The 115,343-nt window shown below is 56.9% G+C and carries 106 protein-coding genes, 1 tRNA gene and 1 riboswitch (2 of these 108 running past the window's edge); of the genes, 60 read left to right on the plus strand and 47 right to left on the minus strand.

Translation table 11 applies throughout. The features are described 5' to 3' along the window. A protein-coding gene (locus tag ACIX8_RS00990) for an NCS2 family permease (RefSeq protein WP_014263440.1) crosses the window boundary here: on the plus strand, positions 1–848 show its 3' portion. Its footprint begins 460 nt before the window's first position; 848 of the gene's 1,308 nt are visible here — the last part of the coding sequence; the start codon falls outside the window, past its left edge; its stop codon occupies positions 846–848. 106 nt (positions 849–954) lie between these two features. Beyond that, positions 955–1,383: an OsmC family protein gene (locus ACIX8_RS00995; protein ID WP_014263441.1), complete on the plus strand. Its 429-nt coding sequence runs from the start codon at positions 955–957 to the stop codon at positions 1,381–1,383. Positions 1,384–1,475: 92 nt separating this feature from the next. On the opposite strand, the gene ACIX8_RS01000 is transcribed toward ACIX8_RS00995, so the two are convergent. The 5 genes from ACIX8_RS01000 to ACIX8_RS01020 all read right to left on the minus strand — a co-directional run bounded on the left by ACIX8_RS01000 (position 1,476) and on the right by ACIX8_RS01020 (position 6,769). After that, the gene (locus ACIX8_RS01000; RefSeq protein WP_014263442.1) at positions 1,476–2,219 is read right to left on the minus strand and encodes a YIP1 family protein; all 744 of its coding nucleotides are present in this window, start codon (positions 2,217–2,219) and stop codon (positions 1,476–1,478) included. A 461-nt stretch (positions 2,220–2,680) separates the two neighbouring features. Beyond that, the gene (locus tag ACIX8_RS01005; RefSeq protein ID WP_014263443.1) at positions 2,681–4,000 is read right to left on the minus strand and encodes a flavin monoamine oxidase family protein; all 1,320 of its coding nucleotides are present in this window, start codon (positions 3,998–4,000) and stop codon (positions 2,681–2,683) included. 16 nt (positions 4,001–4,016) lie between these two features. Continuing rightward, on the minus strand, positions 4,017–5,387 hold the full coding sequence (pelA, locus tag ACIX8_RS01010; protein ID WP_014263444.1) for a pectate lyase: 1,371 nt from the start codon (positions 5,385–5,387) through the stop codon (positions 4,017–4,019). Positions 5,388–5,705: 318 nt separating this feature from the next. Then, positions 5,706–6,491 carry a septal ring lytic transglycosylase RlpA family protein gene (locus ACIX8_RS01015; protein WP_014263446.1) on the minus strand — a complete coding sequence of 262 codons (786 nt, stop codon included), beginning with the start codon at positions 6,489–6,491 and terminating at the stop codon, positions 5,706–5,708. Beyond that, a complete protein-coding gene (locus ACIX8_RS01020) occupies positions 6,488–6,769 on the minus strand; it encodes a hypothetical protein (protein ID WP_014263447.1) in 282 nt (93 codons plus the stop codon). The genes ACIX8_RS01015 and ACIX8_RS01020 overlap by 4 nt, the downstream gene beginning before the upstream one ends. Before the next feature lie 241 nt (positions 6,770–7,010). On the opposite strand from ACIX8_RS01020, the gene ACIX8_RS01025 reads away from it, so the two are divergent. Then, positions 7,011–7,886, plus strand: coding sequence for a hypothetical protein (locus ACIX8_RS01025; protein WP_014263448.1), 876 nt, complete (start codon positions 7,011–7,013; stop codon positions 7,884–7,886). A 635-nt stretch (positions 7,887–8,521) separates the two neighbouring features. Here the strand turns inward: ACIX8_RS01025 and bamA are convergent. From bamA to ACIX8_RS01045, 3 genes are all read right to left on the minus strand, one after another. Then, entirely contained in the window at positions 8,522–11,491 is a 2,970-nt protein-coding gene (gene bamA, locus ACIX8_RS01030; RefSeq protein ID WP_014263449.1) for an outer membrane protein assembly factor BamA, read from the minus strand. Between the two features lie 739 nt (positions 11,492–12,230). Further along, positions 12,231–13,859 carry an exosortase J gene (xrtJ, locus tag ACIX8_RS01040; protein WP_014263450.1) on the minus strand — a complete coding sequence of 543 codons (1,629 nt, stop codon included), beginning with the start codon at positions 13,857–13,859 and terminating at the stop codon, positions 12,231–12,233. A gap of 31 nt (positions 13,860–13,890) precedes the next feature. After that, entirely contained in the window at positions 13,891–14,091 is a 201-nt protein-coding gene (locus tag ACIX8_RS01045) for a PExPT-CTERM protein (RefSeq protein ID WP_014263451.1), read from the minus strand. Positions 14,092–14,466: 375 nt separating this feature from the next. On the opposite strand from ACIX8_RS01045, the gene frr reads away from it, so the two are divergent. Then, positions 14,467–15,051, plus strand: coding sequence for a ribosome recycling factor (gene frr, locus ACIX8_RS01050; RefSeq protein ID WP_014263452.1), 585 nt, complete (start codon positions 14,467–14,469; stop codon positions 15,049–15,051). Positions 15,052–15,104: 53 nt separating this feature from the next. Here the strand turns inward: frr and folP are convergent, their stop codons facing one another. After that, positions 15,105–16,052, minus strand: a complete 948-nt coding sequence (gene folP, locus ACIX8_RS01055; protein ID WP_014263453.1) for a dihydropteroate synthase — start codon at positions 16,050–16,052, stop codon at positions 15,105–15,107. Here folP and dacB point away from each other — a divergent pair. Then, positions 16,051–17,715 carry a D-alanyl-D-alanine carboxypeptidase/D-alanyl-D-alanine endopeptidase gene (gene dacB / locus ACIX8_RS01060; RefSeq protein ID WP_150110443.1) on the plus strand — a complete coding sequence of 555 codons (1,665 nt, stop codon included), beginning with the start codon at positions 16,051–16,053 and terminating at the stop codon, positions 17,713–17,715. The genes folP and dacB overlap by 2 nt on opposite strands. Positions 17,716–17,800: 85 nt before the next feature. Here dacB and ACIX8_RS01065 read toward each other — a convergent pair whose 3' ends face one another. Further along, on the minus strand, positions 17,801–18,055 hold the full coding sequence (locus tag ACIX8_RS01065; protein ID WP_014263455.1) for a hypothetical protein: 255 nt from the start codon (positions 18,053–18,055) through the stop codon (positions 17,801–17,803). A 174-nt stretch (positions 18,056–18,229) separates the two neighbouring features. Between ACIX8_RS01065 and ACIX8_RS01070 the strand changes: the two genes are divergently transcribed. After that, positions 18,230–18,316, plus strand: a tRNA-Leu gene (locus ACIX8_RS01070). A gap of 65 nt (positions 18,317–18,381) precedes the next feature. Here ACIX8_RS01070 and ACIX8_RS01075 read toward each other — a convergent pair. Further along, on the minus strand, positions 18,382–18,798 hold the full coding sequence (locus ACIX8_RS01075) for a DUF2251 domain-containing protein (RefSeq protein WP_014263456.1): 417 nt from the start codon (positions 18,796–18,798) through the stop codon (positions 18,382–18,384). A 46-nt stretch (positions 18,799–18,844) separates the two neighbouring features. Between ACIX8_RS01075 and ACIX8_RS01080 the strand changes: the two genes are divergently transcribed. After that, positions 18,845–20,047, plus strand: a complete 1,203-nt coding sequence (locus ACIX8_RS01080; RefSeq protein ID WP_014263457.1) for a glycosyltransferase family 39 protein — start codon at positions 18,845–18,847, stop codon at positions 20,045–20,047. Positions 20,048–20,221: 174 nt separating this feature from the next. After that, the gene (locus tag ACIX8_RS01085) at positions 20,222–22,036 is read left to right on the plus strand and encodes a L,D-transpeptidase family protein (protein ID WP_014263458.1); all 1,815 of its coding nucleotides are present in this window, start codon (positions 20,222–20,224) and stop codon (positions 22,034–22,036) included. A 46-nt stretch (positions 22,037–22,082) separates the two neighbouring features. Here ACIX8_RS01085 and ACIX8_RS01090 read toward each other — a convergent pair whose 3' ends face one another. From ACIX8_RS01090 to ACIX8_RS01115, 6 genes are all read right to left on the minus strand, one after another. Next, a complete protein-coding gene (locus ACIX8_RS01090; protein WP_014263459.1) occupies positions 22,083–22,820 on the minus strand; it encodes a helix-turn-helix transcriptional regulator in 738 nt (245 codons plus the stop codon). Between the two features lie 21 nt (positions 22,821–22,841). Continuing rightward, entirely contained in the window at positions 22,842–23,216 is a 375-nt protein-coding gene (locus ACIX8_RS01095; protein ID WP_014263460.1) for a VOC family protein, read from the minus strand. 94 nt (positions 23,217–23,310) lie between these two features. Then, on the minus strand, positions 23,311–23,736 hold the full coding sequence (locus ACIX8_RS01100) for a type II toxin-antitoxin system VapC family toxin (RefSeq protein ID WP_014263461.1): 426 nt from the start codon (positions 23,734–23,736) through the stop codon (positions 23,311–23,313). After that, complete coding sequence (locus tag ACIX8_RS01105) at positions 23,736–23,990, minus strand: type II toxin-antitoxin system Phd/YefM family antitoxin (RefSeq protein ID WP_014263462.1); 255 nt, start codon at positions 23,988–23,990, stop codon at positions 23,736–23,738. Before ACIX8_RS01105 ends, ACIX8_RS01100 begins: the two co-directional genes overlap by 1 nt. Before the next feature lie 45 nt (positions 23,991–24,035). Then, a complete protein-coding gene (dnaB, locus tag ACIX8_RS01110) occupies positions 24,036–25,433 on the minus strand; it encodes a replicative DNA helicase (protein ID WP_014263463.1) in 1,398 nt (465 codons plus the stop codon). Positions 25,434–25,614: 181 nt separating this feature from the next. Then, the gene (locus tag ACIX8_RS01115) at positions 25,615–26,811 is read right to left on the minus strand and encodes a pyridoxal-phosphate-dependent aminotransferase family protein (protein ID WP_014263464.1); all 1,197 of its coding nucleotides are present in this window, start codon (positions 26,809–26,811) and stop codon (positions 25,615–25,617) included. Positions 26,812–26,911: 100 nt separating this feature from the next. Here ACIX8_RS01115 and ACIX8_RS01120 point away from each other — a divergent pair, with 100 nt between their 5' ends. Next, positions 26,912–27,685: a class I SAM-dependent methyltransferase gene (locus tag ACIX8_RS01120; RefSeq protein WP_014263465.1), complete on the plus strand. Its 774-nt coding sequence runs from the start codon at positions 26,912–26,914 to the stop codon at positions 27,683–27,685. A gap of 55 nt (positions 27,686–27,740) precedes the next feature. Next, positions 27,741–28,223 carry a GatB/YqeY domain-containing protein gene (locus tag ACIX8_RS01125; protein WP_014263466.1) on the plus strand — a complete coding sequence of 161 codons (483 nt, stop codon included), beginning with the start codon at positions 27,741–27,743 and terminating at the stop codon, positions 28,221–28,223. Between the two features lie 269 nt (positions 28,224–28,492). On the opposite strand, the gene ACIX8_RS01130 is transcribed toward ACIX8_RS01125, so the two are convergent. Continuing rightward, positions 28,493–29,905: a hypothetical protein gene (locus ACIX8_RS01130; protein WP_014263467.1), complete on the minus strand. Its 1,413-nt coding sequence runs from the start codon at positions 29,903–29,905 to the stop codon at positions 28,493–28,495. 371 nt (positions 29,906–30,276) lie between these two features. Between ACIX8_RS01130 and ACIX8_RS01135 the strand changes: the two genes are divergently transcribed. Both ACIX8_RS01135 and ACIX8_RS01140 read left to right on the plus strand, forming a co-directional pair. Next, positions 30,277–31,191, plus strand: a complete 915-nt coding sequence (locus tag ACIX8_RS01135) for a hypothetical protein (protein ID WP_014263468.1) — start codon at positions 30,277–30,279, stop codon at positions 31,189–31,191. A 183-nt stretch (positions 31,192–31,374) separates the two neighbouring features. Next, positions 31,375–32,970 (plus strand): hypothetical protein, encoded by a 1,596-nt coding sequence (locus ACIX8_RS01140; RefSeq protein WP_014263469.1) that lies wholly within the window; start codon positions 31,375–31,377, stop codon positions 32,968–32,970. A gap of 69 nt (positions 32,971–33,039) precedes the next feature. On the opposite strand, the gene ACIX8_RS01145 is transcribed toward ACIX8_RS01140, so the two are convergent. Next, the gene (locus ACIX8_RS01145) at positions 33,040–34,977 is read right to left on the minus strand and encodes an amidase (protein ID WP_014263470.1); all 1,938 of its coding nucleotides are present in this window, start codon (positions 34,975–34,977) and stop codon (positions 33,040–33,042) included. A 95-nt stretch (positions 34,978–35,072) separates the two neighbouring features. Here ACIX8_RS01145 and ACIX8_RS01150 point away from each other — a divergent pair, with 95 nt between their 5' ends. Then, positions 35,073–35,459, plus strand: coding sequence for a YciI family protein (locus tag ACIX8_RS01150; protein ID WP_223295442.1), 387 nt, complete (start codon positions 35,073–35,075; stop codon positions 35,457–35,459). A gap of 14 nt (positions 35,460–35,473) precedes the next feature. On the opposite strand, the gene ACIX8_RS01155 is transcribed toward ACIX8_RS01150, so the two are convergent. Continuing rightward, the gene (locus ACIX8_RS01155) at positions 35,474–36,133 is read right to left on the minus strand and encodes a TetR/AcrR family transcriptional regulator (protein WP_014263472.1); all 660 of its coding nucleotides are present in this window, start codon (positions 36,131–36,133) and stop codon (positions 35,474–35,476) included. Between the two features lie 31 nt (positions 36,134–36,164). Here ACIX8_RS01155 and ACIX8_RS01160 point away from each other — a divergent pair, with 31 nt between their 5' ends. Continuing rightward, the gene (locus tag ACIX8_RS01160; protein ID WP_014263473.1) at positions 36,165–36,533 is read left to right on the plus strand and encodes a darcynin family protein; all 369 of its coding nucleotides are present in this window, start codon (positions 36,165–36,167) and stop codon (positions 36,531–36,533) included. A gap of 68 nt (positions 36,534–36,601) precedes the next feature. Here the strand turns inward: ACIX8_RS01160 and ACIX8_RS01165 are convergent, their stop codons facing one another. Genes ACIX8_RS01165 through ACIX8_RS01175 form a run of 3 tightly spaced genes read right to left on the minus strand, consistent with a single transcriptional unit; the run spans position 36,602 to position 38,335 of the window. Next, a complete protein-coding gene (locus ACIX8_RS01165) occupies positions 36,602–37,012 on the minus strand; it encodes a type II toxin-antitoxin system VapC family toxin (protein ID WP_014263474.1) in 411 nt (136 codons plus the stop codon). Then, a complete protein-coding gene (locus ACIX8_RS01170) occupies positions 37,009–37,350 on the minus strand; it encodes a hypothetical protein (RefSeq protein WP_014263475.1) in 342 nt (113 codons plus the stop codon). The genes ACIX8_RS01165 and ACIX8_RS01170 overlap by 4 nt, the downstream gene beginning before the upstream one ends. Before the next feature lie 31 nt (positions 37,351–37,381). After that, positions 37,382–38,335 (minus strand): AraC family transcriptional regulator, encoded by a 954-nt coding sequence (locus ACIX8_RS01175; RefSeq protein WP_083836594.1) that lies wholly within the window; start codon positions 38,333–38,335, stop codon positions 37,382–37,384. Between the two features lie 146 nt (positions 38,336–38,481). Here ACIX8_RS01175 and ACIX8_RS01180 point away from each other — a divergent pair, with 146 nt between their 5' ends. The 17 genes from ACIX8_RS01180 to ACIX8_RS24980 all read left to right on the plus strand — a co-directional run bounded on the left by ACIX8_RS01180 (position 38,482) and on the right by ACIX8_RS24980 (position 57,970). Beyond that, positions 38,482–39,936, plus strand: coding sequence for a TolC family protein (locus ACIX8_RS01180; RefSeq protein ID WP_014263477.1), 1,455 nt, complete (start codon positions 38,482–38,484; stop codon positions 39,934–39,936). Continuing rightward, positions 39,933–40,232 carry a YtcA family lipoprotein gene (locus ACIX8_RS01185; RefSeq protein ID WP_014263478.1) on the plus strand — a complete coding sequence of 100 codons (300 nt, stop codon included), beginning with the start codon at positions 39,933–39,935 and terminating at the stop codon, positions 40,230–40,232. Before ACIX8_RS01180 ends, ACIX8_RS01185 begins: the two co-directional genes overlap by 4 nt. Before the next feature lie 7 nt (positions 40,233–40,239). Then, positions 40,240–41,457: an HlyD family efflux transporter periplasmic adaptor subunit gene (locus ACIX8_RS01190; RefSeq protein ID WP_223295443.1), complete on the plus strand. Its 1,218-nt coding sequence runs from the start codon at positions 40,240–40,242 to the stop codon at positions 41,455–41,457. A gap of 8 nt (positions 41,458–41,465) precedes the next feature. Beyond that, positions 41,466–43,574 (plus strand): FUSC family protein, encoded by a 2,109-nt coding sequence (locus ACIX8_RS01195; protein ID WP_014263480.1) that lies wholly within the window; start codon positions 41,466–41,468, stop codon positions 43,572–43,574. A 126-nt stretch (positions 43,575–43,700) separates the two neighbouring features. Next, positions 43,701–44,501 (plus strand): SDR family oxidoreductase, encoded by an 801-nt coding sequence (locus ACIX8_RS01200; RefSeq protein ID WP_014263481.1) that lies wholly within the window; start codon positions 43,701–43,703, stop codon positions 44,499–44,501. A gap of 78 nt (positions 44,502–44,579) precedes the next feature. Further along, positions 44,580–44,969, plus strand: a complete 390-nt coding sequence (locus tag ACIX8_RS01205) for a cupin domain-containing protein (RefSeq protein WP_014263482.1) — start codon at positions 44,580–44,582, stop codon at positions 44,967–44,969. 127 nt (positions 44,970–45,096) lie between these two features. Then, positions 45,097–46,002, plus strand: coding sequence for an RNA polymerase sigma-70 factor (locus ACIX8_RS01210; RefSeq protein ID WP_044177565.1), 906 nt, complete (start codon positions 45,097–45,099; stop codon positions 46,000–46,002). Positions 46,003–46,138: 136 nt separating this feature from the next. After that, positions 46,139–46,331: riboswitch (cobalamin riboswitch) on the plus strand. A 410-nt stretch (positions 46,332–46,741) separates the two neighbouring features. Further along, positions 46,742–47,767 (plus strand): radical SAM protein, encoded by a 1,026-nt coding sequence (locus ACIX8_RS01215; RefSeq protein WP_014263484.1) that lies wholly within the window; start codon positions 46,742–46,744, stop codon positions 47,765–47,767. Positions 47,768–47,854: 87 nt separating this feature from the next. Continuing rightward, complete coding sequence (gene pabB, locus ACIX8_RS01220; RefSeq protein WP_044175957.1) at positions 47,855–49,681, plus strand: aminodeoxychorismate synthase component I; 1,827 nt, start codon at positions 47,855–47,857, stop codon at positions 49,679–49,681. A 484-nt stretch (positions 49,682–50,165) separates the two neighbouring features. Then, positions 50,166–50,957, plus strand: coding sequence for a cytochrome b/b6 domain-containing protein (locus ACIX8_RS01230; protein ID WP_014263487.1), 792 nt, complete (start codon positions 50,166–50,168; stop codon positions 50,955–50,957). Further along, positions 50,954–52,381 carry a molybdopterin-dependent oxidoreductase gene (locus tag ACIX8_RS01235; RefSeq protein WP_014263488.1) on the plus strand — a complete coding sequence of 476 codons (1,428 nt, stop codon included), beginning with the start codon at positions 50,954–50,956 and terminating at the stop codon, positions 52,379–52,381. Before ACIX8_RS01230 ends, ACIX8_RS01235 begins: the two co-directional genes overlap by 4 nt. Before the next feature lie 207 nt (positions 52,382–52,588). Beyond that, positions 52,589–53,317, plus strand: a complete 729-nt coding sequence (locus ACIX8_RS01240) for a class I SAM-dependent methyltransferase (RefSeq protein WP_014263489.1) — start codon at positions 52,589–52,591, stop codon at positions 53,315–53,317. Beyond that, on the plus strand, positions 53,318–54,076 hold the full coding sequence (locus ACIX8_RS01245; RefSeq protein WP_014263490.1) for a TIGR04282 family arsenosugar biosynthesis glycosyltransferase: 759 nt from the start codon (positions 53,318–53,320) through the stop codon (positions 54,074–54,076). Continuing rightward, positions 54,073–55,512 carry a glycosyltransferase family 87 protein gene (locus ACIX8_RS01250; RefSeq protein WP_014263491.1) on the plus strand — a complete coding sequence of 480 codons (1,440 nt, stop codon included), beginning with the start codon at positions 54,073–54,075 and terminating at the stop codon, positions 55,510–55,512. The genes ACIX8_RS01245 and ACIX8_RS01250 overlap by 4 nt, the downstream gene beginning before the upstream one ends. Then, the gene (locus ACIX8_RS01255) at positions 55,509–56,225 is read left to right on the plus strand and encodes a glycosyltransferase family 2 protein (RefSeq protein ID WP_014263492.1); all 717 of its coding nucleotides are present in this window, start codon (positions 55,509–55,511) and stop codon (positions 56,223–56,225) included. The genes ACIX8_RS01250 and ACIX8_RS01255 overlap by 4 nt, the downstream gene beginning before the upstream one ends. 56 nt (positions 56,226–56,281) lie before the next feature. Then, entirely contained in the window at positions 56,282–57,421 is a 1,140-nt protein-coding gene (locus ACIX8_RS01260; protein WP_014263493.1) for an NAD-dependent epimerase/dehydratase family protein, read from the plus strand. A 48-nt stretch (positions 57,422–57,469) separates the two neighbouring features. Further along, positions 57,470–57,970, plus strand: a complete 501-nt coding sequence (locus ACIX8_RS24980; RefSeq protein WP_083836595.1) for a group II truncated hemoglobin — start codon at positions 57,470–57,472, stop codon at positions 57,968–57,970. 160 nt (positions 57,971–58,130) lie between these two features. Here the strand turns inward: ACIX8_RS24980 and gyrB are convergent, their stop codons facing one another. After that, positions 58,131–60,773 carry a DNA topoisomerase (ATP-hydrolyzing) subunit B gene (gene gyrB, locus ACIX8_RS01270; protein ID WP_014263495.1) on the minus strand — a complete coding sequence of 881 codons (2,643 nt, stop codon included), beginning with the start codon at positions 60,771–60,773 and terminating at the stop codon, positions 58,131–58,133. A 278-nt stretch (positions 60,774–61,051) separates the two neighbouring features. Further along, positions 61,052–61,816 (minus strand): aquaporin Z, encoded by a 765-nt coding sequence (gene aqpZ / locus ACIX8_RS01275; RefSeq protein WP_014263496.1) that lies wholly within the window; start codon positions 61,814–61,816, stop codon positions 61,052–61,054. A gap of 178 nt (positions 61,817–61,994) precedes the next feature. Here aqpZ and ACIX8_RS01280 point away from each other — a divergent pair, with 178 nt between their 5' ends. Together ACIX8_RS01280 and ACIX8_RS01285 are read left to right on the plus strand one after the other, a co-directional pair. Continuing rightward, positions 61,995–62,243 (plus strand): type II toxin-antitoxin system Phd/YefM family antitoxin, encoded by a 249-nt coding sequence (locus tag ACIX8_RS01280; RefSeq protein ID WP_014263497.1) that lies wholly within the window; start codon positions 61,995–61,997, stop codon positions 62,241–62,243. Then, positions 62,240–62,626: a type II toxin-antitoxin system VapC family toxin gene (locus ACIX8_RS01285; protein WP_014263498.1), complete on the plus strand. Its 387-nt coding sequence runs from the start codon at positions 62,240–62,242 to the stop codon at positions 62,624–62,626. The genes ACIX8_RS01280 and ACIX8_RS01285 overlap by 4 nt, the downstream gene beginning before the upstream one ends. Positions 62,627–62,685: 59 nt before the next feature. On the opposite strand, the gene ACIX8_RS01290 is transcribed toward ACIX8_RS01285, so the two are convergent. Further along, on the minus strand, positions 62,686–64,749 hold the full coding sequence (locus ACIX8_RS01290) for a M13 family metallopeptidase (RefSeq protein ID WP_014263499.1): 2,064 nt from the start codon (positions 64,747–64,749) through the stop codon (positions 62,686–62,688). Positions 64,750–64,781: 32 nt separating this feature from the next. Continuing rightward, a complete protein-coding gene (locus tag ACIX8_RS01295; RefSeq protein ID WP_014263500.1) occupies positions 64,782–65,930 on the minus strand; it encodes an acyltransferase family protein in 1,149 nt (382 codons plus the stop codon). Positions 65,931–66,144: 214 nt separating this feature from the next. Between ACIX8_RS01295 and rpmI the strand changes: the two genes are divergently transcribed. Together rpmI and rplT are read left to right on the plus strand one after the other, a co-directional pair. Next, complete coding sequence (gene rpmI / locus ACIX8_RS01300) at positions 66,145–66,342, plus strand: 50S ribosomal protein L35 (protein ID WP_014263501.1); 198 nt, start codon at positions 66,145–66,147, stop codon at positions 66,340–66,342. Between the two features lie 193 nt (positions 66,343–66,535). Further along, the gene (rplT, locus tag ACIX8_RS01305) at positions 66,536–66,913 is read left to right on the plus strand and encodes a 50S ribosomal protein L20 (protein WP_014263502.1); all 378 of its coding nucleotides are present in this window, start codon (positions 66,536–66,538) and stop codon (positions 66,911–66,913) included. Positions 66,914–67,011: 98 nt separating this feature from the next. Here rplT and ACIX8_RS01310 read toward each other — a convergent pair whose 3' ends face one another. Further along, positions 67,012–67,437 (minus strand): PIN domain-containing protein, encoded by a 426-nt coding sequence (locus ACIX8_RS01310; protein ID WP_014263503.1) that lies wholly within the window; start codon positions 67,435–67,437, stop codon positions 67,012–67,014. Continuing rightward, a complete protein-coding gene (locus ACIX8_RS24985) occupies positions 67,434–67,709 on the minus strand; it encodes an AbrB/MazE/SpoVT family DNA-binding domain-containing protein (RefSeq protein ID WP_083836596.1) in 276 nt (91 codons plus the stop codon). Before ACIX8_RS24985 ends, ACIX8_RS01310 begins: the two co-directional genes overlap by 4 nt. Before the next feature lie 93 nt (positions 67,710–67,802). On the opposite strand from ACIX8_RS24985, the gene ACIX8_RS01315 reads away from it, so the two are divergent. The 6 genes from ACIX8_RS01315 (at position 67,803) to ACIX8_RS01335 (ending at position 81,616) form a co-directional block, all read left to right on the plus strand. Continuing rightward, the gene (locus ACIX8_RS01315) at positions 67,803–69,206 is read left to right on the plus strand and encodes an FAD-binding oxidoreductase (RefSeq protein ID WP_014263504.1); all 1,404 of its coding nucleotides are present in this window, start codon (positions 67,803–67,805) and stop codon (positions 69,204–69,206) included. After that, on the plus strand, positions 69,203–69,955 hold the full coding sequence (locus tag ACIX8_RS01320; RefSeq protein WP_014263505.1) for an SDR family oxidoreductase: 753 nt from the start codon (positions 69,203–69,205) through the stop codon (positions 69,953–69,955). The genes ACIX8_RS01315 and ACIX8_RS01320 overlap by 4 nt, the downstream gene beginning before the upstream one ends. A gap of 577 nt (positions 69,956–70,532) precedes the next feature. Next, on the plus strand, positions 70,533–74,096 hold the full coding sequence (locus ACIX8_RS01325) for a carboxypeptidase regulatory-like domain-containing protein (protein ID WP_044175965.1): 3,564 nt from the start codon (positions 70,533–70,535) through the stop codon (positions 74,094–74,096). Positions 74,097–74,388: 292 nt separating this feature from the next. Then, entirely contained in the window at positions 74,389–75,888 is a 1,500-nt protein-coding gene (locus ACIX8_RS25490) for a hypothetical protein (RefSeq protein ID WP_150110444.1), read from the plus strand. Positions 75,889–75,941: 53 nt separating this feature from the next. Then, on the plus strand, positions 75,942–77,672 hold the full coding sequence (locus tag ACIX8_RS01330) for a hypothetical protein (protein ID WP_014263508.1): 1,731 nt from the start codon (positions 75,942–75,944) through the stop codon (positions 77,670–77,672). 665 nt (positions 77,673–78,337) lie between these two features. Beyond that, a complete protein-coding gene (locus ACIX8_RS01335; protein ID WP_014263509.1) occupies positions 78,338–81,616 on the plus strand; it encodes a carboxypeptidase regulatory-like domain-containing protein in 3,279 nt (1,092 codons plus the stop codon). Between the two features lie 178 nt (positions 81,617–81,794). Here ACIX8_RS01335 and ACIX8_RS26445 read toward each other — a convergent pair whose 3' ends face one another. Then, positions 81,795–82,079 carry an ATP-binding protein gene (locus ACIX8_RS26445; protein ID WP_044175970.1) on the minus strand — a complete coding sequence of 95 codons (285 nt, stop codon included), beginning with the start codon at positions 82,077–82,079 and terminating at the stop codon, positions 81,795–81,797. Here ACIX8_RS26445 and ACIX8_RS01345 point away from each other — a divergent pair. Together ACIX8_RS01345 and ACIX8_RS01350 are read left to right on the plus strand one after the other, a co-directional pair. Further along, a complete protein-coding gene (locus ACIX8_RS01345) occupies positions 82,064–84,346 on the plus strand; it encodes a TonB-dependent receptor domain-containing protein (protein WP_014263510.1) in 2,283 nt (760 codons plus the stop codon). The genes ACIX8_RS26445 and ACIX8_RS01345 overlap by 16 nt on opposite strands. Positions 84,347–84,464: 118 nt before the next feature. Then, positions 84,465–85,790, plus strand: coding sequence for a histidine-type phosphatase (locus ACIX8_RS01350; protein ID WP_014263511.1), 1,326 nt, complete (start codon positions 84,465–84,467; stop codon positions 85,788–85,790). 55 nt (positions 85,791–85,845) lie between these two features. On the opposite strand, the gene ACIX8_RS01355 is transcribed toward ACIX8_RS01350, so the two are convergent. From ACIX8_RS01355 to ACIX8_RS01370, 4 genes are all read right to left on the minus strand, one after another. Continuing rightward, positions 85,846–87,015: a zf-HC2 domain-containing protein gene (locus tag ACIX8_RS01355; RefSeq protein WP_014263512.1), complete on the minus strand. Its 1,170-nt coding sequence runs from the start codon at positions 87,013–87,015 to the stop codon at positions 85,846–85,848. After that, positions 87,012–87,983: a sigma-70 family RNA polymerase sigma factor gene (locus ACIX8_RS01360; RefSeq protein ID WP_014263513.1), complete on the minus strand. Its 972-nt coding sequence runs from the start codon at positions 87,981–87,983 to the stop codon at positions 87,012–87,014. Before ACIX8_RS01360 ends, ACIX8_RS01355 begins: the two co-directional genes overlap by 4 nt. A 240-nt stretch (positions 87,984–88,223) precedes the next feature. Continuing rightward, positions 88,224–89,054 (minus strand): SGNH/GDSL hydrolase family protein, encoded by an 831-nt coding sequence (locus ACIX8_RS01365; protein ID WP_014263514.1) that lies wholly within the window; start codon positions 89,052–89,054, stop codon positions 88,224–88,226. Continuing rightward, on the minus strand, positions 89,051–89,431 hold the full coding sequence (locus ACIX8_RS01370; RefSeq protein ID WP_014263515.1) for a winged helix-turn-helix transcriptional regulator: 381 nt from the start codon (positions 89,429–89,431) through the stop codon (positions 89,051–89,053). Before ACIX8_RS01370 ends, ACIX8_RS01365 begins: the two co-directional genes overlap by 4 nt. 79 nt (positions 89,432–89,510) lie before the next feature. Between ACIX8_RS01370 and ACIX8_RS01375 the strand changes: the two genes are divergently transcribed. Further along, positions 89,511–90,683 carry an alkene reductase gene (locus tag ACIX8_RS01375; protein WP_014263516.1) on the plus strand — a complete coding sequence of 391 codons (1,173 nt, stop codon included), beginning with the start codon at positions 89,511–89,513 and terminating at the stop codon, positions 90,681–90,683. Between the two features lie 45 nt (positions 90,684–90,728). Here ACIX8_RS01375 and ACIX8_RS01380 read toward each other — a convergent pair whose 3' ends face one another. The 4 genes from ACIX8_RS01380 to ACIX8_RS01395 form a co-directional block, all read right to left on the minus strand. After that, positions 90,729–91,193 carry a tetratricopeptide repeat protein gene (locus ACIX8_RS01380; protein ID WP_190273737.1) on the minus strand — a complete coding sequence of 155 codons (465 nt, stop codon included), beginning with the start codon at positions 91,191–91,193 and terminating at the stop codon, positions 90,729–90,731. 140 nt (positions 91,194–91,333) lie between these two features. Beyond that, positions 91,334–92,575, minus strand: a complete 1,242-nt coding sequence (gene fliB / locus ACIX8_RS24285) for a flagellin lysine-N-methylase (RefSeq protein WP_150110446.1) — start codon at positions 92,573–92,575, stop codon at positions 91,334–91,336. A gap of 218 nt (positions 92,576–92,793) precedes the next feature. After that, positions 92,794–93,246 carry a GNAT family N-acetyltransferase gene (locus ACIX8_RS01390; RefSeq protein WP_014263519.1) on the minus strand — a complete coding sequence of 151 codons (453 nt, stop codon included), beginning with the start codon at positions 93,244–93,246 and terminating at the stop codon, positions 92,794–92,796. Positions 93,247–93,340: 94 nt separating this feature from the next. After that, the gene (locus ACIX8_RS01395) at positions 93,341–93,895 is read right to left on the minus strand and encodes a TetR/AcrR family transcriptional regulator (RefSeq protein ID WP_014263520.1); all 555 of its coding nucleotides are present in this window, start codon (positions 93,893–93,895) and stop codon (positions 93,341–93,343) included. Positions 93,896–94,065: 170 nt separating this feature from the next. Here ACIX8_RS01395 and ACIX8_RS01400 point away from each other — a divergent pair, with 170 nt between their 5' ends. From ACIX8_RS01400 to ACIX8_RS01420, 5 genes are all read left to right on the plus strand, one after another. Next, positions 94,066–94,806, plus strand: coding sequence for an SDR family oxidoreductase (locus ACIX8_RS01400; protein ID WP_014263521.1), 741 nt, complete (start codon positions 94,066–94,068; stop codon positions 94,804–94,806). Between the two features lie 71 nt (positions 94,807–94,877). Then, positions 94,878–95,645, plus strand: a complete 768-nt coding sequence (locus ACIX8_RS01405; RefSeq protein WP_014263522.1) for an SDR family NAD(P)-dependent oxidoreductase — start codon at positions 94,878–94,880, stop codon at positions 95,643–95,645. A 20-nt stretch (positions 95,646–95,665) separates the two neighbouring features. Beyond that, positions 95,666–96,058, plus strand: coding sequence for a DUF427 domain-containing protein (locus ACIX8_RS01410; RefSeq protein ID WP_014263523.1), 393 nt, complete (start codon positions 95,666–95,668; stop codon positions 96,056–96,058). Between the two features lie 176 nt (positions 96,059–96,234). Beyond that, a complete protein-coding gene (locus tag ACIX8_RS01415; RefSeq protein ID WP_014263524.1) occupies positions 96,235–96,636 on the plus strand; it encodes a nuclear transport factor 2 family protein in 402 nt (133 codons plus the stop codon). Between the two features lie 63 nt (positions 96,637–96,699). Beyond that, complete coding sequence (locus tag ACIX8_RS01420) at positions 96,700–97,074, plus strand: hypothetical protein (RefSeq protein ID WP_014263525.1); 375 nt, start codon at positions 96,700–96,702, stop codon at positions 97,072–97,074. Between the two features lie 22 nt (positions 97,075–97,096). Here ACIX8_RS01420 and ACIX8_RS24990 read toward each other — a convergent pair whose 3' ends face one another. Then, positions 97,097–97,984 carry a helix-turn-helix transcriptional regulator gene (locus tag ACIX8_RS24990; RefSeq protein WP_014263526.1) on the minus strand — a complete coding sequence of 296 codons (888 nt, stop codon included), beginning with the start codon at positions 97,982–97,984 and terminating at the stop codon, positions 97,097–97,099. Positions 97,985–98,190: 206 nt separating this feature from the next. Here ACIX8_RS24990 and ACIX8_RS01425 point away from each other — a divergent pair, with 206 nt between their 5' ends. The 5 genes from ACIX8_RS01425 (at position 98,191) to ACIX8_RS26450 (ending at position 102,411) form a co-directional block, all read left to right on the plus strand. Continuing rightward, entirely contained in the window at positions 98,191–98,919 is a 729-nt protein-coding gene (locus ACIX8_RS01425; RefSeq protein WP_014263527.1) for an SDR family oxidoreductase, read from the plus strand. 203 nt (positions 98,920–99,122) lie between these two features. Continuing rightward, positions 99,123–100,022 carry an SDR family oxidoreductase gene (locus ACIX8_RS01430; RefSeq protein WP_014263528.1) on the plus strand — a complete coding sequence of 300 codons (900 nt, stop codon included), beginning with the start codon at positions 99,123–99,125 and terminating at the stop codon, positions 100,020–100,022. A 490-nt stretch (positions 100,023–100,512) separates the two neighbouring features. Continuing rightward, entirely contained in the window at positions 100,513–101,727 is a 1,215-nt protein-coding gene (locus ACIX8_RS24995) for an alginate export family protein (RefSeq protein WP_190273738.1), read from the plus strand. Positions 101,728–101,740: 13 nt separating this feature from the next. Next, positions 101,741–102,055: a nuclear transport factor 2-like protein gene (locus tag ACIX8_RS01440; protein WP_014263531.1), complete on the plus strand. Its 315-nt coding sequence runs from the start codon at positions 101,741–101,743 to the stop codon at positions 102,053–102,055. A 65-nt stretch (positions 102,056–102,120) separates the two neighbouring features. Further along, positions 102,121–102,411, plus strand: coding sequence for a tyrosine-type recombinase/integrase (locus ACIX8_RS26450; protein WP_044175974.1), 291 nt, complete (start codon positions 102,121–102,123; stop codon positions 102,409–102,411). Positions 102,412–102,508: 97 nt separating this feature from the next. Here ACIX8_RS26450 and ACIX8_RS25495 read toward each other — a convergent pair whose 3' ends face one another. Continuing rightward, a complete protein-coding gene (locus ACIX8_RS25495; RefSeq protein ID WP_150110448.1) occupies positions 102,509–102,754 on the minus strand; it encodes a hypothetical protein in 246 nt (81 codons plus the stop codon). Between the two features lie 257 nt (positions 102,755–103,011). On the opposite strand from ACIX8_RS25495, the gene ACIX8_RS01450 reads away from it, so the two are divergent. Beyond that, positions 103,012–104,256, plus strand: a complete 1,245-nt coding sequence (locus ACIX8_RS01450; protein WP_150110449.1) for an SIR2 family NAD-dependent protein deacylase — start codon at positions 103,012–103,014, stop codon at positions 104,254–104,256. 30 nt (positions 104,257–104,286) lie between these two features. Here ACIX8_RS01450 and ACIX8_RS01455 read toward each other — a convergent pair whose 3' ends face one another. Next, positions 104,287–105,066: an HNH endonuclease family protein gene (locus ACIX8_RS01455; protein WP_014263533.1), complete on the minus strand. Its 780-nt coding sequence runs from the start codon at positions 105,064–105,066 to the stop codon at positions 104,287–104,289. After that, positions 105,063–106,427 carry an AAA family ATPase gene (locus ACIX8_RS01460; protein WP_014263534.1) on the minus strand — a complete coding sequence of 455 codons (1,365 nt, stop codon included), beginning with the start codon at positions 106,425–106,427 and terminating at the stop codon, positions 105,063–105,065. The genes ACIX8_RS01455 and ACIX8_RS01460 overlap by 4 nt, the downstream gene beginning before the upstream one ends. Before the next feature lie 468 nt (positions 106,428–106,895). Between ACIX8_RS01460 and yhhA the strand changes: the two genes are divergently transcribed. Genes yhhA through ACIX8_RS01475 form a run of 4 tightly spaced genes read left to right on the plus strand, consistent with a single transcriptional unit; the run spans position 106,896 to position 109,597 of the window. Then, positions 106,896–107,039, plus strand: coding sequence for a YhhA family cyclophane-containing RiPP (gene yhhA, locus ACIX8_RS26455; protein ID WP_396248588.1), 144 nt, complete (start codon positions 106,896–106,898; stop codon positions 107,037–107,039). Positions 107,040–107,065: 26 nt separating this feature from the next. Next, positions 107,066–108,178 (plus strand): cyclophane-forming radical SAM/SPASM peptide maturase YhhB, encoded by a 1,113-nt coding sequence (gene yhhB, locus ACIX8_RS01465; protein WP_014263536.1) that lies wholly within the window; start codon positions 107,066–107,068, stop codon positions 108,176–108,178. Beyond that, the gene (yhhC, locus tag ACIX8_RS01470; RefSeq protein WP_014263537.1) at positions 108,175–108,759 is read left to right on the plus strand and encodes a cyclophane-containing peptide 2OG-Fe(II) oxygenase YhhC; all 585 of its coding nucleotides are present in this window, start codon (positions 108,175–108,177) and stop codon (positions 108,757–108,759) included. Before yhhB ends, yhhC begins: the two co-directional genes overlap by 4 nt. After that, the gene (locus ACIX8_RS01475; protein ID WP_150110451.1) at positions 108,728–109,597 is read left to right on the plus strand and encodes an aKG-HExxH-type peptide beta-hydroxylase; all 870 of its coding nucleotides are present in this window, start codon (positions 108,728–108,730) and stop codon (positions 109,595–109,597) included. Before yhhC ends, ACIX8_RS01475 begins: the two co-directional genes overlap by 32 nt. Positions 109,598–110,118: 521 nt before the next feature. Here the strand turns inward: ACIX8_RS01475 and ACIX8_RS01480 are convergent. From ACIX8_RS01480 to ACIX8_RS01490, 3 genes are all read right to left on the minus strand, one after another. Further along, entirely contained in the window at positions 110,119–111,726 is a 1,608-nt protein-coding gene (locus ACIX8_RS01480; RefSeq protein ID WP_014263539.1) for a ParB/RepB/Spo0J family partition protein, read from the minus strand. Between the two features lie 86 nt (positions 111,727–111,812). Further along, positions 111,813–112,229: a DUF6908 domain-containing protein gene (locus ACIX8_RS01485; RefSeq protein ID WP_014263540.1), complete on the minus strand. Its 417-nt coding sequence runs from the start codon at positions 112,227–112,229 to the stop codon at positions 111,813–111,815. Beyond that, positions 112,229–113,206, minus strand: coding sequence for an ArdC family protein (locus tag ACIX8_RS01490; RefSeq protein WP_014263541.1), 978 nt, complete (start codon positions 113,204–113,206; stop codon positions 112,229–112,231). The genes ACIX8_RS01485 and ACIX8_RS01490 overlap by 1 nt, the downstream gene beginning before the upstream one ends. Before the next feature lie 707 nt (positions 113,207–113,913). On the opposite strand from ACIX8_RS01490, the gene ACIX8_RS01495 reads away from it, so the two are divergent. Further along, entirely contained in the window at positions 113,914–114,651 is a 738-nt protein-coding gene (locus tag ACIX8_RS01495; protein ID WP_014263542.1) for a hypothetical protein, read from the plus strand. Here ACIX8_RS01495 and ACIX8_RS25000 read toward each other — a convergent pair. Both ACIX8_RS25000 and ACIX8_RS01500 read right to left on the minus strand, forming a co-directional pair. Next, on the minus strand, positions 114,560–114,943 hold the full coding sequence (locus ACIX8_RS25000; protein ID WP_014263543.1) for a hypothetical protein: 384 nt from the start codon (positions 114,941–114,943) through the stop codon (positions 114,560–114,562). The two genes, ACIX8_RS01495 and ACIX8_RS25000, sit on opposite strands and share 92 nt — an antisense overlap. Positions 114,944–115,084: 141 nt before the next feature. Continuing rightward, a protein-coding gene (locus ACIX8_RS01500) for a LysR family transcriptional regulator (RefSeq protein WP_014263544.1) crosses the window boundary here: on the minus strand, positions 115,085–115,343 show its end. The gene runs 752 nt beyond the window's last position; only the last 259 of its 1,011 coding nucleotides appear in the window; its start codon lies off the right edge, out of view; its stop codon occupies positions 115,085–115,087.

The raw sequence follows: 115,343 nt of genomic DNA on the forward strand, positions 1-115,343 counted from the left end.
CGGGCATCATCGTGCCCAGCGCGGCGACGACGGTCACGCTCGGCAACCTGCACTCTCCCTCCACGCTGCTGGCTATCTTCGGAATTATCTTGATCTCCGTGCTGCAGGCCTATCGCGTAAAGGCGTCGATGCTGATTGGTGTGCTGGGGACGATGCTGGTGGGCATCCTCTGCCACCAGGTGCACTGGCATCCTTCGACCTTCAATCCACTCGCGATCCGTGAGACGGCCTTCCACCTGGATCTACGCGGTGCGCTCAGGATGAATGCGCTGGAGATCATCTTCGTCTTCCTGTTCGTCGACCTCTTCGACAACATCGGGACGCTCGTTGCCGTCACCGAACGCGCCGGGTTGATTGCGGAAGACCACACGATTCCAAGGCTGGATAAGATCTTCTTCGCCGACGCCACATCGACGGTTGTGGGCGCGCTCGCTGGAACCTCGACGGTGACGAGCTACATCGAAAGCTCCGCCGGAGTGGCCGCGGGTGGGCGCACGGGGGTGACGGCGATTACGACCGGTCTGCTCTTCCTCGTAGCGATCTTCGTCGCGCCGGTGGTTGGGGCTATTCCTGACTTTGCGACCGCACCGGCCCTGATCCTGGTGGGCGCGCTGATGGTCGCAGGCTCCGCTCGCATCGACTGGGAGGAGCCGCGCGTCGCGGTCCCGGCCTTCCTCACGCTCGTGACCATTCCGCTGACGTACTCCATTGCGACCGGGCTTTCGTTCGGCATCATCAGCTTTGCGGTGCTGGAGCTGGCGACGGGCCGTGGACGCCGCCAGCACTGGATGCTCTACGTCCTGGCGCTGCTCTTCCTGGCCCGTTTCATCTACCTGCATGCGGGATAAATTAGTCTGACAGTCATCAACCGGTGCAGCCTCGTATGAAAGTCTGCATCCAACTCATGAAGACGCGCCGCCTTCTGGCTTGTGCGTCTTCCCTAGGAGAAAAGCAATGGACCGCAAAGCAACGGCAGTTTGGCACGGCGATTTGAAGGCCGGCAAGGGCAGCATCAGCACGCAGAGCAACACCCTCAAGGATGCGCAGTACAGCTTCAAGACGCGCTTTGAAGACGGCGTAGGCACCAACCCGGAAGAACTGATTGCTGCAGCCCATGCGGGCTGCTTCACCATGGCTTTCAGCAACGAACTCGCGACAGCGGGTCATACCGCCGATACGGTAGAGACCACGGCTGTCGTCACCCTGTCGATGACGGCGCCGGAAGGCCCCACCGTCACGAAGATCCTCCTCACCACCCGAGCCACGGTTCCGGGCATCGATAAGGAAACCTTCGACACCATCGCTAAGAAGGCCAAAGAAGGCTGCCCGATCTCGCGCCTGCTGAAGGCCGCTGAGATTACCCTGGACGCGCAGTTGGTCTAGGTCTTTACAAAGACGATGTAAAAGGGCGCTCCCTCAGGGAGCGCCCTTTTGCCTTCATCCGCAATCCTTCAACGAGGTGCGGGTATTCGTTGTTAGCTGGTGACTGCCGTGATTCCAGTGAAGATGAGCAGCATCAGGAACCACCATCCAACGATGATGGTTGCGGCCTGAGCCATACTCTTGCGCGCGACGATCGCCATGCCGATGACCAGCAGTGCCAGCGCCCAAAGGCCGAACACATCGAAAAAGCTGCCTGCGACTCTCAGGGCTGGTGATGAACCCTGAAGGAAGTAACCGAGGTTCGTCCCGACAGGATTCTGGATATCGAAGCTCTCAGTGCCAACCCCTGCAAAGAGAAAAATGATGGTCAGTAACGAGATGAAGAGACGTGGCAGACCTGAGTACATGATGACGGCGAAGACCTGACCGAAGGTCGTTTTTGCGCCCAGTCCAAAGTTGAAGGATCCCCAGAGCACCAGGGCTTCAAGCGCTATCACGAGGAGGAAGGGGATGCAGGCGCCATACGTAAAGGCACGTGTGAATTTGGCTCCTGCATGCAGCCTGGCAGCCTGTTGCGCCGGCGGCAACTGCTGGAACTGTTCCGCGGCCGCGGGGGTTTTCGTCATCTGGTGTTCTGTAATGCTTTCGAAGCCGATCTTCTTGTCCATGGCGAAACAGGAGGCGACAGTGGCAAGAACCAGCAGAATAAAGGGCAGCCACCAACTGGTGTTGCGTAGGATATCGGTAAAGGTTTTGGAGGGCGCGATAAAGGTGTCCACCACGCGCTCAACCTGAGAGAGTGCGGGGGCTTCGGGCAGAGGGGCGGCATCGGTCATGAGACAGGGGCTCCTTCAGGGGGGTGTTGGACGATTGACTGCAAGTGTACGCGAAGGAGCAGCGGTCTGGAAGACCTCAATCTTTGGTGGCGCGGCCCAGGGAGAGACGCATCATTGTGGCGAGCGATAACCCTCGGCAGCATGTTTGTTGAGGCTCACATAGCTTTTGTTTTGCGTCTCCCCACGGAATCGTCATCCTGAGCGAAGCGTCCCAGCTTTTGGGGACGCGAAGTCGAAGGACCCCGAGAGTTGCTATCTTGCCCATGTCCTTCGCACCTTTTCTACCTCCAAGGCTCGCGCCCGGACGTTTGCGGTGGAAAAGGTCCCGACACCCCTGGGTAAGGTCAGGTTCTTCGGGGTCCTTCGACTCCGCACCTCGCAAAAACGCGAGGCGCTACGCTCAGGATGACGATTCTGTGGGAAGACGCAAAATAGGTGATTCGTTGTTGTGATGGCGCTCTCTACCCCTCGCCCAGCACCTGCTGTGCCGCACGCAGGCCGCTGCGGAGCGCCGCATGCACCGTTCCCCAATTCCCGGTCGTGTCGGTATGCTCTCCCGCGAAGAAGAGAGTATCCACCTCCGGCTGGGTCATCGCTGTAGGAGCATCCATCGCACCGGCAGGAACGTAGCTGTAGGCTCCGCGTGCGAAGGGATCGTTGGACCAGTCATGAGTGTGCGTCTCCAGGAGAGAAGCGTGCACCAGGGCTTCGTCCATCGAGAAGACCTCCGCGAGGGCTGTGCAGGCCTCACGGCCCAGCTCCTCCGCGCTCTTGCCTTCAAGCAGTTTGGCGCGAGGCCCTCCCACCCAGCCGGTCAGCGTAGGAGACGCCTCCGGTTCAGGATGCGGTGTCCACCAGACGGCGGGCAGACGCTTTGAGGTGAAGAGGAAACTCATCGTTTGCAGACTTACGGCATCGAGGGCAGGCGATTGCTCCCACCAGCGCTCGCGGAAGACCAGCGTAAAGCGAACGGCGTGGCCCATCTCCAACCGCCGCGCTTGTGAGATAGCCGCGGGTTCCGGCGTGATGTGCAAGGCAGCCTCGCCGTTGACGCGTTGCAAAACGCCGAGGGGCAGCGTGACGATGCACTGCTTCGCGCGCAGCGTGCCCTGGGTCGTTTCGACTTCAACGCTATGTGCGCTCCACCGGATAGCGAGGACCTCGGTGTTGAGCCGCACATCGCCGCCAAGCTCTTTGACGCGGCCAGCCAGGTACTCCGCGAGCTGCGCATAGCCTCCGCGAAGATGCCAGGCACGGTCGCCCTCGATGGCGTCCTCTGCCTTCTGCTGTACTCCCAGAGAGCGTATGCCGATTTTGTGCGCGTCGGCGGCGTTGAAGCCTTCGACGTAGCCCAGCAACGCGGGGCGATCTTCTTCGGCAACCTCGCTGGTGGCAAGCCAGTCGGTAAAGGAGACATCCTCGCCTGCAAAGTCTTCGAGTTCTTCCAGCGGCGCAAACATCTCCTCGTCCTGCGGGTCGTCCTCGATCAGACCCCCATCCCATTCCTCGCGCAGCATCGTGCCGTCGCGTTCGGTGGTCTGCGCTTCACACTCTGCGAGAAGCGCCCACAGCTCAGGAGCACGTCCGTGGACGAACTCCGCGCCGAGTTCAACGATGCCTCCGCCTGCGCTCACTCGCGTAAGCAGACGCCCACCCACGCGATCGCGAGCCTCCAGTACATTGGCCCGTATGCCGCGCTCGCCCAGGGCGCGTGCTGCTGCGAGCCCGGCGATACCGGCTCCAAGAATTAGAACGTCGTTATCTTTTGTCTCATCGCGCATGAACGATTGGATGCGTTCATTTCGCTGAATGTGCGGGCTTCCATGTAGCGTATGCCTGGAGCGTCTTCTCCGGCCCATTGCCGTACCACGCGTAGCCGTTGCGCCGTTCGAGTGTGAGGTCCATCACGTCGTCATGGATTGTCTTGTCGCGATCGCCGAAGATCGGTTTGCCGGTCGTCAGTGAGTAGTACCGCGCCCACAGCGGACCCGCGCCCGGCGAGGCCGTCAGTTTGCGTCCCCCTGGAGTGTTTCGTCCGCCACTCCACTCGTAGCCCATGATCTTGTGGGCCTCGAACCATGCGGCAGCCGCGTCTACGGAACGCACAACGGCAGGAGAAGGATGGCTGAGCGACATCAGGTACTCCATCACACTGGCCGATTCGCCTGAACTAAGCGCCTCCGGCTCGAAGTTGCGCGCGGCGACAGGGGCCAGCGTCAGCGGATCATGCTGCTGCGCCCAGACGGCGAGGACGGTGCCCCTGCCATCCGCCGCAGGCACACGGACCTGCGTTGCGAGGATGCATTGAAGCGCCCTGGCCACGGCTGCCTTGGCCTTTACACGTAAGGCTGTGGGAACGAAGCTGTAGTCCTCCATTGGCTGCTGCGAATCCGCCGCGCCCGCTTCCTTGCCGGCAGCAGCGCGCTCGCCCCTTGCCGCCAGCGTTAACACCTGGGCCGACTCCGTTACGGCATCGTCGTTGAAGGTGATCGCGTCGTGATAGCCACCTTCCAGGGGCCAGACCTGTGGCCATCCGCCGTTCGGGAACTGCGCCTGCAACAGGTACTTGATTCCGCGCAGAGCCGCGGCACGATAGGCATCGCCCTCATGTCCGGGCAGTGCCGCCGAGAGCTCCGCAAGAAAGTGCAGCTCGGTGTTGGTGGCGTCGTTGTCGAGCGTGCCGACATAGTGCCACTTCTCATCGGCGGCCTGATCGAAGTCGCCCGGCCCACTGCCGACCGGCGCAAGGTTCGCCGTGGCATAGCTCTGTCCACGCAGCCGCGCGGAGGCGCTCATATCGAGGTTCTTCGACCAGCCTCCTGCCGCCGTCTGGAACGACAGGATGACATCGCCGATGTGTCGCGCCTCCTCGCTCTTGTAGAAATCAGGTGAGCGATGCAGCGGAATCGATCTGGCCGAAAAATACTGTTTCGGCAGCGGGGGTATCTCTTCCAGGCCCTCGCGCTCTGTGGCCAGCGCAGCCTTATCGGCGCGCATCTGCTCCGCGGATCGCTTCAGGTAGTCGAGCCACGGCCCGCGCTGCGCCGCTGGAAGCGCCATTACACGGGCTTCGGTCAAAGCTTCGGCAGGCTTGCTCGTGCCAATGACCGAAGCATGCAGGGGCAGCAGAACAAAGAGAAAAAGGGTAAGGGAGCGCACGGACAACATCCTACGCCTGTCTTACAGGATTAAGCCAAGGAGAAAGTGCGAGTGGTAAGTGGCAAGTGGTAAGTGGTAAGTGGTAAGTGGCAAGTACAGTGCTTTTGTTTTTCTGGTTGTCATTCCGAGCGTAGCGAGTGAACCTGCTGTCTCCCGCTCTTCGCAAGTTTCACCACGAACGTTATGCTCCAGCGCAAGATTTATGTTTTGGGCAACACAAAAAACGGGAGACCGCAGGTTCATCGGCTGCGCCTCGGAATGACAACCAGAAAGACAAGAGCAACAACGAAAGCACTGCACTTCTCACTTCTCACTTGCCACTAGCACCTAGTCAAGCCGCACCAGATAAGGCAACGCCGCCGGATCGGGTGTGCCGATCCAGTCGGCGATCTCGGCGGCCTGGGTCTTGCTGTGTTGCACTGGGTCGATCCGCACCCAGAAGCCGGTGGGGCCGGAGAATTCGGTGACTTTTGCCGTGTTGTACCGGTGCAGCAGTCCGGCCTTTAGGTCGAGTGCATCGCCCTCTGTCTTGAACGCGCCGGTCTGCACACACCACCTGCCCTCGGGGTCGGGGCTTGCATGAGCAAAGGCCTCAACCTTCACCTTCGCCACGCCCGCACGATAGATCCCAACGGCTTTAGCTGCACCCATGGAGAGGTCCAGTACGCGGCCGGGCGCAAACGGCCCGCGATCGGTGATCCGGACCAGCACCTGTTGGCCGGTGGCAAGGTTGGTCACGCGCACCGTTGAGCCCATCGGCAGAGTGCGGTGAGCGGCGGTCATCTCGTTCTGGTCGAAGATCGTGCCGTCGGCGGCAGCGTGGTGGTGATAGATCGTGCCATACCAGCTTGCGGTGCCCTCTTCGGTAAAGACAGGCCTGCCGCTGGTGTCGTCAAAGAAGCCCTTAGGAGCGCTGGAGGCCTCTTTTTTGAGGTCGATGGGCGGTTCGGTGGAGGCCGTGCTCGTAGTCGAACGATGCGAGTTCACGGGTGGCGGCGGAGGCTGATAAGCAACGGTCGTCCTATGGTGACACCCCGCCATGAGGAGAGAAGCAAGCGCCATCATGGCGAACGTTGCCGCCCTGCGGCCAAGGTCTGCGCGCAGTTTCTTCATCGCGTCTCTCCCTTGGATTCTCTGGAGTTGCCGGATTCGCTGGTTTCGCTGCCTGGATTGGAGCGCTTGCTGTCGTCCATGTGTTCCGCGAGTTGTTGCAGCCGGCTCGCGGCGCTGCGCAGGGCAGTCGAGCCGTTGCGGCGAACCTCGGGAACGACCTCGTCATCGATGAACCGCACGACGCGCCGCAGCTCCTCCTGAAACTCATCGCGAAGCCGTGCGCCGGTCTCTGCGACCCGCTCTTCCCAGGGACGTTTTGTTCCGCTTTGCTGCTCCATTGGCCCATACCCCTCGCGTCGGCAACGCTTCCTCTTCGATGATTCGTTCGTGCAAGCGGAGAGTCAACGTCATTGCGGGACACAGTGCCTAGCTGGTAACGACCCTGCTTTGTCTATCAGCTAACGTATCCAAATACAACCGCATGGGGGCCGAAGGCGTCCTTTTATAAAGAGCCCCATCACCGGCGGGGCAAGACTGCCGTTTCAGTGCAGCCGTTGGCCGGAAGAACGGAAGGGCTCGATGAACTTGAATTTGCGTAGCTGGAGTATTTCTTTTTTTGTTCCAGCGCTGTTCGGCACAGTATTGGTAGCAGGGCCAGGCACGGCACAAGGTCAGGATCGGATCTTCTCTCCGGGCGCAGCTCGAACAGAGACGATGTTGCTGGCTTCTTCTGACTCAGCGAAAGAGTTCTTCAAGTCGGTCGCCGTCTCCGATGCCGTATCGAGCAGTAGCGACGATACGGAGGATCTGCCTGACGCCCCCAGCGCGGTTGCTCTTCGTGAGCCGGTCTCCGCACCTCGGGGCCAGGTGGAGAGTACGCATGTCGCTTCGACGCTGACGAAAAACATCCCCGCCGGATGGACGGCACAGCCCCTGACGACGCGTCAACAGGTCGTACTTGGCATCCATAACCTTTACTCGCCACGAGGCATTGCCGGGATGGTATTTGCGGCAGGCTACTCGCAACTGGCCAACGGCCAGCCGAACTACGGCAGCGACACGGATGCCTTTAAAAAGCGGTTGGGAGCGGTGGTTCTTCGTGACACCACAGAATCTCTGTTCGCGGATGCGATCCTCGCTCCCATGCTGCATGAGGATAGCCGCTACTATGTGCAGGGGCCGCAGCACAACTTTTTCTACCGCATAGCGTACGCGGCATCACGTCCGCTGATTACGCGTACGGATAGCGGAGACTCCACGGTCAATGGCTCCCTGTTGCTGGGGTATGCCGCGTCCAGTGTGCTGACGAACGCTTCCTATCCAAGCATCAACAGAAACTTTCACGATACGGCTTCCACCTATGGCGGGTCGCTGGGTGGCGCAGCTCTCGGTTTCCTCCTCAACGAATTTCATGATGAGGTATTGCAGACACTGCATCTCGAGAAGAAAGATTAGAGCAGCTGTCCGTTCTTCTGGTTGCCGTTGCCTTTGCTGTTGTTTTTGTTGTTGCTTTTCTGGTTGTCATTCCCGAAGGGAATCTGCTGTTTGCTCGTATCACCACAAATAAAGGTGTGAAAACCGGAAGGGCACGGTTTCAACCGTGCCACTAATGCCCAGGTTGGAAGCCTTGTACCGCTCTGCCGAAGGCTGGAGTGAAGGCGCAGCCGGAACGACTGAATTGCTCTCCTTTGTCGGGCCGAAGACGCTTGGGAATGCCCACGTGTCTCTCTTTGCTGCCACCTTCACGAAAGTCCGACGGGTGAATTGCTAGCTCCACATCAGCTGTGCTGCAGCGATTCGTGCCGACAGCCAGACTCATTCGCCTCCACCAAGAAGAGCAATTCAGTCGTTCCGGCTGCGCCTTCACTCCAGCCTTCGGCAGAGCGGTACAAGGCTTCAGCTCTGCCTTTTACGGCACGGCTGAAGCCGCGCCCTTCCGATTTCTGCCAGTGCGCGCATTCGTGCCTGTCCGTGCAGGGAAGCAGGTTCCTCGGCGGTGCCTCGGAATGACAACCAGAACCGCAACAGCGGAGGTTAAACAGAAAGGCCCAGTCCGTAGACTGGGCCTTTCTGCTTCTTGTTTCCTGCTCTTAGAACGTCGTTGCGACGGTAAAGCGGAAGGTCTTACGTGGCTCTCGCAGTACGTAATCCGCACCGTAGAGTTGCAGGGCTTGCTGGTAGGTGAACTGACCCGCACCCAGATTGGTGGGGAAGAGTTGCTGGAACTGCTGCGGCGTTACAGCCAACTGCTGTGGCAGGTTTCTGTAGAGACGTAGCGGGTTGTAAGCGTAGTAAATGCGGAACGGTGCGTTGACGATCGGCAGGATGACCTGCAGCTCGGCGCCGTTCGACATACGCGGGACGATGTTTGTATGGGGCACCGTGGCCAGGTCGAGCGGGAAGGTCACCTTCTGTCCGCCGAAGCAGGCACCGTTGATGACCTCAGGGCAGCCATAGAGCGGCGTGTTGAGGATCGATTGGCCGAGCACGCTCTGGCGTAGCTGCGACTTCTCCGTATCGAACGTCAGGCCGAAGTCGGTGAAGACAGCAAACGTCACCTGGTTGACGATCGGGATACGATACTCGACGTTCGACGTAAGGCTGGTATCGCCGCCGATGGGAGCCAGACGATAGATAGGCAGGGGGATCTGCACGTTGCCCAGTGTGGCGTTGGTCGGGTCGCGCGGAACCAGCGTGCCGTCGGGGTTAGTGAGGTTGAACAATACCCGCGTCGGGATGAAGGTATACGGTGAGCTCGAACGGATGTCGAAGCCGCGTACTTCGTTCTCGCCGCCGCCATAGATACGGTTGAAGGGTGGTGCAACCTGACCGCCGAAGCCGGCGACGTTGGAGAGCTGGATGCGATAGCCCAGGACGTTGTGTCCTTCACGATCCATCCTTAGGCCCTTCATCGGGAAGAACTGGCGGTAGGTTGCGGTTGGCGCGTAGTACTTGGTGTTTCCACCAACACCTGCTACCTCGAACGCAATGTTGAAGTCCTTGCCGTGGTGCGGTCCCTGTGCCCGGTCCAGCGTCGAGAAGCTGAAGCTGGGAGTGATCTTGGAGGTGATGATGCCGGTCAGTTGGCTCGATCCTGCGATACCGGAACGGAATGCCAGCGATTGGAAGACGTTGCGCGTCGTATCGCTGAAGGTCGTAATGCCTGAACGCGACAGGGAGTAGGTGACACCGACCCTGGCCACGCCCGAACGACGGAACAGCTTGCGCAACGGCGTGCCCGTTGAGATGGTAAAGCCGGTCGAGGACTGGTTGTAGTTGCTCGATAGCGACTGTTGCTGGTTCGCCTGATTCGATCCTGCCACGGTGCCGGTAAGAGAGGCGGCCTTGGCTGGGTTGAAGTCGGACTTGCTGCTGAACACCTGCATACCCAGCGAAATCGGCTTGTTGCGCAGATAGGGCTCATTGAAGCCCAGGCTCAGGGTGCGCGACAGATCGCCGATGTTAGCGGTTACGTTCAGGGTCTCGCCCAGTCCGAGGAAGTTGTTGGTCTCGTAATTGAGGCCGATGAAGGAGCCGGAAAGACCGCTGAGTCCGCCGTTCAGGCCGATGGAGTTCTTGCCCTTCTCCTTCAGCTTCAACAGCAGGTCGACCGTGCCGGCGTCAGCGTTCTGGCGTGTCTCCACGTCCTGCTCAGCCTTCAGCGTGTCGAAGTAGTTGAGCTGGTTCAAGCGCAGCAGCGAGAGATCGACGAGACGGCTGTTGTAGACCTGGCCCTCTTCGATGAGGATCTCGCGGCGGATGACCTTATCGCGGGTGATGGTGTTGCCCGAGAACTCGATGCGCGAGACGTAGAACTTCTTGCCTTCGTCGATATCGACATCGAGATAGACGAGCTTTTTGGCTTCATCGACACGCGGGGTCGGCGTGCCGACCATGTTGATGAAGCCGCCCTCGCCATAGGCCTTGCGCAATGCTTCAATGCCCTTGCCGAAGAGCGTGGCGTTGAAGTACTCGCCGTCCTTCTGCGCGAACTGCGCACGCAGGGCCTTCTTGTTGGTGTATTCCTTGTTGCCGGTAAAGGTGATGCCGCCCAAACGATAGCGAGCACCTTCTTCGACGGGGATCAGGATGTCGACGCGCTTGCCGGTAGAAGGACGCAGCGTGAAGGGATTGATACCGCCGGCATTGCGGACGTTGGTCTGCGGCTCACCGGTCAGTGCTTTGAAGTAACCCTTGTCGCGATAGGCTCCGCGCACGCGCTCTGCATCTTCGTCCAGCTTGCTGGCGTCGAAGGTGCGAGGCAGAAGATCTTCGAGGAAGATCGAGTGCGGAATGCCGATGGGCTTCAGGTTCTTCATCGAGGCGCGGAGTTCACGCGCGTTGAGTTGCTGATTTCCCTGGAAGACGATCTTGCCCACCTTTACGGTAGGGCCTTCCTTGATATTGAAGGTCAGCGCAACGGCTGCTGGAGGAATCGTCTTGATCTCGGTCTTGATGACCGCGAACTGATGTCCGTGTTCGCCGAGCATCTCCTGCAGGACGACTTCCGCACGCTTGACGCGCGTTTCATCGAACTGGCTCTCGACGGTGAGACCGACTTTTTCTTTCTTCCAGCGGTCGTACACATCGGAGATGGTAACGGCGTTCAGGCCCTTGAAGTTCATCTCGCGAATGGTGGGCTTTTCGCGCACGTACACGATGAGCTGAACGCAGTTTGCCTCATTGACGCGCTCGATGCGCACATCGTCGAAGTAGCTGGTGTTCCAGAGCGAATTGAAATCGCGTTCGACCACGACGGGATCGAAGGGATCTCCAGGCCGCGAGAACAACCGCGCCAGGATGGACTCCTTGGGGATGCGGCGGTTACCGATGACCTGCGTCTGGCACAGGATCTGCGGGCCTGCTTGCGCTCCGCTGAACTGCGGCTGGGCCTGCACCTGCGCTCGAAGTGCGGGTGTGAGAGCTGGAATCAAGGCCATCGTCGCCAACGCTGTAAGCGCGGTGACTGGAATGCGAATGCGGCTCGAGCGCGCGCGCACAGGCTGGGACGTACTGATCAGAGAGCTTCCGCTCACTCGCGTTCCGGTAAAGATAACCACACCCTCACTGCTCTTTGAATCTCTCAAAGCTTTTTTGAATACCAAACCCTGCGCGAACGAAGGGAATCTTGATTATAGGGGATGCACTGCTACTCGGGAGAAGCGAAGTGTAGCGGCGACCCTTCGGCGTACATAAATCAAGATCTTCCTCCGAACCTTGCTCCCGGACCTGAAGCCCACGTTTTGCAGTTGCCTTTTTCATGACGAATTTGCTTTTCATTCGCGTCGCCAAAACCGTAAAGCGTGGATAGGAAAAACAAAGGCAAACGCTTTAGGGTGTGTCATCAAACGGCTGTTGGGATGAAGTTCGATTGTGCAAATGGCTCGCTGTGGCACTGTTTCGTTAAGGGCATGGCTTCAGCCATGCCGCAGGAAACCGGGCCGAAGGCCCATACCTCTCTGCCGAAGGCTGGAGTGAAGGCGCAGCCGGAGCGACCGAATTGCTTTCCTTGATTGCGGCGAAACGGGTGGCCACATCCTCGAACGTGTCCCTGGTGGTTCTTGTGCAGCCTGGTCGCACGAAGGAAGGCAATTCAGTCGTTGCGCCCTGTGGACTTCACTCCGGCGTTACCACCCAGCGAGCAAAAGCGGCTCGCCGGGGCCCGGTTCTTCGGCAGAGTGGAAAGGGCCTCTCAACACTGCCTTTGCGGCATGGCTGAAGCCATGCCCTTCCGATCCATGCCTCGACAAACCGATTGCACGGTTCGACCAGACTCCAGGTGCCGTTTGGTGATGCATCCTAGCGTCTGCTGTAGGGAACAGTCAGGCCGACAAGATCCGCGCTCTTCAGGAACTCCTGCAGTCCGGCCGCCAGCTTGGGTTCGATTGAGCTCACGGGGGAGCTTGTATCGGAGGTTTCGATCTTCAGCAGCACGGGGACGGGGCGCGTCGCGTCGGCCTGGAGCGGTAGTCCGCGGTGCGGCTTGGCGTACACCAGGGTTACATGCTGGCTGGTCTGCGAATACTGCCTGCAGGCCCCGCCATCGCATACGGTGGAGGCCTCCAGCTTTTGCGTCAGGCCGTCGTTATAGGTCGCGGCGGTTAGGTCGACCGGTCCCTGCGTAGATGGCGATTCGATCTGTCCGTGCCAGGTTGGGTTCTCGCCCCGGGCGATGTGGCAGACCTCGGCATCGTGCACGCCCAGCTCCGGAGAGATCCCAAGAGAGACATGCGTCCCGGCAACTCCGGGGGCATCTCCCGGCGCCTCGTACTCGCCCCACACGTAGACTACGGTTCCGTCGACCAAACCCTCAGCCCAGGAGCGTACTAGCGAGAAGTTGCCGATGTGCTGGGGCATGGGAGGAGGTGTGGCCGCGGACTTCACGGCCATCGCGTCGACGCGGGCGGTGTGCATCGCCTCAAGGCCGAAGACCGTCGACAGGATCAGGATGGCCACCACCTTTGCGAGGTAGGGCACTGCCACCGGGCCGCGTGACGGCTTCTCTTCCGGCGGCGCAGCGTTCACATCTTCCGGCGTGCGGCGCAGCTTCTCAATGGTGGTGAAGAACAGGAACGCCGCCAGCAGAAACAGGCAGGCGCCTACGATGTGATCGGCCAACTGTTCATGGGCCTGCAGTGCAGGAAAGGAGACCGCGATCCGGTCATAGACCACTAGGCTGCACAAGCGCAGCAGGTTGAAGACGTATCCCAGCAGGACCGCACCGAGCACCAGGGGAGCGAACACGAACCAGCGAAAGCGGTAGACATAGCCAACGACGATCGCCGTGAGTCCCAGGGTGATCGATCCGCGCAGACCGTCGCATCCGGGGGCGATGAACATCCCAAACCTGGGAGCGAACAGGATATTGAGGTCCACGGTGCTGAGCTTTGCGCCAATGAGCTGGGCAAAACCGCGTGCGACAGAGGCCCCGGCATGCTGAAGCGGGAGATCGACAAAATGGCTGAAGGTCTGGGGGACAGGGATAACGGCCCACATCAAAAGGATGGGGAACCAGGCGGCACGCAGAAGGCGCTTTCCACCGAAGAGCAATACCATGCCGGTCGCATAAACCACTGCTACCAGTGGAAGCGGTGGCAGTTGCAGCAGCCAGTCTTTGTTAACAGTTACGATCAGGAGCATCTGATCGCGAAGAAACATGAGGATGGAGGAGGTTGCCAGAACTGCGAAACCCCACCAGGAGCCTTCGGTCTCCCACCCAATGGATCGCCAGGCCCTCAAAATAAGGGCGAAGCAAATGATGGGAACGACCATTCCTATCGATTTAAGGGCGTCGGTTCGCCAGATCTCAAGCAGGGCCTGTACGGAACCGTAGATACTTAATAGGCCTACCGCCGCGCACACTGAGGCGTACGCGACGGCGACTTGCGGCCTGAATCGCTCTGGAAAGATGCTCGACAAAGAAGACACCAGCAGCCATCAAGCTGCAACTCACCAGATTTTACTTTTGATCTGACTTGCGGCGGGCGCGAAGACGCGTCCTGAGTGCGGATACGGCGTACGCGCCACCGGAGAGGCCTGCCAGAATCAGGGTAGGATTCTCTGGTGTGTCCGTGCAGCCGGTCAGCACGGATTGTGCATGCATTGGCATAGCTGCCATGAAGGCGAGGGCAAGGGTCGCGAACAGAAAGGTCTTCTTCATAAGTAGTATGTCCCTATTCGTTGTTGGATGCGTTCAAGTCTAAAGATGCCGTCGGCTTTCCGTTTGGATGCTTCTGAAGCTAAAACCTTCGGGATGAACCGCGCAGAACATCGTGTCCTTTACGTTCTTAGACACATCATCAACAACAAAGTTCTGAGCAGTTGTCTTATCGTATCGAGTGGCTGGTGCTAAGTCAATCGGAAAGCGATTCACTACAAAGATACTGCTGGTTTTGCAGGGGCAGCTTTCCAACTGTTCCGACGCTTTGATCTTAGCCTATAACCCGTAAAGATCCAGGGTTTTCGCCGTTTTTTCACATCAAACCGTCAACGTCTGTAAAATCAGGCGTTGTATTCAATGGAGGACAGCAACACAATGGCATCGGCAATGGCGAGCATAGTCGCACTGAAGGGCGTGTACGAGGAGTTGAAGTCGCGCATGGACAAGACTGCGGAAGACTTCCGCGCCAACCTGTTGAGTGTCCGTACGGGCCGGGCTTCCGTTCATATGCTCGATAACGTCAAGGTTGACTACTATGGTACGGAGACTGCGATTGCGCAGGTTGCGCAGGTCACCACGCCTGAGGCCAACCTGATCGTCGTCCAGCCATGGGAGCAATCCCTGGTACAGGCGATCGAAAAGGCCATCCGCACCAGCAGTCAGGGATTCAATCCCATGCACGACGGCAAGATCATCCGTGTGCCCATTCCGCCGATGACCGAGGAGCGCCGCCGCGAGGGGATCAAACAGCTCGCCGGGGTGCTCGAAGATCACAAGACCTCCATCCGCAATATCCGTCGCGATGGCAATGAGACGGTGAAGAAGGCCGCCAAGGACAAGCTGATCTCGGCTGACGACGAAAAGCGCGCCAATGAAGAGATTCAGCAGCTTACGGACTCTCAGATCAAGCGCGTTGAGGATCTCTTCAAAGCGAAGGAAAAAGAAGTGATGACGCTGTAGTACAGGGATTAGGGCACAGGGGTTAGGGATTAGACAGATGTCTTTCCTAATCCCTAACCCCTGTGCCCTAATCCCTGCTTTACCGCATCTGCTACTGCCGCAGCTTCTCTTGCCTGCTGCACATCGTGCACACGCAGAATGTGCGCTCCATTCAAGATGGCGGCGACGTTTGCGGCGATGGTTGCAGTACGGCGTGCCTCGGCGAGGGGCAGGCCTGCCGGTTGGACGGCACGCACCGCCTCACCGAGAAAGGCCTTGCGAGAAACCCCGGCCAGGAGAGGGTAACCAAGCTTGCTGAGTTGGTGAAGACCCGCCAACAGCGCGAAGTTGTCCCGGCCCAGCTTGCCGAAGCCGAATCCCGGATCGATGACGATATGTTCCCGGGAGATGCCGGCGGACTGGGCCACCATGAGCTGCTCCCGCAGTCCCTCCTGCACCAGGGGAACGACCTCTTCCGGAGTCAAAGGGGGCAGGGCGCGCCAGTCCTGCGGACGGCCGCGGGTATGCATCAGCAGCAGGCCGCAGTGTGCGGAGGCGACGGTCGTAACCATGGCTTTATCCCATAACAGGCCGGAGACATCATTGATGATCTCAGCTCCCATAAGGGCTGCGTTCCGTGCCGTGGCCGCGTGGTACGTATCGACGGAGACGATCGCCTGGGAGCGCTCCCGTAATAGGCCCTCGAGAACGGGCAGCAGGCGCAGTTGTTCCTCTTCGGAGCTGAGTGGCTCGGAGCTGGGCCGCGTCGACTCCGCGCCAAGATCGATGATGTCGGCGCCGCTGTCGACCGCCGCGACGGCTGCGGCGATTCCGGCGGCAGTCATCTGGCCTGTGTCCTGCCGGGCGACGCCGTCGCCGGAGAAGCTGTCGGGCGTCAGGTTGACGATCGCCATGATCAGCGTTCGCTCGCCCAGTGCGAGCGTTCGGGTGCGGAGCCGCCAGTCAAAGTGTGGACGCGGGGCGAAGGTCATCTGCGAATTGTAGATGTAGACTGCGGCCATGCGTGCCTCTTGCAGTCTTGTGTTTGCCCTGGGTCTCGTTGCCGGTCTCACGGCCTCCGCCCAAACGCCCTCCATCGTTCCGCCGCCTATCGTTCATCCCGCATTCCCGACGGGACCGGGCACGCCTCTGGGAGCGACGATCGAAGCCCTGCTGGCCGATCCTGCCGTCTCCCGCGCCCACTGGGGGATCGCTGTTACGACGTTAGACGGCGTGCCGCTCTATGGTCTCGACGAGGGCAAGCTGTTTCGTCCGGCGTCGAATAACAAGCTCTTCACCACGACGGCTGCCATGGCGTTGCTTGGCCCGGACAGAACCTTCGAGACACGTCTCTATGGCAAGCTCGACGAGGCTACCGGCGTAGTGAACGGCGACCTCGTGCTGGCCGGCGGAGGCGATGCGAACTTTGGAGCGGACAACCTGCCGTATGTGGCCCCCGCCCAACGGGCAAAGGACAAGGTAAAGCCGCCCGCTCTCCACGATCTGGAAGCGTTGGCCGATCAACTCGTGGCCAAGGGCGTGAAGCGCGTCACAGGCAGGATCATCGGCGACGATACGCTGTTTCCGTGGGAGCCCTATGCGGAGGGTTGGGAGGCCGACGATCTGGTGTGGGGCTATGGCGCTCCTGTCAGCGCGCTCACAATCTCGGATAACGAACTGCGTCTGACCATCACTCCTCGCAAGGCGATCAAGCCGGCAGATGGGCCGGCGGATCGGGCGGCGATCGTGGAACTCGAACAGAATGGCGTGCCCTATTACAGCGTGCAATCCGAGGTGACGACCGGGGAGGCGCACACTCCCTCGCTGGGGGTACAGGTCGAACATGCGCCGGGCTCTCGTGTGTTGCGGGTCTATGGAGAACTGGCTGAGGATGCCAGGCCGGATGTCGAGTACATCGCTATCGACGACCCCGCGGTGTATGCGGCGATGGCCCTGCGCGGCATGTTGCTGGAACGGGGCATTGCTGTCGTCGGTGAGGCCCGGGGAGAGCATAGACCGGTGGTCGATGGGCGGGGGTTCTCGTCCGTTCTGCATGCGCCCGGTGGGCAGGAAGAGGCTACATTCAACGCTGGACCGACGGGCGAATCCTGCGAATCCTTGTGGCCGCAAGAGGAGGTCCTGGCCTCGCATACGTCCGCGACGCTGGCCGAGGACGTGATCTTCACCGACAAGGTCAGCCAGAACTTACATGCGGAGTTGCTGTTGCATCATCTCGGGCAGCACGTCTCCTGTGGTCAGGGATCGACGGTTGGAGGCGCGCGCATGGTGCGTGCTTTTCTGCTGCACGCGGGGCTCGATGGAGACGACTTCGTCTTCTACGATGGCTCGGGCCTGAGCACCCATGATCTCGTTGCGCCGCGTGCGACCGCGCAGCTATTAGCTTACGCGGCAAAGCAGCCATGGTTTTCGCGATGGAAGCCCGCGTTGCCAGTGGGCGGCGAGGACGGATCGCTGGCCGCGCGCTTCGCTGATCCGCCGCTCAAAGATCATGTCTTCGCGAAGACGGGGACGCTGGGCGAGTCGCGGGCGCTTTCGGGGTATCTCGACGGCGCAAGCGGGCGGCAGGTTATTTTTTCTATTGTGGTGGACGATCACTCGCCGCAGAGTTCGGCGGATCGGGTTGCGATGGACAAGATCGTTGCGGCCATTGCTGCTGCGGAGTGAGGGGTAAGTCAGCGAGTCAGCTTGCTTCGCGTCAGCAAGTCAGCAGTAGATTTGTGGCTGACTCGCTGACCTGCTGACTCGCTCTCTACCGTGGCGTGTGTTTCTTCACGAACTCGCGTAATTCCAGGTTTAGTTCGAGCGCCTTCTGCACCCCGGAGTCGAGCATTCGCAGCCAATCGCTGGCAGGTTCCTTGAGCTCGGCCATACTCAGCAGGTAGCTGGTCTGGACGATGACTTCAAGCGAATTGGAGAGATCGTGCGCCAGGCGGCGGATCTCAAGCGCAACTTCTTCGGGAATTTGTTGCTGATTGGCCAAGGTATCGGTCGAGGACTTACTCATCAGATTGTAGACGGCTCCTCTACGCTAGGTCGTTGTGGTTAGTTCGACGAGGACTGTGAAGAAAACGATTCGCCAAAGTTCAACAGCTCGACCGGAGAACAGTTTGACATGAGGTGCACCCCTCTGGGAAACTAAGAGTTCACGCAGTTGGCGCCAGGCGCTCGGCTGAAGTGAGCCGAAATGGCGGAATTGGCAGACGCGCATGGTTCAGGTCCATGTACTCGCAAGGGTGTGGAGGTTCGAGTCCTCTTTTCGGCACCAAGATCTGATGTGACAAAGGGCGGGTTTATCCCCGCCCTTTGCTGCGTTTATAGGGATTGCTGCGTCTAGGTGTAAATCGCTGCTTCAAACCGGCGAATCGCCTCTTCATCCCAGGCATGGGAGTTTTTCCGCCAGATCTCGCCGCTTTGCTCCAGAAAGTTGGGGAAGTTCGTGCGGCAGAAGCTCAGCTTCCTCGCAAAATCAATCAATGCCTGCGCACTGCCGTCGATGTACAGCACGCATTGCTGGCCGTCCCGCGACCACTGCACACTGGCGATGTACTCGCGGTCGGGCTCTTTGAACGAGGAGATGTTGTAGACCAGCATCGCGTCCATGATGCTGTGTTCCTGGGTCTCCTGGGAACGGTCGCAGGCGTAGAAGTATCCGCTTTCGCCTTCGTCCTCAAAGACGGCCGTCCAGGGAACGGCGGGCGAGTCGGAGGAGAGAAAGGCATCACCGGGTTTGAAGGTCAACGAATCCATATCTACAGGGTACAAGGCCTCGCTGCTAGTAAACTCACCTCAGACGATGAGACTTAAAGGCTTCTACATTGGGCGCGGACAGAGAGTCGCCGCGCTGTTGCTGCTTATACTCTTCGGCGAGTGCCTTTGGTCGATCGCGCACCGGCCGCTCGACGCCAACGATTACCGCTACGCGCGCTGCGGCCGCGAGATGTGGGAGCGGCCCTCCCCCGTTGCCGGCTACTTCACCACCTGCGGCAACCTGAACGGCGACGGAACCTTCGCCTATCGCCTGGCGGGCTTTCCGCTCACGGCCCAGCGTCTCCTGATGCTGGGGGCCGATCACTTCCGCAAGCCTGAAAACAAGCTCTACGCGAACGGTGGGCTGAACGGGACCACCTGGGAGACGCGGCACGAACTCTCCTGGGTGAAGTATCTGCTGCGGCTCCCGTTCTGCCTGTTTGCGGTGTGGCTTGGCGGGGGACTGTGGTGGGTCGCCAAGCGGCTCTTCGGCAATGAGGGTGGCGCGCTGGCGCTGGCACTCTACTGTTTCTGCCCGGCGATCGTCCGGTACGCGACGATGCCGAACAATGAGATTCTTGCGCTGTGGGGGCTTTATGGGCTCGTCTATACGGCGATGGGCGTAGCTCATGCACTCCAGGGGCCGAGACGGAAGTGGCGTCCCCGGATCGTCCTGCTGACGGTAGCGCTGGGCTTCACGGCTGCGGCGCACCTGCTAGCCAGCATGATTGGGTTTGTCGCCGGTTTGGTATTTTTCTTCTACCTCGCGGAGCGGCGGCGCAGTTATGTATCGCAGATCATGGTCTTCGCGGGGCTGGGTGCGCTGGCGATTGTGTTTGCCTCGTTTGGCTTCCATCCTGCGCCCTTCAGCTACGTCTTTACCGGCGGCAGCGGACGGTTCTGGTTCTCCCTGGAAGCCGTGCACCGCTTCGTAACGACACCGGCCAATGCGGGCATCTTGATTGCCACAGTTGTGGCGCTGGCGATCTATGTGACGTCACGCAGCAGCCGGTACTTCGGCAATACCGCCCCCCTGCTGATGATGCTGGCGCTCCTTCCCCTGTATACGACGCAGGTGGTGACGGCGCCCTGGCTGTGGGCGTTGCCGTTTCTCTTCACCTTTATCGGCGGCGTCTTCGCCGATGCGCTGGAGACGCGGCAGCGCAAGCTGTTTCTGCTGTTGTCGGGAGCAATGGTCGTGACGCAGGCGGCGTTGTGCTGGATGTCGATGGCTGGGGTGTTGGCTTAGTTCCAATTTCAAGAACGACGCAGAGAACCTGAATATTTGTCACTTGTTCTATCGATTTGCGAGTGAAAGGGCAGTTTCGTACAGGTTCAGCGGAAAATTGAATAAACTTAAAGCATTCTGCTAGCCAAATTCTGTTCTACTCGGCATCATCAAGATGCACCTGAGGCACTTTCTGTGAAGAAGCTTCCTTCGACTACCGTCCGCGCCGCCTTGGCGCTCGCGTTTGTTTCGCTCACGCTTCTCTCGCTATCCGGCTGCAAGGGGTGCCAGTCGGCCCCTGTCTCCTCGTCGCATCCCGGCATTCCTCTTCCTCAACCCAAGGGCGATACGGGTGCCGAGGTCCAGAAGTTGATCGGCTCGCCCCAGCTTGCGATCCTCAAGTGGCCGAACTACTCCGACTATCAGGCGCAGGTGCAGAAGTTCTACATCGACCGTGTCTATGAGCCGGCATGGCTGCACGACGGCAAGCCGACCTCCCAGGCTACGGCGCTGATCGCGCTCTTTACCGATGCCGCGCAGAAGGGTCTCAAACCGGAGGACTACGACGCCTCGCTCTGGCCGGAGCGTGTGCAGAAGCTTGCGGGTGGACACGGCAGACCCGTCGAAGAGGCTCAATTCGATACCGCGATGACCATCTCGGCCATGCGCTATATCTCCGATCTGCATGTTGGCCGCGTAAACCCGCAGTCCCTGAACTTCGACATCGATGTTCCGTCCAAGCGCGCGGCGTTCGACCTGCCGGCGTTTCTGAGCGGACAGGTTGCCGATTCTGCCGATGTTTCCGGGGCGATCGCCACCGTCGAGCCGCAAAATGCAATGTACGTCGCGCTACAGAAGGGGTTGGCGCAGTACCTCGAACTAGCCAAACAACAGGCTGCGAATCCGCAGCCACCGCTGCCCTCCCTGGGCGCGACAGGCGCCAAGTCGATTGTGCAGGGTGGATCGTATGCAGCACTGCCGCAGTTGCTGGCACGGCTGCAGCTTGAGGGCGATGTGACTGCGACCGATACTGATACCGCAGCGGCTTCCGATACAGCCGGTCCCAGGAGCTATAACGCGGAGCTCGTAGCAGCGGTGAAGCACTATCAGCAGCGCCACGGTCTTACGGCGGATGGCAAGCTGACGCAATCGACCATCGACTCGCTGAACGTGCCGATGGAAGTACGGGTGCAGCAACTCAACAACTCGCTGGAGCGCTGGCGCTGGATGCCGGACAACTTCATCAACCCGCGTGTGCTGGTGAACCTGCCGGAGTTCGTCGTACGCGCGTACGATCCCGACCATTCGGTTGCGTTCAAGATGAAGATCGTCGACGGCGAGGCCAAAGGTAACCACGACACCCCGATGTTTGTTCGCTCGATGCGGTACGTCGTATTTCGTCCTTACTGGAATGTGCCACCGTCGATCATCAAGAAGGAGCTGCTGCCTCATATTCAGCGCAGCGGCATCGGCTACCTTGCGGACAAGGGGTACGAGGTGGCGAGGAACGATGGTACGGTCGTTACCGGTTATACGGCTCACGACATCGAACACCTGCGCTACATTGTGCGGCAGAAGCCGGGGCCGAAGAACTCTCTGGGTCTGGTGAAGTTCCTCTTTCCGAACGAGTATGACGTCTATATGCACTCCACGCCGGAGCTGCCGCTCTTCAACCTGACGCGCCGAGACCGTTCGCACGGCTGCGTGCGCCTGGAGCACGCCGATCAGATGGCTGCGTGGGTGTTACAGGGCCAGGGTGATTGGGATGAGGACAAGATCTCCGAGGCGATGAACGGCGATAAGGACAACAAGACCGTCAACCTGAAGACGACATTGCCTGTGATCATCGGCTACTTCACGGCGACGGCCGATGAGGATAACTCCATCCACTTCTTCAGCGATCTCTACGGCTACGACAAGGCGCTCGAGGCAGCGCTGGACAAGGGGATGCCGTATGAGTCGGCGCCGGTGAAGATCAATCCGAAGCTGGTGCCGGGCGAGACGGAGTAGCGCAAGGGCCAACCAGAAAAGCAAAAGCAAAAGCAGAAGTGACTCCTTATCTTGTCGGCACGCCTTTACTCTCCGGCCCGAGATGGTTCGCGATCCAGGTCTCTGACTCGGCCTTCATCTGGCGAAGGAAGTCGCTGAGCCTCTGGCCACGGTTCTGCTCAAAGGTGCGGTCGAGCATCTCGCACTGCGCGATGCGGTCGAGCCGGAAGACGCGGAAGTCCTCGCGCAGTTCGCACCAGGCTACGACCGTCCAGGTTCCGCTCCAGCAGTAGAGCGCCAGCGGGCGTACTGTGCGCTCGGAAGGCTCGCCGTTCAGGCGGGTGTAGGCGAAGCGAATTGCGTGGCATTCCAGGCAGGCCTTGTGGATGCGGTCGAGCAGACGGCGCTGGGGCTGTTGCATCCGATAGCCGGGCGCATAGAGCAGAATGGCATCGAGACTGTCGGCGAGAGCAGGGGGAAGCACGGCCTCGATGCGTGCCAGCGCGGAGTCTGCGGCTGCCGCATTTTCCACACCGCCCCAGGCCTTTACCAGGCGTGCGCCGAGCACCAATGCCGTTAGTTCTTCAGGAGTAAACATCAGTGGTGGCAGATCGAACTCGCGGCGCAGCGTGTAGCCCACGCCGGCTTCGCCTTCGATAGGCTGGCCTGCAAGCTGCAGGTCGCGTACGTCACGATAGATAGTGCGTTCGGAGACCTGAAGCCGCTCGGCCAGGGCGCGAGCCGTCTTCAGGCGTCCGGAGCGAAGCATCTGCACGATGCGGAAGAGGCGGTCGCTGCGTCTCATTGCGGGCCTCTCTTCTGCGGACTAACGGCTGTGCAGTCCGATGTGGTTGCCTTCGGAGTCCAGCAGGCAGGCATAGGATCCGAAGCCGCCGGGGATCTCCGTGCGCGGCACGAGCACGGTTGTGCCAAGAGTGTTGGCGCGTCCGAGCGTGGCATCGAGTTGGCCATCGACGTTGAGATAGACCATCGTACCGTCGGCTGTGGGCTTTTGCAGCGGGCTATGGATCAAAGCTCCTGCCACAGCGCCTTGTTCGGCGGGGAACATGAAGTAGGGAACGGCGCTGGGAAACGCGCAGAGCTTCTTATCGAGCAGCGTCTCGTAGAAATGAACGGCGCGCTGCATATCGGTGGCGGGAATCTCGAACCAGGTTACGGCGTTGCCTTCAAACTTGCTCATGGGTGTGTCTCCTGTGCGGTATGCAATTAACTACAACCGAAGAGTAGGAGAAGGCTCCTGACAACGTTGTGTCAGGAGGATGGCAGGAGACGTTTTATTTGACGCTTGTCCACGGATTGAGAAGGAGCACCCCGGTTGTCGCAAAGTCGGCAGTATTGCGCGTCACGACGGTCATGCCGTGCACCAGCGCTGTTGCGGCGATCAGTCCATCACGAACAGGACGAGGATCTGGCACATGGAGATGCGCACTGCGTTGGGCTATAGCGGTATCGATAGCCAGGATGCGGTTGTCGAACGCAGGCAGCACATAGTTGTTGAGCCATGCCCGGAGCATCGCTCCCTGGGAGAAGTCACGGCGTTCGACGAGCAGAACGCCGATCTCCAGCTCCTGAATCGTGATCGCCGATAAATACAGATCGGAGGCATCCACACTGTTCGCCCAGTCGGCGACGTGGCGGTCCGCTCTCCCGGAGCGAACCTTGCGCAGTTCAGATACGACATTGGTATCGAGCAGGTACATCAGGAGAGGTCTGCCGGTTGTGCGAGATCGTGCAGCTTCGGAGCCTCGAATTCGATGTCTTCGGCTCCCGGCATCGCTAGCAGGTCGGCGATCTTTGCAGGCTCGCCGCTGATCTTCCGGTACGCGGCGTAGGTCAGCAGCACATGCGCGGGCCGTCCGCGATCCGTAATGAACACCGGACCGGACTCCGCAGCCTTCTTGGCCTTGCTGGCGTCCTGATTGAACTGGCGGCTGGAAAAGGTCGTGATGGCCATAGAACACCTCCTGCTCAAGCAATGTAGATATGTTACTACAATGCTCTAGTAGGCGTCGCCGCCGCCAGACTCGCCGTGCATGGTGTCGAGGTTCTCAAAGCGTGTGAAGTCAGCCAGATAGGCCATCTTCACCGTGCCGGTTGGGCCGTTACGCTGCTTGGCGATGATGATCTCGGCCTGGCCCTTGATGTCTTCGTTCTCGCGGTCGTAGTACTCCTCGCGATGGATGAACGCGACCACGTCGGCGTCCTGCTCGATGGAGCCCGATTCGCGCAGATCCGAGAGCAGGGGCTTCTTGTCGCCGGTACGTTGTTCACTGCCACGCGAGAGCTGCGACAGCGCGACGACCGGAACCTGCAGCTCCTTCGCCAGGGCCTTGAGACCGCGCGAGATCGAGCTGACTTCCTGTGTACGGTTCTCGAACTTCTTCTGCGAGCTGCCCGCCGAGCCGGTCATGAGCTGCAGATAGTCGATGACGATCAGGTCGAGAGAGCCCTCCTGCTGGCGCAGGCGACGAGCCTTGGCGCGCATCTCGGCGAGGGTAATGCCGGGGGTATCGTCGACGAACATCTTGGAAGTCATCAGGCGGTCGAGCGCGGCGATCAGCTTGCCTTTGTCCTCGCGTGGGATGAAGCCGGTCTGGAGCTTGCGCGAGCTGACCGCGGATTCGCTGGCCAACATACGTCGCAGCAGCGACTCCTTCGACATTTCGAGCGAGAAGATCGCGACCACCTTGCCGTCTTTTACAGCGCAGTTCTGCGCGATGTTGATGGCCCAGGCGGTCTTGCCCATCGAAGGACGGGCGGCGATGATGATGAGTTCGCTGGGCTGCAGGCCGCTGGTCATCTTGTCGAACTCGATATAGTGCGTGGCCAGCCCGGTGACTTCGCGGCCCTGCTCATAGAGCGCGTCGATGCTTCCGAAGGAGCTGGCAACGATGTCCGCAATGCCTGAGAAGCCGCGCTGAATGGCCGAATCCGCGACCTCGGCGAGACGCACCTCGACATCGTTCAGGACCTTGGTGGCCTCTTCGTTCTGGTCCGAGGCCAGCACCATGCCATCGTTGAAGATCGAGAGCAGCTCGCGCAGCAGGCTCTTGTCCTTGATGATGCGGACGTAGTCTTCGACCTTGGGGTGGCGTGGAATGCCTTCGCTGAGATACGCGAGGTATGCCGGGCCGCCGATCGCGTCGAGCTCGCGGCGCTTGGAGAGCGCGTCCATCACGGTGATGTAGTCGATTGCGTGGCCGACGGCGAGCAGATCCAGCATGACGCGGTAGATGCGCTGATGCGAGTCGAGCGAGAAGTCTTCGGGCCGCAGCTTGGCCGTGGCATCGGTGACGGCGACAGCGTCCAGCAGCATCGCGCCCAGCACCGTGATCTCGGTATGGACCGAGGACGGTAGGCCTTCGTTCATGGGGGCGGACATGCTAAGGGCGGCCATTCTGCGGGCGGTTACTCCAGACTATTAAATTGCAATTAATTTCGCCCCATGGGAAGGCCTGAATCCTCAGCCTACGTGTGGGGAGACTTGTGGGAAGGTTGCAAATCGAGTGCGGGGATAGGAAATCTGGGACAAAACGGCGACCCGAAGGCCGCCGTTCCATTCCAAGGTATTGATTCAACTATGCTTTGGTCGTGCGTTCGACATAGACCTTCTGGGCTGCAATGAGTCCATCGCCGAACTTTGCGCCGAGCTGCGGCAGCGACTTCACGACCACCTGCTCCAGCGCACCGATGAGCGCGATGGTGTCCATGTAGTCGAAGAAGCCCAGGTGAGCGATGCGGAAGATCTGACCCTTCATCTCGCCCTGACCGTTGGTGATGACCGCCGCAAAGCGCGACTTCAACTCCTTGACGATTACGCCGGAGTCCACGCCCTCGGGGGCATACACCGCCGTGGCGGCTGCGCCGGGGGCGTCGCTGAAGAGCTTGAAGCCGAGTGCTTCGACGGCTGCACGAGTCATCGCGGAGATGGTCTCGGCGTTGTCGACGAGCTTCTTGCGGCCTTCGGCGAGCGAGCCTGCCGGATTGTCGGGCGTCGCCGCCTGTGCTGCGATCCAGTCGAGAGCCGCGCCGAGAGCCGCGATCAGTGCAACCGCCGGAGTGTAGGCACTCTCGCCGTTCTTCGCGTTCTTGCGCTCTTTGCGCAGGTCGAAGTAGTAGCGCGGGTTGTAGGTGGCCTCCATACGGTCCCAGGCGCGCTGGCTGACAGCCAGGTAGCTGAGTCCGGGAGGAATCATCACAGCCTTCTGTGAGCCGCCGATGAGTACGTCGATGCCGGTGGCATCCATGTCGAGGTGCGTGGTGCCGAGGCCGGTGATGCCGTCCACGATGAGCAGTGCCTCGGACTTCTGGTCCTTCAGCAGCTTGGCGAGCGCTTCCATGTCGTGGCGCGCGCCGGTGGAGGTCTCATTGGCCTGCACGAAGACCGCGCGAGTCTCGAGCTTGAGTGCGGCCTTTACCTTGTCCAGGTCGAAGGTCTTGCCGTAGGGCTCGGAGACGAGATCGACCTCGCAGCCGAAGGCCTTGGCGAGAGCTGTCCAGCGCTCGCCGAACTTGCCGGCCGAGAGCACCAGCACGCGGTCGCCGGGCGAGGTGAGGTTGGAGACCGCAGCCTCCATCGCTCCGGTGCCGGAGCTGGAGAGGATGATGACGTCGTTCTTGGTCCCGACAAATTCCTTGAGCTGCGAGAGAACCCGCAGGTAGAGAGCACGAAACTCGGGAGTGCGATGGTGGATATCGGCGGCGGCCATGGCGAACTGCGCAGCGGGAAGAAGGGGAGTCGGACCAGGGGTGAAGAGACGCGTCTTGCGGATCATGCTTCTATTTTAGCGACAGAGTGGTTTCGCAGCAGACAGCCTGTAATCGGACAGCTTCCTGGGTCTTCAAATCTCTTTGTAAAGACAGAGATAATGGGGCATGGGTGAGAATGTCGAGAAGTTTACGGGAAGGGTAGCGGCCTACGCTGAATATCGCGAACGCTACGATCCCATGATTGTGCTGCCACGGCTCAGGGACTGGTGCGGGTTGCAGCAGGCATGGACCGTGGCCGATGTCGGCGCGGGAACCGGCATGTTGAGCGATGTGTTCCTGGCGGGCGGCAACCGCGTGATTGCGGTCGAGCCGAATACGGAGATGCGAGAGGCTTGTGTGCGGCTTCACGAGGACAATGCAGCGCTGATGGTCGTGAATGGAACCGCCGAGGCCACGGGGCTCGAGGACGCTTCAGTAGAGATGGTGAGCGTGGGGCGCGCCCTGCACTGGTTCAATCTCGATCAGACGATGCCCGAGTTCCGGCGCATTCTGAAGCCGGAAGGGTGGGTTGCGGTGGTTGCGTTTGGGCGATCTAAAGACGGTCGCAAAGAGAACGAAGCCTACGAAGAGGTTCTTCGGCCCTACACGTTAAACGGCCGGGGCACGCATGCTGAGTACACCAAGTACGAGCGACTGAAAGACCTGTTTGTGGGTGGCGAATTCCGACAGGAAGAAGTTCGGGGAGAGATCCAAATTGGCTGGGAGGCGCTGCGTGGTTTTACGCTCTCGCTCTCGCACGCTCCACTGCCCGAATCAGCGGAGTTTGGGGCCTTTGAAGAGAAGTTGCGGGAGTACTTTGCTCAATACGAGGAGAACGGGTCCGTGACACTCGCTACGAGGTATTGGATCAACGCAGGAAGATTTGGAACACACGGTTGAGGCTTCGAGCAGCGAAGCGGAATACTGTTAAGCTTGACTCGGTTGGAGGATCACAATGGCACAGATTGGCGAGCGCATCGGCGCGGACATTATTACGGCGATGAAGGCGAAAGAAGCGGACAAACTGACGACGCTGCGTATGGTGAAGTCGGCGTTCAAGTCGAAGGAGATCGATAAGCGCGAGCCGCTGACCGATGCAGAAGAGCAGTCCATCATCACAACGCTGCTGAAGCAACGCCGTGAATCGATCGAACAGTTCACCAAGGGCGGCCGTCCCGAACTCGCCGCCAAAGAGCAGGAAGAGATCGAACTGATCGACGCCTATATGCCGAAGGCCGCGAGCGCGGACGACATTCTCGCTACAGTGCAGGGCGCGGTGGAGCAGATCACGAAGGACAATGGCGGCACACGTCCCGGTCCGCGCGACATGGGTGCGGTGATGAAGGTCGCACAGCAGCGAATTCTTGCCGATGGTATTCGTGCCGACGGCAAGCTGGTCAGCGAATTAGTGAAGGCGGAGCTGGCAAAGGGCGCGTAGTTGTTTAGTGCGTGACCTGTTGTTGCCTTTCTTGTTGTCATTCCCGCAGGGAATCTGCTGCTCGTTCGATTCTGGCGGTGCTTCGTGAGGTCAGGGAAGGACAGGGCATCGTTCGGTCGTGCCCCTTCCGGAATCGCCTCGCAAGATATCGGTGTTGTACCGGCAGACAGCAGATTCCCTACGGGAATGACAACAAGAAAAACAACAACCCTTTGACTCCGTACCTCGCAAAAAAGAAACGCGAGGCGCTCGGCTCAGGATGACACGCGCTATCTCAAGCGAAATCGCACAAACAAAACCTCGCCCGTAGGCGTATCGCCATAGATCCCGCGCAGCGCCTGCGGTGTGCGATAGACCGTGACCTGAGCTCCCGGTGCAGCCAGAAGATGCGAGCCCAGTGCAATGTCGTGGTCGTAGCCGAAGGTGTACGCGGCGACATGTCCGAGGGGCGATTCCTCGAACCCTGTGGGCAACTGGGTTCCAGGTGTGAGCAACAACTCATTCGAGCGGCCTGCGTTTTCGAGGCGCGTCCACACGTAGTTCTTATCGGCAAAGCGCAGCAGCGCTTCAGCGAGGTAGCTGTTTTCCTTGCTGTTGTCGCTGAGTGAGCGCGTGCGTCCCCAGACGAACGTCGTCGAGAGATCGGTAGTCGGTTCCGCAGCCATGTTCATCGCAGGGCTTGTCGAGGCTGATTGCGACGTGTGACTCATGTCCATGCCAGGCATATCCGCCATGCCGTCCATCTTCATGCCGCCCATGCCGGTCATAGGCTTCGAGCGGAACGTGTGGTGATACATCACACTCGCCGTCTGTCGAGCCTGATCCTCGCCTGGATATAACGCCTCGGGCGACGCAATGTGCGCAATAGAGTACTGTCCACTCCAGTCCGGAGTAGGAGAGATCGTGAGCCGCGTCGAAACCGAGTCGATATTGTGCCCATTGGGCGAAGGCTCGAACTGCCAGCGCGACTCGTCGGGCTCACCGCCGTGGAAGCCCGAGAGCTCAACCCGTGCCCAACGATAAGTCAGTCCGCCCGTTACGACATTGAACGCGATGTGCGTCGAGTCTTCCTGATGATGTCCGAGTGCGGCGATGGGATCTTCGCTGGCCGACTGGCGATGGGGATAGGCCGTCGGTCCGATGGCAGGATCGCCGATGGGTGCGGCATAGAGTGAAAGCAGCGTGTTGTGCGAGAGCGGCAGATCGTACAGCGCTGCGACCTCCATGAAGAAGTCGTGCGGGTGTTGGCCATCGACGATAGGAGCCCCATAGGCGGTCTCACCCTGTTGGAAGAGCTCCGGGTAGTTGCGGCCACCGACTGTTCCTGGCTCAAACGAAAACATCGCGCGTACGGTCAGATCGCCGGCTCCCAGCTTGTGCTGCGCCATCGGCATGATCCAGTTGGTGGAGAAGAAGGCATCGCGATTGCGCGGAGAATCGGCCTGCTGCTGCGTGTTCGCGGCAAAGGCATTGGCATGCAGCATCAGCCGCCAGCCATCATGATCGAACATCAGCATCGGGACGGGCGTGCTTGCGGGTTCGATACTCGTTCCAGACGAGCCGTGCTGCTGCTCCGCCTCGATCAGAGTATGGGCAGACATGACCATCTGCGGCATGGGCATCTGGGCGTGCAGGGTCGAGGCGAGAAAGAGAACGGACGAAATTTGAATCAACAGCCGCATGCGTGGTGAATACTCCTTCAGGGGGACGATGTGCTATCGATTCCGGCACATGCTTCTCCTTAAGTGGGCAGACGGATGTGCCGGAAAATCCTTACACCTGCATCTCAGCCACGTACAAGCATGCAATAAGGCAGGCCTGTTTAGGAGTGAATCTCTCGATGACTTGCTGTTGGCTACGCTACCCTGCTGAACGATTTCATGCGCAACGAACTCAAATCCCCCCTCCAGCACGAATCTTGTGCGATTCCTGCCCTGATATGATGTTTAGGCTTCCTCCATGAGCTTCATTTGTGTGCCGCATGAAAATTTGCGTGAGGGGGCATTTAAGCCTCGTTCATTGAACATTCAACTTCATTTCCGGGAGTCACTAAATGCTGGTCCGCTGGTCTTACTTTCGTAAAGTCACTTTAGGAACTTTTTCTGCCGTAGCTCTTGCTGCGAGCCTGACACCCGCAGCCACGGCGCAAGACGCTCTCGTTGCGGCACTTCAACAGAAGTACCGTCTGTCAGAGATCAACATGCAAGGCGTCGTAGCGAAGCCTGGAACTGTGTTGACGGTCGAAGCCGACGGGATCAACGCCGAACCCTACCCTACGATGATCACCTTTGAAAACCCAGTGATCGACGGGCAGGTGAAACAGCGCTCCAAAGGCTTCGGCCTTCTCAAGAGCACGAACCTGCAGATCCTGCAGCCTGGCCAGAAGGTCTACATCACCAAGATCCATAGCGACACCCAGGGAAAAGAAGATTCCCTGAAGGTGACCATCCTGACGACCGACGCGGTTCTGGCCACGTATACGAACGGCGCGTACGGCGGTGCGTACCAGACTCCAAAGCGGTACTCCACGACCCTCGCCTTCAAAGAGCCCAAGGGAACCCTGGCGCAGATGTCTCCGGATGATGCGTCCAAGATGATCGAAGCCATTCTGTCGGTGAATCCTGCCGATCAGGTCCGCGCACGTGCCTCTGGCGTGGTTGCCCGCTCCTGTGAACCTCATTGCGCTGTTTCCAGTACTACGGGCACAGTGGTCGGACAGGCGATTGTTCCGCAGGACGGCTCAGAGTCTCAGGCTTCCGCTCCTCCGGCCCCTCTCGCACCGCCACCCCCGCCGGCGGATGCGCCTGCCGGACCGCCACCCACGATCTCGCTTGGCCAGACCAGGGCACAGGTACAGGCCTCGTTTGGCACGCCTACACGTGTTGTCAAACTCGGCACGAAAGAGATTGAGTTCTTCAAGGACATGAAAGTCACTTTCGTTAACGACAAGGTAACGGACGTCCAGTAGTGTTTTTTAGAGCATTTTCCGTAATATTGCAGGGCCGGATCATCTCTATACGCCGTTTTTATTGAGAAAAACGGTGTATAGAGCTTTGATTTCGCACTACGCCTTTACGGAAAATGCTCTAGTCATCTGGAACAAGCTGGCGTTTGTGAGTCTCATATCTTCGGTCCTCGGGAGTACTCGACCATGCCGCACCTCTTTTCATCACACCTTCGTTTCTGCACAATCGCTTTGCTGGCACTGTCCATTGGGCTCGTGCTCCAGGCGCAAAACAAGAAGCCTGCTCCGAAACCGGCACCAAGGCCCGCAGCCCATCCTGCTCCCGCCAGCGTTCATCCCACGGCTGGTGCAGCCGGCCATGCGGGTGCCGGTTCGCGCCCACTGGCTGAACATGGGCCCATGGCCCACCCTGGACCGTCGCGTGATCGCGAGGTTCGCACCGCCAATGGAGGCGCTGTCCGCATGCGCCCTAACGGCCGTCCCGCAGACTTTCACGATCCTCATCGCGGCATGGACATCCACCACGACCTCGCGGGCGGCGGCCGCCGCATCTCTGTAGAGCGCGCCGACCACTCACGCCTTGTCTATGAGCGTGGGCGGGGCGGGTACATTGCGCACCCCTACATGTTTCACGGTCATGAGTTCGCGCGCCGTGCCTATTACTTCCACGGGCGCGCCTATAACCGTTTCTATAATCCGTACTTCTTCCATGGCGTGCACTTCGAGGTCTATGCGCCGTATCGTTTCTATTCGGTGGGCTTCTACGGTTGGGCGTACCATCCCTGGTTGCGTCCGGTGCCGTATGCCTGGGGCTTTGGAGTCAACCCCTGGTACGGCTATTACGGCGTTTACTTCACGCCGTACCCGGTCTACGCTTCGCCCTCGCTCTGGCTTACGGACTACATGCTCTCGCAGTCGCTGGAGGCCAACTATGAAGCCGCAGCGGCTGCCGGTCCGCCGCCGCCCCTTGGAGCCGATGTCTCTCCGCTAAGCCCCGACGTCAAGCAGATGGTTGCGGACGAGGTGCAGCGCCAGCTTGCCCTGGAAAACAGTGAAGCGCAGATGAACACGCAGGGTCAGGCTCCCGATCCCAACTCCAGCAGCATCGCCCGCCAGCTCAGCGATGGGCAGGTGCATTCCTTCGTTGCCGGAGCTGAGGTCGATGTCGTCGATACAACTACCGGGCAGGAGTGCGCCGTTACCGACGGCGATGTTCTCCAGCTCACGACGCCGCCGGCAGCCGATGCCACCGAAGCGATGCTGACGGTGATGTCGAGCAAGGGTGGCAACGAGTGCCGCAAGATGGCCGTCGTCAACGTCCCGCTCGAAGACCTGCAGGAGATGCAGAACCACATGCGCGAGACGCTCGACCAGGGACTCGCCGATCTGCAGACCAAGCAGGGCCAGGGTGGCTTGCCCGCCGCTCCTCCTTCGGCGATGGCCGCTCCGGTCAACGCTGCCTTTACCCAGGGTGCGCCGGCGCCTGAACCGGGCGGAGAGCAGGAGTTGCTCGCCGAGTCGAAGCAGGCCGATCAGTCGGAGCAGGAGTTGACGTCGAGTGCTTCCGGTCCTTCGGCGACAGGGGAGGCCGACACACCGCCATCTCCAGCAGCTGCAGCACCGCCTGCCGCTATCAATATCGCTCCCGGTCAATCCATCGCCGATGTGAAGGCCGCACTGGGTGAACCGACCCGCATCGTCAATCTTGGCACCAAGTCGATCTATATCTACAAGGATATGAAGATCACTTTCATGTCAGGTAAAGTGAGCGACATCCAGTAATTGTTTTGCTGTTGATTCTGAGAAGGCCCGGGTTTAATCCCGGGCCTCTTCTTTTGTCTCAACGTGCTTTTAGGCCAGCTTCGGATGCAGCCGATGGAAGCTGGTGTTCTGTTGATAAGCGGCAGCGAGCGCACAGGCTTTGGCTTCGCCATAAAGCGGCGCCAGGAAGGTGATGGATACAGGAGTGCCTGGGCCGCCATAGTCGGGCCACTCGTCCTTCTCGGCGGAGAACGGCGGTGCGTCTTCGCCGCGCAGGCCGTTGGGAACGATCACCGCAGGTTGTCCGCAGAGGTTGGTCGCGGTTAACTGCGCTCCGCTACTGGGAGTGACGATCACGTCGAAGTCGAGGAAGAACTTGTGCATCGCGGCAATCGCCAGGGTGCGAGCACGCTGGGCCTGGATGTAGTCGACTGCGGAGATGAAGCGCGCGGTGCGAAACCCGTTAGGCCAGTCGTAGGATTTTTGCCCGGTGAGCAGAGCATCGCGTCCGGAGATCGTGAGCTCGTCGAAGGCCGCAGCAGCCTCTGCTTCCAGTATGTTGAGCAATGCCGAGAAATGGAAGGTCGGCAGTTCTACCGGCGTGAGCGTAACGTTCATCGCTCGCAGGCGATCGAGCGTAGCCGCGGCAAGTTTTGCATCGTAGAGGTTCCGGTCGAAGTCTCTGCGATGCTCCTGCTCCCGGTCTGCCCGCTCGGCGGCAGAGAGCTTATCGGACGCCTCAGCAGATAACGGCTGAAAGACTGGGAGATCGAACGCAGACTTCAGATATCCCACGTGCAGCTTGCGTATGTCGAGCGTGAGGTCCGCATGAAACGGTGCGGGCTGTACGCTCTGATCGCGACCGTCAGGCCCATAGATCGCGTTGAGTACAAGCGCGCAGTCTTCGACCGAGCGCGCGATGGGGCCGATCTTATCCATCGACCACGTCAACGCCATTCCTCCGGTGCGGGGGACGAGCCCAAAGCTTGGCCGCAGGCCTGTCGCGCCGCAGCGGGTAGAGGGGCTGGAGATCGACCCGAGAGTCTCCGTTCCGATCGCAAAGCCAACGCAGCCCGCAGCGACCGCGGAGCCTGAACCGGCGGAACTTCCGCTGGAACCTTGTCGCGGATTCCACGGGTTGCGCGTGCGTCCGCCAAACCACAGGTCGCCCTGAGCCAGCGCGCCCATGGAGAGCTTTGCAATCAGGACCGCACCTGCAGCATCGAGACGTTTGACGACCTCGGCGTCTTCGTCGAAGCGCTGCTGCTCGAAACCCGCCGCGCCCCACGTCGTCGGATAGCCCTTCACCGCGAGCAAATCTTTAGCGCCCCAGGGGATGCCATGCAGAGGGCCGCGATACTTTCCTGCAGCAATCTCACGGTCGGCCTGTGCGGCCTGCGCGAGAGCACGCTCTTCCGTCAGTGTGATGACGAAGTGTAACGACGGGTCGTAGCGCTTGAGGCGAGCGAGATACATCTTCGTCAGTGCAACGGAGGTGAGCTTGCGCAGGCGGAGTGCCTCGCCTAGCTGACGCACTGTCGCAAAGGCAACGGCGTCTTCCTGGAAAGTGAGCGCGGAGGCAGAGATCCCGGAGATGCTTGGTGCGGTTCCGAGCTTTACGGGGAGCGGAGCTGCCGGATGTGGCGAGAGTGTCCCCGTGGGGACAGGGTTGAAGACATCCGCAGGCGCAACGCTATTGGCGAGGTTCAGAGTGCGCACCCGCAAGGCCGAGTTGCGCTGACCGGTGAGTCCATCGAGCATCATCTGCTTTTGCTCGTTGGTGAGTTTGATCGCCGCAATGGCTGCTGCCGCGTCGATCATCTCCGGCGTAATGGCAGGCCAACCGCGCAGGTCGGGTTGTGCCTCCATACTGCCGTTGGCTGGAGTAGGCGCACCGGCCGAAGGCCGGGTGGCAAGGGCGAACAAAGTCCCCGGGAACAGCGTTCCGCCCAGTCCGGCAGCGGTGGAGACAGCAAGAAAGCGTCGGCGGGCGATGCCTGCTGACGGTGCGTTGGCGTCGAAGGTCATGCGAAATTATTGCATTGCCGCCGTGTCGCAAGGGTTCAATGCCTGCTACATTGCTGCGTATGAGATCTCTTCGTCTTCCGCGAGTTGTGTGCGCAGTGCTTCTGGCTCTCTGCGCGCTTGTCTGTGCAGGAACGGCGACGGCGCAGAATGGAACAGCTGCTTCCGGTCCTTCGGCCAATGCGGCGAAGCTTCAGTTCTATATTCGCTTGACGCCTCCGCGCCCAACCTTCGCCGTGGACATGAACGCTCACGAGCAAGAGGTAATGGAAGCGCACGCCGCCTATTGGGCCGACCTGTACAAGACAGGCAAGGTGTTGATCATTGGGCCGGTGCATGACCCAAAGGGCATCTTCGGCATGGCCATCATCGAAGTTGCGAGCGAGGCTGAAGCTCATACGATGGCTGAGAACGATCCCAGTGTAAAGGCCGGCATCAACAAGGTGGAAGTGATTCCGATGCACGTGTTCCTGCGGAAGCAGTAGCTGCTGAATCAGCTTTAATCGGCGCGGAGATACGCAAGTAGTGCGCGAGCGATTCGTCGCCGATGCCGCGTGGTTACGACTCCAGTATCGTTCGCCAGCGCTGCATCGATCAGCGCGCGAGCGATGCGGCTGAGGTCTTCCGCGGCCTCCGGGATCGATACGCCGGGGATTCGGACCTTGTGCTCGCCCAGCATTCGGACAACGCTCTTGTGCACCGCACTCCCGATGGAGTTCACCGCCTCTCCTTCGGCGGAGATACGGCTCTCTTCGGATTCGAGAATGCGATGCAGTGCAGGCGAGAACATGTGGGCATCGATGAGTGCATTCACCAACGCCGGAATCCGTGCAGAGAGTTCTTTGCCCTGAGTGGCTGTGAGGCTCGACGTAACGGCGTGGAGCAGCCGTTCTTCGTAGCGCCGATGCAGTGCGGCAAGGATCGCCTCCTTACCTGGAAAGTACTGATAGAGCGAGCCAACGCTTACGCCTGCGCGTTCCGCGACGGCATTAGTGTTGAATGCGGCAAGTCCACGCGTCTCCAGAATCTGAGTAGACGCTTCAAGGATGACTGCCATGGTCTCGGCCGAACGCGCCTGGAGCGGGCTGCGGCGCAGCTTTAAGGAGGGTGCCGAAGGCTTGCGGCCGCGCCGGGAAACGCGAGTTTGTTTTATGAGCATTTGCTCACATTATAAGTACAGGAGAAACACAATGAACGAAAACACGATTCTTTCCGCAGTCCTCCCCGAACACGAGGACGATCCCGAAACGCTGCACATCTTCATGCTGGTAAAGAGCACTCGCCACTGGCTGGACCTGGCCACGGCTGACCGCACTGCTTTCCTGAAGGAAGAGCTTCTTCCACTGCTCGTCAAACGGCCCGAAGTGACGATGCGCTACTTTGACGCTGAAGCCTTTTCGGCCAGGGCGACCGACGTGCTGTTCTGGGAGACGAAAGATATCTCAGCCTGGCAATGGATCTGCGATCACCTGCGCGAGACGAAGTTTTGGGATTACTACTTCGAGGTGTTGGAGATTCTTCCTTCGCTCGAAGGGAACTACCTCGCTGCTGGACGCTAACGATACGCAATAGAATGGCCGCGAGAAGGGAACTCTCGCGGCCATTCGAATGTATTGCTTGTACCTGTCTACTCTTGAGCCCAATCTTCCCATTGAAGTCCGTCGACACGCGCAAATTCGCGATGGTTGGCGGTAACTAGCGTTAGTCCCCGAGCTAATGCCTGGCCAGCAATCAGGGTGTCATAAGGGCCGATGGGCTGCTTGCGAGCTTCGAGGGTGGCACGAATGTGGCCGGCTGCTTCTGCATCTATTCCTGTGAAGTCCAGTAATTCAATTCCCATACTGAGCAGACGCGCAGTGCGTGGCCGGTTCTGTTCAATGCGCTTGCTCTTGTGGACGCCGTACCAAATCTCAAAGAACACAACCGACGAGACAAAGACCGCTGAACGAGCAAGCTCGACTCTTAAACGAGAAGAGATCGACAGGTTAGCCCCAGAAAATAACTCAACACAGGTTGTCGTATCGAGAAGATAACTCACGCTTCGGGCTCTTTGAAGATCTCTTCTGGTTCCGTAATATTTTGATTGCGACCTCCGGGCATAATGTCACCCAATTCTTCCTGATACCTTTGCATATCCGCTATCCACGACTTCCATTCATCGTCGGTGAACTTGCGACGCGCAGGTTGGAGATGGAGTGAGTTGCCGGACATCGTGACGTGGAACAGCTTACCTTCGACGTGAAGATTGTCGGGCAGGCGTACGATTTGATGCCCGTCTATCTCATCGATTTCGGCGAGGCCAGTCAGCATTGGGTCGATTTTGGGGAGAGCGCCCATGCGAAAAGTATAGACCGAGGCGAGAAGCAGAAACAGCAAAGACTCACAGCTCGATCACTCTTTACTCCGTCTACTCCGCGAGCCTCGGGGCAGGGAATCGATTCGGACGCCACTGCGGAAGGTACTGTCCGGGTGTGACTCCTGTCATTCGCTTGAAGTGGCGGGTGAAATGGCTCTGATCTGTGAATCCGATGTCACTCGCAACATCCACAATCGAAGCCCCCTCGCTCAGGAGTTTTTTCGCCGCCTCGACCCGAATCTGTGTCAGATAGGCATGGGGAGAGAGGCCTACGTCTCGCCGAAAGGTTCTCATCAGGTGAAAGCGGCTGAGCTGTGCGATTTCGGCCAGATCTTCAACGCTGATGTTCTTCGAGTAGTAGCTATGGAGGTAGTCTTTGACGCGGAGGATCTTGTTCCGCTCGTCCCGAATCGTCGAATCATTTCTCGGCTCACGCACGTGTCGTTCGCTCAGATGAGTAAACACATCAGCCAAATCGTTTTCGATGTTAAGAGTGTCCGCGTCTTCCTCCAGTTTGCGATGCAGTCGTAGCAGGCTTGCTGCGAGAGCAGCATCTTGCACAAACGGTTTCACAAACTGTGGAACTCCAAATTGGAAATCCTCCGCTCGGCTCTGAAAGAAATCCTTGTCAAGGTAGATCACTCGAAGGCCCCAACCGTTTTCAGTGGCAGACTTTGGAGCATGCACCTCCCCCGGATTGAGTAGGAATACCGTTCCTGTGGGGAGAATATGCGTGGCACCTTGACAATAGGTGCTCATCGTTCCGCGGTTTACGACACCGATAGCGGGCACAGTATGAAAGTGCTGGGCAAACTCGTAATTCTGATAGGAACCCTGTAGCACTTCGACATCTTCGAGTCCCGGATGGCGCCAGATTCGCGCTTTGTCCCCCGGACCTAGAGGCGGTATCTCCTGGGAGCGCACGAGCACCTCATGCGTTCTTAGACTCGTAGAGACCGGGACTTGCTCTGGTCCGCCCGTATCGACATCTGCGATCTGGCTCACAATTTAAGTCTAGCAGGACGGGAATTGCGAGCCAGATCGCAGTGACCTAACTCTAGGCAAATGGGCCACTTATCTCCCTTGAAAAAGAGCAAGCGCACTATCGTACAAGACCATTGAGTACCTTTCACGACAAGCTAGTGCTTGTGATGTCTTTCGCTAGAAACGTACTGAAGTCAAGCCTGACGTGGCCTCTGCTCATCCTCTGCTCTGTAGCTCCCCAGGCATGGAGCCAGCGTGCCCCGAATCTCCCGGATGCCCCCTGGCAACCCTCTGCGACGGTGATGAAGAAGTACGTTCCCACCGTTACGCATGGCGAAGCGGAGTTGGACGCAACCGATGCTTACACGCTCGGGCAACTGATCGACATTGCCGAATCCAACAACCCAACGACCAAAGAGGCCTGGAACCACGCCAAGGCGAGTGCGGCCGCGGTGGGGATCGCGAAGAGCGAGCTGTACCCGACGCTGTTCGCGTTCGCCACGGGCAAAAATTACAACACCCCGCCGCTTCTCTATAACGCCTTCGTCGTGCAGGATATCGGTCTCTTTGCTACCGCTGTCCACCTCGATTACACGCTGGTCGATTTCGGCGCCCGCCGGTCTGAAATCACGGCGACGCAGGCAAAACTGGTTGCTGCGAATCTGAGCTTCAATGACGCACACCTCCAACTGATTCAACAGGTGAGTCAGGCGTACTACGCTCTCCTGAACGCCAGCGGATTACGGGCAGCAGCGGAAGTGAATTACAGCGATGCGGAGGCCTTGGATGAAGCGGCGCAGGAGAGACGCAACAATGGCCTTGCCACGCTGCCAGACCTTCTCGAAGCCCACGCGGAAAAAGAAAAGGCTAACTACGATCTCCAGAGTGCGATTGGGGCGGAGAAGACCGCCTTCGGAGATCTGGCTACAGCGATCGCTGCCCAGCCCACTCACTCCTTCAAGGTCCAGGAACTGGATGACCTGCACATTCCGGATGCTCTGGATCAGTCCGTAGAAGATGCGATTGCAAGCGCCTACCAGCAGCGCCCGGATCTTCTTGCCGAAAGGGCGAAGGTGAAGGCTGCCCATGCCGAGGTAACTCACACCACCTCCGCCTATTTTCCGACGCTTAGTTTTGAAGGCGAAGGAGGCTGGGTTCGTGCATGGGGACAACAGGATCCCTATCCGGGGACCTATGCGCAGACCCGAACCTACGAGGCAGGTCTTTCGCTCAAATGGACCATCTTCGATGGACTGCGCCGGGAGAACCGCATCTCGCAGGCAAAGGCGGAGGAAGCTGCGGCGAGGAACGTTGTGCATGAACATGAAGATCAGATAGCCGATCACGTCTGGACCAGCTATGAGGATGCTGTTACGGCGCTCGAGCAACGGAAAGCTGCGGCAGCGTTGCTCACGGCCTCTACCGAATCTCATTCGGCTGCGGTTGAGTCGTACAAGGACGGTGTACGTAACCTGCTGGATGTCCTGAATGCAGAGCGCGACCTTGCACGAGCCAGGGCTCTCGATGTCACTGCGCGTACACGAGTCCTGCAGTCGTTCACCAGTCTCGCGTTCAGGACAGGCGATCTCCTCGCACAACACCCGAAAGGTAAAACCCCATGAAGATCAACTTCACGCTGAATCCCTTACAGCCGCTTGGAAGGTGCGCCACTCTCGTTCTCACGACGCTTGTCGTGCTCTGTGTGAGCGGCTGTTCCTATTCGCCCTCATTCAATCTCCTCGGTTCGTACTTTCCTTCCTGGATTGTCTGCTTCGCTGTCGCGACGGCACTGACGGCTGTGATCCACGCAGTATTCACCAAAACAAAGTTGGTGACCGAACTCTGGCCGCTGCCCGTTGTTTACACCTGTTTGATCAGCTTCCTGAGCTGCACGCTCTGGATCATCTTCTTCAATTAATGAGGCATTGAGTCCCTTGAACGGAATCGACGAACAATCGCAACGAACCAATCGTGGCAATCTCATCAGCGCAGGCATCCTCGCGGGCGCATTGATATCTGGGGCTATGGTCATGCACAGCTCAACTGCCCATCCGAGGACGGACGATGCCGAAGTCACTGCCAACTTTATCGGCATGGCGCCTCTTGTCGAAGGGCCGGTCGTAGAGCTGCCTGTGCACGATAACGACTTCGTAAAGAAGGGCACGCTTCTCTATAAGATCGACGATCGGCCGTACCTCTATGCTCTGCAGAGCGCTCTCGCCGCGCAGGAACAACTCGAAGGCCTTATCGAAAATGAATCACGGCAGATCTCCTCGCAGGTAAGCCATGTCGAGGTCTCTACAGCCGGAAGGCAAGCGGCTCTGGCGAACGAGGTTCGCGCTGACGATGAGATACAAGTGAGTGAAGCCGGGATCTCCGAGGCTGAAGCAGCCGTCAAACAAGCCCAGGCTGATTCGGAGTACGCTTCCGGCAATCTGCATCGTATCGAGCCCCTGCTGGCTAAGGGGTTTATCACAACCGACGATGTACACCGTGCTCGCACGCTTGCAGACGCAAAGACTGCAGCAGTACAGCAGGCTGACTCGCAGCTTACTTTGGCCAAAGCAAAGCTGCTCGCGGCAACTGCGCAAAGACAGCAGGCGGTCGCACAAAAGGCTCAAAGCGAAGCCCAGGTGAACGAGTCGGAACATTCCGTCCTGGTTCTCGCTCCCCTGATTGCACAGAGGGAAAGCCGCGCTGCCGCAGTTAGGTTGGCGCGATACAACTACGAGCAGTGCAGCGTTGTAGCTCCGTTTGATGCGCGCGTTACGAACCTGACCATCTCTGAAGGACAGTATGCCAAGGTGGGCCAGCAGGTATTTACGCTGATCGATAGCCGCACCTGGTGGGCGCTTGCTAACTTTCGGGAATCCCAGATCAGCCATATCACGCCGGGTGAATCCGTTGATGTGTACCTGATGTCCGACTCGAAGACAAAACTTCACGGCACCGTGGAGAGCGTCGGGTACGGTGTCACGCCGGACCCGGATGTCGTCGGAAAACTGGCTTCCGGGCTGCCTGATGTGCAGCGCACTCTCAACTGGGTGAGGCTCGCGTCGCGTTATCCAGTACGCATCCGCATTATCGATCCCCCACCTTCGGTCCTGCGCGTTGGGCAGGTTGCGAATGTCATCGTCCGGTAAGGATCACTATGTCTCGAACCCTTCAGGCATTTCCGTCGATCAGCCGAGCCGCAAATGTAGTGCGTGCGGAGCTTGCGATGTATCCCGGCAGGCTCTCGCTGATATTCAGAATTGTGCTCGCCTGCACTTCGGTGATGGTGTTGGTGATGGTCTTTCGCATCCCTGCCGCTGCGCTCGGAGCCTACTATCCACTACTGCTTTCGCGTGACAGCCCGCGCGCTACACGCCGATCTGCGCTACGAACGTCGATAGCCTGCACACTTGGCGCTGCGGAGATCATTCTTGGCGCAATGCTCTTTGCGGGCTCGCCATTTCTGCACTTCTTTTGGCTGATGGCAAATCTTTTTGCTGTCTTCTATCTCATCAGCGCGATGAAGCTCTACGACGCGGCCGTGGCTCTGGGCGTGTTGATCGCCTCAGCGATGACCATATGGGATACGGGAGCATCGCCTGCAACTCGTGTGACACTCACCCTGTACACGCTGCTCTCCATTTTGATGGGCTGTGTGATCTCGGCCATCATCGAAACAGTCTTCGCCCAGACTCACCCTTCGGACGCTGTGCTTGACGGCATTCAACAGCGTCTTGTTCTGGCAGAAAAACTCTTGCGCAAAGGTGGCGATATCGATGCCGACCACGCTTCGCTCAGGATTCAAATAGGGCGCTATGCAACGAGGGGCACTGGAGAGCTTCGAGAGCACCTTGCTCATTCGAGTTACGACGGCTCCTACAAGGCTCAGCTTACAACCGTAGTCGCCTTGTCCGGACAGTTGATAGAACTCTCTGTGAATCTTGGGGAAACAATCCGCCTTCTATCGCCGTCCGATGTCGTTCGCTGCAACTCGATCGCACAGAATATCGCAGGAATCCGGTCAAGACTTGTACAGGAGGAGGCGCCTGACTGGCTCGAGCTTTCCGGCGAACATGAACACGCGAATCCGACGCTTGCCGAAATCGAAAGAAACATTGAGCTGATCGCCGAAAGCTTTTCCGACAGTGATCCAACGCCGCATCATCATTTGCCTGAACCCGGCGAGCAGCAGAAGATGGGCATCTTTCAGGAGGATGCTTTCAGTAACCCGGAGCATCTCAAGTTCGCCATTCGTGGAACCCTGAGCGCGATGGCCTGCTATCTCTTTTACATGAGCCTCGGGTGGATGTTTCTGGCAGGCTCGGTGACAACCTGCATCCTTACAGCTCTTACGAATACAGGGGCAACACGGCACAAGCAATTGCTTCGCTTCGCCGGCTTCTTCCTTGGAGCCTGCATTCTCGGCTTTGGAGCAGAGACGTTAATTCTGCCGCAGATCGATTCTCTGGCTGAGTACACACTTCTGTTTGCCTTTGTGATGGCAATCGGAGCCTGGGCGGCCACATCGAGCCCTCGCCTGGCTTATCTCGGATTTCAGATTGTGCTGGCATATGACCTCACCAATCTCAATCGCTTTACGTTGAATACCTCATTGGTTCCGGCCCGCGATGCGATCCTCGGAATTGTTCTCGGGATCATTGCGATGTGGCTTTTCTTCGACCACTTGTGGTCACGTTCGGCCACAGTGACGATGCGGGCCATTCTCTTGACGGCAATTCGAGATGTCGCGCAGTTGGAGCATTCGAGCAACACTGAGCAGCGGCACGAGATGCGTCGCTTTCAAGCCGAGTGCGATCGCATCAATCGCAACTTCGATAAGATTCGTACCCTCTCCGATCTTTCGGTCTTTGAGTCTTTCCCGAAGAGTCGGCACGAGACATTTATGACTCACTGCGTTGAGTCCTTTCTGCCGCAGCTGCGAGCGTATCTTCTTGTGAAGGCTGGGCTGCTTCAATACGGGACGACGAACGGCTCGCAGCAATATGCTGAGCTAGTCGATGAAGTGAAACATCGCACTTCCGCGCTCCTCCTTGGAGCTGCGCAAACCATTGAACAGTATCCGGAGGCTTCGGTTGGGACGATCGATCCTGGAGACAGGCGGCTTCTGCATTCAGTGAAGCAAGCGACACGTGAAGCCCAGGGAAGTGGTCAAGAAAGCTCTGCCACAGGGCTGCGCCTCTCCTCTTCACTCCTGGACCTGGCACTCCATGTTCAGATGCAGCTTCACGCCCCACCCTCCGAGTAGGTAGGACTTCTCTCGCCTCAATCAACGATTGTGCAGCCTCCTGTCACAGAACGCCGGCGTATTTGGTCTTAGTAAGTACAACCGGCAGATGTGAATATGCCATTCGAAAATGAGAGGAACAAAGTCATGAAAATCGTAGTGATCGGCGGCAGTGGTCTCATCGGATCAAAGCTCGTCAATAAGCTTCGTGAGCACGGACACGAAGCGATACCGGCATCACCCAACTCAGGCGTCAACACGCTCACCGGCGAGGGCCTTGGCGAAGTGCTAAAAGGCGCCTCGGTCGTCGTTGATGTATCGAACTCTCCCTCCTTCGAGGAAGCGGCAGCGACGAACTTCTTCACTACTGCCACACGCAACCTGCTTCAGCACGAGCAAGCCGCAGGTGTGCGGCACCACGTTGCGTTGTCGGTCGTGGGGACGGATCGTCTGGCTGCAAGAAGGCCGTCGGATGCGGAAGAGACGATTCGCGGATACTTCCGCGCGAAGCTCGTGCAGGAGAAGTTGATTGCGGAATCTTCGATCCCCTATTCGATCGTCCATGCGACGCAGTTCTTCGAGTTTTTCAAGAGTATCGCTGATGCTTCCAGCGACGGCACGACTGTTCGATTGGCTCCAGTGCTGATCCAACCGATGGCTGCTGAAGATGTAGCTGCCGCGGTTGGACGGGGTGCTGTTGGCGCTCCGGTAAATGGAATCGTTGAAGTGGGCGGGCCGCAAGAGTTCCGTCTCGACGAATTCGTTCGTCAGGGCCTCCACGCACACAACGATCCGCGTACGGTCGTCGCGGACGTCGGCGCCGGTTACTTCGGGGTCGAAGTCGACGAGCGCACGCTTGTCCCCGGTAAAGACGCCCGGCTTGGCGAAACGCATTTCAAAACCTGGCTCAGTCAGTCCACGGTGAGTGCGATAGGTGCGTCTCGATAAGGACAGAAGCCGAGTTCGGCTGAACTCGGCTTCACCTTCTTAGGCTAAGAAGAAAGAGCAATACTGAGGAGATTCGTGATGAAGATCGCAAAATTAATTTTGTGCTTGATATGGCTGACCCCAGGTTGGTTGATCGGGCAGGAGGCTAAAGTAGTGCCTCTGCTATCGAAAGATCTGACTGACTTACCTGGCAAAGAAGGTCTGATGATCACCGTGGAGTATCCGCCGGGTGCCTCTGACCCTGTACATCGCCACAATGCGCATGGATTTATTTATGTGCTGGAAGGCTCGATCGTGATGCAGGTGAAGGGTGGAAGGGAAGTGACTCTGATGCCTGGTCAGACCTTCTATGAAGGCCCGAACGATATTCACGTCATTGGACGGAACGCAAGCCAAACCAAACGAGCAAAGTTCGTAGTGTTCCTGGTAAAGGACAAAGGAGCTCCGGTGCTCATGCCGGTGAACTAAGCCGCGCGCCGCGCCATATCATCGGGGATGCTGACGATCCTCCCATCAACGAAGAGGTGGTCGAGAAAATGCCGCGAGATAGACTATGACCATCGCAATGGCAGAAGAACCCATTTCGGAAACTCCATTGTCTGTTCGCCGTGGTCTAGAAGACGGAGAGCATGACGATGGTCTGTTGGTCTTTGCCGAGGTGCGTCCACGTTTGTTCGGCATCGCTTACCGCATGCTCGGAAGTGCGGCTGAAGCCGAGGATATCGTGCAGGATGTCTGGTTGCGGTGGCAGGCTACCGATCGCAACATCGTTGAGAGCCCGTCGGCATTTCTGGCCACGACAACTACACGAATGTGTATCAACTTCTCCCAGAGTGCCCACTCGCGCCGGGAAACCTACGTCGGTCCCTGGCTTCCCGAACCCGTGGACACCAGCAGCGATCCTGCGTTAGGCGCAGAGCGCGGCGAAGCTTTGGGACTTGCCATCCTGCTGCTCCTTGAGAAGCTGTCTCCTACAGAACGTGCCTCCTACGTTCTGCGCGAAGCGTTCGATTACTCCTACCGCCAGATCGCGGACATCATACAAATGGAGGAAGCGAATACCCGCCAACTCGTCTCTCGTGCCCGTAAGCACATTGCAGATGGGCGGCGCACACCGGTCAGTTCTGAGGAACAGCGCCGCCTGCTGGAAGCCTTTATCGGTGCCGCTCAAAAGGGAGACCTGGCCACGCTGGAAGGTCTCTTCGTAGAAGATGTCGTCTCTTATTCGGATGGTGGGGGCATTGTGCGTACAGCTGCTCGAGCCCCGGTTTCTGGTCGCGATCATGTTGCGAAGTTCATTACCTCCTTCGCTTCCCATTTCTGGACGGGCATAACGCTCCGGTGGATTGAAACAAACGGACAGGCATCCGTTCTTCTGTCACGCGATGGCATCCCGGTTGCGCTCGCAACGGTAGACGCTTCGGTAGAAGGAATCCATCAGATTATGTGGATACTGAGACCGAGCAAGCTCGCTGCAATTTCGCAGACGGGAAGGCTTTGAATCTTCCATCTGGCTCGAGGGGTTCGATAAAGATCACCTAGATTTTTAGAAACGCGTCAAGGTTTGGCCTGGTTCTGGCGTTCCCGCGTAACAAAACCCAGGCAGATGACGCTGGACATCCATAGAGGCACTATGGATACTAGGACTACTTCACGGTGCCCAATCGCGAGATTGGGCTTAAATGGGAATCAGGCGAGAATCCGGAACTGCCCCGCAGCGGTACGCAGGAACGAACACTCCGATAGAAGCACTGGTTCGCCATGAACTGGGAAGCAGGAGCAAGTAGGTAGCCTGCAAGTCCGAAGAACTGCCGAGAAACTTGCTCCATAACGAGCATAGATATACCGCTTCCGAGGGGAAGGCAGGATAATGGCAGCGCTTTCTCTACTGCTGCATCTAACCTGTCAGCTACTTCCGGCCTGTTTTGAGAATGGCTCGTTTTGAGCCATAGCCGTCTCTATAACCAGACCGGTCGCATCTGTTCCATTCGGCATTGCAGGCAGTCGCTCGTTTGCCATCATGAATGAGAAAATTATCTAGTGGATTCGGTCTGCAGCCGCGCCCGATGAACCGTTCGCTGAACCGGAGGTTTCGCTTCAATGACGCCTACCTTAGCGCTTTCGCTGCATCTAACCTCTGATCGCTCCGAGGCTGGGAAAATTCCTGGTCTCGTGGTCCACCCAGGTCGCTATAGTATTTTGTTTATCGCTAACGGCTTGCGGGCCACATTAGGACAAGCATGAAAACTTCAGAGGTGCTCCAAGCCTGGTCGACGATTCTGGCTGGCCGGTCCCCTTCGCTGTCGATTGAGATCACCAAGGAATGCCCCTTACGGTGTCCGGGATGCTATGCCTTCGATGCGGCACATCTTGGAAGCGAGATGCAGTTGCGTCAGCTCTCCGACTTCAAAGGCGAGGAGTTGGTCACGAGAGTGCTTGCTCTGATCGATGAACGCAAACCGCTTCACGTGTCTCTCGTAGGCGGTGATCCGTTCGTTCGACATCGTGAGCTTGAGTTACTGCTGCCTCACTTGGAGAGCCGCGGGATACACACGCAGATCGTGACGAGCGCCTTCAGAATTATTCCGAGCTCGTGGAATCAGTTCAAGCTGTTGAACGTTGTGGTCTCGATCGATGGCTTGCAGCCGGAGCACGATGAACGGCGCAAGCCCGCCACCTATGAACGGATACTGAAGAACATCCGTGGCGCCAGAATCACCATTCATTGCACCATCACCTCCCAGATTGCAGACCGTGAAGGCTACCTGGAAGAGTTTCTGCGTTTCTGGAGTGCGCAGCCGGAGATTGTGAGGGTATGGTTCAGTCTCTTCACCCCTCAACGCGGCGCCACTGACCCGGAGATCCTCACGACCTCGCAAAGAGCCTCTGTACTTGCCGATCTGCAACGCTTGCGGAAGAGTTATCCGATTCTGGATATGCACGAGAGGGTGATTCAGGAGATCGCCTCTCCGCCGAAGAGCCCAGGTGAGTGCATCTTTGCGCAGACAACCGAGACGATCTCGGCAGATCTGAAGACGCAGATCACTCCCTGCCAATTCGGTGGAGATCCCGATTGCGAGAATTGTGGCTGCATCGCCTCCATGGGGTTAGCTGCTGTCGGCCATCATCGTGTGATCGGGCCGCTTACTGCCGGCCATCTCTTTACGGCCTCGGATCGATTGGGCAAGGGCTGGAGAGGGTTGCGGAATAAACTCTCGCCAAAACCAAGACAGGTGCCAGAACCGTCGCCGTTCAAAATACTTTAGAAGAGGATCTATCATCGATGATCAAGCATCGGCAGACGGGGAGATTTTGTGGGGCAGTGGTCAAGGGTTCCGAAGCAGTGGTATTCGATGGTTGCCGAAACCGCCGACTCGGTTCTTCTTGAAACCTCACGCTTCGACCCGGAAAATCGGCAGAGTCTTCTCTTTCTCCATCCTGTTCGGGTGTTGTCTGCATCCAGGCATGACGCAATCCCGGCTCTCTTCCGCGAGCTTGAAGACGCGCTCGCCGCGGGCTTTTATGTCGCCGGATTTGTCGGCTATGAATGCGGATATCACTTTCAGTCCCTGGAGGATATAGCACCGGCTCGATCAGAACTGCCTCTCGCCTGGTTCGGTGTCTACCGGGAACCGCTCGTCCATCACCACCACAGGAGTGATGAAGAAGGTGAAGCGACTCCACCTGCCTCCAACGAATCCGGCAACCTGTTGGAGATGCTTCCGGAACAAACCTTCCTGACGATCTCAGAAGCCGAGTACTGTGCAAGGGTTGAACGGATTCAGGACTACATCCGGGCAGGCGATACCTATCAGGTGAACTTCACGGATGCTGTCGATGCCCGGACAAAGTTGTCCGCTACGGAGCTCTTTGCCGAACTCTTCCATCGACAGCCGGTTTCTTACAGTGCTTTCCTGAATGTGGACGGAAACCATATCCTTTCCTTCTCGCCGGAGCTGTTCTTCCGCATTGAGGACGGCCGGATCGTGACTCGCCCCATGAAGGGCACGATGCCCCGAGGCCGCGATTCCAGAGAGGATATCGAGGCCGCTGCACGACTGCAGCAGGACGAAAAGAATCGCGCAGAGCATGTGATGATCGTCGACCTTCTTCGCAATGATCTTGGCCGCATCTGCACGATGGGAAGTATCCAGGTCGAAGACATCTTCTCGGTTGAGAAGTACAGAACTCTTCTCCAGATGACCTCGACGATCTCTGGAACACTTCAGGCTGAGCTCGGATACTACGACATCTTTCGAAGCTTGTTCCCCAGCGGCTCCATCACGGGAGCTCCAAAGATCAGGACGATGCAGATCATTCGCGAACTGGAACAGAAGCCTCGGGAGATCTACACCGGAGCCATCGGTTTCATTGCGCGGGATCGATCCTCGATCTTCAACGTCGCGATTCGAACCCTTGTCCTCAAGGACGGACGAGTCCGGATGGGTGTCGGCGGCGGTATCGTGGCGGATTCGGTTCCTTCGGACGAGTACAGGGAGTGCCAGCTCAAAGCAAGTTTCCTGTCCCGGTCAGGACCGGCCTTTCAACTCATCGAAACGATGCTCTGGAACGGAGAGTACGCTCTTCTGTCCATGCACCTGGACCGCATGGAATCGTCCGCCTCGTACTTCGAGTTTTCCTTTGATCGCGCATCGATCACGCGACAACTCCTTGAGCGGGCGCATCCGTTTCCCCCCGGAGAACACTATCGCGTGCGGTTGCTGTTGGACTCTGCCGGCAAGGCGACGATTACGTCCACAGCCTTTCAACCCGGCCAATCGACCTGTTCTGTCCGCATCTCTTCGGAACGCACCTCTTCTGACGATGTCTTCCTGCGGCACAAAACAACACGCCGCGAACGATATGAACATCTCTTCTCCGAGGCCCGCGCCGATGGTTTCGATGAGGTTCTCTTCCTCAACGAGAGGGAAGAGGTGACGGAAGGGGCAATCAGTAATATCTTCATCCTCCGCGAAGGCAAGCTTATGACTCCACCTCTAAGCTCTGGTGTCTTGCCCGGAATCTTCCGCAGGCATCTTCTCGAAACCAATGTGTCGGCAGAGGAGCGAGTCCTTCATCTCGAAGACCTCGAATCGGCAGACGGCATTTTTCTGTGCAATGCTCTTCGCGGTATGCGCCAGGTGAGCTCCCTTCATCCAAGCGACAACTTACACAAATAAAAATGGCCGCGAGAGGGAGACTCCAGGCCATTTTTATTTCTGAACCTATATAGGTTCAGAAATAAAGTGACATTCCAGAGATGTGTGGTGCCCATCAGCCCCGTATCCTGCTGTGTTCGATTGCAAAGAGGCAAAGACTGCGGGTTCGAGGCGAAGCGCATTCTTCTCCCGGTTCGCAATCTACAAACGTGGATTGAGCAGAACATCCTGCTCGTTCTCAAGGATGCTCCGTTCGACAAGAAAGACGCGCATCTTGTCGCCATTGCCGGGAATTGTGTGGACTGCCCCCAAACGGACAGGGCACAATAAGGGGCTCCTGGTAGAACGCCAAATTTTTCTTGTAACCCCGGAGCGGGTTGAGCGTCGAAGGTTGTAACATCCCATGCGTTCCTGTATCCCCCAAAAGGGGGAGATTACGCCGCTGGTCCATGGGGCTGGCTTGGGTGTGTTTAATTGCAATCGATCTCAAAAGGGACGTGGTCTCATGGTCATAAAGTCCAAATACGACAATGATTCGAGCGACGTCCTTCCATCCGCGCCTGCACCCCTCAATGCGTCCATCCGCCTCGAACGAAAGCATCCTCTTGCCATACGCTGGATGCACTGGATCAATTTCCCTGTGCTGTTCACCATGATTTGGAGTGGCGTTCTTATCTACTGGAATGATTCGGATAATGCCTATCGGCACCCACATGCCATCTATCGCGTGGGGATCGGCAAGTTTACCCTCATCCGATTGTTTCCAGACTGGTTTTACCAGAAGCTTCATGTGCCGTACTCCGTAACGCAGGGGCTTGGCTACCACTTTTTCTTTATGTGGATCTTCGGCCTGAATGGGCTCCTGTACGTGCTGTATACCTCGTTCTCAGGGGAGTGGCGCTTTCTTGTACCCGAACGCCGCAGCCTGCGAGACGCGATTCAGGTCACCCTGGTCGACCTTCATCTGAGGAAGGGACTCCCTGCACAGACGAAGTACAACGGTGCGCAACGAATCGCTTATACCTCCGTCATTCTGATGGGAGTGGGGATGCTCGTGACGGGCCTGGCCATCTACAAGCCGACACAGGCACACTGGCTCACAACTCTGCTGGGTGGCTATGAGATGGCCCGATGGCTGCATTTCTGGATCACGATGAGCTTTCTGGGCTTCTTTGTCGTTCATGTACTGCAGGTGATCCTTGCGGGATGGAACAACTTTCGAGCCATGGTCAGTGGGAGAGAGATCCAGAGAGTGGAAGATCCTTCGATTGAGGCGGAACGGCGGAGTCACCGATGAGCGAACACGACGAATTACCCGTAGAGGCTCAGAAGCTTTTAGAGGTTCAGAAGGTAGAGGCTCCACAGCCCGGGCCGCCTGAGGTTGCTGCAAAGCCAGACGACTCGGTTACTGCGAAGCCAGCCGAAGTGGCTGCTGCAGCACCAGCCGAGACGGCTGTGGCGAAATCATCAGAAGCATCTGTTGAGAAATCGCCTGAAGCAGCCACCGCAAAGCCAGACGATATCGTTGCTGCACCAGCACCAGGGCCTCAGCCGGCCCCGAAGGAATCCTCTCCTTCTGAGTCAAAGCCCGTCGTTGAATTGACGGCAAAGCCGCCTGCACCGATCGCCGTTCCTCCAACGGCGACGCAACATGGCGATGCGCCTCCAGTTGAGCTGGCGGCGGACGAAGAAGATGAAGAGGATTTGGGTGTTGATCTGGAACAGAGAGCGATTGCCGACGCTGCCGTTCTGGCTGAATCGCGCAGGCACACCCGCCGTTCGTTCATTGGCGCTTCCATTGCCGCGGCTGCGGGCTATGGGTTTTATCGTTGGATCGACCGGAGCCCTGGTGTCGGGATGCAGCGGTTCCCGCTCCGTGATGCCTTCAGGACGAACGCGGCTATCTCGCGAGCCGTATCGGGTGACCGCGCGCTCGCACCCACGTATCCGCTCAAAGCTGCGAAAGATCTTCGCGTAAATGGTGTCTTCGGTCTGAAGAAGATGCTGGCGCCGCAAGGTTGGCGGCTGCAGTTGGTCGGTATGCAGGATGCTGCGGCACATCCGCGATTCACGACGGATGTGACTGCCTGGGAGTACCAATACGTAGCTGAAGCCAGCCACGAAGACCAGGGTCATGACACGAAGGTGGATCCCAATGCCCGCACCGCCGAGAAGATGGCCCCGGAACCCATGCTCGGTCAGGCCAAGGCTGCGGAAGAGAGCATCGGCCGCCGCATGCCTCGCGGGCGGGAAGAGGCCGGCGAAAGCAGCAGCACCCTTATGCCGGGTACGTCCGGACTGTTGCTGACGATGGAAGACATCCTGAAGCTTCCTCGTCACGAACTGGTGACTCAATTCAAGTGCATCGAAGGCTGGAGCGAGATCGTGCATTGGGCTGGAGTGCGCATGGCCGATTTCATCGAGGCGTATCCGCCCGCCCTTATCGATGGCAAGGAGCCAAAGTATGTTTACATGGAGACGCCGGACGGAGACTACTATACGGGTTATGACCTTGATGTCTGCCGACACCCGCAGACGCTGCTGGTCACGGAGATGATGGGCGCACCTCTGACGCAGTTCCACGGAGCTCCGCTTCGCCTGCACATGCCTACGAAGTACGGTTACAAGCAGATCAAGCGGATAGGGCTGATCAGCTATACGAACGCGAAGCCGGACGACTACTGGACCAAACTCGGATACGACTGGTATGCGGGATTATGAAGAAACAGAATCGTCCCGATGTAGAAGGCGGCAAGCTGTGAGGCGTATGACTGAAGCCCGTTGGGGCATCATCCAACTCGAAGTCCCTTTACAGACTCTAAACGCGAAGACTCGCCCTTCATGAATATCTTTGGATAAGTTCAGTAGGATTGTCCTGCGGTTCATGCGTTCAATCCGGTCATTACAAAAAATCAGATGAGTTCAACCATGGGTTCAAGCCAATACGATCTCACCGGCCAAAAGGCCTTGCCTCCGCCAGAAAGCTTGTTTGAGCGATGTCACTGGCTCTATGCACTTTGCAGAGAGTACCTGTTTCGCGACCACACCCCTGAAATTACAAACGCGCTCTTTCCGACCGGTACTCCCGCGGACGGAACCAGGATCCTCGAACTCGGCTGCGGTCCTGGCCTCTATGCCTGCCGGTTTGCTAAAGAGTATCCGCAGATTACGGCCACCGGCATCGACCTGTCTAAGCGCCTTATTCAGCGAGCGCGGGAACGGGCCAGCAATCTTCGGTTGCACAATTGCACCTTCATCGAAGGCGATGCGCAGGCACTGAAGGAACTTCCGCACTCTGTCGATGCCGTCATCGTCTCCCGCCTCTTCCTCATCGTTCCCGACAAAGAAGCTGTTCTCGCGGAGATCTTCCGGGTACTGCGTCCGGGCGGACGATGTTTCATTGCAGAGCCGACCTCCGGCTTCAGGACCAGGCTGCCTCTCGGCGCCATGTGGCTCCTGGCTCGCTTGACGACCAGTCCCGTTGCGAAATACAGAGAGCCACAGCAGGCGGAGGTCATGCCGTCTGCCGATTTCGTCGAGCTGGTGCGGACACCCTCCTGGGCCTCGGTCGACGTGCATTACGATGACTGGTACCAGTATGCGATCTGCCAGAAGAGCGAATTACAAGCTGAGCAACCCAGCCGGAGTACCTCCTGAATGCCCTATACGCTCCTCGATCCGTCGTGCACGGACTCCTCGCTTAAATCGAAGTGTGCTCTCGCCGTCATGGCCAAGGCTCCGCGGCCAGGCAAGGTAAAGACGCGCCTGTCGCCACCGCTGACGCTTGAGCAATCCGCGGCGCTGAACGTCTGCTTTCTCCGGGATACGACACAAAACATCGCTGAGGTCGCCAGGACGAGCCAGGCAGCCGGACTTATCTCCTATACTCCCGTTGGAGATGAAAGCCTGTTCGACGGTCTGCTCCCCGAAGACTTCGCCCTCGTTGCGCAGCGTGGCGACGGATTTGGAGAACGGCTGCTGGCTGCGGCTGAGGATATCCTCCTTTGCGGCTTCGGCGCGGTTTGCCTCATCGACTCGGACTCACCCACTGTTCCTGCCGAAGCCTTCCGTCAGGCGGTGGAAGAGTTGAACCGTCCCGGCGACCGTATCGTGCTCGGAGCTTCAAACGATGGCGGATACTACCTCATCGGCTTGAAAGCACCTCACCCTGAACCTTTCGTGAACATCCACTGGAGCACCTCGACAGTCTACGCGGAAACGGTCTCCGCCATTACCAGCGCGGGGATCGAACTCGTGGAGCTTCCCCTTTGGTACGACGTCGACGACGGAGAGACGCTGAATCTCCTTCGCGACGAACTGCTAGGAGAGATACCTCCACCCTTTACCGGAATGCCCGGTTACTCTGCTCCGCATAGCCGCAGGTTTCTCCTCGATCTCTTCGGAGCCGGCAAGTGAGTTCCGACTCCACAACACGCTGGTCCTATGCGCGGCCCTGGCTGACGAATGCCGCGCTGATTCTCATCGGTTCAGGACTGCTCCTCCTGACACGTCAGCTCATCAGCGAATTCAGCCACTTCACCATCGGCTTCTCCGGAGTCTCCGGCTGGTCCGCGATACTTTACGCACTGGCGGTTCTGGTGATTTTGACCCAACCGGTCAACCGCTACACTTTCGGCATCATCCTGGCGTTCGCGATTGCCTTTCGGCTCGTCACGCTGCTTCCTGCTCCCTATCTCTCTACTGATATCTATCGCTATGCCTGGGACGGTGTGGTGCAACATGCTCACATCTCGCCCTATCGCTATGTACCTGGTGATCCAGCCCTCACGTTTTTGCGAGCGCCCAACCAGAATCTCTTCGATCACATCAATCGCCGCGACTATGCGCACACCATCTACCCGCCGGTCGCGCAATTCATCTTCTACATCGTCACCTTCCTCAACCCCACTGTGACGTTCATGAAGCTGGCGATGGTCCTGTTCGAAGGCCTTACCTTGTATGCGCTGTTGGAGTTCTTGCGTGAACTGGGCGTTCGCCGCGAACAGTCCCTGCTCTACGCGTGGTGCCCGCTGCTCGTCTGGGAGATCGGCAGCTCCGGCCATCTTGACTCCGCCGCCATGGCCTTCATCGCGCTTGCTCTCCTTGCTCGATATCGCAGGCAGTCCCTCCTCACAGGTCTCTTCCTCGGTTTGGCAATCATGACGAAGATGTATCCCCTCGTGCTGCTCCCCGCATTATTTCGTCGCGGCGAGTACAGGATGCCCGCGACCGTGGCCGGGGTGGTTGCTCTGGGGTACGCGTGTTATTCCAGTGTGGGCCTTGGGGTCTTTGGTTTCCTCGGAAGCTACGTCCAGGAGGAAGGCATGGATACCGGCACACGCTACTTCCTGCTGGAACTCACGCAGCACGTACCCGGCCTGCACAATCTCTCCAGCAAACCCTATCTTGCCTTTGTGGCCCTGGTCTTCGCCGTGCTGATGATCTGGTGCTGGCGAACCTGCTGCAGTCCAGTGCCGCTGAAGGTAGAGACAGGACAGACCCGCCGCTTCGGCCTTCCTGCTGATGCTGACTTTCTGGTCCCGGCATTCGCGCTCGCACTCGCGTTGATGCTGCTCTTTTCGCCGCACTATCCCTGGTATGTCGCGTGGCTCGTTCCTTTCCTCGCGCTCGTACCGGACATTACCGTCTTCGCCTATATCTGCGGTCTCTTCTATCTGTGCACGACCGCGATCGCGGTAGGCACTGGGCCGCTGCAGTTTCTGCTTAACAAGATGCTCTACGGCAGCGTGTTGCTCGCGTTCGTGCTGGATATCGTCCTGCGCCGTTGGCCTATCCTTCATCCCTCTCCCAAGCCTCCCTATCCCAGACCGGCAACGGAGGATCGAGCATGAGTGTCTTCGACCTCGTGAACGGCTCGAAGATCTCCGTCATCATTCCCGCGCTCAATGAGCAGGAATCCATCGGTCAGGTCGTCGCCTCGATGCCGTGGCCGCTCATCGCAGAATGCATCGTCGTCGACAATGGCTCGACGGACGACACTGCCAGGATTGCAGCCGCGGCAGGAGCGCGCGTCATCACCTCGGCACGCGGCTATGGAGCAGCCTGTAAAGCCGGCTCCGATGCCGCCCTCGCAAGCAGTATGATCCTGGTCTTCATGGATGGTGATGGCAGCGACGTCATTACAGATCTTCCTCGTCTCGTCGCTCCCCTTGAAGCTGGCGAAGCAGATTTCGTTATTGGTTCGCGACTACGAGGACATCGTGAGCCAGGCTCTATGCTGGCTAGCCAGGTCTTCGCGGGGCATCTGGTCTCGCTTCTTCTTCGCCTGCTGTACGGTATCCGCTATACCGATATGGGGCCATTCCGCGCTATTTGCCGGTCGTCATTACAACAGCTCAATATGTCAGAGATGACCTACGGTTGGAATTTGGAGATGCAGGCCAAGGCGGCGCAACAGCATCTCCGCGTACAGGAGATTCCCGTCGACTACCAATGCAGAAAGGGCGGAGTCAGCAAAGTATCGGGCAATCTCGCTGCCAGTTTTAAGACCGGGATACGGATATTGGCGGTGCTGCTTCGCATTGCATTCTCTCGAACCACCTAGTTTCTTCGCAAGGACTATATAGCGCTTCGCTCTTCAACTCATTCCAGGACACACCTATGGCTGCACATCAAAAACGCGCACTTGTCACCGGAGGCGCAGGCCTCATCGGCTCTCACATCGTTGACCTGCTTCTGAGCGAAGGTTGGACCGTTCGCATCCTCGATAATCTGGAACCGCAGACTCACAAGAACGGCGAGCCCGAGTGGGTCAATCCAGCCGCGGAGTTTCGCCAGGGTAACGTGCAGGACTACGAGACGATGCACTCCGCTTTGATGGATATCGATGTCGTCTTCCACGAGGCTGCCTACGGCGGCTATATGCCGGAGATGGCGAAGTATGTCCTGGTGAATAGCTTCGGCACCGCACAGATGCTGGAGATCATTCGCGACCATCATCTTCCTATCCGCAAAGTCCTCGTGGCAAGTTCGCAGGCGGTCTACAGCGAAGGCGCCGCGAATTGCCCGGAGCACGGCCACGTCGTTCCCCTGCTGCGTCCCGCCGAACAGCTCCGCGCCGGTGATTTCAGTGTGCACTGTCCCATCTGTGGCAAGCCCACAACTTCCATTCCGACCCCGGAGGCTACGCCCGGCGGTGGCGAGACAGTCTATGCCCTCACCAAGGTCGATCAGGAACGTCTTGTGCTGCTCTGGGGGAAGCAGACAGGAATCCCGACAGTCGCCCTGCGGTATTCCTGCACCTATGGTCCTCGCCAGTCACTTTTCAATCCCTATACCGGAGTGATCGCCATCTTCTGCACGCGCCTCCTGAATGGCCAGCCGCCCATCATGTATGAAGACGGCGGCCAGACCCGGGACCTGTGCTTCGTAGAAGACATCGCGCGCGCCAACCTGCTTGCAGCCACTACCGACAAGCTGGACGGCCTGCCCGCCAACGTCGGCAGCGGACGGGCGACCAGCGTTCGCGACCTCGCTGGCATCATCGCGAACCAGCTCGGCGTGAAGCTCGCGCCGCTGGCGAGAGGGGAGTTTCGCCCTGGTGAGATTCGCTCGCTCATCTCGGACATCAGCCGCATTCGCACGATCGGATACGAACCCCGGACCACCATCGAGCAGGGGATCGCGCGCTATATCGACTGGATCAAGACGCAGGGTGCGGTCGAAGACTATTTCTCGAAGGCCGAGGCAGGCCTGCGCGCGAAAGGAATCGTTCAAAGCGTACAAAGTCCGGGTTCGTGATCACTGGGATTCGACGACGGATCGACGCAATACTGGCTAGAATTCGGTATGGTCTCCCAGGTTCCTACACTTTTCCAATGGCTCGGTGGTTCAGAAGCTCTTTCTGCGCTTATAGAGCGCTTTTACCAGAAGGTGCCGGCCGACCCAATCCTCGAACCCCTGTTCCGCCATATGGATCCGGCCCACTTCGAGCACGTCGCCAAATTCATCGCTGAAGTTCTGGGTGGTCCTGCTGAGTATTCGTCGCAGCACGGTGGGCATGCCGCGATGATTCGCCATCACCTCGGAAAAGGCATCACGGAGCAGCAGCGTCAGCACTGGGTGCGGCTCCTCCTCGAAACGGCTGATGAGTTGAATCTTCCTTCCGACCCGGAGTTTCGGTCCGCGCTTGTCGCATACCTGGAATGGGGTTCTCGCCTTGCCGTCATCAATTCTGCGCTTCCATCCGATACCCAAGTTGAAGAAGCTCTCATGCCCGCATGGAATTGGGGTGTCCCGGGAGGGCCTTACGAGCCCGAACCGGAAACATCCGACCCAAACCGTAGCTGAATGTGCCGTAAGCCTTTCATCGAATGAATCGGGTAGATACGTTATGCAATTTTTGACTGTATAAAACATCGGGCGAGCTCATGAAGAATGAGCTCGCCCGATGTTTCAGTTTATGTTTCACGAGTGATCGCGATATACGTCAAGCTACAAATACAGCGAGTTAGATGTCGAGGTTCTTTACATCCAGCGCGTTCTCTTCGATGAACTTGCGGCGGCTTTCGACATCCTCACCCATCAGCGTGGTGAAGATCTCTTCGGTCGCGGCGATGTCCTCGAGCTTGACCTGCAGCAGTGTGCGGCGGGCAGGGTCCATAGTCGTGTCCCAGAGCTGCGGGGCCGTCATTTCGCCGAGGCCCTTGTAGCGCTGGACCTGGTATTCCTTGCGGCCCTGCTCGATGACGTACTCGAAGACCTCGCGCGGCGTCTTCCGCTCGACGGGATCCTGCGAGACCTTCGCTGAGCGCTTCACCGGCTTGGCAGCCTCCACAGGAGCAACCGTACCTACGTCGACTGCGCCTTCGAGCTCAACCTCATCGGTGTCCTCAAGGTCCTGTTCCGCCTGTTCCTCTACGCTCTTCGTAGTCGCGGCAGCGTTCTTGCCTGCGTACTCGATCAGGAACGGTCCAACGAGCTGTTCGCGAATCTGGGCATGCTTGCCGAGCAGCTGGCGTGACTCCGGTGCGGAGGCCAGCGTCCAGTTGATGTGCCGGAGCGCGCCCTGCGCATCGGTGAACGAGACAGAGTAGGTACGATGCTCTTCGTCGAACTCGACCTCGGAGACATGCTTGAAGAGCTCGGGACGCTCCAACTCCTTGAGCCGCGCGCGCATGTCCTTCAGCTTGGCATCGGTTTCGAAGTCTGCGCGGCTAACGGAGTCCTTGCCTTCGTTGGCGAAGATCTCGGCGAACGCGCGTACGACTTCGTCATTGCGCAGGCGCTTGACGACCTTGTCGTAGAAGCTGAGGTAGTCGTTGAGCTGCGACATGTACTTCGTCAGCTCCTTGCCTTCGAGCTTCGAGCCGCCTTCGCCGTAACGAATGATCATGCCATCGGAGGCGCGCTTGACCATCACCTGCACGTACTCGCGCTCGTCCTTGATGTACTGTTCAAACTTGCCCTTCTTGATGCGGAAGAGCGGCGGCTGCGCGATGTACACGTGCCCGCGCTTGATAAGCTCCTGCATGTGGCGGAAGAAGAACGTCAGCAGCAGCGTGCGGATATGTGATCCGTCGACGTCGGCATCGGTCATCAGGATGAGCTTGCCGTAGCGCAGCTTGGCGGTGTCGAAGTCGTCCTTGCCGATGCCGGTACCGAGTGCGGTGATCATGGCGCGAATTTCTTCGTGGCCCAGCATCTTGTCGTAGCGGGCCTTCTCGACGTTGAGGATCTTACCCTTGAGTGGGAGGATCGCCTGGAACTTGCGGTCGCGGCCCTGCTTGGCGGTTCCGCCGGCCGACTCACCCTCGACGAGGTACAGCTCGCAGAGCTCAGGACGACGCTCGGAGCAATCAGCGAGCTTGCCGGGCAGGCCGCCGCCGTCAAGTGCGCCCTTGCGGCGCGTAAGGTCGCGGGCCTTGCGTGCGGCTTCGCGAGCGCGCGAGGCATCGATGGCCTTGTTGATGATCTTCCTTGCGACCGAGGGGTTTTGTTCAAGAAAGGCGCCCAGGCGCTCGTTGACGAACGCCTGCACTTGGCCGGCGATATCGGAGTTGAGCTTGCCCTTGGTCTGGCCTTCGAACTGCGGCTGCGGCAGCTTGACGCTGACGACAGCGACGAGGCCTTCGCGAACGTCATCGCCCGAGAGGTTTTCCTTCACATCCTTGAACAGGCCAAGCTGCTGGCCGGCGACGTTGATGGTGCGCGTCAGCGCGGTGCGGAAGCCGGAGAGGTGCGTGCCGCCGTCAACCGTATTGATGTTGTTGGCAAAGGAGAAGACCGTCTCGGAGTACGCGTCGTTATACTGCAGCGCAATCTCCATGACGACGTTGCCCTGCTCGGTCTCCATGTAGATGGGCTTCTCATGGAGCACCTGCTTGCCCTTGTTGAGCAGCTTGATGAACTCCGCGATACCGCCGGTGTACTTGTAGACCTGCGACTTCGTCTCGCCTTTGGTATCGACCTGGCGCTCGTCGGTCAGCGAGATCTCGATGCCCTTGTTCAGGAACGCGAGCTGGCGCAGACGATTGGCGAGTGTGTCGAAGTTGTACTCGGTGACGGTGAAGATGGTCTTGTCGGGCAGGAAGTGGATCTTGGTGCCGCGGCGCTTGGAGGGGCCCATCTTGCGCAGTTCGCTGATGGGGTCGCCCTTGGAGTAGTCCATCTCCCAGGTAAAGCCGTCACGCCAGATCTCAACGTCGAACTCTTCCGAGAGCGCATTGACGCAACTCACACCGACGCCGTGCAGACCTCCGGAGACCTTGTAGTTCGAGGCATCGAACTTGCCGCCGGCGTGCAGCATCGTCAGCACGACCTGCACGGCAGGCATGGTCTCGCCGGTGGGCAGCGTCTTGTTGTCGACGGGGATGCCGCGGCCGTCGTCGACGACCGTGATGGAGTTGTCGACGTGGATCGTGACATCGATGCGTGTGGCATGGCCCGCCAGTGCCTCGTCGACCGAGTTGTCGACGACCTCGTAGACGAGATGATGCAGACCCTGCTCGCCGGTTGAGCCAATGTACATGGCTGGGCGCAGGCGGACGGCCGCCAGGCCTTCGAGGATGGTGATGTTCTCGCCGGTGTAGGTTCCGGGCTGAGGCGGGGGAGTCTGGCTATTGGCTGCTGCGGGGATGATTTCTTCAGGCACGAACGGAACGCTCCATTGGTCTTATCCGGTTGGCTCTCCAGAGGGCTGGGAACCGATCGGGAAAGGGCGCAAAAACCCTTGAAAATACAGGCTGTTTGCTGGTGTTGTCGACACCTAAGTATAGCACGCGCCAACCCGTTTTCGAAGCACCGAAAGGGCTCTCTGGCAGGGAACAAAAGGCGTAGATTGAAGGGTTTAGCCGATGTCTTAGGACTTCTTAAACAGCAGAAGCCCCCGGGCGGCAGACTCGGGGGCTTCTGAGCGGGGTATTTGTTGTTTTAGGCTGAGGCCGCGTACGTTACCGGCTCTTCTGTCACAGGAGGCACTTCATGCTCCGCGAGGACCGCGCTATAGAAGATGCCTGCAATGGCGGCTCCCACCAGCGGAGCGACCCAGAATAGCCATAACTGCTGCAGGGCTAATCCGCCGGCAATAATCGCCGGACCGGTCGAGCGCGCCGGGTTGACGGAGAGGTTGGTTACCGGGATGCCGATGAGGTGAATCAGCGTCAGGCAGAGACCGATTGCCAGAGGCGCAAACCCTTTGGCCGCGCGCTGGTCGGTTGCGCCCAGAATCACTACCAGGAAGAAGAAGGTTAGAACCACCTCGGCTACCAGGCAGGCGATCAGGCTGTAGCCGCCGGGTGAGCCAAAGCCGCCCGGCATGGCAGGACCGTAGCCGTTGGAGGCAAAGCCACCCACCGCGTAGTCCGTTTTGCCGGAGGCGATGACATAGAGCACGCCAGCCGCGGCAATGCCGCCGATTACCTGCGAAATCCAGTAGGGAAGGAGCTCTTTGGCCGGAAAGCGCTTGCCGGCTACGAGGCCCAGGGTGACTGCAGGGTTGAGGTGGCAACCGGAGATATGTCCGATGGCATAGGCCATCGTCAGCACGGTCAGGCCGAAGGCGAGCGCAACACCGACAAAACCGATGCCAAACGCCGGAAACCCACAGGCTAGAATCGCTGCTCCGCAACCGCCGAAGACTAACCAGAATGTTCCAAAGAACTCGGCAATACAACGCCGTGAAAGCGCTATCTCCATAACTTCCTCCAAGGTTCACTTCTCTATTTGCTTGGTATTTGAAACGGAGCCAGTGTAGAGCACGAAGCCTGTTTTTGTGATGTAAATGTGATGAGCGTACAGCGATTACTTGAGGTTAGAGTCCCGCTGGACAGGCCGGTTTATCCTAGCTAAGATTGATTAGCAGGTTGGAGGCGATATGGTTACAGCGACAATCTTCGAAGCTAAGACGAACCTCTCCAGTCTCGTGAAGAAGGCGCAGGCCGGGGAAACGGTCATCATTACCTCTGGTCGCGACAAAACCCCGGTCGCGAAGTTGGAAGGGATTGAATCCAAAAAGATTAAACGGCTGGGTTTCATGGAGACGCCAGGCTTTGAGTTGGGAGATGCTTTCTGGGAACCGTTGCCTGAGGAAGAGCTCAACCTTTGGAATGGTGAGGGCGAATGAAGGTCCTGGTAGATACACATGTAATCTTGTGGGCTGCATTCTCCAGTCACATGATTGGTGAAGACGCCGCAAAAGTGATTGGCAATGAAGCTAACACGATCTTTGTATCGGCAGCTTCTGCCTGGGAGATTGCGACCAAAGTGCGTATAGGAAAGCTGCCCCAGGCTGAGGCGTTGGAGAAGGACTTTTCTGCGGCGATGTCGGGCGCAGGATATACGCTTCTGCCGATCACTATTGACGACGCACTCCGCGCCGGACGTCTTCTGGGTAATCATCGCGACCCGTTTGACCGGATGATCGTAGCGCAGGCGCTGGCGATGGATATACCTGTGATCAGCATTGACTCAAAACTGGATACTTTCGGTGTCCGCCGGATCTGGTAGCCCTTGAGCTACCTGATCCGGCGTGACGACCTATGATCCGACGTTAGCCTGGGGGGGCGCTACCAGACCCGGCACGACGGTGCATGCACCATCGGCTGGCTTGCCTTGCAGCCGAAGGCCTTCTGGAACTCCGGCATGTTCGACACCACGCCATTAATGCGCGCAAACCCCGGTGAGTGCGGATCGGTCGCGGCATGTACCCGCAGGTTCTCCGGCCGTTCGTTCTCGCAGGCCCACTGCGCCATGCCCACGAAGAACCGCTGGTCCGGGGTAAACCCCTCGACGTCTGTCAGCTTCACGCCCTCTGTCTGCTTCTTCCAGGCGATGTAGGCCAGCAGCTCTCCGCCCAGGTCGGCGACATCTTCGCCGCTGGTCAGCTTGGAGTTGATGTGCGTGTCGTCGACGATCACATAGCCCGCATACTGGTCGCGGATGCAGTTGATGCGGTCTTCGAAGCCCTTCGCATCTTCTGGAGTCCACCAGTCGCGCAGGTTGCCCTTGGCGTCGAACTGCCGTCCTTCGTCGTCGAAGGCGTGCGTCAGCTCATGGCCGATGGTGCCGCCCGTGTTGCCATAGTTCGGCGCGTCGTCGAGCTTCGAGTCGTACAGTGGTGGCTGCAGCACGCCGGCAGGGAAGTTGATGTCGTTCATCTGCGGATTGAAGTAGGCGTTCACCGTCGGTGGCGTCATGCCCCACTCATTCAGGTCGACGGGCTTGCCCAGCTTGTGCCATTGGCGCGCGTCTTCGAAGCGGTAAGCGCGTACGGCGTTCCCGGCATAGTCGTCCGGTTTGACCTCAAGCGTAGAGTAGTCGCGCCAATGCTCGGGATAGCCGATCTTATTGCGGATGGCGTGCAGCTTGCGCAGCGCCTCCTGCTTGGTGGCCGGGCTCATCCAGGGCAGATTCTCGATCTCATGCTGCATGGCCGTCTCGATCTGCTCGGTCATCAACTGGGTACGGGCTTTCATGTCGGCGGAGAAGGTGCGCCGTACGAACTCCTGCCCCAGCGCTTCGCCAAGGTTGCGGTCGACCGCGCGGGTGCAGGTCTTCCAGCGCGGAGGCATCACGGGAATGCCGCGCAGCGTCTTCGAGTAGAAGTCGAAGTTGGTCTGCTCGAACGGATGCGCGAGGTAGGGCGCGGCGGCGGTAAGCAGATGGAAGCGCAGATAGGCTCGCAGGGCAGCGAGATCTTCCGTGCTGAGCTCGGCTTCGACCGCCTTCATGAACTCCGGCTGCGAGACGTTGAGCTTCTCGACTCCGGCTGCGTCCTGCGTCTTGAAGTAGAGCGGCCAGTCGATCGACGGCGCCAGCTTCGCGAGCTCGGCGACGGTCATCATGTGATACGTCTTATGCGGATCGCGAAGATCGACACGGGTGAGCGAGCCCTTGGCCAGCGCGGTTTCTATGCGCAGGATGGCATCGGCGTCAGCCTTGGTCTTTTCGGCCGGCTCACTTGTGAGGGAGAGCAGTTGCCGAATGTACGCGACATACTGCTCGCGGATCTTGACGCTCTTGTCGTCGGTCTTCAGGTAGTAGTCGCGGTCGGGTAATCCGAGTCCACCCGCGCCGACCGCAGCGATGATGACAGACGAGTTGATGGCATCCTGGTCTGTGCCAGAGCCGAAGAAGAAGCTGCCGGCGTACTCGTGGTGCAGGCGCGTGAGTGCGGCGAGCAGCTCAGGCCGCGTCTTCAGGGCATCGATTCTTGCCAACTCGGACCGCACCGGCTTATCGCCAAGCGCGTCGATGGCTGAAGTGTTCATGCAGGCGGCAAAGTAGTCGCCGACCTTTTGCTGTACAGGCGTGCGGTTGGTGGCTCTGGCGTCTTCCACGAGAATGCCCCAGAGGAACTGCTGGTTCTCGTTGGCGAGCTTGGAGTAGACGTCCCATGAGGCCTGATCGGAAGGGATCGGGTTGTTCTTCATCCAGCCGCCGCAGGAGAACTTGTAGAAGTCCACACAGGGATCGACCGAGCGGTCGAGGCTCGTGACATCGAGCGAAGGGGAGTAGGGCATCGCCTGCAGGGGCTGTGGCGCGGCTGGCTGTTGAGCCGAAAGAGATTGTGACGAAAGACAAAGGGCGGCCGCGGCGAGCGCCACGGCAAGCAGAGGTTTCGAGAGCATAAGTTCTCCAGTGAGAGCCATCCTACAATGCTCTAGGGAGCAGTACTCCGGGCGATCTCTTTTCCCTCCAGACGCCGTAGCTTTCGCCAGAGCTTCCGGGGCCACTCGGGGTCCATGCAGGGCCGCTCAATCAGCACAAAGTAGAGAGCGGAGACGGCTATCGCGATCGCTATCAGGAGCGCCATCTGGGTCGCGATGGTTGCCGCATTTCCGGGCATCCGCAGATACTTGATCGCGCGGAACGAGGCCGAAATGATCAGCATGTGCATGAGATAGATGGAGTAGCACATGCCGCCGGTCAGGGCCACAAAGGGTTGCCGGAAGAACCAGTTGGAGGCCTTGCCGTAGAAGGCGGCCAGATAAACCGGAATAATCAGCAGAGGCAGGCACGCCGACGTCCCCCGTGAGTGCACTAAAAGGAAGATGGCGGACCATCCCACAAGGCTCACAAGGTCCCAGGCCCATGTCTGACGGCTCGTGTGCCGGGGATATTCCAGAAGATCGGTCAGCAGGAATCCGGAGAGGAAATACTGCATATAGTAAAGCGGCGTTAAGTCGTAGTAAGCAAAGGGAACACCCCTGCTGTTGACGAAGCAGAAGAACAGGATAAGTGCTGCGAGGATGCCCCGGCGCAAGGCAGTATGTTTGACCCGATAGAGGTTTCCCAGGAACGGTGCCAGGATATAGAACTGAATCTCAATCTCCAGGCTCCAGGTCACAAAGTTGATCGTGCTTCCGGTGTAATAAAGCAACCCATGGGCATATCCCATGCTCGCCAGTAAGTGCGGCAGTAGCTCATGAAAAGGAGTATGGAGTACACCGCACAGAGCGGCTGTGTAGATCAGCAGGGACAGAATGTAGGGTGGTTCCAGCCGGGTCATGCGTCGCAAAAAATAGGTGCTGAGCTTGACCTTATGTCCTTCCAGGCGATGCTGGCGAAGGAAGGGCCGCGCCAGGATGTAGCCGCTGATCACGAAGAAGAGCTGAACTCCACGGTCGCCGTTCTGGAGGATTCTGGTGATCCACCAGGCATTGGACGGGAGGGCGAGCGGTTTCAGGCCCTGATGGGACACCTCTCCAAACGAGTGCACAAGGAGCACGGCGATAATTGCGATAAAGCGCAGGCCGTCAATCTGTGGAATCCAGGTGGCCCCGCTCGTTATGCGCCGCAGACGCAGCAATCAACTACCCTCATTTCTGCCCGGTTGGATCGTCTCTTCTAAGAGGCACTTCTGCCCAGATAACAAGTGTAGCGAGGCGAACGCCGAACTTCGATGAAAGGTGCAGTGTTTCCGAGCGGACCTCAGATAGGAATGCTTTGTCTTGGAAGGGCCGCCCCTCTCATCTGTTATACTGATCGCTGTTGTAAATAGCAGTAGTTCTGTTAGGAACCCCATGCCAAAGTTGAAGACACACTCAGGCGCGGCCAAGCGCTTCAAGAAGACTGGTACCGGCAAGTTCAAGCGCGGCCAGTCGAAGATGCGCCATATCCTCACCTCGAAGGCGACCAAGACCAAGAGCAAGCTTGGAAAGATCGTTCTCGTTTCGGTGGCGGATACCCCAAAGGTCGCCCGTATGCTTCCTTACGCCTAAGGCGTAGAGAAGTTTATAGAGTTTTTCGAATCGAGCCGTTCTGTCGATTTTGACAGCACAAAGGGCCGCTCAAGCGTTGAGGCCCCTGGGTTAGGCCAAAGCCAACCCACTGAGATTCGAAGTTGTAGGCGAGTGAAGAGGCTACTACCCTTACCTCCAGCCGCTTGAACGCAGTACGCAAAAGGAGAATGACATGCCCCGTGTAAAACGGAGTACTAAGCGCAGCGACCGCCGCAAGAAGATTCTTAAGCGCGCGAGTGGCTACTTCCTCACGAAATCCAAGCTCTATCAGGCAGCCCAGGAAGCCGTTGAACGCGGCCTGAAGTTTGCCTATATCGGCCGCAAACAGAAGAAGCGGCAGTTCCGTTCGTTGTGGATCGTGCGCATCGGCGCCGCGGCCCGCATCAACGGCATGAGCTATTCGACGTTTATCAACGGCCTCAAGAAGGCGGGCAACGGTCTCGATCGCAAGATCCTCGCCGACATCGCCGCCAACGATCCCGCAGGTTTTGCCGCACTCGCTGTGCAGGCCAAGGCCGGGCTCGAGAGCGCCAAGAAGGTTGCGGCGTAACTTTCCGCAGGCAGGACTGAAAGAAGGGCGTGGCTTCGGCCACGCCCTTCTTTCTTGTACACGCCCTTTTATTTTGTAATGGTCCATGTCGAGGACTTTTAGGGTGTTTGCAATCGCTCTGTTATGGGCGGTCCGCATTGCGCATAGTGTCGTATATTCCAGCTATAGATGATGCCGGCCTGAGCTTTGATAGCGCATTGCGCAAGCATGGCGTCGTAGATGCTTCCTCCTACGATGCCACGAGCAGCCGAGATCTCCAGCGTGTCCGCATATTCATCTCCATCCAGTGCTATAAGCGTGAGCCGTTCCCGGATGCTTCCAATGAATAATATTGCTTGTTCGGGACTGATGCGGTGTTTGCCCGGCATGCGAGTCAATGTTGAGAAAACCTCAACCAGGCTGTGCGCTCCACAACATCCTGTAGACCTGTTGAATTGAATGAATAGTCGCAGACTAGCCTCGTGGTGGACATGATCTCCATAAAATACCGGCACCAGCACCGAAGTATCGAAGAATGCCTTCATTCAATTCCGCCCAGGTTCGTTAGATCGCGCTCCGCACGTAGTTGTTGCAGCACTCTATCCGTAGCCGACGCAGACAACGATTGCCCTGTATGAAACACCCAGACGCCATGTTCTTTCGTAAGCGGTCCTGTTCCGCGAACAGGGCGGAGGGTAATTTGTTCCCCAACATTTTCCAGTTCTAGACTGTCCCCAGGTTCCAAATGCAGTTCTTCACGCAATGATTTTGGAATGACAACACGACCAGCTTTGTCGATGGTGAGTTGAACGTTCATATTGACATTTTATAATGGGTTGAACCACTCAGAGATACCATTTTCTCGTTCTTAACAACAACCTCTAGTCTCATCATCGGCTATCCTGTAGTCATGCCTGCCTCAGCCGAACTCCAGTTTCCCCCGGCAACCTCCGTCGATCAGGAGCCCCCCTTCGAGGGCGTGCCGCCGTTTGAGTCCTGGGGACGCTATCCCACCTACGGAGCGACGGTTGTCCCGCTGCACTGGCAGGGAGATTTTCCTCGGGCAATCGATGGAGTTCACCACGGGGCTTTAGCGGTAGGAATGGGACGCAGCTATGGCGATGTCTGCCTGCTGAAAGACGGAACACTACTCCAAACGACCTCGATGAACCGCCTCCTGGGGTTCGATGCAGCGACCGGATTGCTCACCGCCGAAACCGGCATTACCTTGGCGCAGATTCTGGATTTTGCCGTGCCGCGCGGCTTCTTTCTGCCCGTTACTCCGGGAACGAAGTACGTCACCCTGGGCGGGGCCATCGCCAACGACATCCACGGTAAAAACCATCATGCCGCCGGTACGTTCGGCAATCACATCACACAGTTTGAGCTGGTCCGCTCCGACGGTACCCGCATGCACTGCACCCCGACCCAAAACCCTGACTATTTTGCCGCGACCATCGGCGGCATGGGCCTTACTGGTGTAATGACCTGGGCGCAGGTGCGGCTCAAGCCCATCGTCAGCCGCATGATCGACTACCAGGGCATCCAGTTTCATGGCATCGACGAGTTCCTCGATCTCACCCAGCAGGCTGAGCACATCGAATACACGGTGAGCTGGGTCGATGTGACTTCGACAGGAAAGAACTTCTGCCGGGGCATCTTTATGCAGGGCGACCATTCTCAGGTGCCTGGGCCGCTCGAGCCATCGGCTAAACCCAAGCTCGTCTTCCCGTTTGAACTGCCAGGTTTCGCCTTGAACGGTGCGACCGTCGGCGCGTTCAATGGGCTTTACTTCAATAAGCAGATGAAGAAACGCGTGACGGCACTACAGGACTACGAACCGTTCTTCTATCCGCTGGATGCCGTGCTGCACTGGAATCGCATGTACGGTAAGCGCGGCCTGCTGCAGTTCCAATACGCCATTCCGTGGGAGCACGCACGCGAAGGGACGGTGGCTATCCTGACGGAGGTCGCCAAGTCCGGACTTGCCAGCTTTCTCGCTGTGCTCAAGGCGTTCGGCGATGTGCAATCACCGGGCATGATGAGCTTTCCCAAGCCCGGCATGACGCTCGCGCTTGATTTCCCCATCAAGCCGGAGAAGAGCTTTGCGCTCTTCGACCGCCTTGCGGAGATGACGCGCGAGTTCGGCGGACGACTCTATCCAGCTAAGGATGCTCGCATGACCGCGCCGCAGTTCCAGGAGTTCTACCCTCAGTGGGAGCGCTTCAGCCGCTACAAGGACCCGGCGCTGACCTCCAGTTTCTGGGAACGCGTCACCGCCGGCCATCCTGCCTCCAGGGGAGGAAGCCGATGACGAATCCTGCTCCGAAACGCATCCTGGTACTGGGTGCGACCTCTGGGATCGCCGAAGCCTGCTGCCGCCTCTGGGCCGAGCGCGGCGACAGCCTCTTTCTGGTCGCGCGCAACTCCGACCGGCTGGCTGCGGTCGCCGCGGACCTGCGCACGCGTGGTGCCTCTTATATAGATAGCGCTGTTGCCGATCTGGACGATACCGCCATCCACCCCGAGCTGCTGGCACACGCAATCAACTCGCTGGCGGGGTTGGATATTGCATTTTTCGCACTGGGAGTGCTGGGTGACCAGCAGAAAGCCGAGCGCGGCTTTGCCGAGGCCGGTCAGATTCTGCATACGAACCTCGTTGCTCCGGCCAGCCTGCTTACGTGGCTGGCGAACTACTGTGCGCAACGCCACTCCGGGACGCTGGCAGTGCTGTCGTCGGTAGCAGGAGAGCGCGGCCGCAAGTCGAACTACGTGTATGGTTCGTCGAAGGCTGGACTGACGGCGTTCGTCGATGGGCTGAGAAACAGGATCGACCGCGAAGGCGTACGCGTCATGACGATCAAGCCGGGACCGGTGAAGACGGCGATGACGCAATCGATGAAGGGCAGCAAAAAGTTTGCCGACGTCGAAAAAGTCGCTGTAACCCTGGTGACGGCGATCGATAAGGGCACGGACGTGGTCTATGTGCCGGGAATCTGGCGGGTCATCATGACAGTGATTCGCGCGATCCCTGAGCGCGTGTTCAAAAAGCTGAACCTGTAGGGCGGGATTCTGCTCTGGCTCTTCATTCGTTCTGAACGGGAAGAGGAACCTGCTATTCATCCGCAGGCTCAATGTCGCATCAAAATCTCTCTTCGCGACTACTGCAAGCTCCCTTCGGTTATTGAGTTCGCATCCGCAGCAAACAAACCGCCGACCTTCGGTATGGCAAACCATACTGGACCGCTATGGTGCGGTGACGCACTTCTGTTTTTTGTATTTTTATGTGTGATTTGAGATCTTGCCGCCCGGTCAATTCGCCAAATCTTCTGACAGTCATTTCAAAATCTATTGATATGGGCGTCATGAGTGGCCTCGATTGGAAAGCGGTTTGGCATGAGAATTGCAATTCTGCTTGGATAGCTGGGCCCCGACCTTTGAAGTTGTTCGTCGTTAACTGACCGGGCTTTCCTTGGTTCTTTTGTACCTTGACGTCCGATCTATAAGTTTTGGAGTCGCAAAAAGAATGAAACGGATCTTTAGCATCTTCTCCCCCTCCCCCGCCGTTCGACACTACAATTCACCTAAAACGTTGTTCGGAAGAGGTTCAGTTCGTCCTTTCCGTTCTTTCAGCTTCACGATGATGGCTGTTTTTGCTCTCGTGATGGCTGCGCCGTTCCTGCACAAAGGGGCCTATGCTCAGGGCATTAACACTGGAAACATCTCAGGAACTGTAGCCGACCAGACTGGGGCTGTTATTCCTGGTGCAGTGGTAACGGCTACGGATACAGCCAGGAATGTGAGCAGCAAAACGACCGCTGGAAGGGACGGCGGTTTTAGCTTTAAAGATCTGCCAATCAGTACCTATACCGTCGTGATCTCCAGCGACGGTTTTGTCACTCGCACTCTGAACAATATTCAAGTTTCCTCCGCTAAGGAGCAGGGGCTGGGTGTGCAGAAGCTGCTTCCTGGCAGCGCAGGGCAAATCGTGGATGTCTCTGCTGCCGCGAATTTGCTTGAAACAAGCCAGTCGCAGGTCACGACGACGTTCAGTTCTCAGCAGGTCTCACAACTTCCCCTCGCGGGCGGCTTCGATGAGGTGGCTCTACTCATCCCTGGCGTTGTCAATACAGGCGCCGATCGATTCTCCAACACCAACGGTGTCGGTTTCTCGGTCAATGGAGAGCGCGGACGCGCCAACAACTTCCAGATTGATGGCCAGTCGAACAACGATACGACGATCGCTGGTCCGCAGGTGTTCTTCGGGAATGAGGATGCTCTAGCCGAGGTCCAAGTCATCACGAACAGCTTTAGCGCCCAGTATGGACGTAACGCAGGTTCGGTGATCAACTACATTACCAAGTCCGGCAGCAATGCCTGGCATGGCTCGGCTATCTACAAATACTCAGGTAATTTCACCAGTTCACTGCAGCAGGGAACTTCCAAGGGAACACAGTTTGGGTTTTGCGGTCCAGGGCAGACACCTGACGCGGACGGTTGTGCGCCGACCGTTGTTCCTCGCTACGTAGACAACTATTATGGCGGCACTCTCGGCGGCCCAATTATCAAGGACAAGCTCTTCGCTTTTGGTTCTACATACTGGTACAAGTTCCGCGAATTTGGTGCTCTTACGACTAGCCAGGGTCAGGTCTTCCCAACACCCGCAGGACTCGCCACCCTCGCTGCCGCTTTTCCTAACAGCACTGGCATTGCTTATCTTCAAGAGCTAAGCCCGTACGCCGTGCCGGGCGGTAATCCACGCCAAGTGACTGCGGCCGCGAATGAAAGTGTGACCAGTGGCGGCAAAACGGTTTCGATCCCGATGGCCCAATTCGGCCGTCAGATCCCCTCACTTATAAGTGACCAGGAAGATCTGGGACGTCTTGACTGGCAGGCTACCCCCAAGGACCATGTCTTTCTCCGTTATCTCTATCAAGATAATCCAGTCACCCCCTATCAGACCGTCGCGAACGGCGGCTATGTCGACGTCACGGGCGTGACTCATTCGGTGGGCGCAGATATCACCCATACTTTCGGACCGCACTGGGTCGATCAGCTCCGTTATAGCTTCCAGCAGAGCAGCTCAGGCTTTCAGGGTGGTGGCTTTCCCACCTGCACGATCAGCTCTTTTACGAACTGCCCAACGAGCATCAACCAGCTCACGCTCGACAGTGGTGATACCTTCACCTCTCTAGGGCTTAACGCCGCCTTTCCGCAGGGGCGTGTAGTCAAGGTTGGGCAGTTGCAGGATATTGCTACTTGGTCGGTTGGGAAGCATGCGATTACATTCGGAGGTGAGTTTGACGATACACACGCGCCGAATGTCTTCCTCCCTAATTCAGCCGGAACCTACAACTTTGATACGCTAGACGACTTCCTTGGCGGCGGCTGCGCAACCTGCACCGTTGCCGTAGCGAAGGGCAATCCAACAATTCCGTTAGATGAATACGATGTGTCTCTCTTCTTTCAGGACGACTGGAAGGCTACCCCCAATCTCACCCTAAATCTGGGGCTGCGCTGGGAGTTTTACGGAGAGCCCATCAACAAAATCAATAGCGATACCGTGGCCCAGCAGACTGGCCCGAACCCCAACTGGAGTACGGCGCTGCCACTCTCTCAGACTACCGCCTCCCGCGTCAACAACTACTATAAGAACTTCGAGCCTCGCCTCGGTTTCGCCTACAATCCTGACTTCAATAGGAAGTTGGTGATCCGCGGCGCCTATGCCATCAACGTCGATCCGCAATTCCAGAATATCGTCGAGAATGTAGCTCAAGCTGCGCCGGCTGTCCTCGCCGGAGCCGTTAATTGCGCGTCCGGCAGCACGAACTGCTTCCCCTCGGGGCCGGCAACCTTCAACACGATTCAACAGCAGATTGCTACACAGCTCCCGACCGGCGGAAACCCTGGCCTGGACGCCCAATCCTTCGTTCCCTCGAACTTCCGCTTTCCTGTAGGCCAGACGTATACGCTGGGAGTGCAATATCAGATTCGCAACTCGGCCGTATTTGAGATTCGTTATGTGGGCAACCACACCAGCGGTCAATTTCAGTCGATCAATGCCAATCCGTATCTCGCGCCGGTCGCGGCTGCCTTCCCCAATGTGGTCAATCCCAGCAGTCTTTGCCCGGGCAGCGCCGCACTTGGCGGAGCTGATGCAGGGTTCCTGAACTGCGGCGAAACCTCTGTAGGCGCGGTAAAGAATACAGCTTTTTCCCAGTATCAGTCTTTACAAATGAACCTTACGACGCAAAGCTATCACGGTATAACCGCGACCTTCGCGTATACGTGGAGCCATAATATTGATAACTCCGACGAGGTCTATTCAAACGCCGGCGGCTCAAACCAGGGCGGCAGCACAATTGCTTATGCGCAGAACCCACTCGACATCAATCTCGGCGAGCGTGCAAACAGTTCGCTTGATTTCCCCAATGTTGCCAGCATTAGTTTCCTGTACGCGTTTCCCAAACTCCACACCGGCAAAGACTGGGCAGACAAACTGGTGAATGGTTGGAGCGCAAATACGATCTGGACCTATGCCAGCGGCCAGACCTATACCGACTATCAAGGAATAACTAACGGCTCTCCGGTAGCTAATACCGCAGGTTCGGGCTCGCTCGGCCAAGCGAATCCGGGTGACGCGCGGACCACTAACTCCTATAGCGATATTCCCTTTGAAAATAATTTTCTTGGTTTGGACATCGCTCGCCCAATTCTTTCCAATCCAAAGGCCCCTGCCGGCACCCTGGGCATTTACACCGACACCACGACTGCGGTCAGCGCGACTGGTGTCGCAACATACTCCGCACCAGTCCTTGTAGATTATGCGTCTGGCGCTCTGGTCTCTCCGTCGCAGGTTCACTTTATCGCAAACAATCAACTGGCGGCCAATATTCTGGGTAATCCTTATCCTGGTTCGGCACGCCACCTCCTGCGTGGCGATACCAGCAACAATGCCGACCTCAGCATTATTAAAGACACTAAGATCACCGGACGATTCACGTTCCGTCTGGAAGTAGACGCGTTCGATGTGTTAAACCGTGCCTTCTATGGAACTCCTGGCAACGAACTATCTAACTATGCATTTAGCGGCGGTTCATTCTTCAATAACTATTCTCAAAACCTTGCTTCCGGGAGCCAGAATTTGAATACCCCGGGAACGGGAACACGCAACCTGCTCTTCACGGGCAAGATCCTGTTCTAGTCTGGAACACCTTATTGTCGACTTCTTCAAAAGAAACGCCACGATTGTGCATACCACAATCGTGGCGTTTCTTTTGACAAATTTCATTGTATCGTGCAATTATTTTTCATTCGTAAAGAAGGTTGATGTCGTCGCAACAGAGAATCACAGCGTGGACATCACGCATTACAGGGGTGTTACCACGTTGAAACCATAACCAAAGTCACAAAATCCGGAATCAAAAGGGGAAATATCGATGCGATGCTATCGATTCAAGAGCTTACTCCTACCGGCACTCCTCATCGTGTTGGCAATGTCTACAAAGTCTTCAAAGGCTTCCACACAAACTACCCTCACGACCGGCACATCCTCAGTTGTGGGTGGGGGAACACTGAACTATGCCATCTCATCAACCCCAGGAAGCAGACTATGCGGCGCGCTGCCGCACCAGAAAACCGTCAACTATACGGTGGTTTTGTATAACAACTTCTCCTACACCGATACCAACGGGACAACTTCACAGATGAATGGCGGTATCCAGTATGTTTCTGTAAGCGGCATTACAGCTGACTGCAGTAGCCCTCTGCCGACTAGTGCGACACAACCCCTGATGCTAAGGGTACCTAATGGTCTTCCGATTTCATTTACGGGAAGTATTTCTGGCAGTAACGGAAGTGCCACCCTTGGGGCTATTGTCGATACATCCAAGGTGCTCTCTATCCTGTACGCAACCCCTGGAAACCTCAGTTCAGATTCTTTTACAAACACCAAAACAAATGGAACCGTTACAACGATTGGAAGCAGTTTCACGAGCGGACAATCAGATGCGTTCTCCCTCGGTTTTCTGGGATCTGGAACAAATGTCACCGTTGGAGCCTCAATCACAACGGGTCAAAGCAATGCTTTTACCGAAACCATTGCGAATGCGACTTCCGTGAGTAATGCATCGAATACCGGCACCAACGGATTAAACACCATAAACCATAGTCAGGATCTGTTTCTAATTTGGCTTAACCCTGAAGTCAGCCTTATTGGAAATACATATTCTCTACAGACGCAATATCAAAATGGCTTGGCAGAGTTGCCCTCCGTTGTTGAGGTAACCGCAGGTGCCATGCAATCAAACAACAACGCTACAACGGTCCCACTGACAATTTTGCAGAGACAATTTGACCCCGCTACCGGGCAGAATGATCTACCAGGGCTTGCAAGCATTTGTGCCGACCAAAGTCAATATGTCAATAACTGCTCTCAACAAGGTCAGTGCGGTTGCATGCCAAGTGATTTTGCTAAAATCCTTGCTAATGATCCCCTCTTAAATGGGAACCCAACTCTGAATGCCACAACTGCCACAAATCCTCTGAGTATCGATACATCGGGTGTTGCAGCCTGCTCGAATCCCACACCAGCAAATAGTTGCAGATACGTTCCAGTAAAAGAGAGCGGCAGTTCGGTCCAAATGACCACCCTTCTTGCAGGTCCTGAGTGCTCCGGATGCGACCGACCGATAAATAGTTACTCACAGACGGACAATTCGTCAACAACACAAACTTATAGTGAATCTCACTCCGAGACCGCGAGTTATTCGGCCAAGGGAAGTCTGCCTTTCGGACTAGGCAGTTTCACGAGCACGGATACCTGGACATGGACTGACACGGAGAGCACCGGAGCCATCGATGGCACGATGAACCAGATACAGTATTCCCTGTCTTCGAGCACAGTAGATTGCTCTCAGGAAGTATTAATTTATGAAGATACGACCTTCCATACATATGTCACACAGCAAGCCCCCGGCAATACCAGCTGTCCATAGTCCAACAGGGCGGATTCCAAGTTGAAGTGCAACAAACAACATCAAAAGCAGCTATGACTTACCCGAAATGGGCCATGGAAAAGCTGGAAAACAAGGAGCGTTTTCCATTTTCCCACGGCACGGCTGCGACGATGTCTATGAATCGATTCGAGATATTTGTTGCACTTCAACCTGGAACCCGCCCAGTCTTCAATGGCAGCGCCGCCATTGTCTACGACCGAACGGTCATCAACGCCATCAATTTTCTTCAGGATCAGATCTCGTATCTATTCGAGAACTCTCAGATTAATGAGAGTCCCAATGCAAATATAACTTCTGTTGACACGACGCTTGCAACGATTGCCCGGCTTGGCTCCGGTCTCTCTTATTCATCCACCCTGAACCCACCGCCTGCATCCGTTGCTGTTCCCTATACCCCGTTCGTAAGCGGTGGTGTACCGAACGGTGCGGCGCAGGGCCAGACGAACTTTATTATCAGTCAGAACCTGAAAGACCCTTATTCGATTTCGCTCAACGCAGGAGTTCAGCAGGAACTCCCCGGCCACGTGATCCTGAAGCTGAACTATGTTGGCCGGCTGGGTCGCCGTCTGCTCGCGGATGCCGATGCGGGGCAGGCGCTGGATTACCTCGATACAAGTTCCGGCCAGCAGATGTCTGCTGCCTTTGCCGCGGTTACGAGGCAGTTGCGTGCAGGAGGAACTCCCCAGAACGGTCTTGCAGCGCAGCCCTGGTTTGAAAATATCTTACCGGCGGGTGCTGGTGTGGCCAATGGCTTCGCCAACAACACGTCATGGGTAGCTTCCCTCATTGGTCAGCTTGGCAATCGAGGCGATCTGGCCGACGCGCTCGTTAACTTGGCCGGTCAAACCTATAATGGAAATCCTATCCTTCCCCTTAACGTGGGCTTGACCTCGCAGTTTGCGGCCAACGTCTATCTCACCAACCAGGGTTCCTCCAACTATCACGGTCTGTTGCTGACCATTAACAAGAACCTGTCGCAGGGCCTGCGCTTCGACTTCAATTACACCTGGTCGCATTCGATCGACAATGCCTCTCTGAGCGCCAATAACAACTCGTTGTTTAGCAACACAGGCCTCATTTGCACCCTTCTCAATCTGCGTACATGCCGCGGCAGTTCGGACTTCGACGTCAGGCAGGAGATTTCGTCGAACTTTACGTACGACCTGCCGGTCGGACGTGGCAAGCAATTTCTGGGCACAGCACCCCGCTGGCTGAATGAGGCGGTAGGGGGATGGAGTCTCTCCGGTCTTCCCAGCTATCGCACCGGTCTGGCTAATAACGTCTTCGCCGATGCATTCCTGGCCTCGGCTGACAATAGCTCTTATGCCATCTTCAATGGCAATAAGAATGATCTGAAGACCAAGATCAACATAGACCGGAGCACGAACACCGTCTATGGTTTTGCGGGTGGAGCTGCGGGTGCGACCAAAGCCTTGAACGACTTTACGGGTCCGGTTGGCTTCGAGTACGGCCAGCGCAACCTGTTCAACGGTCCGGGTGCGTTTTACTTCGACGCCGGTCTTGCGAAGACCTTCCCGATCGTCGGGGACAAGGTGAACCTGTTGTTCCGTGCCGATGCGTTCAACGTCTTCAACCATCCGGTCTTCCAGGCTCCAAACCTGAATATTGTTACCAATGCCTCACCGTTTGGCCAGATCACAGGTCAGATTACAGGCAGCAGTGCGGCTCAGGGCGGTGGCGGCATCGCGACGACAGTCGATGGTTCACGCGTCGCGCAGTTCTCGCTGCGTTTGGAGTTCTAACCGAACGCAGGTTTTGCGCATCCGGTCATTGGATACGGATGCCAGTCCAGGAGCCTGGTACGAATCCTTGCGGATCATCGCAGGGGTTCGTACCAGGCATTTTCTTTGTCTAAAAGAATGCTCGAAGCCTACCTCCACCGCGACGCCAATTCCTGAGCGCATCTTCAAAAGCTGAACCTGTAGGGCGATTCGCAGAACTCATGGCCTCATCATCTCTTCTGAAGGGGAGGGCGATTATCGGCCTATCGAAGCCGTCAAGGACTTGGATCCTGAAAGCCCGAAGAAGACTGCGAAGGAACCCTGATCGCCTTTGCAGTGGGCCTCTTTCCTGTGCAGCGCCTTGCTCTATCGAGCCGAATGACAGAAGTCTGGATTCCCCCTCAGCTCGAAATTCTATTTTCTGTAGCTACCTGTGTGATTCAAAATTTCATCGGCTGTTGAGGGTCGAAATTTTCGACGAGAATTTCAAAATCCATTCATATTGAGTGTTGTTAACAATGCTAGGGGATAGACCTGTTTGGCATGAGGATTGCTGTATATCTGAATAAAGCTTAATCAGGCCTAACTTGTACTCCAGCATCTTTCACGGAAGACTGGTTTATTTCCTTATTGCTCCGTTCGCCGGGGTCTATAAGTAGTTTCATTTTCGAGGAGATTTACTCAAAATGCGAAATTGGATCACGAAACTTGTCCTTTTGGTGCTCTTTCTGTCGGCACCTTTGCTGTTGCTTGCACAGGCAACAAACGGTTCGATCGCTGGCACCATCGTGGATACCACTGGCGCTGCAGTTTCGGGCGCGACGGTCACAGCCACTGACATCCAAACAAACATTGGGCGCAGTGCCACGACCAGCAAAGTGGGTGGTTATCGCATTGAATCAGTGCAGCCTGGTACCTATAAGATTGTCGTCACTGCCCCCTCGTTTGCTACAACCACGATTGAGCATATCGATGTCTCAGCATCTGTTGTCACATCAGCCAACGCGACTCTGGGAGTAGGCTCGATCAACTCTACGATTGAAGTTGCTGCAGTGACAGCTGGGCTTCAGACCAACAGTGGTGAATTGAGCGACACGCTTACGTTGAAAGAGGTTAGTACACTTCCGATCTCAAGCTTGAACCCTTACGCTCTCGCGACGACGTTGCCAGGCGTTACCACCGTGACTGCCGGCGATTTTACCAATGGCACTTCCTTCTCGGTCAATGGCAATCGCCCACGTGACAACAACTTCCTCATCGAAGGTTCTGACAATAACGACCAGGGGCTGCATGGTCAGGCGTTTCAACCAGAGAACCTTGAAGCTGTTCAAGAGGTCACCTTTCTCCTCAGCTCTTTCTCTCCGGAGTTTGGTGGTGGTGGCGCGGTTTCAAACGTACTTTTCCAGAGCGGAACGAATCATTTCCACGGTGCTGTTTTCGAACGGCTTCTCAACTCTTCGCTCGATGCCACGGACCACAGTACCGTTCTGAGCCTGCAGCAAGGATCAACAGCTGGCAAGCCAAAGACTCGCGAAAACCTTTATGGATTCCGCATCGGCGGTCCTATCTTTCGTGATCGGGCATTCTTCTTCGTGTCGACCCAGTGGGACAAGTTTCGCGGTACGTCAAACGCCGGTACCCTCACTCTTCCCACCGCGTCAGGTTACACTGCCCTCAATCAATTCGCTTCTAACCCGCGCATAGCTACTCTGGTGAAGGCCTATGCGGGCTTGGTCGGAACGATTAGCAGTGCTGCTACCTCCGTAAATTTGGGTAATGACCCTGTCACGGGGAATCCGCGCGGCACGGTCAATTTCGCCGGCGTGCAGCGTACACTGCCAAACTCCACAAATAGCCGCGAACTTGAAGCGACTAGCGATGTGAATATCTCCAGCGCCGATAAGCTTCGTTTCCGGTTCATCCAAAGCCCGAACGAAACTCCCTATGACACGGGTAACTTCCCGGATCAGCTTCCAGGCTTTGATACGCAGCAGAACGGCATCGTTTACAACGCGGGTATCACCGAAACCCATGTCTTCAACCAGCATCTGTTGAATGAGGTTCGTTTGTCGTGGGTTCGCATTGGTTTCAACTTCGACCTTCGCCCAGAAACCTATGCCAATCCTCTCGCGCTGGCACCAGCGGTCTCCATTGCAGGTATCACCGGGTATGGAATTCCAGCAGGTAGCGTGCCTCAAGGGCGTTCTCAGGATACGTACCAGCTTCAGGACGCACTAAGCCTTACTCTCGGCCGCCACTTCTTCAAATTCGGATTTGACGTTGCGGACATCCGCATCAAGGATGGAATTCCGTTCAACTTCTACGGATCCATTCCTTATCAGGCACAGGCGAATGGCTATACCGCGTTGGCCAATTATCTTGATGATTTCTCGGGATCGGGTAATGGCGATGCCACCATCAATTTCGGAAACCCAACCGCTCGGCCGGTAATTTGGGATCAGAGCTACTATGCGCAGGACTCGTGGAAAGCTCTTCCGAACCTCGAACTTGATTTTGGTATGCGTTACGAATACCACGGTACTCCGTTCAACTACCTTGGATTCCCTGGATTCGATGTAAACAATCCCGCTGCCTTCCCCTCCAGGGTTCCTGAGGTTGGAGACAAGAATAACTTCGGACCAAGAATTGGATTCAACTATCAGCCTGTTGCCGCTGGAAAGACCGTCATCAGCGGTGGATTCGGTGTCTTCTACTCCCATGTGTTCAGCAACATCATCGACAATATCCAAGGCAGTGCACCCAATGCCGCGGCCAAGTCGATTGTCCCTGGAACCACAGGTCGCGGTACCCCCAACTGGTCGTCCATTCTCACGGTGTGCCCCACCTGTGCAATTACGACAACAAGTGCGACCGCAATGGACACCTCAAACGTAATCAATGCTCATCTGCTCGATCCAATTACCTATGAATACAATCTGCGTGTTCAACATGAGTTGCCGGGTTCCTTCGTTGTTGCTGCGCAATATGTAGGCAATCGTACGGAGAAGGACTATGCAACGGAGGAGTTCAATCCGACAATTCCCGGTGCCACTCGTCTAGTGCCGACACGTGGTCGTATCATCCTGGAAGATAACGAAGCGGACTCGAACTACAACGGCGGTGAGCTTGATATTGAACACAGGTCGAGACATGGCCTCTCGCTTCGTGCCGCGTACACCTACTCCAAGATGCTTGACGATGGCTCCGAGATCTTTACCGATACGGGCAATGTCAATGGTTCTACCTATGCGGAGATCCAGAACACATCGCGTGCCAGAGAGTATGCCCCTTCGCTCTTCGATCACCGTCATCGCCTCGTAGTATCTGCCGTCTATACCCCTCCGACCTGGCATGCCCAAGGTGGAGCGCGGATAGCTGCGGCTATTGCTAACGGCTTCACCTTTGCAACCATCACTTCCTTCCAGTCCGGTCAACCTCAAAATGTGGAGATCGGATATGACTGGAACGGGGATGGCATCGGCAATGACCGTCCTATCCTGCTCAATAAGAGTGCTCCGATCACGAATTGGGCGGTCAAAGGGGAAGACTTCTTTGATGTTCCTGTCGGGACGCTGTGCGACGGACCTGAATTCTGGGCTACCAGTGATGGATGCCATGTTGTGAGTGCGGCAAATACTCATTGGGTCACCTCGAATTTCGGAACGACACAAGGTACCGTCTCGCGCAATGCGCTCACTACAGACCATACGGTCAATACGGATTTGACCATACAGCGTTCCTTCAAAGTGTTTAAAAATCAGTCATTTGATATCCGCGCTGAAGGGCTCAACGTCTTCAACCAGGCCAATACCGGCAGCTACAATGCAAATCTGATCACAGGTGTTCCGTTCAATGGAACTGATGAGTCAGGGAATGTCTACACGGGAGCCACTACATTTGGTAACCGTTACCTCACTAGTACGGGTGGACGTATTCTCCGTTTCTTTGCTCGTTATCAGTTCTAATCGGCTAGCTGTATGTCCATAACTAAAAGGCGCGCCCCATAGGGCGCGCCTTTTAGTTATGGTCGATTAATGGATGCAGTGGCTTCATTAATCTAGTTCAGCATGAACTCAAAAAGCGACAATAATGACTGTCCCATCTAGAAGCCGCGCTAGATCATGTTTATCTGTGTTATCTGCTTCATGCTGTTTTCGCATGTTGTGGCAGTTCAAACGTAAAACAGCTTCCTTGCTGCGGTGTACTGGCGACAAGGATGGTTGCACCATGCCGTTCGGCCAAAGCCTCGGCTAATGCCAATCCAAGTCCTGCGCCACCTGGCGAGAGCTGCGAAGTATGATTGCCGCGATAGAACCTCTTGAAGATAGAGGGCAGAGCCTCTGCGGGAATGCCGATCCCTGTGTCACTTACTGAGAAGAAGACTGTCTGCTCTTGCAGATAGGTTTTCAGCGGTGAATCTGCGCACAAAAGAAGCCACGGAACAACCCACCGTCAGCCTTTACAGTAACGGTGGCTATACCAACATTCTCAACGGCCGCGCCTCTTATGCAACGGGCGGTACTGTTGGCAAGCGCTTTGGAGTGACAAAGCGCTTCGGTCTTCTCGGCAATGCCGCATATGATTACAACGGCCGCGGCATCGACAATATTCAACCTGGTCTCGATCCACTTTCTACTTTCGCAGCGCCTTTCTACGACAACAACACGATCCGCGAGTATCGTTACTATCGTTATCGCTATGGTTTTGCGGGCAGTGCGGATTACCGGCTTAGCGAAAACGCCAGCATCTATGCGCGTGGGTTCTACTCAGACCTCAAGGACTGGGGCGATAAGTGGTACTACCAGCCTGTGTCGGCCGCTATCGATCCAGTAAAGGGATTGCCCAGCCCAACAGCTAATTCGCCATCCCCCAAGTTTTATACGTCCAGCAAGCGTCCTAATGCCTCCGTTGGAACCATCATTCTGGGTGGCAGAGATGTACAGGCCAAGCAGTGGATGTCCTACCAGATCTCCGCGTCGCGTTCCTACGAAGTAGATTCCGCGGGTAATCCCAAGGCTGATTTTTCGTGGGTAGGACCGGCTGTAAGCTGCAACTACGCTCCGGCAAGCCAGGCAGACCTGTATCACCCGCACTTTGGAACTTGCGATACTACCGGCAACTCGCCGCTGCTGAATTCAGCCAACTGGATCTACAAAGACATTACGATTTCGAAGGGCCTGAACGCACAGCTCAACCTGACAGCGCAGGCTTCCTATGCAAGAAACTACAACTCGAATGGGCACTTCGGAAACTTCGAGATGGGTTTCAAGTTTAGCAACGGTCACCAGAACCAGGACTCTACCGAGACCGTCTATGACGGCTGGTCTACGAAGGCCGGCTCGTCGACTCCTCTGATGAGCGCACTGCAAAGCAACTTTCATAACACGGACTACTTCAGCGGCAATTACTTTGGTGGCAACTTCGGGCCAGTCTCCGATTTCAACCTGGTCCAGGCCTATACCCTGCAGAACTTTGCCGGCTTCGTAGATGGGCAGAAGACCGCTGCCGATATCTATCCCAACCTCTTCCATACCATCGAGCGCATCACGTCCGGTTACGCGATGAACACGATCGACTTCGGCAAGCTGCATATCCAGACCGGTCTCCGCTTTGAGGCCACCCAAATGGATACCTTTGGCTATAACCTGACCTTCTACTCGGACCCTAAAGGTGGCGCAGCCAGTGTGCCTTGTGCCTTCCCTTTGCCTCTTACCCCTAAAGATTGTTACAGCGCGGTGGGCGTCAATAATAATCCCTCCTATCTCGATGTGCTGCCGAGCGTGCAGATGCGCTATGCGCTTACACCGAACTCCGCCTTGCGCGCCGTGTACGCTCGTGGAGTTGCCCGGCCTGATCCGTACCAACTGGTGCCTTATGTTTCAGAAGATCAGACAGCAAGCCCGGTCACGGTTGGTGTCGGCAATCCAAACCTGAAGCCTGAGCATGCCAATAACTATGACCTGTTGTACGAGGACTATCTCAATCCATTGGGTCTTGTTCAGGCAGGGTTTTTCTTCAAACAGCTGAATGCACCGCAGATCGAAACGGTACTGCCCGGCGGTCTCAGTCTCTCCAACTTTCCCGCAGGCTATTTTCCCGCGGCTTTGCAGACCGTTCTTGCGCAGTATCCTGGCGATTCGATCACTCAATTTGTAAACGGACAGAATGCCTGGCTCTATGGCTTCGAGCTCAGCTATCAGCAGCATCTGGATTATCTTCCGGGTCTGCTTCGTGGTTTAGGAATCTCCGCGAACTATAGCTACACGGCTTCGCGTGAGAAGGGCGTTCCTCTGCGTACCGATCACCCGACGCTGATCGACCAGTCTCCCAACACCTGGAATCTCAGCCCCACCTATGACACCAAGCGGCTCTCAGTGCGTGCGGGGCTGGCATACAACCAGGCGAGTCTCTTTTCTTATAACTACACCTCGCCTTCGCTGGTCAGTGGGTCCGATCCAAGTGGCCTGGGACCGAAGGGACCTTCCGGCGATGTCTACACTCTGACCCACTACCAGGTCGATGCGCAGGCGAGCTACCGCTTCTACAAGGGATTTAGTGCGGTCGTCTCCGGATTAAATCTCAACAACGAAGTCTTCGGCTACTACACAGGAAGCACGCAGTTCGTGAATCAGCGTGAGTTCTACAAGCCGACTTATACCGGTGGCATTCGGTATAACTTCGTGCGACACGAGTAACTCTGAATAGGTTGCTGCTTTGAGAGGACGAGCTGAAATCCGTCCTCTCAAAGTTCTTTATTCAGGAGCGTTTTCGCTGCATCGATAAAAGGTCAAAGGTTGTTTTCAGGAGAAGTACATGAAGTTGTTTCGTCCCTCTATCTCAGCATGCGCGGCTCTGCTATGCGTTCTATGGCAAAGCCCTGCTGAGATATCGGCACAGGCTACAAAATCCGCCGCTGGTTCGGGCGATACCCTCAAGCTTGTCGTCATCCTCAGCCGACATGGCGTGCGTTCTCCGACACAGGCAAATCCGCAGCTTGATCTCCTCTCTGTGAAGCCCTGGCCCCAGTGGACGGTTGCTCCGGGAGAACTTACTCCACGCGGAGCGCTGCTGCTAAGACAGTTTGCAACGTGGGAGCGAACACAGCTTGCCGCACAAGGCCTGTTGCAGCCGCAAGGCTGCGCTGATGCAGATCAGGTGTACGTTTACGCAGACTCCGATCAGCGCACCATCGCCAGCGGCCATGCGCTGGCCGAAGGTCTTATGCCGGGCTGCACGGTTCGCATCGATTCACTGCCGCAGGGCACAGAGAATGCGCTCTTTCATCCGCTGGCTGCGAAGGTGATTCAAGGCAATGCACAGCTCGCCGCCGCCGCACTCCGCGAACGTGTGCATGAGGATCCCTCCACACCTGCACGCGAGCATCAAGCTACTTTGGACGAGTTGCAACGCATCCTGAATAGCTGCGCAACACAGCCGTCCTCGTGTTCGAAGGTCCCGGCGGAGAAGGCAACGTCCGTGACTGGAATTGTTCCGACGATTACCTCAGGCAAGGGCGATCATCTTGCAGACCTGCGCGGACCGCTGTCTGTGGGGTCCAGCATGTCGGAGAACCTGCTGTTGGAGTATGCCGAAGGCCTGCCTGCGGACCAGGTCGGCTGGGGCCAGGTGCAGGAGCAGCAACTGGAGAGGCTGCTTTCGCTGCACACGGCTTACTTCGATCTTGCTCATCGCACTCCTTATTTTGCGCAGGTAGAAGCCTCCAATCTGCTCGACCATATTCGACGCACACTCGAACAGGGCGCGACCGGCAAGGGCATCGACGGCGCGATTGGGTCTGTAGGAGAGAAGGTCGTGATTCTGACGGGGCACGATACCAACCTTGCAGGGGTGGCGTCTTTGCTGGGCATTCACTGGAACCTGGATGGACGCCGCGACGATACTCCGCCGGGAGCAGAGATGGCCTTCGAGCTCTGGCAGCATGGCGACACGTACTCTGTGCGCGTTCGATACTCCTTGCAGACGCTGGCACAACTGCGTGCGGCGCAGCCACTTACTGCGGCGAACAAGCCCGCGTCAGAGATGCCTGAGATGTCTTGTAAGGATGCCACGGGGCAGTGCAGCCTCGCTGCCTTCGAGCAACTCGTGCAACAGGCTGTGAGACCGGAGTTTATTCGTTAGGCCGCTTATGCAATGCGGAGAAGCAACGGCAATACAAGGCCACAGGTAACACGATCTACTTCTGTTGCCAATGCACTCCATCGCCGCTGACCCAGACCACGCCAGCGTCTGTAGTCAGTTGAAAGCCTGCCGTTTGCACCTTTTGTTTTTGCACGACAGGCTGCTCAAGAGCCTGTGGCGAAAGCGCAAGCAGCATCACCTTCCCCTGCCACTGCGGCTTGACGGACTTCCAGTGCTTGCCGCCGTTTTTGCTGACGAAGAGTGCTCCTGCTGTATCTGCGGCAAGCATGCGCCGGCCGTTGGAGGCCGAGGCAGCCGAGGGTAGATTGCTGGGCAACGCATGCACCGTGTCGACAACTTCGTTCAGACTGTAGACAGGGATATTGGGGGCCGCGCTAACCTCAATGGTCTGGTTAGTGGCTTGAACCGTAGTACGTGCTTCGATAGGCAGCGTCTCCGTCGTTGTGGACTCAGCGGATATCTTCGCAGGTAGGGCAGGCGCAGGGGCTACCGCTGTTGGGTTCGATTTCGCAGCCAGATTGGCCGCTGCTTTTGCAGGCTGCAGCGGGGCTGCTGCTCTGTTGCGCAGTAGCATCCCTGTACCGCGTGTTTCGTCGTTGGCAACAGCGCCAGCCGACGCAGCTACAAAGTCGTTCATCGCTGTCGGCTTCGTAGTCTGGGGCGAAATGGCGGGTTCCGTAGTTGCACTCCTGCGTTTGCTGAAGCTGGAGATCGCATCTTCCGCTTTTCCGGAAGGAGTTGGTGCCACCGCTTCAGGAGCGGCAGCGGTCGGAGATACTGGAGCCGTTTTGGGCGAGGCTCTTCGCGGTGCAGGGGGCGCTCCTTCTGCTGGTGGCGCAACGGGCGGAAGGTTTGGGGCGGGTTCGACCTTCGCGTTCTCTGTCGTCGTGGGCGTTTGTGCAGTGCGGTACAGATGAAGCGATACGGTAACGATCAGCGCGCACGCCACAACTATCGTTGCTGCGCTGAGCATCGACATCGGGCTGAACCGGAACCACTCACGCCATGTTCGAACGGCCTTCGCTGGTGCAGGCTCTTCCGCTTGCTGGGTCTGCCGGGCAAGAAAGACGATCTGCCGGCAGTGCGAACACTCGGACAGATGTGCCAGGCTCTCCAGGCGCTCGTGCTCGGGCAGCACGCCTTCGAGAAAGGCGTTGAGCTGGTCCGCTTCGAGGTGCTGGCCGGGTTGGAGAAGATCGTTCATGTCTGCTGCTTGCCCGAGGGCTTTGTCTTATCGCCTTCTGTCTGATTGGAGAACGTTGGAGCTACCGAAGTTTGCAGCAGATTCCGCAAATTGATCGTGAGATCGCGCGGATCGGTTCCTAGTGCCTCTTCCGCGGCTCGCCTGCTCATGCCCGAGGCCTGCAGGCGTTTTAACAGTTGTTGATGCAATCCCGAGGTCAGCCGTTTCAGCTTGCGGCTGACGGTAGCCTCATGAACCCGCAGGAGTTGCGCGATCTGTAGCAGGGTTCGCTGGTCGAGAAAGTAGGCCGACAGCAGGAACCGGTCCTCGGGTGCGAGCGCGCGCAGGGCCTCCGCCAGCGAGCTGCCGAGCCGGGCAAGCATTTCAGAAGTGGGGGTTGGAGCCGTCGGCGCGGCGGCGAAGTCGGTGTCTTCGAGCGGAGCCTCGCGCCGGGTGCGGCGATGGTGGTCTACATGCCGCTGGGCGAGCGTTGTACGCAGCCAGCCCATCAGCGACCCTCGTCCGGAGTACGAGGCCAGGGGCGAACGCCGTTGGCCGTCGCGCTCGTTGAGCCCAAAGAGTTCGGAGTAGAGGGAATCGGCGAGGTCCTGTCCAAGCGAGGACGACCCGGTCATCGCAACGGCGGCCTGTGTGAGCGGAGCTCGAAAGCGCTGGAGAAACTGCTGCCACGCCGCATCGCGTCCCAGAGCGCAGGCATGCGCGAGGGCCAGCTCTCGAAGTTGCAACGAGCGATAGAAGGCTTCGATCTGCGTAGGAGTAGCGCTTGCGCCCTGAGGAAGGCCGTAGTTGTACTTCGCGCCGACAGTAAGTAACTTCTGTGCCAGCTCTGTTCGACCAAGTTCGAGGCTATCGGCTTCCGCTTCGCGCCAGAGAGCGTCGATCAGTGTCGCGGAAATCTGCGGCTCCGCGGCACCTTCTGCAGTGGCTGGCGGTCCCAATTCGACGGGTTGGGCTGAAGCAGAGTCCACGCCCTCAAGATACGTGAACGGAGGGTCTACAGCACAATGGATTTCGCGAAAGTCCTCTCCCGAGCTACGGTGCCGGGGGTGGACTCAGAGGCTAGAGCTGTAACGAAGAGATGCTCCGAGTCTGCGAGATACGAGGGTCGAGATACGAGTGAATCACTCGCCTCTCGCAACTCATTTCTCGCAACTCGGCGCAAAACCGAAGAACGCCACAGAGGCCGAGCGGGTGGCGCTCCTGCTTCATTAGCGAGACATCAGTTCGTCGTACAGCATGTCTCCGACAACCTTGCTCGCTGCCGTCGAGGGATGCGCCTCGTGATAGTAGAAATGTGTCGCCGGAGTGGAGCATGGCGTCGTGTCTTCGTTGAAGATCGATCGGCCTGCGCACTGGTTTGTTACATCGGTGAACCCATACTTTGAGGGGTTCTCCAGGATCGCATCAAAGAAAGCACCCCATTGACTGGTCCTCACCTCAGCCCCCATCAGCTTCGGACCTATCTCCGCGGGAATCCTCCTCAAGGCTGGGTTCAGTCGAACAGCCACTGCCCTGAATGCAGGGATCTTCTCCGGAAGGATTGCCACGGAAAAGCGGCGCGCGCCGACCGCGTATAGCGAATCGATCTCTCCCTCAAGATTGGCGACAGTCTGTTCTGTTGAAAGGCTGTGGTCGTTCAGTCCACCGGCGAGGAAGAAAAGTGTCGTTGCAGGATCGAACGAAACAGTGCCTGAGTGCACCATCGCGACGAACTCGGATACCTGGTTCTTCATCCCGAAGCCAAGCCATCCGTGCGGCACCGCCTGGCCCGGGTTCTCTCCTGAAGGGGCGCCGCTGACGGCGAAGTTGAGACTCTTGCCTGCGGAATCCGGCGTGTTTGAAGCCACCATCGTAAGCCCGAGCCGTTTCGCGAGATAGGCCACCGCCGTGGGACCATCGCTATCGACCCAGCCGCGCCCGATGTCGGAATAACTATCTCCGAAGACGTACAGACGTTTCGGGGGCTTCGCGGCAAAGGCTACATGGCACAGCAGAAACAGTCCCATGGCGGATAGAACACCGGTTCGTATTCTCTTCATCGTTCGGCGCTCCGTACGACTGCCTCACAGGGAAGAAGCTTCTCCGTCTCCTGAAGCTCTTCTGCGTGATGCTGTCCCCAGTCATAGAGAAGCGCCAGCAGCGGCTTCAGACTCATCCCCAGGGGCGTCAGAACATAATCGACACGCTGCGGTTCTTCTACAAAGTTTTGTCGAGAGACAAGGCCATGTTCTTCAAGCACCCTAAGTTGCTCGATAAGGACCTTCTGCGAGATACCGGCGATCTGATTTTCAAGCTCGCAGAGCCGCTTCGGACCATCCAGCAGGATATAAACAAGGACCGCCTTCCAGCGGCCGGAGATAACGCCCAGCGTTCGTTCGATCGGTAAACCCGGAAGTTCCTTGGTGATCTTCATCATGCTAACCAAATTGTGTGTAGATTGATCGACCTGTTGAATCTACTCTACCTCTTGTCGGTTGTTACGAGAGGAAGTACCTATGCCCACCTTATTTGATGCACCTACCCTTGGAAGTAGTCTCACCCTGAACAATCGCATCGTGATGGCGCCGATGACCAGGACGCGGACGTCAGAGGGCGATGTGCCGAATGCACTGATGGCAAAGTACTACGGTCAACGCGCCAGCGCGGGGCTTATCGTAACCGAGGCTACCGATGTGTCCGCGCATAGTAAGGGATATGCCTGGACTCCCGGCATTTATACGGATGCGCAGGTTGAAGGCTGGAAGCTGGTGACGGACGAGGTCCATCACAATGGCGGCAGGATCTTCCTGCAGGTCTGGCATGTCGGAAGAATGGCGCATACCTCCCTGATGCCCAATGGAGAGGCTCCGTGGGGAGTTACGGACGAAAAAGCGAGTGAGTCCGACGTCTTTGCCCACGACTCCGACGGCAAGCTGACCTTCATGCGGGCAAGTCCTCCCCGGCAGATTCAGGTAGAGGAGATCCCAGGCCTGGTGAATGAATTCGCCCTGGCTTTTAAAAACGCGAAGCTCGCAGGTTTTGATGGCGTGGAGATTCATGCCGCTAATGGTTACCTATTCGATCAGTTTATGAATTCGGCCCTCAATACACGCACCGATGAGTATGGTGGCGCAACGCCTGAAACGCGTACTCGCCTGCTTCTCGAGGTGGTGGATGCCGCGATACGGGAGCTGGGGGCCGGCAAAGTCGGTGTCAGGGTATCCCCTTTCGGGAGATACAACAGCATGCCGGCCGATCCGCATGTTGAAGAGACCTTGCTGTATCTATCCAGGGAGTTGAGCCGCCGCAAGGTTGCCTATCTGCATATGCTTTACCAGTTGATGCCTTCGGGGAATATGGAGGACAGCGAGTTCAACGAGACCCATCTTCGCGATAGCTTCGTGCGGAAGGTTCGAGAAGCGTTCGATGGATCGCTGATCTGGTGCGGCGGATTTAATAGGGATAATGCGCAGGTGGCCCTGGATACCGGCTGGGTCGATCTGATTGCCTTCGGCAGGCCCTTCGTCGCGAATCCGGATCTCGCAGTTCGCTTCAGAAACGATTGGCCGCTGGCCGAGTCTGACCGGTCGGTCCTGTACACCCGAAACGGAGAGAAGGGCTATACGGATTTTTCGAACTTCACTCTTCTTGAGAAACCGGGCCTCGGCTGGGCAATAGAAAAATCATGAACCATCACAAGCATCTTGTGATGGTTCTATCTGTCTCCGGTTGAATCAAGGCGCGCGTTCTATCCGCCAAGGTGAAGGAGCTTCAAATGTTTGCCGAAGCCTGAGCGCTACCGTCATGTGAGCCAGAGCCATACGTTCGTCTTGATTCAGGCCATAGGCTAAGGCAAGCTGATAATGTCCGTCGGCATTATCGGGATCTCTGTCGAGATTAGCGTTTAAAAGATCGATGGCTTCTATTAGCATTCCCTGAACTTCTTCTTTCGCAGCCAGTCCGGCCTTATGGAAGCCTATAAAGCGATCAAGCGTAAATTTGCCGAGATTGTAGAGTGCCGGTGGATAGGTCGAGTCAGCTTGATGACTACGCCGTAATGCGTCAAGTGCTTTATCCATCTCGCCCGCCGCCTCGTACTGTACTCCCAGATCATTCCAGATCAGAGGGTTGTGCGGGCTTAGAGTTGCAAGCTTTTCCAGCAGCTCACAAGCTTCCAGATGCTTTCCCGCTTTGGACAAAGCCTCAACAGTCTCCCTCATTGCCAGCCTGGCGCTGCGAGGAATCTTCTGGCAACAGGTCTTCCTATGCCTGCCGCTTTCGCACGGACAAAGAGGGTTCTTTTTGTAGGTCATGGAGTTATTGAAATATCGGCTGAACGTCAAACTTTTAGCATGATAGCCATGCCCCGCAGGTTATTCAGTTCAAGGCTTCTCATAGATTCATCGATGGATTGAAGGACGTCAGGATAATGCTCCACCGCTCGGGTGAAGGACTGGATTGTTTGAACGACGTGCTCCTCGGCAAAGCCTTCTTTGTAATGGCCTGCAACGCCAATGAGTAGGGTGTTGACCCATGCAAACTGCGTCGCCATCTGAATGTATTCGCCGAACAAACTTCGAGGAATAAAACGGGGACTGCCCTCTCGGCCATAAGGGAAAAGGTTCTGGAACATGTAATTCACTAAATAATTTTCGAGAATAAAAGGGAACTTCTCAAAGAAGGGGCGATGATACTTTTCCTCTGCTTGCAGAAATCGTTCCATGTCATTCTGAGGGGTAGATCTGTCGGGAGAAGCGATACCTTCCACAAATGCCCAAAAGATATCCCGAAAGCGCTTCCCGGAGTTGTCTCTCACCAGTGCATCAGTCAGTCTGAAGACCACTTCTAACTTCAGTCGCGGCAGGCTCGGCAGGTTCACTAATTCGGGCTGAGAGATCTGATATCCAACGATCTGGCGATACTTGCGGAGGACCACAGAGAAAGCTTCTTTGTCTTCCGCAGTCGTGATGTTATCCAGGCTCTCGCATAGAGAACCTATCAACAATAATCGGTGCCATAGAGGACGTGAACGGTCCCGCGCCATATCGATCAGCAAGGTCCTGATCGTGAGAAAAAAGTTATGAGGTTTGTGGCAGGAATCCTTTCGGCTGCTGGCCAGATGTAAGACGTTGTCGGTTCGAAAGTTACCAGAGAAGAGGTCTCCCTCTATTTGCATGAAGCGGGGAACCAGCAATATGTTCCTTGCCGCCTCAGGACAGGAAAGGCTCAACGAGCCTTCAAGCGTCCCTGCAACGTAACTGAAAGAACGAGGGTAGATCGAACAAGTCGCGGACAGAAACTGAGGCCCGTATTCCTTGTGGATATTGCAGAGGGAATCTGCTCCAAAGAAGGGGCAAAAGCCTGAGGACCCACGATATATACGCGCGTGAAGGGGATCGGGTTGATCGGGAACGCTAATAAGTACGAACTGCGACACAAGGGAGCCAAGCTTCTCCCGTGGAAATTGTTGGTACTTGTTATAGATGTTTTTATCGATCGGGATATCCCAGTCACCGCAACAGGTATCCTCGCAATCTGTTCCGATACAACGGAACGCAGCGGCATAGGTTGGTGGTGCCATTACGGTATTCGGTTTAGTGATTGTTTTGTGGCTGTCCATGACCCTGTGCGGCATCTACAAGGACAGACGGGCGATCGACCTATCCGCTCGAATCTTTTTCAACTGGATTCAGCGATGCAATCGAATGACCCCTGCAGGGTTCCACTACTTGATAGCGTGCGGGTAAAGAGAAGCTCAGGTGTTCTCTGGCCATCTACCATGCGCCGAATCTGCAAGGTTTAATCCTGGAGCCGGATCTGGAAGCTATAGCCGTGTTTCTCGAAGCCGAGTGCTTCGTAGAAGCGGTGCGCCTCTTCGCGCTTCAGGTTGCTGGAGAGGGTTAACTTGTAGCAGCTGGCCTCCTGGCACTGCTTGCGGGCATGCTCCATCATGGCGCGCCCTATACCCTGGCCCTGATGCTGCGGGTCGACAGCCACATCTTCTACGACGGCAGACTTTCTCCCGCGCTTGGCGAGATTGTCCATGATGAGCAATTCGTAGGTGCCGACGGGAACCTCATGGAGAAACGCCACGAAGACGTGAAATGAAGGATATTGTTTGAGCCTGGAGAAATGCGCACGGGCCTCTTCGGCAGTGAAGTTCCCGCTATCGCCGATCCCGGCGGCAGCGTATAGACCGAGGATGGAGGACAAATCGCCCTCTGTCGCTTCGCGTATGGTGATGCCATCCATCACCCTAGCTTACCGCCATCGAGATGCCATAGCGTTAACGCCGGCTCTCTCCCCTGCATCTGCTGATGAAGGAGTTGCTATGCGGGTAAGTAGATTAGAGACTGCGAAGGGCGGTCATGAAGTTATCGACCTTGCGGGTGGACGAGGCTTTGCCGGATTTCAGGTTGCGCTCGATGCACAACCCAGAAAAAAAGGACAAAACCATCTCTGCAATGGCAGAAGGAGCCATCCTTGGCTTTTCGGCTTCGATATTCAGGGCGAGAAGATGCTGCAGCAACGCTCGATTCCCAGTAATGGCGCCATACGCTTCATCCGGAAGAATGGCGAACTCCCGCATCGAGTTGATGGCAAAACATCCCTGCTGTTCCCCTTTGTGAAGGGGACCATTCTTGAGAAACGTTTCGATGTTCTTCCAGCCAAGAGGCTCTTTGGTGAGAAGTCCTCGCTTGTCCTGGCTCTCAAGATAGTGTCGAAGGCACGCCAAAAAGAGATCTTCTTTGTCCCGGAACTCGGTGTAAAGGCCTGATTTGTTCACCCCTGTGGCCCGTTCCAGGTCCTGGAGGCTCGTGTCCGCGAACCCATGCTTCCAGAAGACAGGCATTGCCTTCTCCAGCACTTCTTCCCGGCTAAAGTTCTTCGGACGCCCCATCGATCTATTCTCCGATAAAGAACTAAATAGTTCAATATCTCTGCATCCTTGCCGCGTCCCCGCCATCGTATAGAACTAAACGGTTCAAAACCGTCTGGCGGACCCGAATCAGGTTGCAGTCAGTTGAAGCAGTGGAGTGGTGGATTGTCACCGGAAGGTAAAGGAGATCTATGTCTAAGTTGGCAAACAAAGTAGCACTCGTTACGGGCGGCTCTCGGGGTATTGGGGCAGCGATTGCAAAGCGTCTGGCTGCGGATGGAGCCAGCGTGGCCATCACCTACGCGAAGGACGCCAGCGCGGCTTCCGCCGTGGTCAAAGCGATTGAAGTCAGCGGCGGAAAGGCCATTGCGATTCAGGCCGACGCGGCCGACGCCGGCGCCGCCAAAGACGCGGTCGAAAAGACCGTCGCAACCTTCGGCCGGCTTGATGTCCTTGTGAACAATGCCGGTACGGCCATTCCGAAACCGTTCGAAGAGGCGACGCTGGAGGAGATGGATCGGGTCCTCGACATCAACATCCGCGGTGTATTCGCCACCACGCAGACTGCACTGAAGCACATGACGGATGGCAGCCGCATCATTATGATCGGTTCGGCGGTGGGAGAGCGTGCTGTTGCGCCCGGGCTTGTGCCCTACGCGGCCACAAAGGGAGCCGTCAAGATGTTCACTCAGGCGCTGTCCAGAGAGGTCGGGAGCCGGGGCATTACGGTCAACAACGTTCAGCCTGGCCCGATCGATACGGACTTGAATCCCGCCTCGGGTGATTGGGCGGTCCCGCAGAAAGCTGCCACAGCGCTGAACCGCTATGGGCACGTTGAGGAGATCGCAGCAATGGTGGCATTCATCGCTGGTCCCGAATCCTCGTACATCACGGGGGCTAATCTGACAGTAGATGGCGGAATGAACGCCTGAAAACCGTACCGGCCCATTCGTGGGTCTAAGGAATGACCTATCCGTTAGGTGAAAGGGCAAGAGAGAGGACAATGATCACACTTGAAGACAAAACGGCGCTCGTGACGGGCGCATCGAGAGGTATTGGCCGCGCGACGGCAATAGCGCTTGCTGCGGCCGGGGCGCACGTTCTGGTTCACTATGGCCGCTCAAAACAGGAAGCCGAGTCTCTCGTAGCCGAGATCCAAAGGAAAGGCGGGCACGCAGATGCGATTTCAGCGGACCTGGCAACTGCGGAGGGCGCTGCGTTGCTCGCCAAACAGGTGCGGGCTCTTGTTGGCGATCGGTTGGACGTGCTGGTACTCAATGCCGGGATCAGCAAGTTGGCTCGCATCGCGGATTACACGGTAGAGGACTTTGACAACCTCTTTGCGACAAACGTCCGAGGGCCGTTCTTCCTCGTGCAGCAGCTCCTGCCCGTTCTCGGTGAAGGTTCAAGCATTGTTGCGATCTCCTCTGCTGTAGCCCGTACGGTCGTAGGCAAGCCCGGTTTGGAAAACCCTTCCGTGCTTGCCTATGCTTCTACCAAGGGGGCACTTGAAACGCTGGTCAGGAACTGGGCCGCCATTCTCGGGCCAGGTGGCATTCGCGTAAATGCTGTCGCTCCTGGAGTCATCGACACGGACATGTCGAACTTCACGAAGACAGAAGCAGGCCGCGAGGTCGCTCTGGGAATGCAGGCGCTGAAGCGAATCGGCAAGCCCGAGGATATTGCCGACGTTGTCGCTTTTCTGGCGTCCGATGCCGCTCGCTGGATTACAGGTGCCAGCATTCCTGTCGATGGTGGTTCGAAACTTTGATTGATAACGTGAGGAGCGCAATGGATAACACTTCGAGCAAAGGCAAAGAGATCAAGATCCCTGGCCCTGATCATCCCATCACAGTTTCTCCGGCTGAAGGCACGATCCGCGTAATGGTCGCTGGAAAGGTCGTCGCTGAATCGAAGCGAGCACTTCGGCTGGAAGAGAAGGGATACCCACCGGTCTACTACTTGCCGCGCAGCGATGCGAACATGTCGCTGCTCATTCGGACCACGCATTACACCTATTGTCCCTACAAGGGAGATTGCACGTACTACAGCATTCCTCTGGGTGGGGCGAAATCGGAATATGCCGTCTGGACGTACGAAAAGCCTTATGAGGCAGTCGCCGAAATTAAGGAGCACCTGGCGTTTTATCCCACCCGGGTCGATGCCATTGAAGTGATTTCTTAAGCACGTTTAGTCGCTCGACCTGGTTCAAAGGTTTGCCGAGAACGCTCCTCTTGCTGAGGTCGATTGGAAACCGTGTCTGCCTCGGGGCCGCACGGCTATTCCGATGACCCAACCTGCCAATCATCGTAAGAAAACCCAATAGGGAAAACCCAGGAGCGAAAACCAAGGAGCTGAATATGCCAAAGACAACGCCCGAACAGAACAAAGCGATCGTTCTCGAAGCCTTCGATACTCTCTTCAACAAACGCGACTACGCGGCAGCAGAACGCTTCTGGTCGCCGAAGTACATCCAGCACAGCGCACACATTGCGCCGGGCCGCGAAGGACTGTTCGCCCTGGTCCGTTCGTCGCCCGATACGTTGCACTACGAAAACCAGCTCATCGTCGCAGAAGGGGACTACGTCATCGCGCATGGCCGTTTCTCAGGAATCGGAAGACCCGCGTCCTGGATTGCCGCCGACGTTGTCCGATTCGAAGACGGTGTCCTTCAGGAGCATTGGGACGTCTTGCAGGACGAGGCGACTAAGGCCGAATCCGTCAGCGGTCTCCCCATGTTTGGCGACACATTCCCCAAGTGACGGTCATCGCGATTGTCTTGAAGGCGTTCGAGACCCTTTTCCCAAAGCAAGGAGATACGAGCTATGACTTCACCCGTTATTTCGAATGACCTGCATGTGATCTCGGGGGCGAGCGGCAACGCCGGCTCGATCATCGCCAATGATCTGTTACTGAAAGGTAAGAAGGTGCGCGTCGTAGGGCGGGATGCGGGCATTGGCAAACTCGACCTTCAGGACAAGCAGTTTCCCTATGACCAGGTGGAGCAGATATTGAGGCAAATGGGTATTCCGCCGAAGGGAGCCGCCTTATACCTCGAGATGTACAAAGCCATCAACACAGGAGTTCTCATTCCATTAGAGCCGCGTTCGCCGGAGAACATTCAGCGAGCTTTGATCTTGATCTCGATCTTCCAGCATAGGCTGACTAGCACAACGCTTCATAGATTTGCATTCTGTTAGGACATGGCTCGATCTACCGCGCTCATAGAGACCGCCGGCTCCGACGGAAACTGATAGGGTTATCGCCATACGCACGTTTGAACGCTGCTGCAAAATGACCTTGGTGTTCATACCCGCTTGCGCTAGCGATATCGCTAACAGGCTTATCGGTTGACAGCAGATCTTCGGCTGCACGTTGCATTCGCCTTCGCGTGATGTATTCGTGTGGAGACGCTCCGATTCGTCGTTTGAACAATCGTGCGAAATGAAATGGACTTATTCCCGCTTCATGGGAGAGCGTTGCTATTGTCATGTACATATCAAGATGGTGCTCGATATATGCGAGTACTCGCTCGATCCTTGCATCAGGAAGATCGCGGACAACACGTGGCTTCAATGTTCGCTTAGGGTTTGACAAAAGTAGGTGAGTAGCAAGAAAGCGGGCAGCAGTTTCAGCATATAGATCCGGATAGCCCTGTTCGGCTGCGGCTGCAATGGCCGTAACAATTTGAGCTGTGAGTGGGTCGACAAAGCCATGATGATTTGGGCACGTCAAATCATCGAGATTCAGCTCATCCTTCGCTTCAAGAAAGAAGAAGGGCGGCATATACAAATGAGCCGTAACCAGAGGTGTTGCCGATTGCGTCTTCCAGCGAAGCTTGTCTGCGTGGTATGGCTCTGAAGATCCTCCCGAACCAGGGCGATGTTGAGCTTTTCTCCATTTGCCTGAACTTGCGCTCTCGATTACCGAGTGACCGCTCAGCACCACGGTAATCGCTTGATCTGGGGTTGGAACGGTCTCGTAGCAATCAACGAGAAATGGGCTTTCGACTTTCTGCACAAGAAGAGAATGCCAACCCGCGTCACGACTAGAGGCTAATCGCTTTCCCGGCTCCCTGTCAGCATTGACGATGCTTTCTTTTGCATACATTCGGCCCCTCCTCCTCTCTCGCAGAATAAGTCCGAAACCGACCTAATGACAATTTCACGAAAAAAGAGCATGAATAGGATCTAAAAGAGCAAGTTGGCGTGAGCGCACGGCAATGCCAACACATTTAATAGACGAGAGTTGCCCTAAATATAGGGAGTGACAAGGATCACGGGCGAATTTGATCTCAAGCACAGGAGTATTGACCAATGGCAAAAGTAGCAATTGTTACGGGAGCATCCAGAGGCATCGGCCGCAGCATAGCCGAACGCTTGGCGCACGACGGCTTCTCTGTCGTAGTGAATTATGCGGGCAATCAAACCGAGGCAGGCGAAGTCGTCAAGCAGATCGAATCCAAAGGTGGCAAGGCTCTGGCGATCAAAGCCAATGTTGGTAACAAAGAAGACGTCGACCGGATCTTTCAGGAGACCCTAAAGGCTTTCGGTCAAGTCGATGTCGTCGTCAATAACGCAGGAATCATGCCCTTGTCCCTGATCGCGAAGGAAGACGCCGAAACCTTCGACAAGGTCATTGCGACAAATCTTCGCGGTACCTTTTTGGTGTTCGCACAGGCTGCGCAGCACATCTCCGAGGGAGGACGCATTATCGCGTTTTCGAGCAGCGTTCTCGCCAAGTCTTTTCCGAGCTACGGACCGTATATCGCGTCAAAGGCCGGCGTCGAAGGACTTGTGCCGGTATTGGCGAACGAACTGCGCGGCAAAAACATCACTGTGAACGCCGTTGCTCCAGGTCCCACCGGTACTGCGTTGTTTCTCGACGGTAAGACACCGGAACAAATTGCTCAACTTAGCAAACTCGCACCTCTGGAGCGTCTCGGACAGCCAGAAGATATTGCGAATGCTGTGTCATTCTTGGCGAGCCCCGATGGCGCATGGGTCAACGCCCAGGTGCTGCGAGTCAACGGTGGTTTCGCCTAGAGCATTTTCCCTGTAGGTGTAGAGCGGTGCTTCGATCTTTATGGGCGTTTTCCACAATGAAAACGCCGCTGCACGCCCGTTTCCGGATTCCCAGCAACAGGGAAAATGCTCTAGCCATCGGGTGACAGCGCAGTTGCGAGGTTGACTTCACGGTGTATGCCTCGTTCAGTCGTTCCACTACAAGTTGTCGAAGGGAGCCAACAATGAAGTACGTAATCGTCATCACCGGGGCATCGAGCGGCATGGGCCAACTCACAGCACATGCCCTCGCCAAAGCAGGCCACACCGTCTACGCCACTATGAGGGATACAGCGGGTCGTAACAAGCCACAGGTGGAGGCAGCCGCGAAGTTCGCCGCAGACCACAAGGTGGATCTCCGCACCATTGAACTGGATGTACTCAATCAAGAGTCCGTCGACACCGCCATTCAGAAGATTATTGCTGACAATGGTCGCATCGACGTCCTCATTCACAATGCTGGACACATGGTATTTGGGCCTGCTGAGGCGTTTCTTCCGGAACAGCTCGCAGAACTCTACGACGTGAACGTGCTGAGCACTCACCGCGTGAACCGCGCTGCTCTGCCGCAGTTACGGAAGCAGAAGCAAGGCCTCGTAATCTGGGTCAGCAGCAGTAGCTCTGCGGGTGGCACGCCGCCTTATCTGGCTCCGTATTTCGCGGCGAAGGCCGGTATGGATGCGATGGCAGTCGTTATGTCCCGTGAGCTAACGCTGTGGGGCATCGAAACGTCGATCATCGTTCCCGGCGCGTTCACGAGTGGAACCAATCATTTCGCTCATTCAGGTCGTCCCGCCGACAAGGAGCGCGAAGCTGAGTATGAAAACGGTCCATACAAGGGCTTCAGCGAACGTGTCATGAATGGTTTCGCATCCATCGTGCCTCCTGATGCAGACGCCGCGGCAGTTGGCGAAGCCATCGTGAACGTAGTCAATGCTCCTTTCGGAAAGCGTCCGTACCGAGTTCATGTCGATCCGACGAGCGACGGCGCTGAGGTTACAAACATGGTGCTCGACCGCGTCCGTGCGGAGTTGCTGCGCCGGATTGGCCTCGACGATGTACTTACGCCCGCGAAGCTTGTCTAACGTTTCCGCTTTCTGCCTCTCTTGTTGGCACTGCAGTTTTCTGCAGTGCCCAACAACCATCTCTGACTCAATACGCACTTCTGGTCCGATCCAACGAACGATGTTGCAGGGATTCTGATGACTCAAATCTTGTCGTTCCTTGACGAAAAGTTCATGGCCCTTTATGCAGATCTAGAACGTGAGGTCTATGCCAAGCTGGACCAGCTTAAGGATGCAGTACGACCGTGAAGCGGACTCTCTCAAGATGCGACTTCAGACTGCGATCGATCTCCAGAGACTTTCATACTTGATTGTTGTCGCTCTTGCTCTTCTATCTAGAGGCATAGCGACTTGTGAGGTTACGCAACAGCCCACCGATGAACGTGCAACGGCGCCGAATTGTCCACTCGATCCGAGGCCCTCGTATCAATTCCCATTCCTGCGATACAACGAAGACTGGTCGTTCCTGCGATGTGCCCCGCGAACAGATCGCTGGGACCGCATCAAGTACATGCGGCTTCGTGAGGGGGAAACCTATCTAACTATCGGCGGAGATGTACGTGAAGTCTACGAATCGTACGACCATCAGTATTGGGGGGACGGCCCGCAGGGACAGGGAGGGTGGTTGGTACATCATTATCTCTTTCACGGCGACCTGCACGTCAATCCATCTCTGCGAGTTTTTGGCGAACTACAAGCAGCCTTCGAGAATGGAAGAAATGGAGGACCGCGACCGTATGACCAAGACAAATTGGACATACACCAGGCATTTATCGACATCAACTGTTGTGGTTCGCAGCAAAAGATCACTCTCAGGGCAGGTCGCCAAGAGTTGTACTACGGCTCAGGCCGTCTCGTAGACGCACGCTTTGGGCTTAATACTCGCATCAGCTTCGACGGGTTGAAGGTCATCATCCCGTCCAAGAGCTCAAATACAGAGGTCTTTGCCACGAGGCCGACGCTGCTTCGACCTGGAATCTTCGATGATTCGCCAGACTCGCAGAAGTGGTTTTGGGGCATCTACAACACTACCGCTGTGAAGCCATCGGTTTCGCTTGACCTCTACTATCTGGGCTACAAAGCGGCTTCGCAGACCTTTGCCGCCGGCACTGGAGAGTTTCAATCAAACACTATCGGCGGACGTTGGGCTGGAAAGACTGGCAATCGCGATTTCGATGAGGAAGCCAATGTCCAGGTCGGAACATTCAAAAACAGCGACATTCGTGCCTGGTCGGCGGCGCTATACAATGGCTACACCTTTGAACACGTACGTGAAACACCACGCATCAGCTTGCGATCTGACGTGACAAGCGGTGATAGCGATCCAAACGACCGGCATCTCGGTAGCTTTTTCCCCATCTATGCGCGAGGGAAGTATTTCGGAGAGGCCGATCTCAACGGCCCTGTCAATACAATTGACATTATTCCAGCTCTGGATCTCCATCCTCGTTCCGACCTCTTGGTCAACCTCAGCTACGGGGCGTTCTGGCGCGAGAGCATTCACGATGGAATTTATGGCTTCGCCGGCAATCTTTATAAGCCTGGCAACGAGAGCCGAGCGCGAATGATCGGCCAGCAAGCCGAAATCGACTTCAACTACTTCATCATGCCGCATACGTTGATGAGGGTGATTTACCAACACTTTTTCCCCGGACGGTTCTTGAAGGAAACGCCACCTGGGCAGGATGTAAATTACGTCACGGTTTGGTTTGACTATCACTTCTAACGAGGGAGGACAGATGACAGAAAAGTTAACTCACCCAATCGTAAAAGCGGCCATTGATGCGTTGCAGGCGGGAGACAGTGAAGCATGGAAGGAGTTGTTTGATCCTAATGCCGTTCTTCTTGATGATGGCCATCCCCGCGATCTCGAGCGATTCTCAGATGAAGCGGTAGGCCATGAAAAATTCTCTAGCATCGACACCGTAAGAGACGGTGGATTGAAGATTGAAGGCGAATTCCAATCGGACGTGTGGGGGCGCTTTCGGACATACTTCTACTTCACGATCTCCGATGAAGGCAAGATCGCAAAACTTGAAATCGGCCAGGCATAGTCTTTTCGCCAGAGCCATTTCGTTGTCGAAAACGCTAGCAGACGCTGCCTCGGAGCTGTTGCGTGATGTTTTCGGGGAAGACAAGTTGCCGATCCGGATGGTTCTCGGCGTTTCGGCGTACTTATAGTTCCTTACTGGCCGAAACTGGCAATGATGTGAAGGTGGTGCAGGAGTTAATGCGGCACTCAAAGATCAGCACGACGATGGAGGTCTACACGCAGGCTGGCATGACGAAAAACGTGCCGCGTAGCGCAGGGCCGTCGATGCGTTGTTTAACCGTGATTCGGAAGCTTCAAGAAGAGGGGAAACAGAAGGAAAAGCTAATTGCTCCCTTATCGCTCCCTCGGAATCCTTAATGCTCCCGGATTACGCTTGCTAACTTGTAGAAATGATTTGGTGGACCTGATCGGGATCGGAGTATCCCGGCTATTGATTCCACGCAAGTTGCTGATTTCAAAAGAGCGAAAAGTCCGACATTTCCACCATTGCCGGATCGGATGTACGTTTTTTGTACGAAACTATTTTCGGAAGCCTTGTCCAATTGCCTGAATTCAAGGGATGACCACCTGCTTGCAGCAGGTGACGAACGAATTCAGACAGCATAGCATCCCCTGCCAAAGAAAGAAGCCCGGCAATCTGGCGTGCTTTGCTGGGGGAACCTTGGATCGGAAGATCAAAAGGGTCTGCTGGATGGGTCATTTCGAATCGGTTGTGAAGTCATGTCGATGGTCCGAGCATGCACCACGGGTCGCGTAAACTAGAGGTTTAGATCTACTCCTGATGTCGCTTTGCCTCAATCACGAGATCGACCGTGTTGACATTCTTACGGAGAGCCAGAAGTGAAATCAGATCTAGGCGAGTCGCCTACGCGCGACGGTGTTCTGAAATTTCTGTTTGAATCTTCCGAATACGGAAACCTCGGTCTCTTCGTAGGCGCCGGATTCTCGAAGGCCATCGTGGACGCTCCTCCAAAAACCGTCGCGTTGAGCTGGGGAGAGCTGCTCGCAAAAGCAAGCAAACGGATGAGGGTTTCCCTGACCAAACTGAAGCATGAGGGGAGCGGCTACCCGGATCTGGCCTCACGACTTTGTGAAGCTCACGCCAGAAAAACGAAGGGGAAACCTTCGCAGTCCCTGCTGAAATTGAAGCGCATCATCTGTGCAGAGACAGCGTGGTACCCACCAGAAGACAAGCGACTTAAATTCGCCAGCTACCTTGAGAAGGTTGCGCCGTCCTGGATCATCACGACGAACTACGACCAGATTCTCGAGTGCCTCTTGCCGGGCGCTTCCTTCTCGCTCGGGCCAAGTGACACCTTTACTAGTCGGAAGGGGCTCATTCCAATCTTCCATCTCCACGGCATCAGGACTGATCCTGAATCCCTCATCATTTCGCAAGAAGACTACGTGGCGCTCTTTCGACCGAACGAGTACCGCCAGATCCGGCTGGCACTTGCGTTGAAGGAGTCAACGACCTGCCTGCTCGGCTATGGTCTGGGAGATGTCAACGTGCTCACGGCACTCGACTGGTCCTCGAAAGTCTTCCAGGGAAAAGGGCAAGCCTACCCAAGGGAGGTCATTCAAGTCGTAAGAAACACAAAATCTGCCCAAGAAGATCCTTACCGTTTAGAGAATGGGATCGTCGTGGTCGAAGTAGAGGACATTGCCGACTTCTTCGATGAGTTCGTCGAGGCCATTCCGCGCTGGAAGAAACAACGCTCCAGGCGGAAGGCGAAGATCAAGGAGGTGCTGAATATCTTTCGGGAAGCCGCACCGGACGATGTCACCGACTTCCTTGAAGACGGTGAGTGGCGGCGAAATATTCTCGCTGCGCTGCCGAAGTATGAGATCGAGTTCGTCCGCGAGTTTGAAGTCTTCCTGAACAAAGTCGTCGACCAGAATCGGAAGTTGTCGAGCCGAAACGGCGCCTTCCGTGAATACGCGAAAGGCCTCAACATGAGCCTCGATGTATTGAGCACATTTGAGTGCGGCAAGTTTCCACCTGCCCTCCTTGCCGCAATCGTACGAAACATGGATCGGTTAGCCCGTTATATCGGAGAGGGAGTAGGGAATTCCTATTCTGCTTCGCAACTGTGGGCTGAACGAAAGAGTGAGTTGTCAAAAAGCATGGTGGCGGAGTTGCGGGCAATCGCTGGATGCCACCGTCACGTGTCACTGGAAGAGCTGATAAGCGAACTCTAACCAGGCCATTGAGAACCAGCGTATCGCGTTTCAGGCTAGAAGGTCCGGAAGAGGGTTCGCCCTCAAATAATCGATAACCATAGCGCTGTACGGTTTCTCGGGCTGCACCGCCTCCTCGACAAATGTACGGAAGAGCGCTGCATGATGGCGAGCCTTCGGATCCGTGCTGCCCATCAGGTCGATCGCGAGGTTCCGGGCTTCGCGGATCTTGGCCAGGTGCGTAAGTCGCGGCCCGTGCTTCAGACTGTCGAGGCCGAGCACTTCGATCGTCTTGCGCCCGAGTTGAGTAATCCCGACCGGTACCTCGCTCCAGAATGAGATGTGATCGCCTGGATCGTTATCACCATCAGGTTTGAGAATCGACGGCCTTTCGTCTTCAATGCGCATCCCGTGACTTCTGGCGCGGGTCGCCGGTTCGGCGAGCGGGAATAGGTCATTCTTAATCTTGTTACAGAAGGAACAGCTTAGGAGCAGGTTGTCCCAGCTATAAGCCAACCAGTAGTACCCCGGACGCATTCTTTCGCCGTCAAGATTCTGACGCGAGCTTGACTTAGGCCGCCAATGCTCGACTTGCGAATCGGCGTAAGGTTTGGGAATAACGGTCTCGCAGTAGCAGCATTTGCCGTGATGGAGGGTCTCTAGCTCAGCTTTTACAGCGTCCGAGGTATAAATCGACTTACGAACCGGCATCGGTTTCGTCGCCCGATAAGTTTCCGGATCTGCATCATATGCGTCGCATAGCTCCCGGGCGTGCAGCTCGCCGACGCGAACGAGGGCAGGCGGAGCTGCACCCTTGTGAATCGCGATCACCGGGCCACTCCGCTCGGAAAGTCTTTGGCGAGATTCACCATCAGATCTTCAAAACTTTGCTCGCTCGGCGTGCGCGCTGTAGGAAGGGATGCGACAAATTCGTCCAGTTCTCGAAGCCGCGTCTCTTGTTCAACTGAGCGATTAGAGTTCCGGATGAGTTCGAGACGCTCGTAAAGCATTGGTTCGACCTTTTGGGGTCTGTCTGATGCCATTCCAGGAAAAAGCTCGTCTGTCAGAACTTGGTCGAAACGCCAGTTACCGGGCGGAACGGGACGGTTGAGAATGTGGGCTTCGCCGTTCTCCCAGCGAACGACCGCCACATTGCCGCCCTCGGATAGGGTCTCCTGGGCGGTAACTGGGCTATGAGTTGTGGCGATGAACTGGATATTTTGAAACTGAGACATGAGACGGCGAGCAATCTCCCGCTGCCAGCGAGGATGAAGGTGCAGATCGACTTCGTCGATGAGCACTATCGCGCTCTCATTTACGGGTTCCAGACTATCTGGGAATGCATTGAAAAGGCGCCAGGTCAAGTCTACGATCAAAGCAAACATGGTTCGATAGCCCAAACTAAGCTCTTCGAGTGGCACAACGCCGGAAGGGGTTCGGACGTGAACTCCCGATAAATCTGGATCACGACCTTCAAGGCGCGGTCCCCGGACCTCGATGTCCTCTGCCGTCAGCCCCGGCAGAATCGAGGCAGCGACAGATTTCAGCTTGATGAATCTCCTCACCTCAATATCGTTCTCGTCATCATGAGTCTTGGCGGCGTGATCGAGCTTCTCTAAAATCTCCTCGGCGTCGTAAAGTTCGATGACCTCAGAGAAGGGCGAGTCTGTGGCGTCGCGATCGGCGATCCGCCCGAGATTGCGGATACCCAGATGACGACCAGCGACATATCGGATAACGAGGGGACCGTCCGAACGTAGTTCATAGTGGGCTTCCGGAAATCTGACGTCCTCCAGGTCGTTAGTGCTTCCTTTAATCTCAACTCTGACTTCGAGAGTTGCCCCGTCAGCCGTCTCAAGCACCGCAGTCATCACGGTCGAATTGCTTTCGCCCCTTCGAATGAAGCGCATAATTTCTCTATTCTCGAACTCTGAGATCCTGGCGATTGACAGTGTGGGAGTCCCAGCGGCACCTGATTTCTCGATTGATGCCGGAACCGGTCGCATGACCATGAGCGCTTCGAGCAGCGTCGTCTTACCGACACCATTCTCGCCAAGGATCAGGTTCCACCGGCTGATATTTCCATCATTGTCGAAGAGGTCGAGCGATTGGGGTCTCCCGAAAGCGCGGACATTCTCCAGACACAACGACCTAAAGTGCATCGCATCGGGGGCTTTCGTGTCAGTAGGCATTAGAAGGTCTCCTTGGCGCACGGAATGGCACCGGGGCGAAAGGACATTTCTTCGCCGACATGACAGTATCTCATCCGGCACGTCGGCTTTACGGAACGACACTTCTGTCCGCAGCCAGTGACGATTCCAATCTGGCCGAGGGCGTCGTCAAGAAAATGGAAGACGATGGTCCACGACGCTAATCTCACCCAGCGTAACGGGGAATGCTGAAATCGATACGTTGATTGCTATCGTGACGTTTTCCTCCTTTATTTACAGCCGATTACGGTGCCCTGAAAAGATAGGATTTTGCGCCGCCGCATACCGCTGATATGGAAGGGCTTATTGCCCATTGATTTTCTACGTTCGAAGAGATTACACTTGTCGAGTCTCACTCCGACTACGAACCACAGCCCACCACGTCAAAGGAGCAAGTTTATGGAATCCGTCATTCTCGAGCATCCTGCTGCGGGCGCAGCATCGGTTCAGATGTCTCCGAATTCTTCACAGACCGCTCTTTCTCGTGACAGTGCTGCCCTCAGACGTCTCATGGAAGAAGTTCGCTGCGAGGATTCGAATGTTTCTTCAGCATCCACGGCCTATAATCGCCAACACAATCGCCACAACCGATAGTCTCCGACGGCTCTGGGGGCACCGGGATGCAGCTTGATACCGTCCTGATAAAAGTAGCGTCGCGATGCAACATAAACTGCAGCTATTGCTACGTTTATAACCAAGGCGATACAAGCTGGCAACGTATGCCCAAGCACATGTCCTTTGAGATAGTGGAAGATGTGATTCGGCAGCTTGCAACTTTGTATCGAGACCAGGACCATCCATTTGCGGTCGTTCTTCACGGCGGTGAGCCCCTTCTGCTACCCCGAAACATCTTGGAAGCTCTACTAAAGGGGCTGGCCGACTGCCTTCCCGCTACTTGTAGCCGTTCCATTCAAACCAATGGAACGCTCATAGATGATGACTTGCTTGAGCTGTGCGTTCGAACCGGCACCACGCTGTCGGTCAGTATTGATGGTCCAGCGGACGTACACGATACCTTCCGTATCGCTTTCAATGGTGGTGGCACCTACGCGCGCGCCGCGGCTGGAATCGCTCGCCTCCGCCAGCACCCACGAGCCGATCTCCTCTTCACGGGTACTCTTTGTGTAGTCGATCCGCAGTCCGATCCATGTCGCGTCTATGAGTTTTTCAAGTCATTAGCAGTCCCCAGCGTTGATTTCCTCTTCAAAGACGGAAATTATGCAAAGTTACCCTTGGGCAAGAGGACAGTCGAGTCAACTGAGTACGGTCGTTGGCTTGCCGCAGTTTGGGATTGTTACGTCCAAGATCCCGATCCACCTCGTATTCGCATCCTCGATGATTTAGGACGTCTCTTGCTCGGGGGGGCTTCCGTGAAAGAGGGATGCGGGCAGACCATGTATGGCATCGTCGTGATCGATACAGATGGAACAGTTACTAAGAACGACACATTGAAAAGCATGTTCGACGGAGCAGATCGGTTCGAAAAGATCTGGTCGGTTTCCACCGATCGGTTGTCAGAGATTGCTGACTCGCGTGAATTCATTCAATACTCGCACCTTCAAAATCCAACAAGTCCGATTTGCCGGGCATGTCCACTACTTTCGGTCTGTGGCGGAGGCATGCCGCTCTCCCGCTGGCACCCAGAGACAGGGCTGCACAACCCTTCGGTCTATTGTGCCGACTACAAGCTACTGATCGGACATATTCAAGAGACACTTCAGGAGTTCCGATGAGCGCCCTTGACCTTTCTGCCGCCGTCCCGCGTGTTAAGCCATTCCCGTGCTTCACTGTGTCTCAAGTGGTCTCCGAAGAACTCGAACAAAAATTACTGGCTTGGTTCGAATCAGAAGCTCCCTGGCGACTTGCGGTGATGGACTTTTACGAGCAATACGAATTCGACTTCAAAGACGCAATCCTCCCCGAGAGCTTAGGACCTCTCTTTTCTGATGCCACGCTCAATCAGCTCCGCGACGAGGTAGGGTCGCTTCTTGGTGCTTCGCTCAAGCCCGAAATTGACATCACCGCACACAAGCTCAATCGAACACAGAAAATTCGAATTCATAACGATGCACGACCTGATGGTGAAACCCATCGCTTTCTTATTCAGCTGAATCGGGGCTGGAACGACGAAAATGGTGGCCTGCTGATGCTGTTTCGAGGACCAGAGGTGGAGACGCTCGAAGACGTCATACTCCCCACGAGTCGTTCTGCGTTTGGGTTTGAAATCTCCCCTGCTTCCTATCACGCGGTGAGCCAGGTTCATCAGGGCGATCGCTACACCCTTGTCTTTTCTTTCTATGACAATCGCTCCTAATCTCGATCCTGCAAATCTACTTCCGCAATTTGAGAGCTCGCTTCCTGCCTCTCTTCGGTTGTCAGGAGAGCACGCACTACTCAGGTTTCACGATTTGACACGGGAAACCTACACGACCGAACGCTTTCTTTCAGATTCGCCAACCGCAGACGCTCTCTTACTAAACGCTATTCCAACGGAAAGTGGTCGTCTGTTGCACTGTGAAGCGGGTGGTCCGGCGCTGGTAAGCTTCTGTACGGAGCGTGGAATCAAACTCGCCGATAACGCCTACGCGGAGCAGGCATCCAAACTACTAGAAATCGCTCTCTCCGACGTGATCAAACCGTTACCGTTCTTGTGGACTACTGTTTCCGAACTCGTATGGTGCTGTCACGTCGTATTTGCTCAGGCCGATGATTACGATGTGAGTTTCAGCGACCCCGGTATTCCGTTCTCCGTTTTCGTGTCTGCACCAGCGCAACATGATCGATTGGCTGTTCTACGTGTCGCGGAAAATCTCGTGCACGAGACCATGCACTTGCAACTTACTTTGTTCGAGGATTTGTGCCCACTGATCGATAGGGACTCTGGCTGGTCGATGTATTCGCCATGGAAACAGGAACAACGACCAGCCCAAGGAATATTGCATGGTCTGTACGTTTTCTACATACTGCGTTGGATGTGGCTACAAATCTCGCAAACCACCCATTGCAGTACCGACCGCGACTTTGCGCTCCGCCGAATCCTGGATATTGATGGGGAAATCGACGCCGTTCGTGCGCTCGAAGATTCCCCTGCGCTAACGGAAGCGGGAAAGCGCTTCCTTCAGGAGCTCTTTGTAAGTAGATTAAAACAGTGAGACGTGTGGCTCCATCACAGAAGTGGGGTAATTGCCGGATATGTTAAGACTCTCTACTTCTGACAGGTGGTGTCGTTCTGATCCTCACGTCGAATAGCAACTAGAAATCCTAACCTAATGAAACAGCGTCTACGACTCGACATCACACATCCCGCACTTTATCCGGATGTCGCGGAGCTGTTGCGTCGAATTCCGGCCGGCCTGCTGTATCACCAGAAGCATTCCTTCCGACACCCAACGGCGATTTATCAACTGTCTCTCCGCCAGCTTGCGACGGACATCACCCGACTTGAATTGCACCTGATCGAGCTTCTTCTTCAGCTTCTCCGTTGCAACGCTTTGGGGTGTTGTGGATGATTGAGCGGTAAACCGGAAATGATCTCAACAAACCTAAATGCCAAGCAAGCCCGTCGGGTGGGAGGGCATAGGTTGCTCCTGCATGGCAGGGGCAACGCCCGGGGCGGGAAGGACGGGCGCAAAAAGGAGCCTGCGGTCAGCAGGCTCCTCAAGCAAGGCGAAGGCTAGGCAGCCTTCGCCTTCTTCACCGCTTTGGGTTGGGACTTCGCAACGGTTTTCTTCGCGGTCTGTGTCTTCTCTTTGGCGGCGAACTCCTGCTTGACCTTGAGCGCGATGGCGTCGGTATCCACCTTATAGACAGCGGCGGCATCGTGAAGCACCTGCGACGGGTTGTGCCGGGTGGCGATGTAGAGGATGGTGGTTTCCACCAACACTTTGCCCAACACGCTTTCCTCGGCACGACGCAGGTACGCGGCAAACAGCTTCCCAAGTGAGTCGCTGTCTTTGGACTTCCTGATGCCGTACTGCTTGGCAACGATGGCAAGACGGTTTTCGTCCAGCAAGGATGCCAAGCGTTCGACCACAAACAACAGGTCGCGTTTCATCAATCGCACCGGGACGGCTGCGGTGATGGCCGCGAGAGTGCGGATTCCTGTCGTGTTGGCGATGGCAGTCTCCCGACGCTGCTTCTCCTGTTCCGCCTTCCACTTCGGATCGTCCGTGACCTTCTGCGAACGCGACTTGGGATGATGCACCGGGCAGGTTGGCTCGGTGCAGACCTTGCGCAGTTCGCCTTTGTCGATGCCTTCGGAGACGATAGCTTCGGTGGTGTATTTGCAGGACTTGAATTCCGGTCGCGTGGCCTGTTCTTTGTTCGCTGGCTTGTCGGCCCGGATTTCGGTGTACTTGTTGCGCGGCAGTGTGACGCTGCCTTCTTTCTGCTGTCCGTGGGCTGTGCTGATTTGCACGAGCGTGGGCTTGGTAGCGATGGCCTTCGCGACGTGGGCTTCTACCTTGGCCTGATAGCAATTTGGCGAAGTGCAAGCGTCCAGCTTGCCGAAGTCAGAGAACAGGAGCTTGTTATGCCCTGTCCGCTTGGGGCAGTCCACGCAACTGCCCGCCGCTGGCACAAGCTGTGCGTCGCGCTTATCGAAGGGCGCGAGTTTCAGAACGAGAAGGATGTTCGACTCAATCCAGAATTGCAGGCTGCGAACGGGAAGCAGGATGCGTTTCGCCTTCTGGCCACCCGCGCTCCAATCCTCTTTGAAGCAAGCGGCGAGCGCCTGTTCCTGCTGGTCGGGCTGGAGCTTCGCGAGCAGGAGCGCGTGGCCGACGCCGATCTCCTCGCGATAAAACGCATCCACAACGTTCTGAGTTAGCTCGGTCAATTTCAATCTCGCTGCCACGTATGCGGGATTCTTGCCCGTCTTCGCGCTGATTTGCTCGATGCTGTACTTCGGCTCTTCCAAGTCCAGCAAGGCGCGGAACCCGCTGGCTTCCTCCATCGGATGAACGTCGGACCTCTGAAGATTTTCAACGAGCTGGGCCTCGATCACTTCCGCGTCGGTCATGTTCTTGATGCGGACGGGCACGGTGTCCACCTCGGCGATATGCGCCGCACGATACCGCCGCGCTCCGAAGACAATCTCGAAGCCCTGCTCGGTGAGGGGCCGAACCAGCAGCGGCGACAGTACGCCATGCACCTGAATGGTCTTCGCCAATTCATGGAGAGCGTTGTGCTCGAAGCTGCGCCGTGGGTTGGTCTTCGATTCGGTGAGCGATGCGAGAGGAAGGTTGCGGTACTCGGTGGCATTGATAACGGTGGTGTTCATGATGACTGGCTCCTTTCGAGCGGTTGCACTGCATGAGGTTGTGGAGCGAACGCGCTGCCCTGTGTCCGCCCCGCTGCGGAAAGGGTTTAGGCGCGTGGAGTCTGCTGCCGCTCGAAGGCTTCAAGGAAGCCCTGCAAACGCAGGTTGTTGTCCCATGTCTTCGCGAAGGATTCGTGCTCCCTGTGTAGGCCAATCAAGTGGATGTAGTTGCCGTCCACCACATCGCGGCTCCACTGCTCAACGCCGAGGTAATCGTTGCGAAAGTAGAATGCCGAGAGGTGCGGCCCTCCTGCCAACCCAAGCTCGAAGCACATCTCCGGGTCACGCATGAGGTCGCCGTTCTGTTCGCCGTAGTGACAAACGGAGATGGCTGGCAGTCCCATCGGGCCAGACTCGTCCATCGCCTCGATGACCAACTCCATGTAGGGCGGGTTTTCGATCTTGAGGTACAGGCCGTGGTGCCAACCTCCGGCCTGTTTGAGGATTGCGAGGATGGTTTTCATTACGCCACCCGCGCCAGTTCTGCATCGGGCATCGTCTCTGCGGTTGCGGACGATTCCAATGCGGCAAGGATGACAGCGGAGGTCTGCTGGACGACTTCAAGCGACTCCACCAGCAACGAAGCGTTGCCATGATAGAGAGCGATATACGAGGCGCTGGCATTGCCCGTCTGTAAACCAATCGCCTTGCCAACAACGAACGCGATAGCTTCGGCCTCCGTCTCTCGTACCGTCTTGGTGGTGGTCGTGCGGCGGATGGAGTGCATCAGGAGTTCGTGTGCCAGTTCATGCACCAGCGTGGCGAAGGTTTCGGCCTTCGACTGTCCGGGCAAGATGGCGATGCGCCCGCCATAGCTCACGCCAAGCGCGGGCGCGATCTTCTCGGTAAAGACAAGCTCGATGCCCTGCTTTTCAATGAATGCCAGAAGACGGTCGTAGTTCTCGCCCGCATCGCCCTGAACGTGTTCCATCTGGGGAAGGTCGGGGCCATCTGTTTGCTCCAAGTCCCACACATAGGCATTCCTGAATCCAACAAGGACGCGGGTATTCTGCTTCGTGATGTCCTTCTCTGCCTCTGCATCGCTCTTGCGCTTGAAGCCGATGATGGGAGCAAGAATGCGGATGCCCTTCTCGCCTTTCTTCACGCGGCGGCCAAGCTGATTCCACGCATACATCCCGGCTACTTTCGTGGCTGTCGGGCGTTGTCTGGCGATCTCCAACACATTGCCAAAGGAATACGAATGAAAACGGCTCATCGCGTTGAGGTACGCGGTGAGTGCATCCGAGTGTCCGGCCTCTAGCTGCTCGATGAGGCACTTCACGTTGGCGGCGATAGCTTCTTTCGCCGTCTGTGGCTTTTGCTGCTGTCGTTCAGGGTTTTCGGTGGAGCGGCGATTGCGGCGGGTGGTGGCTACGGTGTTGGCTGTGCCATTGCTGGCGGTGGATGCGCTGTTGCTGTTGTGGTTGCTGTGATATTCCATTGTTTTTGCCTCTGTCTGCCCGGTGGGCGTTTTTTGTTTCTCACAGCGCAGCGAGACAAAAAACGATCCATTGGCAGACAGAGCAGAACGAGGTAGTGAGGGTGGGGAGGCCGGAGTGGTGGGCGTGGCAAGTGCCAAACTCGCACTCTCGTTTGGCGCGCGGCCAGCGCTTATCCGAACGGACTCCACTAGGCCCGCTCTATGGGCCGGCCACCCTTGCGAACCGAAGTGGGGCCAAGCCGCGCGTTAGCGCAACCTAGGGTCTGCTGTCGTTTTTAGAGATTCTGAATCGCCACTGTGGACGGGACTGATTCCAACACCAGGTCTCTAGCACCCAGGGAGCGGCCAATGTACGCGAACAGCCTTCCTCCCCCGTCTTAAGGAAGAGGCGATTTTGAATTGGCGCGGTTGCCAGGCCTACCACCAACGAGTTCCATGCGTGGCCGGACTTGCGGTGATGTCGCCTTCTGCAATCTCGTTCTTGTTGCGGATTCTGGAGCGGGAAGGCAAACTGCTAGAAAGACGGATGGGGAAGCTACTTGATACAAGCCTTAGGTGACTATCAAGATGGTGGCTCTCAGATGACTTGCTTGATCGACAAAGAAGTCACTCGCGCGATGTCCGCTCGACGGGGTGTGACAATCGGTTCCTGACTTCCGCGATGTCGCAGCTCCGATATTGAGCACCTATAGGAGAAGCCCTTCGCTGTGTATCGGCATATGCCCCGCACCGAGATTCTTGACGCGCTCGCTCATCTCCGCGAGTTGCATCGACAGGTCAGGCCGTCAAACGACCGCGAGCGTTATGCCTTCGAACGTCGCGAACTGGTTACGAAGAACCTGTTCTCAAACCTTCGCCGTACCGGCAACCATCCCACGCTCACCATGTTGCTTGAGCTCGCGGACATGTTTTCCTTGACGATCGAAGGCGCGCACCGGCTGTTTGGATATGATCTGGGCGGCATCCGGGAGTACGATCTGCGATTGAATGGGGGACGCACCCACATCGTCGAGTCTTATGCGTTCGAGCGGGATCTTCTCGTGGATGTGCCTTCGGAGTTGGCTCCTTCCGAAGCCTTCACCCTGGATGGAACGCTGAGGGAGTTAGTCCGGAGCTGGCAGCGCAACGTTCCCATGCGCGCGTTGAAGGGACCAGCATGGCGCCGTCCGGGAGCCTTTTATGTGCATGTCGGCACGGAGGACAGTCTCGGGTCGAGTCTGCCTCCGGGGGCGATGGGCCTGGTCGAACCGATTGAGGAGGAAGAAGCTCGGCAACCGAATCCTCGATCCATCTATCTGCTTCAATTCGCGAACGGATATCGATTCTCCACGCTTGGTCATGTCGATGTATCTCCTACATCGACTGCCCGGTCAGCGAGCCAATCCAACCGGCTCCCCAACCGAGCACTCCGGCACCAAATAGCGCGCCGAAGAGTCCGGGAATAGCATCCTGAAAACGACCGCTCATCATCCGAATACCGGCGAAGATAAGTCCGCCGAAGCAAATGACAGCACCCGCGTATATTGCGAATGTTTTAAAACTGCCCATCAGGGTTTGTGCGCCTGAGAAGTCCATCGTCCCTTGCGCATGGGCAACGCCGGCGAATGTGAGCGCGACCAGAGTCGGACCCATCATGCGCGCTGCGTGGAGTAGTTTTCGTTTGGAGAAGGGCTGCGCCAATCGCTTGGCAAGGTGGGCTGTGTTGCTCGGGATAACGACACGGTATCTACTGGACATCGGCTCCTCCATCGACTGGTCTCAGTCGGGAATATGCCGTGATGATTAGGCTCGCGCTCGGTTCGCGTCTAATACGTAATAGTTATCGGGTGATAGCTCCGAAGTATCACCTCGGTCTATCTCCCACCAATGCTTCAACTTCTACCCGATGAGCGTCATCTGTACGGGCTCATCTTTTGCGCGTTGGGGAGGACGCTTCCCGGTTGCGATGGAGGTGTGTACGGGGATGGATACCTTGTTTGGTACCGTCTCTTTGCCATGCTGAGGAAGTTGCTTCATGAGCCGCTTGACCAAAATCGGAACGGTCTTCGGATGACGTACCTTGTGATAGATCAGGGCTGTATCCACGGTCCAATCCACGCCGGCAATCGGGCGGGTCGTTAGCTCTCCATCAAGATTT

Source organism: Granulicella mallensis MP5ACTX8 (assembly GCF_000178955.2).
GTDB classification, from domain to species: domain Bacteria; phylum Acidobacteriota; class Terriglobia; order Terriglobales; family Acidobacteriaceae; genus Granulicella; species Granulicella mallensis.

Coding starts and splice junctions, on each gene's coding strand:
- ACIX8_RS01145 (WP_014263470.1), bottom strand. CDS start 34,977: ATGACCTTCGACGCCAACGCACCGTCAGCAGGCATCGCCCGCCGACGC.
- ACIX8_RS01285 (WP_014263498.1), top strand. CDS start 62,240: ATGAAGGTCCTGGTAGATACACATGTAATCTTGTGGGCTGCATTCTCC.
- ACIX8_RS01400 (WP_014263521.1), top strand. CDS start 94,066: ATGTCTAAGTTGGCAAACAAAGTAGCACTCGTTACGGGCGGCTCTCGG.
- ACIX8_RS01130 (WP_014263467.1), bottom strand. CDS start 29,905: ATGCGGCTGTTGATTCAAATTTCGTCCGTTCTCTTTCTCGCCTCGACC.
- ACIX8_RS01215 (WP_014263484.1), top strand. CDS start 46,742: ATGAAAACTTCAGAGGTGCTCCAAGCCTGGTCGACGATTCTGGCTGGC.
- ACIX8_RS01260 (WP_014263493.1), top strand. CDS start 56,282: ATGGCTGCACATCAAAAACGCGCACTTGTCACCGGAGGCGCAGGCCTC.
- ACIX8_RS01355 (WP_014263512.1), bottom strand. CDS start 87,015: ATGAACGATCTTCTCCAACCCGGCCAGCACCTCGAAGCGGACCAGCTC.
- ACIX8_RS01390 (WP_014263519.1), bottom strand. CDS start 93,246: ATGGATGGCATCACCATACGCGAAGCGACAGAGGGCGATTTGTCCTCC.
- ACIX8_RS01480 (WP_014263539.1), bottom strand. CDS start 111,726: ATGAACACCACCGTTATCAATGCCACCGAGTACCGCAACCTTCCTCTC.
- ACIX8_RS01350 (WP_014263511.1), top strand. CDS start 84,465: ATGAAGTTGTTTCGTCCCTCTATCTCAGCATGCGCGGCTCTGCTATGC.
- ACIX8_RS01185 (WP_014263478.1), top strand. CDS start 39,933: ATGAAGATCAACTTCACGCTGAATCCCTTACAGCCGCTTGGAAGGTGC.
- ACIX8_RS01410 (WP_014263523.1), top strand. CDS start 95,666: ATGGATAACACTTCGAGCAAAGGCAAAGAGATCAAGATCCCTGGCCCT.
- ACIX8_RS01100 (WP_014263461.1), bottom strand. CDS start 23,736: ATGTACCTGCTCGATACCAATGTCGTATCTGAACTGCGCAAGGTTCGC.
- ACIX8_RS01195 (WP_014263480.1), top strand. CDS start 41,466: ATGTCTCGAACCCTTCAGGCATTTCCGTCGATCAGCCGAGCCGCAAAT.
- ACIX8_RS01460 (WP_014263534.1), bottom strand. CDS start 106,427: ATGCCTACTGACACGAAAGCCCCCGATGCGATGCACTTTAGGTCGTTG.
- ACIX8_RS01120 (WP_014263465.1), top strand. CDS start 26,912: ATGGGTGAGAATGTCGAGAAGTTTACGGGAAGGGTAGCGGCCTACGCT.
- ACIX8_RS01125 (WP_014263466.1), top strand. CDS start 27,741: ATGGCACAGATTGGCGAGCGCATCGGCGCGGACATTATTACGGCGATG.
- ACIX8_RS01255 (WP_014263492.1), top strand. CDS start 55,509: ATGAGTGTCTTCGACCTCGTGAACGGCTCGAAGATCTCCGTCATCATT.
- ACIX8_RS01160 (WP_014263473.1), top strand. CDS start 36,165: ATGAACGAAAACACGATTCTTTCCGCAGTCCTCCCCGAACACGAGGAC.
- ACIX8_RS01485 (WP_014263540.1), bottom strand. CDS start 112,229: ATGAAAACCATCCTCGCAATCCTCAAACAGGCCGGAGGTTGGCACCAC.
- ACIX8_RS01205 (WP_014263482.1), top strand. CDS start 44,580: ATGAAGATCGCAAAATTAATTTTGTGCTTGATATGGCTGACCCCAGGT.
- ACIX8_RS26450 (WP_044175974.1), top strand. CDS start 102,121: ATGTTTTCGGGGAAGACAAGTTGCCGATCCGGATGGTTCTCGGCGTTT.
- ACIX8_RS01045 (WP_014263451.1), bottom strand. CDS start 14,091: ATGAAGAAGACCTTTCTGTTCGCGACCCTTGCCCTCGCCTTCATGGCA.
- fliB (WP_150110446.1), bottom strand. CDS start 92,575: ATGGCACCACCAACCTATGCCGCTGCGTTCCGTTGTATCGGAACAGAT.
- ACIX8_RS01155 (WP_014263472.1), bottom strand. CDS start 36,133: ATGCTCATAAAACAAACTCGCGTTTCCCGGCGCGGCCGCAAGCCTTCG.
- ACIX8_RS01180 (WP_014263477.1), top strand. CDS start 38,482: ATGTCTTTCGCTAGAAACGTACTGAAGTCAAGCCTGACGTGGCCTCTG.
- ACIX8_RS01065 (WP_014263455.1), bottom strand. CDS start 18,055: ATGAGTAAGTCCTCGACCGATACCTTGGCCAATCAGCAACAAATTCCC.
- ACIX8_RS01280 (WP_014263497.1), top strand. CDS start 61,995: ATGGTTACAGCGACAATCTTCGAAGCTAAGACGAACCTCTCCAGTCTC.
- ACIX8_RS01325 (WP_044175965.1), top strand. CDS start 70,533: ATGATGGCTGTTTTTGCTCTCGTGATGGCTGCGCCGTTCCTGCACAAA.
- ACIX8_RS01000 (WP_014263442.1), bottom strand. CDS start 2,219: ATGACCGATGCCGCCCCTCTGCCCGAAGCCCCCGCACTCTCTCAGGTT.
- ACIX8_RS01310 (WP_014263503.1), bottom strand. CDS start 67,437: ATGAAGGCATTCTTCGATACTTCGGTGCTGGTGCCGGTATTTTATGGA.
- ACIX8_RS25495 (WP_150110448.1), bottom strand. CDS start 102,754: ATGACCCATCCAGCAGACCCTTTTGATCTTCCGATCCAAGGTTCCCCC.
- yhhA (WP_396248588.1), top strand. CDS start 106,896: ATGTCTCCGAATTCTTCACAGACCGCTCTTTCTCGTGACAGTGCTGCC.
- pabB (WP_044175957.1), top strand. CDS start 47,855: ATGGTTGCCGAAACCGCCGACTCGGTTCTTCTTGAAACCTCACGCTTC.
- ACIX8_RS01490 (WP_014263541.1), bottom strand. CDS start 113,206: ATGGAATATCACAGCAACCACAACAGCAACAGCGCATCCACCGCCAGC.
- ACIX8_RS01245 (WP_014263490.1), top strand. CDS start 53,318: ATGCCCTATACGCTCCTCGATCCGTCGTGCACGGACTCCTCGCTTAAA.
- ACIX8_RS01415 (WP_014263524.1), top strand. CDS start 96,235: ATGCCAAAGACAACGCCCGAACAGAACAAAGCGATCGTTCTCGAAGCC.
- ACIX8_RS01375 (WP_014263516.1), top strand. CDS start 89,511: ATGCCCACCTTATTTGATGCACCTACCCTTGGAAGTAGTCTCACCCTG.
- ACIX8_RS00995 (WP_014263441.1), top strand. CDS start 955: ATGGACCGCAAAGCAACGGCAGTTTGGCACGGCGATTTGAAGGCCGGC.
- ACIX8_RS01440 (WP_014263531.1), top strand. CDS start 101,741: ATGACAGAAAAGTTAACTCACCCAATCGTAAAAGCGGCCATTGATGCG.
- ACIX8_RS01105 (WP_014263462.1), bottom strand. CDS start 23,990: ATGGCCATCACGACCTTTTCCAGCCGCCAGTTCAATCAGGACGCCAGC.
- ACIX8_RS01140 (WP_014263469.1), top strand. CDS start 31,375: ATGCCGCACCTCTTTTCATCACACCTTCGTTTCTGCACAATCGCTTTG.
- aqpZ (WP_014263496.1), bottom strand. CDS start 61,816: ATGGAGATAGCGCTTTCACGGCGTTGTATTGCCGAGTTCTTTGGAACA.
- ACIX8_RS01025 (WP_014263448.1), top strand. CDS start 7,011: ATGAACTTGAATTTGCGTAGCTGGAGTATTTCTTTTTTTGTTCCAGCG.
- ACIX8_RS01015 (WP_014263446.1), bottom strand. CDS start 6,491: ATGAAGAAACTGCGCGCAGACCTTGGCCGCAGGGCGGCAACGTTCGCC.
- ACIX8_RS01200 (WP_014263481.1), top strand. CDS start 43,701: ATGAAAATCGTAGTGATCGGCGGCAGTGGTCTCATCGGATCAAAGCTC.
- ACIX8_RS01135 (WP_014263468.1), top strand. CDS start 30,277: ATGCTGGTCCGCTGGTCTTACTTTCGTAAAGTCACTTTAGGAACTTTT.
- pelA (WP_014263444.1), bottom strand. CDS start 5,387: ATGTTGTCCGTGCGCTCCCTTACCCTTTTTCTCTTTGTTCTGCTGCCC.
- folP (WP_014263453.1), bottom strand. CDS start 16,052: ATGGCCGCAGTCTACATCTACAATTCGCAGATGACCTTCGCCCCGCGT.
- ACIX8_RS01370 (WP_014263515.1), bottom strand. CDS start 89,431: ATGATGAAGATCACCAAGGAACTTCCGGGTTTACCGATCGAACGAACG.
- yhhB (WP_014263536.1), top strand. CDS start 107,066: ATGCAGCTTGATACCGTCCTGATAAAAGTAGCGTCGCGATGCAACATA.
- ACIX8_RS01395 (WP_014263520.1), bottom strand. CDS start 93,895: ATGGGGCGTCCGAAGAACTTTAGCCGGGAAGAAGTGCTGGAGAAGGCA.
- dacB (WP_150110443.1), top strand. CDS start 16,051: ATGCGTGCCTCTTGCAGTCTTGTGTTTGCCCTGGGTCTCGTTGCCGGT.
- ACIX8_RS01075 (WP_014263456.1), bottom strand. CDS start 18,798: ATGGATTCGTTGACCTTCAAACCCGGTGATGCCTTTCTCTCCTCCGAC.
- ACIX8_RS01235 (WP_014263488.1), top strand. CDS start 50,954: ATGAGCGAACACGACGAATTACCCGTAGAGGCTCAGAAGCTTTTAGAG.
- yhhC (WP_014263537.1), top strand. CDS start 108,175: ATGAGCGCCCTTGACCTTTCTGCCGCCGTCCCGCGTGTTAAGCCATTC.
- ACIX8_RS01240 (WP_014263489.1), top strand. CDS start 52,589: ATGGGTTCAAGCCAATACGATCTCACCGGCCAAAAGGCCTTGCCTCCG.
- ACIX8_RS01020 (WP_014263447.1), bottom strand. CDS start 6,769: ATGGAGCAGCAAAGCGGAACAAAACGTCCCTGGGAAGAGCGGGTCGCA.
- ACIX8_RS01005 (WP_014263443.1), bottom strand. CDS start 4,000: ATGCGCGATGAGACAAAAGATAACGACGTTCTAATTCTTGGAGCCGGT.
- ACIX8_RS25490 (WP_150110444.1), top strand. CDS start 74,389: ATGTCTACAAAGTCTTCAAAGGCTTCCACACAAACTACCCTCACGACC.
- ACIX8_RS01090 (WP_014263459.1), bottom strand. CDS start 22,820: ATGAGACGCAGCGACCGCCTCTTCCGCATCGTGCAGATGCTTCGCTCC.
- rplT (WP_014263502.1), top strand. CDS start 66,536: ATGCCCCGTGTAAAACGGAGTACTAAGCGCAGCGACCGCCGCAAGAAG.
- ACIX8_RS01080 (WP_014263457.1), top strand. CDS start 18,845: ATGAGACTTAAAGGCTTCTACATTGGGCGCGGACAGAGAGTCGCCGCG.
- ACIX8_RS24980 (WP_083836595.1), top strand. CDS start 57,470: ATGGTCTCCCAGGTTCCTACACTTTTCCAATGGCTCGGTGGTTCAGAA.
- ACIX8_RS01365 (WP_014263514.1), bottom strand. CDS start 89,054: ATGAAGAGAATACGAACCGGTGTTCTATCCGCCATGGGACTGTTTCTG.
- ACIX8_RS01425 (WP_014263527.1), top strand. CDS start 98,191: ATGGCAAAAGTAGCAATTGTTACGGGAGCATCCAGAGGCATCGGCCGC.
- ACIX8_RS01095 (WP_014263460.1), bottom strand. CDS start 23,216: ATGAGCAAGTTTGAAGGCAACGCCGTAACCTGGTTCGAGATTCCCGCC.
- ACIX8_RS24990 (WP_014263526.1), bottom strand. CDS start 97,984: ATGTATGCAAAAGAAAGCATCGTCAATGCTGACAGGGAGCCGGGAAAG.
- ACIX8_RS01330 (WP_014263508.1), top strand. CDS start 75,942: ATGACTTACCCGAAATGGGCCATGGAAAAGCTGGAAAACAAGGAGCGT.
- ACIX8_RS25000 (WP_014263543.1), bottom strand. CDS start 114,943: ATGTCCAGTAGATACCGTGTCGTTATCCCGAGCAACACAGCCCACCTT.
- ACIX8_RS01335 (WP_014263509.1), top strand. CDS start 78,338: ATGCGAAATTGGATCACGAAACTTGTCCTTTTGGTGCTCTTTCTGTCG.
- dnaB (WP_014263463.1), bottom strand. CDS start 25,433: ATGGCCGCCCTTAGCATGTCCGCCCCCATGAACGAAGGCCTACCGTCC.
- rpmI (WP_014263501.1), top strand. CDS start 66,145: ATGCCAAAGTTGAAGACACACTCAGGCGCGGCCAAGCGCTTCAAGAAG.
- ACIX8_RS01320 (WP_014263505.1), top strand. CDS start 69,203: ATGACGAATCCTGCTCCGAAACGCATCCTGGTACTGGGTGCGACCTCT.
- ACIX8_RS01230 (WP_014263487.1), top strand. CDS start 50,166: ATGGTCATAAAGTCCAAATACGACAATGATTCGAGCGACGTCCTTCCA.
- ACIX8_RS01420 (WP_014263525.1), top strand. CDS start 96,700: ATGACTTCACCCGTTATTTCGAATGACCTGCATGTGATCTCGGGGGCG.
- ACIX8_RS24985 (WP_083836596.1), bottom strand. CDS start 67,709: ATGAACGTTCAACTCACCATCGACAAAGCTGGTCGTGTTGTCATTCCA.
- ACIX8_RS01315 (WP_014263504.1), top strand. CDS start 67,803: ATGCCTGCCTCAGCCGAACTCCAGTTTCCCCCGGCAACCTCCGTCGAT.
- ACIX8_RS01115 (WP_014263464.1), bottom strand. CDS start 26,811: ATGATCCGCAAGACGCGTCTCTTCACCCCTGGTCCGACTCCCCTTCTT.
- ACIX8_RS01430 (WP_014263528.1), top strand. CDS start 99,123: ATGAAGTACGTAATCGTCATCACCGGGGCATCGAGCGGCATGGGCCAA.
- frr (WP_014263452.1), top strand. CDS start 14,467: ATGGCATCGGCAATGGCGAGCATAGTCGCACTGAAGGGCGTGTACGAG.
- ACIX8_RS01290 (WP_014263499.1), bottom strand. CDS start 64,749: ATGCTCTCGAAACCTCTGCTTGCCGTGGCGCTCGCCGCGGCCGCCCTT.
- ACIX8_RS24995 (WP_190273738.1), top strand. CDS start 100,513: ATGCGGCTTCGTGAGGGGGAAACCTATCTAACTATCGGCGGAGATGTA.
- ACIX8_RS01405 (WP_014263522.1), top strand. CDS start 94,878: ATGATCACACTTGAAGACAAAACGGCGCTCGTGACGGGCGCATCGAGA.